This is a genomic window from Mesorhizobium sp. P2_F8, from assembly GCF_056403655.1.
Genome location: NZ_JBFUFB010000003.1, coordinates 112,637 through 221,392, shown reverse-complemented (window position 1 = coordinate 221,392; position 108,756 = coordinate 112,637). Strand labels below are relative to the sequence as shown.

124 protein-coding genes and 1 pseudogene are annotated in these 108,756 nt (G+C 63.1%); 53 read left to right on the top strand and 72 right to left on the bottom strand.

Annotated features, from left to right (window positions below; all coding sequences use genetic code 11):
• Positions 1-257 precede the first annotated feature (257 nt).
• Entirely contained in the window at positions 258-557 is a 300-nt protein-coding gene (locus AC1DZP_RS08400; RefSeq protein WP_095091227.1) for a hypothetical protein, read from the top strand.
• A 300-nt stretch (positions 558-857) separates the two neighbouring features.
• Here AC1DZP_RS08400 and AC1DZP_RS08395 read toward each other — a convergent pair whose 3' ends face one another.
• The gene (locus AC1DZP_RS08395; RefSeq protein ID WP_477301528.1) at positions 858-1,556 is read right to left on the bottom strand and encodes an SDR family NAD(P)-dependent oxidoreductase; all 699 of its coding nucleotides are present in this window, start codon (positions 1,554-1,556) and stop codon (positions 858-860) included.
• Positions 1,557-1,717: 161 nt separating this feature from the next.
• Here AC1DZP_RS08395 and AC1DZP_RS08390 point away from each other — a divergent pair, with 161 nt between their 5' ends.
• Together AC1DZP_RS08390 and AC1DZP_RS08385 are read left to right on the top strand one after the other, a co-directional pair.
• The gene (locus AC1DZP_RS08390) at positions 1,718-2,347 is read left to right on the top strand and encodes a glutathione S-transferase family protein (RefSeq protein WP_477301526.1); all 630 of its coding nucleotides are present in this window, start codon (positions 1,718-1,720) and stop codon (positions 2,345-2,347) included.
• Between the two features lie 140 nt (positions 2,348-2,487).
• Entirely contained in the window at positions 2,488-2,976 is a 489-nt protein-coding gene (locus tag AC1DZP_RS08385; RefSeq protein ID WP_477301524.1) for an RrF2 family transcriptional regulator, read from the top strand.
• A 207-nt stretch (positions 2,977-3,183) separates the two neighbouring features.
• Here AC1DZP_RS08385 and AC1DZP_RS08380 read toward each other — a convergent pair whose 3' ends face one another.
• From AC1DZP_RS08380 to AC1DZP_RS08365, 4 genes are all read right to left on the bottom strand, one after another.
• Positions 3,184-3,603 (bottom strand): cupin domain-containing protein, encoded by a 420-nt coding sequence (locus AC1DZP_RS08380; protein ID WP_477301522.1) that lies wholly within the window; start codon positions 3,601-3,603, stop codon positions 3,184-3,186.
• 61 nt (positions 3,604-3,664) lie between these two features.
• Entirely contained in the window at positions 3,665-4,417 is a 753-nt protein-coding gene (locus AC1DZP_RS08375; RefSeq protein WP_477301521.1) for an SDR family oxidoreductase, read from the bottom strand.
• Positions 4,418-4,484: 67 nt separating this feature from the next.
• Complete coding sequence (locus tag AC1DZP_RS08370; protein WP_477301519.1) at positions 4,485-4,964, bottom strand: carboxymuconolactone decarboxylase family protein; 480 nt, start codon at positions 4,962-4,964, stop codon at positions 4,485-4,487.
• A 351-nt stretch (positions 4,965-5,315) separates the two neighbouring features.
• On the bottom strand, positions 5,316-5,915 hold the full coding sequence (locus tag AC1DZP_RS08365; RefSeq protein ID WP_477302197.1) for a YdeI/OmpD-associated family protein: 600 nt from the start codon (positions 5,913-5,915) through the stop codon (positions 5,316-5,318).
• A gap of 201 nt (positions 5,916-6,116) precedes the next feature.
• Between AC1DZP_RS08365 and AC1DZP_RS08360 the strand changes: the two genes are divergently transcribed.
• Both AC1DZP_RS08360 and AC1DZP_RS08355 read left to right on the top strand, forming a co-directional pair.
• Positions 6,117-6,461 (top strand): VOC family protein, encoded by a 345-nt coding sequence (locus AC1DZP_RS08360; protein WP_477301517.1) that lies wholly within the window; start codon positions 6,117-6,119, stop codon positions 6,459-6,461.
• A 91-nt stretch (positions 6,462-6,552) separates the two neighbouring features.
• Positions 6,553-7,164: a hypothetical protein gene (locus AC1DZP_RS08355; protein WP_477301515.1), complete on the top strand. Its 612-nt coding sequence runs from the start codon at positions 6,553-6,555 to the stop codon at positions 7,162-7,164.
• Between the two features lie 21 nt (positions 7,165-7,185).
• Here the strand turns inward: AC1DZP_RS08355 and AC1DZP_RS08350 are convergent, their stop codons facing one another.
• Positions 7,186-7,659 carry a cupin domain-containing protein gene (locus tag AC1DZP_RS08350; protein ID WP_477301513.1) on the bottom strand — a complete coding sequence of 158 codons (474 nt, stop codon included), beginning with the start codon at positions 7,657-7,659 and terminating at the stop codon, positions 7,186-7,188.
• Between the two features lie 65 nt (positions 7,660-7,724).
• Here AC1DZP_RS08350 and AC1DZP_RS08345 point away from each other — a divergent pair, with 65 nt between their 5' ends.
• Complete coding sequence (locus AC1DZP_RS08345) at positions 7,725-8,186, top strand: MarR family winged helix-turn-helix transcriptional regulator (protein ID WP_477301511.1); 462 nt, start codon at positions 7,725-7,727, stop codon at positions 8,184-8,186.
• Between the two features lie 35 nt (positions 8,187-8,221).
• On the opposite strand, the gene AC1DZP_RS08340 is transcribed toward AC1DZP_RS08345, so the two are convergent.
• Positions 8,222-9,127, bottom strand: a complete 906-nt coding sequence (locus AC1DZP_RS08340) for a S1C family serine protease (protein WP_095091217.1) — start codon at positions 9,125-9,127, stop codon at positions 8,222-8,224.
• A 241-nt stretch (positions 9,128-9,368) separates the two neighbouring features.
• On the opposite strand from AC1DZP_RS08340, the gene yghU reads away from it, so the two are divergent.
• On the top strand, positions 9,369-10,235 hold the full coding sequence (yghU, locus tag AC1DZP_RS08335; protein WP_477301509.1) for a glutathione-dependent disulfide-bond oxidoreductase: 867 nt from the start codon (positions 9,369-9,371) through the stop codon (positions 10,233-10,235).
• Positions 10,236-10,357: 122 nt separating this feature from the next.
• Here yghU and AC1DZP_RS08330 read toward each other — a convergent pair whose 3' ends face one another.
• A complete protein-coding gene (locus AC1DZP_RS08330) occupies positions 10,358-10,660 on the bottom strand; it encodes a DUF1236 domain-containing protein (RefSeq protein ID WP_457152161.1) in 303 nt (100 codons plus the stop codon).
• Between the two features lie 871 nt (positions 10,661-11,531).
• On the opposite strand from AC1DZP_RS08330, the gene AC1DZP_RS08325 reads away from it, so the two are divergent.
• Positions 11,532-11,738, top strand: a complete 207-nt coding sequence (locus AC1DZP_RS08325) for a hypothetical protein (RefSeq protein WP_095091761.1) — start codon at positions 11,532-11,534, stop codon at positions 11,736-11,738.
• A gap of 381 nt (positions 11,739-12,119) precedes the next feature.
• Here the strand turns inward: AC1DZP_RS08325 and AC1DZP_RS08320 are convergent, their stop codons facing one another.
• A complete protein-coding gene (locus tag AC1DZP_RS08320) occupies positions 12,120-12,671 on the bottom strand; it encodes an isochorismatase family protein (protein WP_477301506.1) in 552 nt (183 codons plus the stop codon).
• Between the two features lie 117 nt (positions 12,672-12,788).
• On the opposite strand from AC1DZP_RS08320, the gene AC1DZP_RS08315 reads away from it, so the two are divergent.
• A complete protein-coding gene (locus AC1DZP_RS08315; RefSeq protein ID WP_477301504.1) occupies positions 12,789-13,199 on the top strand; it encodes a DUF5071 domain-containing protein in 411 nt (136 codons plus the stop codon).
• Positions 13,200-13,243: 44 nt separating this feature from the next.
• Here the strand turns inward: AC1DZP_RS08315 and AC1DZP_RS08310 are convergent, their stop codons facing one another.
• From AC1DZP_RS08310 to AC1DZP_RS08255, 12 genes are all read right to left on the bottom strand, one after another.
• The gene (locus AC1DZP_RS08310; RefSeq protein WP_477301502.1) at positions 13,244-14,842 is read right to left on the bottom strand and encodes a WD40 repeat domain-containing protein; all 1,599 of its coding nucleotides are present in this window, start codon (positions 14,840-14,842) and stop codon (positions 13,244-13,246) included.
• A gap of 121 nt (positions 14,843-14,963) precedes the next feature.
• Positions 14,964-15,734, bottom strand: a complete 771-nt coding sequence (locus AC1DZP_RS08305) for an exodeoxyribonuclease III (RefSeq protein WP_477301501.1) — start codon at positions 15,732-15,734, stop codon at positions 14,964-14,966.
• 4 nt (positions 15,735-15,738) lie between these two features.
• Positions 15,739-16,383 carry an alpha/beta hydrolase family protein gene (locus AC1DZP_RS08300; protein ID WP_477301500.1) on the bottom strand — a complete coding sequence of 215 codons (645 nt, stop codon included), beginning with the start codon at positions 16,381-16,383 and terminating at the stop codon, positions 15,739-15,741.
• 213 nt (positions 16,384-16,596) lie between these two features.
• Entirely contained in the window at positions 16,597-17,709 is a 1,113-nt protein-coding gene (locus AC1DZP_RS08295) for a tetratricopeptide repeat protein (protein WP_477301499.1), read from the bottom strand.
• Positions 17,706-18,614, bottom strand: a complete 909-nt coding sequence (ku, locus tag AC1DZP_RS08290) for a non-homologous end joining protein Ku (protein WP_477301497.1) — start codon at positions 18,612-18,614, stop codon at positions 17,706-17,708. The genes AC1DZP_RS08295 and ku overlap by 4 nt, the downstream gene beginning before the upstream one ends.
• 202 nt (positions 18,615-18,816) lie before the next feature.
• The gene (gene ligD, locus AC1DZP_RS08285; RefSeq protein WP_477301495.1) at positions 18,817-21,309 is read right to left on the bottom strand and encodes a DNA ligase D; all 2,493 of its coding nucleotides are present in this window, start codon (positions 21,307-21,309) and stop codon (positions 18,817-18,819) included.
• A gap of 69 nt (positions 21,310-21,378) precedes the next feature.
• Positions 21,379-21,603 (bottom strand): hypothetical protein, encoded by a 225-nt coding sequence (locus AC1DZP_RS08280; RefSeq protein ID WP_184875376.1) that lies wholly within the window; start codon positions 21,601-21,603, stop codon positions 21,379-21,381.
• A 121-nt stretch (positions 21,604-21,724) separates the two neighbouring features.
• Entirely contained in the window at positions 21,725-21,901 is a 177-nt protein-coding gene (locus AC1DZP_RS08275; protein WP_184875378.1) for a Flp family type IVb pilin, read from the bottom strand.
• Positions 21,902-22,076: 175 nt separating this feature from the next.
• Positions 22,077-23,294, bottom strand: a complete 1,218-nt coding sequence (locus AC1DZP_RS08270; RefSeq protein ID WP_477301493.1) for a GNAT family N-acetyltransferase — start codon at positions 23,292-23,294, stop codon at positions 22,077-22,079.
• A 156-nt stretch (positions 23,295-23,450) separates the two neighbouring features.
• Positions 23,451-24,689 carry a GNAT family N-acetyltransferase gene (locus AC1DZP_RS08265; protein WP_477301491.1) on the bottom strand — a complete coding sequence of 413 codons (1,239 nt, stop codon included), beginning with the start codon at positions 24,687-24,689 and terminating at the stop codon, positions 23,451-23,453.
• 9 nt (positions 24,690-24,698) lie between these two features.
• The gene (locus tag AC1DZP_RS08260; RefSeq protein ID WP_477301489.1) at positions 24,699-26,012 is read right to left on the bottom strand and encodes an MATE family efflux transporter; all 1,314 of its coding nucleotides are present in this window, start codon (positions 26,010-26,012) and stop codon (positions 24,699-24,701) included.
• Complete coding sequence (locus AC1DZP_RS08255; protein ID WP_477301487.1) at positions 26,009-27,178, bottom strand: glycosyltransferase family 4 protein; 1,170 nt, start codon at positions 27,176-27,178, stop codon at positions 26,009-26,011. Before AC1DZP_RS08255 ends, AC1DZP_RS08260 begins: the two co-directional genes overlap by 4 nt.
• Before the next feature lie 314 nt (positions 27,179-27,492).
• Here AC1DZP_RS08255 and AC1DZP_RS08250 point away from each other — a divergent pair, with 314 nt between their 5' ends.
• The 3 genes from AC1DZP_RS08250 (at position 27,493) to AC1DZP_RS08240 (ending at position 32,004) form a co-directional block, all read left to right on the top strand.
• Entirely contained in the window at positions 27,493-28,662 is a 1,170-nt protein-coding gene (locus AC1DZP_RS08250) for a DUF1972 domain-containing protein (protein ID WP_477301485.1), read from the top strand.
• On the top strand, positions 28,659-29,915 hold the full coding sequence (locus tag AC1DZP_RS08245) for a glycoside hydrolase family 5 protein (protein WP_477301483.1): 1,257 nt from the start codon (positions 28,659-28,661) through the stop codon (positions 29,913-29,915). The genes AC1DZP_RS08250 and AC1DZP_RS08245 overlap by 4 nt, the downstream gene beginning before the upstream one ends.
• A gap of 220 nt (positions 29,916-30,135) precedes the next feature.
• Positions 30,136-32,004 (top strand): tetratricopeptide repeat protein, encoded by a 1,869-nt coding sequence (locus AC1DZP_RS08240; protein ID WP_477301481.1) that lies wholly within the window; start codon positions 30,136-30,138, stop codon positions 32,002-32,004.
• 16 nt (positions 32,005-32,020) lie between these two features.
• On the opposite strand, the gene AC1DZP_RS08235 is transcribed toward AC1DZP_RS08240, so the two are convergent.
• The 3 genes from AC1DZP_RS08235 to AC1DZP_RS08225 are packed head-to-tail and all read right to left on the bottom strand — an operon-like array spanning position 32,021 to position 34,710.
• Entirely contained in the window at positions 32,021-32,770 is a 750-nt protein-coding gene (locus AC1DZP_RS08235) for a TfuA-like protein (RefSeq protein ID WP_477301480.1), read from the bottom strand.
• Entirely contained in the window at positions 32,767-33,987 is a 1,221-nt protein-coding gene (locus AC1DZP_RS08230) for a YcaO-like family protein (RefSeq protein ID WP_477301478.1), read from the bottom strand. The genes AC1DZP_RS08235 and AC1DZP_RS08230 overlap by 4 nt, the downstream gene beginning before the upstream one ends.
• A 15-nt stretch (positions 33,988-34,002) precedes the next feature.
• Positions 34,003-34,710 (bottom strand): hypothetical protein, encoded by a 708-nt coding sequence (locus AC1DZP_RS08225; protein ID WP_477301476.1) that lies wholly within the window; start codon positions 34,708-34,710, stop codon positions 34,003-34,005.
• Between the two features lie 321 nt (positions 34,711-35,031).
• On the opposite strand from AC1DZP_RS08225, the gene AC1DZP_RS08220 reads away from it, so the two are divergent.
• Positions 35,032-35,265, top strand: coding sequence for a hypothetical protein (locus tag AC1DZP_RS08220; protein ID WP_095091204.1), 234 nt, complete (start codon positions 35,032-35,034; stop codon positions 35,263-35,265).
• A 168-nt stretch (positions 35,266-35,433) separates the two neighbouring features.
• Entirely contained in the window at positions 35,434-35,817 is a 384-nt protein-coding gene (gene gloA2, locus AC1DZP_RS08215; protein ID WP_477301474.1) for an SMU1112c/YaeR family gloxylase I-like metalloprotein, read from the top strand.
• Positions 35,818-36,015: 198 nt separating this feature from the next.
• Here the strand turns inward: gloA2 and AC1DZP_RS08210 are convergent, their stop codons facing one another.
• Entirely contained in the window at positions 36,016-36,918 is a 903-nt protein-coding gene (locus AC1DZP_RS08210) for a LysR family transcriptional regulator (protein ID WP_477226721.1), read from the bottom strand.
• A 131-nt stretch (positions 36,919-37,049) separates the two neighbouring features.
• Between AC1DZP_RS08210 and AC1DZP_RS08205 the strand changes: the two genes are divergently transcribed.
• The 3 genes from AC1DZP_RS08205 to AC1DZP_RS08195 all read left to right on the top strand — a co-directional run bounded on the left by AC1DZP_RS08205 (position 37,050) and on the right by AC1DZP_RS08195 (position 39,160).
• Positions 37,050-37,775, top strand: coding sequence for an SDR family NAD(P)-dependent oxidoreductase (locus AC1DZP_RS08205; RefSeq protein WP_457152335.1), 726 nt, complete (start codon positions 37,050-37,052; stop codon positions 37,773-37,775).
• The gene (locus tag AC1DZP_RS08200; RefSeq protein ID WP_477301472.1) at positions 37,769-38,254 is read left to right on the top strand and encodes a RidA family protein; all 486 of its coding nucleotides are present in this window, start codon (positions 37,769-37,771) and stop codon (positions 38,252-38,254) included. Before AC1DZP_RS08205 ends, AC1DZP_RS08200 begins: the two co-directional genes overlap by 7 nt.
• Before the next feature lie 138 nt (positions 38,255-38,392).
• A complete protein-coding gene (locus tag AC1DZP_RS08195; protein WP_477301470.1) occupies positions 38,393-39,160 on the top strand; it encodes an alpha/beta fold hydrolase in 768 nt (255 codons plus the stop codon).
• Positions 39,161-39,367: 207 nt separating this feature from the next.
• Here AC1DZP_RS08195 and AC1DZP_RS08190 read toward each other — a convergent pair whose 3' ends face one another.
• Positions 39,368-40,714, bottom strand: a complete 1,347-nt coding sequence (locus tag AC1DZP_RS08190) for a VpsF family polysaccharide biosynthesis protein (protein ID WP_477301468.1) — start codon at positions 40,712-40,714, stop codon at positions 39,368-39,370.
• Between the two features lies 1 nt (position 40,715).
• Positions 40,716-42,824 carry a GumC family protein gene (locus AC1DZP_RS08185; protein ID WP_477301466.1) on the bottom strand — a complete coding sequence of 703 codons (2,109 nt, stop codon included), beginning with the start codon at positions 42,822-42,824 and terminating at the stop codon, positions 40,716-40,718.
• 261 nt (positions 42,825-43,085) lie between these two features.
• Here AC1DZP_RS08185 and AC1DZP_RS08180 point away from each other — a divergent pair, with 261 nt between their 5' ends.
• The 3 genes from AC1DZP_RS08180 to AC1DZP_RS08170 all read left to right on the top strand — a co-directional run bounded on the left by AC1DZP_RS08180 (position 43,086) and on the right by AC1DZP_RS08170 (position 46,222).
• Positions 43,086-44,585 (top strand): glucosamine inositolphosphorylceramide transferase family protein, encoded by a 1,500-nt coding sequence (locus tag AC1DZP_RS08180; RefSeq protein ID WP_477301465.1) that lies wholly within the window; start codon positions 43,086-43,088, stop codon positions 44,583-44,585.
• Positions 44,586-44,678: 93 nt separating this feature from the next.
• The gene (locus tag AC1DZP_RS08175; RefSeq protein ID WP_477301463.1) at positions 44,679-45,899 is read left to right on the top strand and encodes an FAD-dependent oxidoreductase; all 1,221 of its coding nucleotides are present in this window, start codon (positions 44,679-44,681) and stop codon (positions 45,897-45,899) included.
• Between the two features lie 92 nt (positions 45,900-45,991).
• Positions 45,992-46,222, top strand: coding sequence for a hypothetical protein (locus tag AC1DZP_RS08170; protein ID WP_477301461.1), 231 nt, complete (start codon positions 45,992-45,994; stop codon positions 46,220-46,222).
• A gap of 70 nt (positions 46,223-46,292) precedes the next feature.
• On the opposite strand, the gene AC1DZP_RS08165 is transcribed toward AC1DZP_RS08170, so the two are convergent.
• A complete protein-coding gene (locus AC1DZP_RS08165) occupies positions 46,293-47,372 on the bottom strand; it encodes a LacI family DNA-binding transcriptional regulator (RefSeq protein WP_477301459.1) in 1,080 nt (359 codons plus the stop codon).
• Positions 47,373-47,563: 191 nt separating this feature from the next.
• Between AC1DZP_RS08165 and AC1DZP_RS08160 the strand changes: the two genes are divergently transcribed.
• Positions 47,564-48,595 (top strand): hydroxyacid dehydrogenase, encoded by a 1,032-nt coding sequence (locus AC1DZP_RS08160; RefSeq protein ID WP_477301458.1) that lies wholly within the window; start codon positions 47,564-47,566, stop codon positions 48,593-48,595.
• Between the two features lie 141 nt (positions 48,596-48,736).
• On the opposite strand, the gene AC1DZP_RS08155 is transcribed toward AC1DZP_RS08160, so the two are convergent.
• On the bottom strand, positions 48,737-48,952 hold the full coding sequence (locus AC1DZP_RS08155) for a hypothetical protein (RefSeq protein ID WP_477301456.1): 216 nt from the start codon (positions 48,950-48,952) through the stop codon (positions 48,737-48,739).
• A 431-nt stretch (positions 48,953-49,383) separates the two neighbouring features.
• Between AC1DZP_RS08155 and AC1DZP_RS08150 the strand changes: the two genes are divergently transcribed.
• Positions 49,384-50,109: a Crp/Fnr family transcriptional regulator gene (locus tag AC1DZP_RS08150; protein WP_477301454.1), complete on the top strand. Its 726-nt coding sequence runs from the start codon at positions 49,384-49,386 to the stop codon at positions 50,107-50,109.
• On the opposite strand, the gene AC1DZP_RS08145 is transcribed toward AC1DZP_RS08150, so the two are convergent.
• Positions 50,110-50,403, bottom strand: a complete 294-nt coding sequence (locus AC1DZP_RS08145; RefSeq protein ID WP_477301452.1) for a hypothetical protein — start codon at positions 50,401-50,403, stop codon at positions 50,110-50,112.
• Positions 50,404-50,637: 234 nt separating this feature from the next.
• On the opposite strand from AC1DZP_RS08145, the gene AC1DZP_RS08140 reads away from it, so the two are divergent.
• Together AC1DZP_RS08140 and AC1DZP_RS08135 are read left to right on the top strand one after the other, a co-directional pair.
• The gene (locus AC1DZP_RS08140) at positions 50,638-51,378 is read left to right on the top strand and encodes an XRE family transcriptional regulator (protein WP_477301450.1); all 741 of its coding nucleotides are present in this window, start codon (positions 50,638-50,640) and stop codon (positions 51,376-51,378) included.
• A gap of 179 nt (positions 51,379-51,557) precedes the next feature.
• Positions 51,558-53,597 (top strand): acyltransferase family protein, encoded by a 2,040-nt coding sequence (locus tag AC1DZP_RS08135; RefSeq protein ID WP_477301448.1) that lies wholly within the window; start codon positions 51,558-51,560, stop codon positions 53,595-53,597.
• 284 nt (positions 53,598-53,881) lie between these two features.
• On the opposite strand, the gene AC1DZP_RS08130 is transcribed toward AC1DZP_RS08135, so the two are convergent.
• Positions 53,882-54,631, bottom strand: a complete 750-nt coding sequence (locus AC1DZP_RS08130) for an SDR family NAD(P)-dependent oxidoreductase (protein WP_477301447.1) — start codon at positions 54,629-54,631, stop codon at positions 53,882-53,884.
• Positions 54,632-54,762: 131 nt separating this feature from the next.
• On the opposite strand from AC1DZP_RS08130, the gene AC1DZP_RS08125 reads away from it, so the two are divergent.
• Positions 54,763-55,656, top strand: coding sequence for a LysR family transcriptional regulator (locus AC1DZP_RS08125; RefSeq protein WP_477301445.1), 894 nt, complete (start codon positions 54,763-54,765; stop codon positions 55,654-55,656).
• 116 nt (positions 55,657-55,772) lie between these two features.
• Entirely contained in the window at positions 55,773-56,084 is a 312-nt protein-coding gene (locus AC1DZP_RS08120; RefSeq protein WP_477301443.1) for a hypothetical protein, read from the top strand.
• Positions 56,085-56,133: 49 nt separating this feature from the next.
• On the opposite strand, the gene AC1DZP_RS08115 is transcribed toward AC1DZP_RS08120, so the two are convergent.
• A complete protein-coding gene (locus AC1DZP_RS08115; RefSeq protein ID WP_477301441.1) occupies positions 56,134-56,736 on the bottom strand; it encodes a DUF6456 domain-containing protein in 603 nt (200 codons plus the stop codon).
• 241 nt (positions 56,737-56,977) lie between these two features.
• Here AC1DZP_RS08115 and AC1DZP_RS08110 point away from each other — a divergent pair, with 241 nt between their 5' ends.
• Positions 56,978-57,256 carry a DUF982 domain-containing protein gene (locus AC1DZP_RS08110; RefSeq protein ID WP_477226707.1) on the top strand — a complete coding sequence of 93 codons (279 nt, stop codon included), beginning with the start codon at positions 56,978-56,980 and terminating at the stop codon, positions 57,254-57,256.
• Between the two features lie 123 nt (positions 57,257-57,379).
• The gene (locus tag AC1DZP_RS08105) at positions 57,380-57,688 is read left to right on the top strand and encodes a DUF982 domain-containing protein (RefSeq protein WP_457150586.1); all 309 of its coding nucleotides are present in this window, start codon (positions 57,380-57,382) and stop codon (positions 57,686-57,688) included.
• Positions 57,689-57,867: 179 nt separating this feature from the next.
• On the opposite strand, the gene AC1DZP_RS08100 is transcribed toward AC1DZP_RS08105, so the two are convergent.
• On the bottom strand, positions 57,868-58,506 hold the full coding sequence (locus tag AC1DZP_RS08100; RefSeq protein WP_477301439.1) for a GcrA family cell cycle regulator: 639 nt from the start codon (positions 58,504-58,506) through the stop codon (positions 57,868-57,870).
• Between the two features lie 618 nt (positions 58,507-59,124).
• On the opposite strand from AC1DZP_RS08100, the gene AC1DZP_RS08095 reads away from it, so the two are divergent.
• A complete protein-coding gene (locus tag AC1DZP_RS08095; RefSeq protein WP_095091188.1) occupies positions 59,125-59,829 on the top strand; it encodes an XRE family transcriptional regulator in 705 nt (234 codons plus the stop codon).
• Between the two features lie 28 nt (positions 59,830-59,857).
• Here the strand turns inward: AC1DZP_RS08095 and AC1DZP_RS08090 are convergent, their stop codons facing one another.
• Positions 59,858-60,160: a hypothetical protein gene (locus AC1DZP_RS08090; RefSeq protein WP_477301437.1), complete on the bottom strand. Its 303-nt coding sequence runs from the start codon at positions 60,158-60,160 to the stop codon at positions 59,858-59,860.
• A gap of 117 nt (positions 60,161-60,277) precedes the next feature.
• On the opposite strand from AC1DZP_RS08090, the gene AC1DZP_RS08085 reads away from it, so the two are divergent.
• Entirely contained in the window at positions 60,278-60,715 is a 438-nt protein-coding gene (locus AC1DZP_RS08085) for a hypothetical protein (RefSeq protein ID WP_477301435.1), read from the top strand.
• Positions 60,716-60,815: 100 nt separating this feature from the next.
• Here AC1DZP_RS08085 and AC1DZP_RS08080 read toward each other — a convergent pair whose 3' ends face one another.
• The 4 genes and pseudogenes from AC1DZP_RS08080 to AC1DZP_RS08065 all read right to left on the bottom strand — a co-directional run bounded on the left by AC1DZP_RS08080 (position 60,816) and on the right by AC1DZP_RS08065 (position 64,553).
• Positions 60,816-61,832 carry an ABC transporter permease gene (locus tag AC1DZP_RS08080; protein WP_477301433.1) on the bottom strand — a complete coding sequence of 339 codons (1,017 nt, stop codon included), beginning with the start codon at positions 61,830-61,832 and terminating at the stop codon, positions 60,816-60,818.
• Positions 61,829-62,923, bottom strand: a complete 1,095-nt coding sequence (locus tag AC1DZP_RS08075; protein WP_477302195.1) for a sugar ABC transporter ATP-binding protein — start codon at positions 62,921-62,923, stop codon at positions 61,829-61,831. The genes AC1DZP_RS08080 and AC1DZP_RS08075 overlap by 4 nt, the downstream gene beginning before the upstream one ends.
• Positions 62,897-63,325, bottom strand: a pseudogene (locus AC1DZP_RS08070) (ATP-binding cassette domain-containing protein); the annotation flags it as partial. The gene AC1DZP_RS08075 and the pseudogene AC1DZP_RS08070, both read right to left, overlap by 27 nt.
• Before the next feature lie 280 nt (positions 63,326-63,605).
• A complete protein-coding gene (locus AC1DZP_RS08065) occupies positions 63,606-64,553 on the bottom strand; it encodes a substrate-binding domain-containing protein (RefSeq protein WP_477301431.1) in 948 nt (315 codons plus the stop codon).
• A 377-nt stretch (positions 64,554-64,930) separates the two neighbouring features.
• Here AC1DZP_RS08065 and AC1DZP_RS08060 point away from each other — a divergent pair, with 377 nt between their 5' ends.
• The 7 genes from AC1DZP_RS08060 (at position 64,931) to AC1DZP_RS08030 (ending at position 69,964) form a co-directional block, all read left to right on the top strand.
• Complete coding sequence (locus AC1DZP_RS08060) at positions 64,931-65,266, top strand: ArsR/SmtB family transcription factor (protein ID WP_477283004.1); 336 nt, start codon at positions 64,931-64,933, stop codon at positions 65,264-65,266.
• Positions 65,263-65,757 (top strand): SRPBCC family protein, encoded by a 495-nt coding sequence (locus AC1DZP_RS08055; RefSeq protein ID WP_477301429.1) that lies wholly within the window; start codon positions 65,263-65,265, stop codon positions 65,755-65,757. The genes AC1DZP_RS08060 and AC1DZP_RS08055 overlap by 4 nt, the downstream gene beginning before the upstream one ends.
• Complete coding sequence (locus tag AC1DZP_RS08050) at positions 65,747-66,571, top strand: alpha/beta fold hydrolase (protein ID WP_477301427.1); 825 nt, start codon at positions 65,747-65,749, stop codon at positions 66,569-66,571. Before AC1DZP_RS08055 ends, AC1DZP_RS08050 begins: the two co-directional genes overlap by 11 nt.
• A 138-nt stretch (positions 66,572-66,709) precedes the next feature.
• Entirely contained in the window at positions 66,710-67,501 is a 792-nt protein-coding gene (locus AC1DZP_RS08045) for a pseudouridine synthase (protein ID WP_477301425.1), read from the top strand.
• 135 nt (positions 67,502-67,636) lie between these two features.
• Positions 67,637-68,383 carry an SDR family NAD(P)-dependent oxidoreductase gene (locus tag AC1DZP_RS08040; protein ID WP_477301423.1) on the top strand — a complete coding sequence of 249 codons (747 nt, stop codon included), beginning with the start codon at positions 67,637-67,639 and terminating at the stop codon, positions 68,381-68,383.
• Between the two features lie 42 nt (positions 68,384-68,425).
• The gene (locus tag AC1DZP_RS08035) at positions 68,426-69,472 is read left to right on the top strand and encodes an RNA polymerase subunit sigma-70 (protein ID WP_477301421.1); all 1,047 of its coding nucleotides are present in this window, start codon (positions 68,426-68,428) and stop codon (positions 69,470-69,472) included.
• 78 nt (positions 69,473-69,550) lie between these two features.
• Complete coding sequence (locus AC1DZP_RS08030) at positions 69,551-69,964, top strand: VOC family protein (protein WP_477301419.1); 414 nt, start codon at positions 69,551-69,553, stop codon at positions 69,962-69,964.
• Position 69,965: 1 nt separating this feature from the next.
• On the opposite strand, the gene AC1DZP_RS08025 is transcribed toward AC1DZP_RS08030, so the two are convergent.
• On the bottom strand, positions 69,966-70,547 hold the full coding sequence (locus AC1DZP_RS08025; protein ID WP_477301417.1) for a histidine phosphatase family protein: 582 nt from the start codon (positions 70,545-70,547) through the stop codon (positions 69,966-69,968).
• Positions 70,548-70,755: 208 nt separating this feature from the next.
• On the opposite strand from AC1DZP_RS08025, the gene AC1DZP_RS08020 reads away from it, so the two are divergent.
• The gene (locus AC1DZP_RS08020) at positions 70,756-71,205 is read left to right on the top strand and encodes a universal stress protein (RefSeq protein WP_477301415.1); all 450 of its coding nucleotides are present in this window, start codon (positions 70,756-70,758) and stop codon (positions 71,203-71,205) included.
• A gap of 10 nt (positions 71,206-71,215) precedes the next feature.
• Here the strand turns inward: AC1DZP_RS08020 and AC1DZP_RS08015 are convergent, their stop codons facing one another.
• Both AC1DZP_RS08015 and AC1DZP_RS08010 read right to left on the bottom strand, forming a co-directional pair.
• Complete coding sequence (locus AC1DZP_RS08015) at positions 71,216-71,965, bottom strand: sulfite exporter TauE/SafE family protein (RefSeq protein ID WP_477226695.1); 750 nt, start codon at positions 71,963-71,965, stop codon at positions 71,216-71,218.
• Between the two features lie 21 nt (positions 71,966-71,986).
• Positions 71,987-72,184, bottom strand: a complete 198-nt coding sequence (locus AC1DZP_RS08010) for a hypothetical protein (RefSeq protein WP_477301413.1) — start codon at positions 72,182-72,184, stop codon at positions 71,987-71,989.
• A gap of 136 nt (positions 72,185-72,320) precedes the next feature.
• Between AC1DZP_RS08010 and AC1DZP_RS08005 the strand changes: the two genes are divergently transcribed.
• From AC1DZP_RS08005 to AC1DZP_RS07975, 7 genes are all read left to right on the top strand, one after another.
• Positions 72,321-73,193, top strand: coding sequence for a LysR substrate-binding domain-containing protein (locus tag AC1DZP_RS08005; protein WP_477301411.1), 873 nt, complete (start codon positions 72,321-72,323; stop codon positions 73,191-73,193).
• A gap of 160 nt (positions 73,194-73,353) precedes the next feature.
• Complete coding sequence (locus tag AC1DZP_RS08000) at positions 73,354-73,854, top strand: Lrp/AsnC family transcriptional regulator (protein ID WP_095091173.1); 501 nt, start codon at positions 73,354-73,356, stop codon at positions 73,852-73,854.
• On the top strand, positions 73,851-75,011 hold the full coding sequence (locus tag AC1DZP_RS07995; protein WP_477301409.1) for a saccharopine dehydrogenase family protein: 1,161 nt from the start codon (positions 73,851-73,853) through the stop codon (positions 75,009-75,011). The genes AC1DZP_RS08000 and AC1DZP_RS07995 overlap by 4 nt, the downstream gene beginning before the upstream one ends.
• Positions 75,012-75,116: 105 nt before the next feature.
• Positions 75,117-75,905 (top strand): ABC transporter substrate-binding protein, encoded by a 789-nt coding sequence (locus AC1DZP_RS07990; RefSeq protein ID WP_457150577.1) that lies wholly within the window; start codon positions 75,117-75,119, stop codon positions 75,903-75,905.
• A 93-nt stretch (positions 75,906-75,998) separates the two neighbouring features.
• A complete protein-coding gene (locus AC1DZP_RS07985; protein WP_477301407.1) occupies positions 75,999-76,670 on the top strand; it encodes an amino acid ABC transporter permease in 672 nt (223 codons plus the stop codon).
• Positions 76,667-77,341 carry an amino acid ABC transporter permease gene (locus tag AC1DZP_RS07980; RefSeq protein ID WP_477301405.1) on the top strand — a complete coding sequence of 225 codons (675 nt, stop codon included), beginning with the start codon at positions 76,667-76,669 and terminating at the stop codon, positions 77,339-77,341. The genes AC1DZP_RS07985 and AC1DZP_RS07980 overlap by 4 nt, the downstream gene beginning before the upstream one ends.
• A 26-nt stretch (positions 77,342-77,367) precedes the next feature.
• The gene (locus AC1DZP_RS07975; RefSeq protein WP_477301403.1) at positions 77,368-78,111 is read left to right on the top strand and encodes an amino acid ABC transporter ATP-binding protein; all 744 of its coding nucleotides are present in this window, start codon (positions 77,368-77,370) and stop codon (positions 78,109-78,111) included.
• Between the two features lie 103 nt (positions 78,112-78,214).
• On the opposite strand, the gene arsK is transcribed toward AC1DZP_RS07975, so the two are convergent.
• The 11 genes from arsK to AC1DZP_RS07920 all read right to left on the bottom strand — a co-directional run bounded on the left by arsK (position 78,215) and on the right by AC1DZP_RS07920 (position 87,028).
• Positions 78,215-79,456: an arsenite efflux MFS transporter ArsK gene (gene arsK, locus AC1DZP_RS07970; protein ID WP_477301401.1), complete on the bottom strand. Its 1,242-nt coding sequence runs from the start codon at positions 79,454-79,456 to the stop codon at positions 78,215-78,217.
• Positions 79,449-80,873, bottom strand: a complete 1,425-nt coding sequence (locus AC1DZP_RS07965) for an NAD(P)-binding domain-containing protein (protein ID WP_477301399.1) — start codon at positions 80,871-80,873, stop codon at positions 79,449-79,451. Before AC1DZP_RS07965 ends, arsK begins: the two co-directional genes overlap by 8 nt.
• A gap of 44 nt (positions 80,874-80,917) precedes the next feature.
• Positions 80,918-81,238, bottom strand: coding sequence for an ArsR/SmtB family transcription factor (locus AC1DZP_RS07960; protein WP_477301397.1), 321 nt, complete (start codon positions 81,236-81,238; stop codon positions 80,918-80,920).
• Between the two features lie 63 nt (positions 81,239-81,301).
• A complete protein-coding gene (arsC, locus tag AC1DZP_RS07955) occupies positions 81,302-81,724 on the bottom strand; it encodes an arsenate reductase (glutaredoxin) (protein WP_477301396.1) in 423 nt (140 codons plus the stop codon).
• On the bottom strand, positions 81,721-82,410 hold the full coding sequence (locus AC1DZP_RS07950; protein WP_477302193.1) for an aquaporin: 690 nt from the start codon (positions 82,408-82,410) through the stop codon (positions 81,721-81,723). Before AC1DZP_RS07950 ends, arsC begins: the two co-directional genes overlap by 4 nt.
• A gap of 67 nt (positions 82,411-82,477) precedes the next feature.
• Positions 82,478-82,810, bottom strand: coding sequence for an ArsR/SmtB family transcription factor (locus AC1DZP_RS07945; protein ID WP_477301394.1), 333 nt, complete (start codon positions 82,808-82,810; stop codon positions 82,478-82,480).
• 117 nt (positions 82,811-82,927) lie between these two features.
• On the bottom strand, positions 82,928-83,626 hold the full coding sequence (locus AC1DZP_RS07940) for an RES family NAD+ phosphorylase (protein WP_477301392.1): 699 nt from the start codon (positions 83,624-83,626) through the stop codon (positions 82,928-82,930).
• On the bottom strand, positions 83,620-84,048 hold the full coding sequence (locus tag AC1DZP_RS07935) for an antitoxin Xre/MbcA/ParS toxin-binding domain-containing protein (RefSeq protein WP_477226684.1): 429 nt from the start codon (positions 84,046-84,048) through the stop codon (positions 83,620-83,622). The genes AC1DZP_RS07940 and AC1DZP_RS07935 overlap by 7 nt, the downstream gene beginning before the upstream one ends.
• Positions 84,049-84,179: 131 nt before the next feature.
• On the bottom strand, positions 84,180-84,581 hold the full coding sequence (locus AC1DZP_RS07930; protein ID WP_477301390.1) for a hypothetical protein: 402 nt from the start codon (positions 84,579-84,581) through the stop codon (positions 84,180-84,182).
• 170 nt (positions 84,582-84,751) lie between these two features.
• The gene (locus tag AC1DZP_RS07925) at positions 84,752-86,185 is read right to left on the bottom strand and encodes an aldehyde dehydrogenase family protein (RefSeq protein ID WP_477301388.1); all 1,434 of its coding nucleotides are present in this window, start codon (positions 86,183-86,185) and stop codon (positions 84,752-84,754) included.
• 375 nt (positions 86,186-86,560) lie between these two features.
• Positions 86,561-87,028, bottom strand: coding sequence for a GNAT family N-acetyltransferase (locus AC1DZP_RS07920; RefSeq protein ID WP_477301386.1), 468 nt, complete (start codon positions 87,026-87,028; stop codon positions 86,561-86,563).
• Between the two features lie 287 nt (positions 87,029-87,315).
• On the opposite strand from AC1DZP_RS07920, the gene AC1DZP_RS07915 reads away from it, so the two are divergent.
• Positions 87,316-87,906 (top strand): cation efflux transmembrane domain-containing protein, encoded by a 591-nt coding sequence (locus AC1DZP_RS07915; RefSeq protein WP_457153586.1) that lies wholly within the window; start codon positions 87,316-87,318, stop codon positions 87,904-87,906.
• Between the two features lie 12 nt (positions 87,907-87,918).
• Here AC1DZP_RS07915 and AC1DZP_RS07910 read toward each other — a convergent pair whose 3' ends face one another.
• From AC1DZP_RS07910 to AC1DZP_RS07895, 4 genes are read right to left on the bottom strand one after another with little or no spacing between them, the layout of a single operon-like run.
• Complete coding sequence (locus tag AC1DZP_RS07910) at positions 87,919-88,659, bottom strand: SDR family oxidoreductase (RefSeq protein ID WP_477301383.1); 741 nt, start codon at positions 88,657-88,659, stop codon at positions 87,919-87,921.
• A gap of 17 nt (positions 88,660-88,676) precedes the next feature.
• The gene (locus tag AC1DZP_RS07905; RefSeq protein ID WP_095091155.1) at positions 88,677-89,666 is read right to left on the bottom strand and encodes an aldo/keto reductase; all 990 of its coding nucleotides are present in this window, start codon (positions 89,664-89,666) and stop codon (positions 88,677-88,679) included.
• Between the two features lie 12 nt (positions 89,667-89,678).
• Positions 89,679-90,050 (bottom strand): DUF2255 family protein, encoded by a 372-nt coding sequence (locus AC1DZP_RS07900; RefSeq protein ID WP_477301381.1) that lies wholly within the window; start codon positions 90,048-90,050, stop codon positions 89,679-89,681.
• A 3-nt stretch (positions 90,051-90,053) separates the two neighbouring features.
• Complete coding sequence (locus AC1DZP_RS07895) at positions 90,054-90,449, bottom strand: (R)-mandelonitrile lyase (RefSeq protein ID WP_477301379.1); 396 nt, start codon at positions 90,447-90,449, stop codon at positions 90,054-90,056.
• 152 nt (positions 90,450-90,601) lie between these two features.
• Between AC1DZP_RS07895 and AC1DZP_RS07890 the strand changes: the two genes are divergently transcribed.
• Positions 90,602-91,495: a LysR family transcriptional regulator gene (locus tag AC1DZP_RS07890; protein ID WP_477301377.1), complete on the top strand. Its 894-nt coding sequence runs from the start codon at positions 90,602-90,604 to the stop codon at positions 91,493-91,495.
• A 111-nt stretch (positions 91,496-91,606) separates the two neighbouring features.
• On the opposite strand, the gene AC1DZP_RS07885 is transcribed toward AC1DZP_RS07890, so the two are convergent.
• From AC1DZP_RS07885 to AC1DZP_RS07850, 8 genes are all read right to left on the bottom strand, one after another.
• Positions 91,607-92,263, bottom strand: a complete 657-nt coding sequence (locus AC1DZP_RS07885) for an ATP-dependent DNA ligase (protein WP_477301375.1) — start codon at positions 92,261-92,263, stop codon at positions 91,607-91,609.
• Positions 92,264-92,482: 219 nt separating this feature from the next.
• Positions 92,483-92,821 carry a slr1659 superfamily regulator gene (locus AC1DZP_RS07880; RefSeq protein ID WP_457153585.1) on the bottom strand — a complete coding sequence of 113 codons (339 nt, stop codon included), beginning with the start codon at positions 92,819-92,821 and terminating at the stop codon, positions 92,483-92,485.
• Positions 92,822-92,837: 16 nt separating this feature from the next.
• Positions 92,838-93,398 carry a slr1658 superfamily regulator gene (locus tag AC1DZP_RS07875; RefSeq protein WP_206073834.1) on the bottom strand — a complete coding sequence of 187 codons (561 nt, stop codon included), beginning with the start codon at positions 93,396-93,398 and terminating at the stop codon, positions 92,838-92,840.
• Position 93,399: 1 nt separating this feature from the next.
• Entirely contained in the window at positions 93,400-95,766 is a 2,367-nt protein-coding gene (locus AC1DZP_RS07870) for a SpoIIE family protein phosphatase (RefSeq protein WP_477301373.1), read from the bottom strand.
• Complete coding sequence (locus AC1DZP_RS07865; protein WP_477301371.1) at positions 95,763-96,941, bottom strand: methyltransferase domain-containing protein; 1,179 nt, start codon at positions 96,939-96,941, stop codon at positions 95,763-95,765. The genes AC1DZP_RS07870 and AC1DZP_RS07865 overlap by 4 nt, the downstream gene beginning before the upstream one ends.
• Entirely contained in the window at positions 96,938-97,465 is a 528-nt protein-coding gene (locus AC1DZP_RS07860; RefSeq protein WP_477301369.1) for a ubiquinone biosynthesis methyltransferase UbiE, read from the bottom strand. Before AC1DZP_RS07860 ends, AC1DZP_RS07865 begins: the two co-directional genes overlap by 4 nt.
• Before the next feature lie 160 nt (positions 97,466-97,625).
• The gene (locus tag AC1DZP_RS07855) at positions 97,626-99,275 is read right to left on the bottom strand and encodes a putative bifunctional diguanylate cyclase/phosphodiesterase (RefSeq protein WP_477302191.1); all 1,650 of its coding nucleotides are present in this window, start codon (positions 99,273-99,275) and stop codon (positions 97,626-97,628) included.
• A 440-nt stretch (positions 99,276-99,715) separates the two neighbouring features.
• Entirely contained in the window at positions 99,716-100,855 is a 1,140-nt protein-coding gene (locus AC1DZP_RS07850; RefSeq protein WP_477301367.1) for a helix-turn-helix domain-containing protein, read from the bottom strand.
• 232 nt (positions 100,856-101,087) lie between these two features.
• Here AC1DZP_RS07850 and AC1DZP_RS07845 point away from each other — a divergent pair, with 232 nt between their 5' ends.
• The 4 genes from AC1DZP_RS07845 (at position 101,088) to AC1DZP_RS07830 (ending at position 103,456) form a co-directional block, all read left to right on the top strand.
• The gene (locus tag AC1DZP_RS07845) at positions 101,088-101,390 is read left to right on the top strand and encodes a hypothetical protein (RefSeq protein ID WP_477301365.1); all 303 of its coding nucleotides are present in this window, start codon (positions 101,088-101,090) and stop codon (positions 101,388-101,390) included.
• Between the two features lie 116 nt (positions 101,391-101,506).
• Complete coding sequence (locus tag AC1DZP_RS07840; protein ID WP_477301364.1) at positions 101,507-101,737, top strand: hypothetical protein; 231 nt, start codon at positions 101,507-101,509, stop codon at positions 101,735-101,737.
• A 135-nt stretch (positions 101,738-101,872) separates the two neighbouring features.
• The gene (locus AC1DZP_RS07835; RefSeq protein WP_477301362.1) at positions 101,873-102,259 is read left to right on the top strand and encodes an ester cyclase; all 387 of its coding nucleotides are present in this window, start codon (positions 101,873-101,875) and stop codon (positions 102,257-102,259) included.
• A 135-nt stretch (positions 102,260-102,394) separates the two neighbouring features.
• A complete protein-coding gene (locus tag AC1DZP_RS07830; RefSeq protein ID WP_477301360.1) occupies positions 102,395-103,456 on the top strand; it encodes a YeiH family protein in 1,062 nt (353 codons plus the stop codon).
• A 23-nt stretch (positions 103,457-103,479) separates the two neighbouring features.
• Here AC1DZP_RS07830 and AC1DZP_RS07825 read toward each other — a convergent pair whose 3' ends face one another.
• The 5 genes from AC1DZP_RS07825 to AC1DZP_RS07805 all read right to left on the bottom strand — a co-directional run bounded on the left by AC1DZP_RS07825 (position 103,480) and on the right by AC1DZP_RS07805 (position 107,070).
• Positions 103,480-103,977, bottom strand: coding sequence for a GAF domain-containing protein (locus tag AC1DZP_RS07825; RefSeq protein WP_477301358.1), 498 nt, complete (start codon positions 103,975-103,977; stop codon positions 103,480-103,482).
• Between the two features lie 182 nt (positions 103,978-104,159).
• A complete protein-coding gene (locus AC1DZP_RS07820) occupies positions 104,160-104,474 on the bottom strand; it encodes a GYD domain-containing protein (RefSeq protein WP_095091143.1) in 315 nt (104 codons plus the stop codon).
• A gap of 281 nt (positions 104,475-104,755) precedes the next feature.
• Positions 104,756-104,914, bottom strand: coding sequence for a hypothetical protein (locus AC1DZP_RS07815; protein ID WP_167458376.1), 159 nt, complete (start codon positions 104,912-104,914; stop codon positions 104,756-104,758).
• 142 nt (positions 104,915-105,056) lie between these two features.
• Positions 105,057-106,685 carry a chaperonin GroEL gene (groL, locus tag AC1DZP_RS07810; protein WP_477301356.1) on the bottom strand — a complete coding sequence of 543 codons (1,629 nt, stop codon included), beginning with the start codon at positions 106,683-106,685 and terminating at the stop codon, positions 105,057-105,059.
• A 70-nt stretch (positions 106,686-106,755) separates the two neighbouring features.
• Complete coding sequence (locus AC1DZP_RS07805) at positions 106,756-107,070, bottom strand: co-chaperone GroES (RefSeq protein ID WP_477301354.1); 315 nt, start codon at positions 107,068-107,070, stop codon at positions 106,756-106,758.
• 249 nt (positions 107,071-107,319) lie between these two features.
• Here AC1DZP_RS07805 and AC1DZP_RS07800 point away from each other — a divergent pair, with 249 nt between their 5' ends.
• A complete protein-coding gene (locus AC1DZP_RS07800) occupies positions 107,320-107,568 on the top strand; it encodes a hypothetical protein (RefSeq protein WP_095091140.1) in 249 nt (82 codons plus the stop codon).
• The gene (locus AC1DZP_RS07795; RefSeq protein ID WP_457153814.1) at positions 107,565-107,831 is read left to right on the top strand and encodes a DUF1488 family protein; all 267 of its coding nucleotides are present in this window, start codon (positions 107,565-107,567) and stop codon (positions 107,829-107,831) included. Before AC1DZP_RS07800 ends, AC1DZP_RS07795 begins: the two co-directional genes overlap by 4 nt.
• 67 nt (positions 107,832-107,898) lie before the next feature.
• On the opposite strand, the gene AC1DZP_RS07790 is transcribed toward AC1DZP_RS07795, so the two are convergent.
• The 3 genes from AC1DZP_RS07790 to AC1DZP_RS07780 all read right to left on the bottom strand — a co-directional run bounded on the left by AC1DZP_RS07790 (position 107,899) and on the right by AC1DZP_RS07780 (position 108,594).
• Entirely contained in the window at positions 107,899-108,120 is a 222-nt protein-coding gene (locus AC1DZP_RS07790; RefSeq protein WP_477301352.1) for a DUF6500 family protein, read from the bottom strand.
• 70 nt (positions 108,121-108,190) lie between these two features.
• Positions 108,191-108,382 (bottom strand): hypothetical protein, encoded by a 192-nt coding sequence (locus AC1DZP_RS07785; protein WP_095091138.1) that lies wholly within the window; start codon positions 108,380-108,382, stop codon positions 108,191-108,193.
• A 5-nt stretch (positions 108,383-108,387) separates the two neighbouring features.
• Positions 108,388-108,594, bottom strand: a complete 207-nt coding sequence (locus AC1DZP_RS07780) for a hypothetical protein (RefSeq protein WP_477301349.1) — start codon at positions 108,592-108,594, stop codon at positions 108,388-108,390.
• Between the last annotated feature and the right edge of the window lie 162 nt (positions 108,595-108,756).

Here is a 108,756-nt window from a genome sequence, read left to right as displayed (position 1 = left end):
GCGATTTCCGGGGGCTTGGAACTTGGAAGGATTTTCCCCGGGGCCATACGCGATGGCGAGCGCCAGAGGAAGAGGCGCAAGCGCCGCAGCGGGAGCACTCTTTCCCTCCTTCCTGTGGGAGAAGCCAAAACCGTCCCCGGACACAATCCAGAAACAAGATTCAACAGTTCGGAAAAACTGGCGAAAAGATCGGCTGGCATAAGCATCCCGCGGCGGCCGGAATGGTCGCGGCACAACGCCAACGGATGTCACCGGCAATGCAACGAGGTTTGAACGGATGGACGGGTGCCCTGCTCGGCATGTCGCTTGCCGTCACCGCGATCGGACCGTCGGAAGCAAAAGCCGCGATCACCCGCAGCGAGCACTGCGACCGGCTCAGTCATCAACTCGACGAAGTCATCCAGACGAAAGCCGAGACAGCCGAGGTCGCCGAGGCAACGACACTGCAGAAGACAGCCATCCGCTTCTGTGCCGAGCGCAAGCAGGCGCAAGGCATCAGGACGCTGGCCAACGCTCTGGAGCTGCTTGGGGTGACGCCGGACGATGAGGCTGAGTGAGATCAGATCTATGAAACCAGTTTTTGAAGCCCAGGCTTTCAACACGTCAAGAAGCACCCCCCACAAGAAGGACGGCAACAAGCACGCCAAGGGTTGTTGATCGCCCTTCTCTCTAACTTCCTCCCAGGGAAAGGCCGCCACTCGCAAAAGCGAGGGCGGCTTTTTTCTTGCGCGAGCATTCCGCCCGGAACTGCGCGAAATCAAGATCTTACAGCGGCTCAACGATTCAATAAGTGAACCGTCCGAAACCAAACAGCGGTTGAATCTGTGCTCCGCCGATCATGCCCGCGTCCGGGATCCTCACCATGGCAGTCTTTTGCCGTCGCGAAAGAAGCCGCCGGTCGGACTATCGTCCGGCAAGGTCGCCGCCCAGACGATGCCCGCTGCTCCTTGCGCCACGGGGCGCCCGCCCGGCCCGCCCATGTCGGTGGCGACCCAGCCCGGGCAGACGGCGTTGACCAGCACGCCGGCGCCGCGCAGTTCGGCCGCCAGCACGCAGGTCAGCGCGTTGAGGGTCGCCTTCGATGTCGAATAGGCCGGCGCCCCTGCCCCCATCGAGGCCAGCGAACCGCCCTCGGAAGAAACGTTGACCAGCCTGCCATGGCCGCCGGCCTTGAGCAGCGGCGCGAAGGCGGACGCGGCCCGCCAGGCGCCAAAGACATTGGTCTCGAACGCTTCGCGGATTACCGTCCAGTCCGGCAGCAAGGCTCGCGAACCGGCGTCGTAGTGGATCGCGGCGTTGTTGATCAGCACGTCGAGACGGCCGAACCGGCGCTCGACATCCGCCGCCGCCAATGCCGCAGCGTCGGGCGCCGCGACGTCGAACGCGATGGCCTCGACATGGCCGTCGAGGCCTCGTGCCGCCGCTTCGCCTCTGGCGAGGTCGCGCACGCCGAGCAGAACGATGAAGCCGAGCTTCGCCAGCTGGCGCCCGGTCTCGAGCCCGATGCCGCGATTGGCGCCGGTAACCAGCGCGACCTTGCTGGATTGCGTGTTCATCTGCTGCTCCTGGGATGTCGATTGCTTCGCGAGAAAGATGGCGCGCGCGGAAGTGATTTATTAGGTGGCGGGGATCGCAGTCTTCATGCGATGGCGTGCAGGAATCGGGTGGTGGCCTGGCGGCGCGCCATGCGATGGTTGATCCATCACGAGGACCAGCCATGCTCAAGCTTCATGATTATCTGCCATCGCAAAATGGCTGGAAGGTCCGGGTTCTGCTCGGGCTGCTCAAGATCCCCTATGACAGTCGCATGGTCTCGATTTTCGAGGGCGAGAGCCACACCGACGCCTTCCTTGAGCTCAATCCTGCCGGTGCCGTCCCCGTGCTCCAGCTCGAAGACGGCAGCGCCATCGCGGAATCCAATGCGATCCTGACTTACCTCGCCGAAGGGACGCCCCTTCTGCCGGCTGACCGCTATCAACGCGCCAAGGTCATGCAGTGGCTGTTCTTCGAACAATACAATGTCGAGCCGGTGATCGGCTCGCTGCGCTTCTGGACCTTGACCGGTCGCCTCGAGCGCAACCAGGGCATGGTTGCGGGCAAGCGCGAAGCCGGAGCCCGCACCCTCGCCGCCATGAACCGCAGCCTTGGCGACACCCCGTTTCTCGTCGGAAACGATTTCACGATCGCCGATGTCGCTGTCTATGCCTACAGCCATCGCGCCGAGGATTGCGGCTTCTCGCTGGCGGACTATCCGGCGGTCATGGGGTGGATTGGCCGCGTGCGCGACGCCATCGGCCCCGGCCATCCGGTCCATCCCTACAGCATTGACCCGCATTCCGGGGCCTGAAAGGGCTTACTTCTTGCCCTGCGGACGATGCTGAAACCGCCCCTCCGGCCGCACAGGGACCTGTCTGTTTACATCGCAGTAGAATAGGGATATTTTATATCCTTAATAAGCTCGGTCAGTATCGACCCCGGAATTCATCGATGATCCTGAAAAGCCAAGTCGAATGGGCGCTGCACTGCTGCGCCATTCTCGCAGGCCTGCCTGCCGGGCGCTATCTCTCGACAAAAGCGCTTGCCGAGTTCCACGGCCTTCCCAAGGAGTATCTCTCCAAGGCCCTGCAAAGCCTGTCGCAGGCGGGCCTGGTCCATACGACGCTGGGTCCATCAGGTGGATATCGATTGGCGCGGACACCGGCTGAACTGACCTTCCTGGATATTGTCGAAGCGGTCGAGGGCAAGTCGCCGACGTTCGTGTGCAACAACATCCGCGCAAACAACCCATGCCGTCCGCAGGGCTATTGCGAAAGCAGCCCTTGCGCGGTGTCGCGCATCATGTGGGAAGCCGACGAGGCCTGGCGTGCAAAATTGCGCAGCGTCAAGCTTTCCGATCTCACCGAGGCCTTGGCGCAGGAGATTCCAGCCGAACTCTGGAAGAGCAGCTTTGAATGGGTGCTGGAGCGCGCTGGATGAATGGAAAATGGCAGATCGTGGCAGATAGAATACCAGACAACAGGCGGCCGTCGGACGCCCTGAGGATGCCACGCGAAAATGCCGGCCCCGGAAGCATGAACGGCACTGGGCAGTGATCACCCGACATGGGCTCGCCGGCATGGTCTACCGGAACGGCCGGACACCAGGAAGGGTGCCCGGCCTCTTCGGCCTACTTGTCTGGTCGGTCTACTTCTTGACCGGATAGGTCAGTTCTTTCTGGTTGGTGTCGACCACGAAGACTGCCAGTAGTTTCGCTGGCTTGGTCTTGCTGCCGTTCTCGCTCACACTGTGCCGATCGCCCGGCAGCTCCGAAAAGCTCTCGCCGGCCTTGTAGACCTTGACCGGGCCATCATTGACCTGGCTGCGGATGGAGCCTTCCAGAACCGTTGCATAGATGAAGGCGGAGGTCGGATGGGTGTGCGCTTCCGAGTGACCGCCGGGACCATATTCGACCAGAATGCCCTTGATGCTCTTGCCGGGGACATTCGGCAGTTCATGTTCATAGACGAGCGTGACTTTGGCGGCCTTCCCGCCTGTGGCCTCGGCTGCGGCCGGGCTTGCCAGGGCTGCCGTGACGATGAGGGCGGTGAGGATTGACTTGATCATTTCGAAACTCCTTTTGCGTTGAGTGGAACGCCGCCCCCGAAGCTGCGGTGCATCGTGACGGTCATTTCCGCGCCGAGGTGGCGAACCATTGCTCGAAGGTGATGCGGCCGAGACGGGGATTGTTGTCGGAGACGAGCGACGTGTCGTTCAGCCTCGCGCCGAAGTAGAGCGCATCCGGATCAGTCACGACCTTGCGAGGATCGCCGGCAGCCTTCAGGTAGCGGGCGACGAGCTCGCTCATTCGCACACGCTCCGGACCGGAAATCTCGATCATGCCGTTGATCGGCGCAGCGAGCGCGACACCGGCCATGACGTCGGCGACGTCATCGGACGCGATGGGTTGTACATAGGCCGGCGACAGATGCACGGCGTCGCCGACCGTACCCGATTGGGCGATGCCAGCCAGGAACTCCATGAACTGCGTGGAATGAACGATCGTGTAGGGAATGCCGGAAGCCTTGATCAGCTCTTCCTGGGCGAGCTTGGCGCGGAAATAGCCGACGTCCTGCAGGCGTTCGGTTCCGACAACCGAGAGCGCTATGTGGTGCTTGACGCCGGCAGCCTTGTCCGCTGCGAGCAGATTGTGGCCCGAGGTCTCGAAGAATTCCATCGCGGCTTTGTCCTCGAAGGAGGGTGAGTTGGCGAGGTCGATCACGACCTCGGCGCCCGCGAGCGCTTCCTTCAGACCTTCGCCGGTGATGGTGTTGACACCGGTATTCGGGGAGGCGGCGATCACCTCACAGCCCTGCTTGCGCAGGCGTTCGACTGTCTTGGAACCGATGAGGCCGGTGCCCCCGATGATGACGATTTTCATAAGACTTCTCCGTTAGCGGCCGCCACGTCGCGCCGCATCGATTGATGGGTCTGCCAGAAGGACGGGGTTAGTTCAGGCCTGCCTTGTCGAGGCGGTAGAGTTTATCCGCAGAGCCGGGCACGGTCTTGAAGGCGACGTTAGCACGGTTCCAGGCGTTGATGGCCATGATCGAGAAGGTCAGGTCGGAGATCTCCTTTTCCGAAAGCTGCCCACGCACACGCTCATAGAGCTCGTCCGGAATACCGCCTTCGGGGAGCTTCGTGACGGCTTCGGCCCAGGCAAGGGCGGCGCGTTCACGAGGAATGAAAAGGTTCGATTCCCGCCAGATGGCGACATGGTAGAGCCGCAACTCGCTCTCGCCGTGGATCTTTGCTTCCTTGACATGCATGTCGAGGCAGAAGGCGCAGCCATTGATCTGGGACGCCCGGATATGGACCAGATCGCGGATCTTCTCTTCGATCACGCTGCGCGCCTCGGCCATGCTGAAGTCGAGAAACTTCTTGAATAGCTCAGGCGATTGTTGGGCGACGTTCAGGCGCTGTGTCACTGCACTCTCCTTTTGAGGACATTTAATATCCTTAAGGATATATGATATCCATAATCCTGTAAAGCGCCTCCCGCCTGGGATGCGGGACATAAGGTTTATGTCGAATAGTATGGGTGAGAGTGGACATCGTATCGGGATTGCGAACGTTCCCGCGAGTGGCGGAGACAGGGTCCTTCTCGGCGGCGGCGAATCGGCCTCGATCTGACGCAGCCGGCCGTCATCAGCGCCTTGACTGCATTGCACCCGAAAGCCCGAGGCGGCCATACCCACCGTGGCTGGAGCAATTCCAAGAAAGTGTGAAACGGGGTGCGGCTAAACGCAAAGCGCCGGCAGTCCGGCGCCTGAAAGGACTTACTTCTTGCCCTGCGGATGGATCGTCTCGCCGCGATTCAGCACCGCGACGAAGGTAGCGATCTTCTTCTTGCGGCCAGCTTCGGTCTTCATGTTGTGGGTGCGGAAGGCAAGCGCGAAGCGGTTCTGTGCGCTGAGCTTTGCCAGCATCTCTTTCGCCTTGGGTTCGGCATCTATGGCTGCCTGCAGGTCATCGGGGATTTTCATCTCCTTGCCGCTGCCGTAGGCGCGCGCCCAGCGGCCATCGGCCTTGGCTGCCTCGACCTGTCTCAGCCCATGCTCGGTCATGCGACCCTCCTCGACCAGCCGCGCGACATTGTCGATGTTGATCAGGCTCCAGATGCTCTTCCTGCCGCGCGGCGTGTAGCGCTGCAAGAAACTGTTGTCGTCGAGCCCCTTGCGCACCGCGTCGATCCAGCCGAAGCACAGCACCACGTCGATGGCCTCCTTCGGCGTGATCGACTTCAGCCCCGACCCCACCTTGTGGATCTTGATCCACACCTCGGTTTCCGCAGCGTGGTGCTTGCCGAGCCAGGCGTGGAAGCTGGCCGCGTCCGGGAACTCCCTGACCTTGTCGGGATCGACCTTGACCGGCGCCATCAGCCGGCCTGCCCGCTCGCTGCGCTTGCCGCTCGCATCACCGTCATGCCTCCAGCATCGTGCCAAACATCATCCATCAGCATCGCGACATGGGCCCCTGTCAGTTTTCGGCAGCAGCAAAGCCTGCTGGCGGATGACGATGGAACGCACCACCCATCGCCGCGTTCCGGCTTCAGTGCAACCGCCGGATGGAGGTTCCCGATGACAATCCAGACCATTTTCGCCCATGTCAGCTGCGCCGACCTCGAATCGAGCATCGGCTGGTATGCAAAGCTCTTCGGCAAGGCGCCGCTGCGCCTGCCGATGCCGGGCCTGGCCGAATGGCAGTTCAGCGACAGCGCTGAGGTGCAGCTCTTCGAGGACAGGGACAAGGCCGGTACCAGCACGCTGACGCTCGGCGTGCTGCCGCTGGCGCCCGAGCGGCAGCGGCTGATGGATGCAGGCCTCGAACACGGCCCGATCGAGGAAGCCGACGATTTCTACATCATGCGCCTGCGCGACCCCGACGGGAACCTGGTGGTGTTTGCGAGTGCGCAACGCGACTAGGCCGCCCCTCGGCCGAAAATATTTTCCTCCACCCGCTGTCGAAATCTCGCAGACCTGCGATGGTCCTGTTCCACACGCTTGGGAACACATCATGAAATCTCTGCTCTTCGCCCTGGCGATGCTGTTGCCCACAGTTGTCCTCGGCGAACCGATCGACACTCTGAAAATCATCACGGCGGTGACCGGCGACTTCAACGGCGACGGCGCCGTCGACCTTGCCATGGTGGTCGAGACCCAGCCCGGCAATCCGATGGACATCCACTTCTTCCTCAGGGACAAGGAGCACAATTACCTCAAGCCCGTCGAAATCGTGCACGAGCAGATCCTCGGCGAATGGAACGGTTACGACAGGCCGGGCTACGAAAATTCAGACACCGAGCCGGAACTGACGATGCTGCCGAACGGGTCGATCAAGTTCTATCTGCCGGCGATGCCGATCGGCGGCCAGCGGACCAACATGACGCTGACCATCGCCTGGCGCAACGGTGCCTTCATCGTCGCCGGTTTTGCCTATGACTACGAGGACTTCCAGCAGGATAATGTCGCCAGCGCCTGTGAGTACAACGTGCTGACCGGCAAGGGCACCAGCAGCAAGACGCAGCCTGACGGCAGCTCGAAGCACAGGACCGTCTCGGTGGAAGGCCGAACCGTCGCCTTCAAGGACTGGAACCCGGGTGCTGATTTCAGCGCTTGCGACGGGTGACCGGCGTCTCTTCGACCGCCTTCACGTCGGTGGCGGCGCTGCCGGCGTCAATCCGTGCCGGCGCATGATGTCCATCATTTTGAGCTTGTCCGGCGGGCCGCCGGCGGCAGCATTGAGCACCGCAAAGGCCTCGCGAAAATAGTCCGGGCCGATCGCCGCCGGCGTGATGACGCAAAGCGCCTTGGCATCCCTGGTGCCATTGTTGTCAAACCGGTGAACGGCGCCGCGTGGAATGCACAGCGCCTCCCCTGGCCCGACCTCGATCGCCTTGCCGTCGACGGTCCAGGTCAACACCCCGTCGACGCCGTAGATCGTCTCTTCGTAGTGGTCGTGGCTGTGCGCCGGCGCCGGCAGCCGCTGCGCGCCGGGCACCATCAGTTCGAAGGCGGCGACGCTGCCGTTCGAACTGTCGCCTGACACCAGGAAGCGAACCGACAGCCCCTTGGTACCGATGGTTTCGTTGGCTGGATTGACCTGAAGATCCAAGGCTGGCATTGCACAAGCTCCCCGAGTAAATTACATTTACCGCCTATGAGTAAACTCAATTTACCGGATCGTCAATGGCCACATCCGCTGAAGTTCTGCAGACCAAGACCGAGGACCTGCTGATCGGCGCGCTGCTGCGCGTGCCGGCGCAGGCGATCCAGCACCGGCTGATCAAGGAGCTCAACGCCGCCGGCTTCGACGAATTGCGCCTGCCGCATATGGCGGTGCTGCAGTTTCCCGGGCCGGACGGCGCGCGCCCGGGCACCATCGCCGAGCGCGCAGGCATGAGCAAGCAGGCCATCAACCAGCTGCTCAGCAGTCTCGAAGGTTACGGCTATCTCGTCCGCTCCGACATTCCGGGCGAAGGCAGTGCGCGCGTGGTGCGGTCCACCGAACGCGGACACGCCGCCTTCTGGAAAATGGTCGATATCCTGCGCGACATCGAGGAAGAGTGGCGCACCGAACTCGGACCGGAACGCTTTGCCCAGCTGAAAGCGCTGTTGTTTGTCGTCTGGGACAGCCCGCTGGCGCGCTGAGCGGCCGACTGGGATGCAAGGAACCCGACCGATGCCTACTGCAGCTGTGGCTTCTTGAGGAAACTGCCGCGGTCGGCCGATTTGACGCGCAGCCAGGTTTCGCGGCCGTCGCGCAGCACCCGCATCGGGATCTCCGCGCCGGCCGAGCCGCTCTCCCAAAGCTTGCGATAGAAATCGGCCAGCCCATCGACCGCGCCATCACGGATGTCGGAGATGATGTCGCCCTGGCGCAGGCCGGCCTTGGCGGCCGGGCCGCCTTCGGTAACGCTCATCACCACCACCTTGCCGTCGCTTTCGGCCGACAAGGCGCCGAGCCACGGGCGCGGCGGCCTGGCCACATGGCCGCGCGTTAGCAGATCGTCGAGAATGGGCGGCAACAGGTCGATCGGCACCACCATATTGATGTCGGCGACCTCGCCGTTGCGGCTCATCTGCAGGCGCAGCGAACCGATGCCGAGCAGCGAGCCGTCGGCGCCGAACAACCCGGCGCCACCCCAGGACGGATGCGCGGGCGCGATGAAAATCGCCTCGTCGAGCAGATACTCCCAATAGCCGGCGAATTCCTGCTTGGTGACGATCCTGGCTTGCACCGACTGGCCGACGCCGTCGGCCAGCACGACTGCGTCGCCGATCCTGGCCTTGCCGGCATCGCCGAGCGCCACCGCCGGCAGCCCGAGCGGCGCCAGCGCCTGCACCAGCCCGAAGCCCGATTCCTGATCATAGGCCAGCGCGTGCGCCGGGATGACACGGCCGTCATGACTGGTCAGCCAGACCTCTTCCGCTTCGGTGATGAGATAGCCGATGGTCAACACCAGCCCGTCGTTGCGGATGACGACACCGCTGCCTTCCCTGAGCGTGCCAAGGGCACCCGCCGTAAAGGCATCTTCCGGAACGGTGGCCCGCACGGCAACGACCGAGCGCGGATTGGGATTGATGGTCATGCTGTCATTCCTGGATAGGTGATAATTCTATAGGTATGCCGCAAGGGAGATGGTGCAAGGGGTGAGAAGCGGTTCGCGCGGCCACTGGCATGATGAATTCGCTTCGCGATCCGGCTGATCACCCCACCAGGGGAAGGGAAAACGGAGCCTCCGTCAACAATAGTTCAACGCAAGTTGAACTTCCCCCTCTGAAACCCTAGCTGTAGGGCGACCTGCCCATCCTTCCCCACGAGGCCCCGAGATGACCGACTACACCCCGCCGAAAGTATGGACCTGGAGCAAGGCGAATGGCGGCGCCTTTGCCAGCATCAACCGGCCGATCGCCGGGCCGACGCACGACAAGGACCTGCCTGTCGGCAAGCACCCGCTTCAGCTTTATTCGCTGGCGACGCCGAACGGCGTCAAGGTGACCGTCATGCTGGAGGAACTTCTGGCCCGCGGCCACCAGGGCGCCGAATATGATGCCTGGCTGATCCGCATCAACGATGGCGACCAGTTCGGCAGCGGCTTCGTCGAGGTCAATCCCAATTCAAAGATTCCCGCCTTGATGGACCGCAGCGGCAAGACCCCGGTGCGCATCTTCGAATCCGGCTCGATCCTCGTCTATCTCGCCGAAAAATTCGGCGAATTCCTGCCGACCGAACAGCCGGCCCGCGCCGAGGTGCTGTCCTGGCTATTCTGGCAGATGGGTTCGGCACCTTATCTGGGCGGCGGCTTCGGCCATTTCTACGCCTATGCGCCGGAGAAGTTCGAATATGCCATCGACCGCTTCTCGATGGAGGTAAAGCGCCAGATGGACGTGCTCGACCGTCGGCTGGCCGAAACCGAATATCTCGGTGGCAAGGACTACAGCATCGCCGACATGGCGGTTTGGCCCTGGTATGGCGGGCTGGCGCTCGGCCGCATGTACAATGATTCCGGCGAGTTTCTGTCCGTGCAGGAGTATAAGCACGTTCAGCGCTGGGCCAAGGCGATCGACGCACGCCCGGCGGTCAAGCGCGGCCGCATGGTCAACCGCGCCTTCGGTGAACCCGCCATGCAGCTGCATGAGCGCCACGACGCCCGCGACTTTGAGACGAACACGCAGGACAAGCTGGCCGCCGAATAGGCCACGGCAAAGCCTGCCTCAACGGAAAGCCCGCCACCGACGCGAATGTCTGGTGACGGGCTCCTCCCAAGACAACCCAACGCGGGCAATCCCGGTGTGTCGGCCTATGCGTCGGGGGCCACTCAGTGCAGGACTTGGACGATCTGGCGTGTCTCTGGATCGACCAGGACGGTCTGATCATTGATCACGGCGACGCGATATTTGACGTCGGGCACCTGACGCAATTCGACCGTGTCGGGCACCGACGAGCCAAGCTTGAGTTCGACGCCCAGCAGGTTCACCGACGCAAGCGGCTCCTTCTTGATGTATTGGCGAACGACAGTCTCCTGCTCCGGCTGGACGACGACGACGTTTTCCGCCATCGCCACGCCAATGCCACCCATCAGGACGATCGCGGCCGCAGCACTCGAAAGATAATGTTTCATCATAGCCTCCATTGTATTCATCGAAACTCCGCCCTGGATGAAAACTCCGCCGCCACCGTGAGGTTCCATTTCAATTCCCGAATTGAAAGCATCACGAAATCGACCTGATATTAACGCTTGTTGATCCAGCTATCGGTCTAAGAGGCACAAAAGCTTCCGGAGTTCGTAGATAAATTATACAGATCGGTGCTGGATCGCACACAGAACTGCCAACAGCTACACGGGTCACCGGAGAACGCCCCATGGCATGGGCTTCAAAGGGTCGTCGCCACCGGCGCTGGATCGGCCTCAATATTTTCATTGCCTAGCCAACGTAGAGCGCACCGTGTCGTTCCAGCCGCCTGTGTTGTTTTCGCCGAAGCTCCGACACGAAAGAGGCCCGCCTTGCTGGGAGCAAAGCGGGCCTTAGACGGTGTGGCCGGAGATGGCAGTCCTCACAGGTCACACTCAAAACGCGAAGCGCTGGCGCTTGGTTCCAGCCTTGGCATACTGCGCCCCCGTGGCGGCGGTGGTGGCGGCCGTTGCCGCGCTGTGCCTGTGGCGTCAGGGCTGCCAGCGCGGGCCATTTTTGATGCCGCGATTGCGGCGAAGACGCTTGGCCGGCTAAGTTTTTTACCGATCCTGACCCCGCGAAACGACCGCGTCATTATATCGCGTTTGACTAAAATACCGGAACGTCCAATGCACATTGCCGGAACCGAACAGGGCCCCTAGGACCTTTGCGGCCGGCACCTAAGACCTTGGTCCTAGACGAAAACGCAAACGGCCGATGTGGCCCGGATTGACGTCCGGAGAAGGGAACATCTCGCTTTGGCTGTCGTTTGTCGCGATGTCGCCGGCGCCGCCGGATCCATATCGGGAGGACAGAACGATGCCGCATCGATCCACCGTCGTCAAAACAGGCAACGGCCCGGTCACGGCGATTGCCGTGCTGATGGTAGGATTGATGGCGGTGGGGATGGTGTTTCTCGTCCTGGGCGGCGCGCTCTACCTCAACGAGCAGCCGTCGGATCAACGTGCGCTGTCGTCCCTTCCCGCCCGATCGATTCAGGCGACCGATCGCAGCGCGGCAAACTGATCGGGCTGCGCGCTCGGCGGAACATCCAGCCGCCTTTTCGAATCGACAGCAACCCGCCGGCCAGTTTGGGATTGAGGAAAATCGCCCGATGCGGCAAGAACGAGAAACTGTCTCACGCCGTGATGACCAGGACGCCGAATCTGCACTTTAGTCCCGGCCTATTCCGCTTTCGCGGAAGTGTCGGCCGGCGGGCGATGTGCAATGATGTCAATGCGGCGGTACGAGCCGCCCTGGTTGACGCGGGCGCCCGAGCCATCCCAACAATGCGCCCCCCCGTCCGCGTCGACCACGGCAGGCACCTGGCGGTCTCGTCCGATCCGCAGTGCTGGACAAGTTGTCGCGCGAAGTGACGATCAGCCTGCCGCCAAATTCGTTACAGCTTCAGCCGCCGACCAGTGCCTTCGTCGTCACCAGATTGACGCCGGCCTCGGCGAATTCATCGTTGTGGCGGGTGATGATCTGCCGGGCGCTCTCACTGGCGCTGTCCAATGTGCTGTGCGCATCGGAGACCACGGTGACGCCAAGCCCTCTGGCCATCGCGCCCTTGACGGTCGCAGCCACGCAAAAATCGGTCTGCGCGCCCAGCAGCACGACAGCACCGGCGCCCTGCCCGGCGACCCATTCGCCAAGGGCTGCATTGCTGAAGGCATTGCCGACGCTCTTGGCGAAAGTCGGCTCGTCCACGGCCTGGCCGAGAGCCGGCCACACCGGCCAACCGGGTTCACACGGCGCCAGCGGATCGCCCGCCGGTCCGTCATGCCTGACAAAGGCGACCTTGCGCCCGCCGCGCCGCGCCCAGTCGATCACCGCCCGGGCACGCTCGGCAATGGCTGACGCCTCATGGATCGGCGGCTCGTGCACACCGTCGAACATGCCGGTCTGAAGGTCGATCACGATGAGCGGCGCTTTGTCCGCGAGGCTGGATGCTGACATGGCGCGAACATAGCGTGGGCGGCGAGGGGGTCAAGGATGGTTGGCAGGCGTGTGGCCATTGACAGCAATCTTCGAGCACTCAAGAAGCGTAGAGATTATGGGCGGAAAGCGACTTGTATGATTGACCCACAGAGCCTGCTCCCACGCGACAAGCACGATCTTGACTCAATCGCTCTGATTGTCGAAGCGGGCTATCCGGCGGTTGCGCCGATTTTGGACCAACTGTTGGAGTGGACTGCCGATGGCAACTGGCCGGTGGCTAGTCCCATCGCTGATTTCCTTGTCACTTTGGGGACACCGCTGATCAATCCGGTCTCACGTATCCTTCAGGGAAAGGATGGAACTCAAAAGTGGCACTGCATCAACTCGATCGTGCAAAGATTGCCGATGGACGTTCTTCGCGGCCTGGAGGAGGATCTGCGCCGATTAGCGGATCATCCCAGCGAAGATGACAGACGAGAAGAGGTCGATATTGAAGCACGCGAGGTCCTGCTTCGTTTCGAACCCGATCATGGCGTGAAGCTGTAGCTGACCCCACCCCGTAATGGCTCCGGCCGCTCCTCGGGCGCCATTCACCCCGGCGCCCCTGCAAACAGCACCACGCCGTCGCCGCCTGCGGCCGGCCAGTCGCGGATGGTACGGTCGTAGCCGCCGGTCAGCACCGTGCCGTCGGCGGCGAAGGCCACCGCATAGATCGGCCCGGTCTGGCTGTCGAACATGGCGACCTGATTGCCCGTTTCCATGTCCCACAGGCGCGCCGTGCCGTCGAGCGAACCGGAGACCAGGCGCTTGCCGTCGGCCGACAGCGCCAACGTGTAGACGGTGCCCTCATGGCCCTCGAAGCGGCGCACTTCGCGGCCGCTGTCGAGATCCCAGAGCTTGATCGTATAGTCTCCACTGCCGGTGATCAGATGATGGCCGTCGGCGGTGAACACGGCGCCATAGGTGCCTTGCTCATGCCCATGCCAGCTGCGCAGCTGCTTGCCGCTGTCGATGTCCCAGAGTTTCAGCGTGCCATCGATGCTGCCTGAGATGGCGCGAGTGCCGTCGGGCGAGACGGCGACAGCGCTGACCGACCAGTCGTGCCCGCTCATCACATGCAGCACGGTGCCCTTCTCGAGGTCCCAGACGATGACGTTGCCGGTCTCGTGGCCGGTCACGGCACGTTTGCCGTCGGGGCTGATCGCCAGCTTGTTCACACCGCCATTCTCGCCCGCCGAAAAGACATGCAGCACAGCGCCGTCGGAAAGTTTCCGCTGCACCATCTCGCCGTCGTCGCCGGCGGTCAGCGCGCTGACGCCATCGGGCATGAACAGCGCGGTGCGCACCATATCCTTGTGGGCGCCGAGGGTGCGGATCAGATGCTTGCCGGCGATGTCCCAGAGCTTGATCGTGTGGTCGGTGCTGGCGCTCATGATCGTGTGCCCGTCGGGCGCCACGGCCAGCCAGACGACAGCGTCGCGATGACCCTCGGGCTCGGTCGGCAGCGGTGGCGGAGGCGGGGGCAGAGGCGCGACGGTCGGTGGCGGGATCACAGCGACCTCCGGCGGTGTCGGAACGGCGGGCGTAGGCGGTGTCGGAACGGCGGGCGTAGGCGGTGYCGGCGGCGGGTTGGCCGCTTCCGGTGGTGGGGCGGGTGGAGATGGCGCCGGCGGCGTGGCTGCCGGTGGAACTGCCGGTTCCTGGACCGGCGGCGCACTGGCGACGTCCTGCCCCTTCGGCTCGGCAGGCTTGGGTTCATTCTGCTTGGGTTCGTTGGGCTTGGGTTCGCCGGGCTGGCTGGCAATTTCGCCACCGCGATCATGCCAGGGGCCGAACCGGTCGACGGCCAGCACCGCAAGCACAACCAATGGCAGGGCGAGAAATACCTTGCGCAGGCCGGGCCTGCCGGTGTCCTGCACCTCCGCCGCGCGGCCGAACAGCGGCGCGCCGGCCTGATGGTTCGGGCGCCCCGGCAGACGACCTGCCCAGAACAGCAGAGCGCCAATCAGGCAAGCGAGTGCCGCCACCAGCAATGCGGCCAGCCGGATGGAGGTGGAAGCCCCGGCGGAAGGCGAGACACCGCGCCAGACGACGACTGCATCGCCAAGCACCAGCCAGGCGCGCCAGACGCAAGCCACGGCCACCACCAGCAGGATGATTGCAATCAGCCTGTCGACGACTCTGTTCATCGGCCCCCCTCGGCGCCATCGCAGGCACAGTTCAGTTCACGAGATTACCAGTGGAAAAGGTGTTCGCAAAATGGCGCATGCGAAAGCGGCGTCGGCAGGCTCCCGGCAAATTTCACCCACGCTACTTCAACTCCGCCCAAACCGGCGCATGGTCGCTGGCGCCGTCTTGCCCGCGCACCTCGCGGTCGATGCCGGCGGCGGTCAGGCGCCGCGCCATCGTCTTCGACAGCAGGATGTGGTCGAGCCTGAGCCCCGCGTTGCGCGGCCAGCGGTTGCGGCGATAATCCCAGAATGTGTAGAGCGTCTCCTTCGGGTGCTTCTTGCGCAGTGCATCCGTCCAGCCCTGCATGATCAGCCTGGCGAACGACGCCCGGCTTTCCGGCTGCACCAGCGCGTTATCGTCATAGGAGCGGGTGGCGTAGATGTCGCGCGGCTCGGGCACGATGTTGTAATCGCCGGCCAGCACCACCGGTAGGCCGGTGTCCAACAGCTGCTCGGCGTGTGCCTCCAGCCGTTCGTGCCAGGCGAGCTTGTAGGCGAATTTCGGGCCGGGCTGGGGGTTGCCGTTCGGCGCATAAAGGCAAGCGATGACGATGCCGTCCACCGCCGCCTCGATGTAGCGGCTCTGCTTGTCGGCATCGTCGCCCGGCAAGGCATCGCGGGTCAGCACCGGTTCCGAGCCCCGCGCCAGGATGGCGACGCCGTTCCAGGTCGGCTCGCCTTTCCACACCGCGCCATAGCCCGCCGCGGCCAATGCCGAACGCGGAAACTGCGTGTCGCGCGCCTTCAGTTCCTGCAGGCACACGACATCAGGCTTTGCCGTCGCCAGCCATGCCAGCAGGTTCTCCAGCCGGCTGTTGACGTTGTTGATGTTGAAGGAGGCGATTTTCATCGGCTCAGGAAACGATCCGGCCCGTCCACGCCTTCACAGCCTCGGCCAGCGTCTTCAAATGTTCGGCCGCCGAAAATCCTGAAACGCTCTTGCGCGGTTTGAGATCATGGTCGCCGTCCTCCAGCCAAACGATTTCGATCTGGTCGGAAAGCGCGTAGGTCGCGACCTCGTCCTGCGTCCCGAACTCGTCACGTGTGCCCTGGAAGATCAGCGTCGGCGTTTTCAGGTTGGCGAGATGTTTGGTCCGCAATTGCTCGGGCTTGGCCGGCGGATGAAAGGGATAGCCGAGGCACAGCAGGCCCGATATCTCGCCCTTGGCAAACATCTCGTCGGCGACCATCGAGGCGACGCGCCCGCCCATCGACTTGCCGCCGATGATGAGTGGGCCGGTTACGCCCTTCGCCCTGAGGTCGGCGATCGCCTTGACATATTCCGGGTTCACCGTCTCGGCCCGCGGCGGCGGCTTGCGATGCCCGTAGCGGCGGGCTGCCATGTAGTGGAATTCGAAGCGCGCGACCTGGAACCCAGTCGCCGCCAGCGACTTGGCGGTGGCCGTCATCGAGGGAGAATCCATCGACGCGCCGGCGCCATGTGCGAGCAGGATGGCGACGGGGGCGGTCTCGGGGCCGTCGAAGAGGAAGGTGGTCATAGGGCGGCCTTCCCCGAGATGTCGTGTTCCGTCCCACCCCCCTCTGTCCTGCCGGACATCTCCCCCGCAAGGGGGGAGATCGGCAGCTTTGACGTTCCGCTCAATGTCCAACGTTGGCGATTGGGGAAAGCGGTGGCGACATCCAATCTCCCCCCWTGCGGGGGAGATGTCCGGCAGGACAGAGGGGGGTGTTCAAGCGCCAGCATCAATCCCTCACCCAGCCGTCCGCGCCAGTTGCAGATCCACGAACTGCACCCCCTTGGCCGCCACGAGCGCCCATTCGGAATCCGTGTCGAGTTCGAGATAGCGCGCCCAGTTGCGGCGGGCCTCCAGCAAATTGCCGGCATCGAATTCCAGACGGGCCAGATTGAACACCGGATCGGCATAGGTCTTGTCGAGCGCGATCGCCTTCTGCAGGTGCCTTCGCGCCGAAGCCTCGCGGCCTTGCTCGCTCATCAGCCCGGCGAGGTTGAACCACGCCTCGACAAAGGCCGGGTCGAGCTTTATCGCGCGCGCATAGTCGTGCGCTGCTTCCCTCCCGTGCCCCCCGGCGCGCAGGCAGTTGGCGCGGTTGAAGGCGGCAATCGCATCTGTCGGGCCGATGGCGAGACAGCGCTGGTAGAGCACCGCCGCCGCGTCATGGTCGCCGCCCTCCTCCGCCGCTTCGGCCTCGGCGAACAGCTCTTCCAGCGTGTCGTCGGCCTCTGAACCGGCGTTGCCCAGATCGAACAGCAACTGCCCGTCGAGCTCGCTCTGGCCGCCCTCGAGATAGATCGCGTCGGGCCGCCCATGCTGCGAGCCGACGTTGAGGGACTTGGCGGTCAGCGAAGCCACCGGGCCCGAGCGATGGACTGACCGCGCTATCGCGCCCCAGGTCGCGCCGCCGGCCACCAGCCCAGCATATTTGCGCGCCAGGATGAGGTCGCGGAAAGAATAGGGTTCGCAGTCATGCTCGAAAGCATCGAACAGCGACAAAAGGTCGAGGTCGGAGCCCGACAGCCGCGACTGCTCGATCAGCGATTGCCTGGAGAGCGAGGACGCCTCCGGCGCCTTCATCAGGCCGAGCAGGCGCAGGAATCCGTTCTCGCTGATTGGCGTCCGCCCGGCGGTCCGCTCGGCGGCGACGCGGCGCTCGATCTCGGCATCGCCGGCCTTTGCCAGATGGGTCCGCCCGAACACGACATGCGTGGTGCGCCTGGTGACACCGCGCCGCAACTGGCCGTGCTGGCGCTCGACCTCGCGTGCCGCCAGCCTGAGCGGAAACGCCGCCAGCGCGCCGATTGTGCCGAAGACGGCCCCCGGGACCAAACCGGCCTGTGCCGTCATTTCTTGCTCTTGCCGACCGCCTTCAGCAGATTGGCCTTCAGCGGATTTTCAACAGCGCCGCCCGCTGCCGCCTTGACCTTGGCCGCCGGCTTGGCGACCTCGTCGGCCTTGCTCTTCGACTTGGCCGGCGGCTTCGACTGCGACAGGCTGGCCTTCAGCGCGTCCATCAAATTGATGACATTGCCGCGCTCGGGGGCTGCCGCGATGATCGGCTTGTGGCCCTTGAGCTTCTCGCGGATCATCGTCATCAGCGCGATCTCGTAGCGATCCTCATAGTTCTTCGGATCGAAGGTGGTTTCCTTCTGCTTGATCAACGCTTCGGCCAGCTGCAGCATTTCCGCATCGGGTTTTCCGGCCGGTATGTTGCCGAAATACTCAGCTGTTCCACGCACTTCGTTCGGGTTTCTCAAGGTGCACACGAACATGCCGTTCTCGCGCGCGCCGATCGTGACCACGCGCTCGCGGCTGGACAGCACCAGCCGGGCGATCGCCAGCTTGCCGGATTTGCGCATCGCTTCGCGCAGCACGGCGAAGGTTTCCTCCGCCATCGCGCCGTCGGGCGCGAGGTAATAGGGCGCGTCCTGATAGATGACGTCGACCTCGCCCTCGTCGACAAAGGCCTCGATGTTCATCGTGTGGTTGGATTCGATGCGCACCGCGTCGAGGTCGGCATCATCGATGATGATGTACTGCTTGTCCTCGTATTCGTAGCCCTTGACCAGATCCGAACGCTCGACCAGCCCCAGCTCGGGATCGACCGGCTTCATGTTGATGCGGTTGTGGGTCTTCTTGTGCAGCTGGTTGAAGCTGATGCGTTCGCTCGCGCTGGTGGCGGGATATAGCCGCACCGGACAGCTGACGAGGCTGAGCTTGAGGTAACCTTTCCAACTTGCCCTGGGCGCCATGAAACACTCCTACGCGGCCATGCACTGTCACACCGGTGCAGCGCTGTTCGTCCGAAGGACGAGCGACGCCACTGAAATCCTACACCGATCCCGCACAATACAGGCAAATCCCTGACGAAATCTTTTAGGTCGGCACAGGTCGAGGGCGGAGAATAATTCAAATTGTCGGGACCGTCGATGGACTTGGGTGCCTCGCCCCGTTTCATGGGCGCGAGGAACCCAACTTTTGAAGGGGCAAATCCCGCGCGAACTCATCGATCTCGGCCCATGGATCGCCGGATGTCGCCAGGAGCCCCGGCAGCGAGGAATAGTTCAAATCCTGCGGTGCATCGATCGACTCCAGATCCGCCCAACTCACCGGTGTCGAGGCCGGCAGATTGGTGCGGGCACGCAGCGAATAGGGAGCGGCCGAGGTGTGGCCGCGCGCGTTGCGGTGATAGTCGATGAAGATGCGTTTCTTGCGGTTGTCCTTGCCCATGGTGGTGGTGAAGGTGTCGGGCGCGGTTGCCGCAAGATGCGTGGCGATGGCGCCGGTCGCCTGGTGCAGCTTCTTCCAGTTCTGCTTGCCGGTCACCGGGACGGTGATGTGGATGCCGCTGCCGCCCGAGGTCTTGGCGAAGGGCACCAGCCCGAGCCCCTCGAGCTCGCCCTTGATATGCACCGCCGCCTCGACCACCTCGCGCCACGAAATCCCCTCGCCCGGGTCGAGGTCGAAGACGATCTGGTCGGGCTTGTCGAGGCTGGTGCGATGCGTGCCCCAGGTGTGGAATTCGACGACGCCGAACTGCGCCAGCGCCAGATAGCCCTTGGCGCCTTCGACCGAGAGATAGGACTTTGCCTCGCCCTCGGAATTGGTCGCCTCGAAGGTCACCACCGAGGGCGGCATGCCGGTGAAGGCATGGCGCTGGAAGAAACAGTCCTTCGGCAGGCCGGTCGGGCAGCGCACCAGCGACACCGGCCGTCCCAGAATGTGCGGCAGCATGAAGTCGCCGACCAGCGCGTAGTAGACGGCGATGTCGAGCTTGGTCGGCCCGGTCTTGCCGAACAGCCGCCGAGTCGGGTTGGTCACCCAGATGGTGGCGAGGTCGGCCTCCGAGATCAGCCGCTTGCGCTTGGCCGACACCGGCGTCGACAGGCCGACATCCCTCAAGCCGCGAAATACCGCGTGGCGCAGCGCATTGTCAGCAGTGCGGTTGGCATAGTGGATATGGGCCGAAAACAGCGGCCGCACCCAGTGCATCTCGCGCATGATTTCGCGCGGCACCCCTTCAGGCGCCGTCGCGCCCGATGTGAGCGGCCCCAGCCTGGCGAGCAATTCAGCAGCGGTCCCGGTATCGAAGCCAGTGCCGACCTTGCCGCGATAGTGCAGTTCGCCGTCCTCGAACTCGGCAAGCCCCAGGGCTGCCAGCCCCTCGGCCGCGTCGGAGGTGGTGTAGCCGGCGATGACGAAGTCGCCGGTCGCCAGCGCCTTGGTCTTGGTCCAGCTCTTGGTGCGGCCGCTCTGGTAGATCGCGGTGGCGCGCTTGGAGACGACGCCCTCCAACCCGAGTTCCGACGCCTGGTCGTAGAGCCCCTGGCCCGAGCCTTCGACATGGTCGGAGAACTGGATGGCGGAATTGGCTCCGAGGCCCGACAGCAGCTGGGCCAGCAGCGCCTTGCGCCGGACCAGTGGCGCCTTGGTCAGGTCCCAGCCGTCGAGATGAAGCAGATCGAAGGCATAGAAATGCAGTCGGCTGCCGGCGCCTCCGGCCAGCGCTTCCTGCAACAGCGCGAAACGGCTGATGCCCTTGGCATCGAGCACGACGATCTCGCCGTCGATGATGGCGTCGCGGCACGGCAGTTTGGCGAAAGCCTGCGGCAGGTCGCCATAGCGCTTCGTCCAGTCGATGCCGCCGCGCGTGATCAGCCTGACCACGCCGTCGGTCAGGTGCGCCATGGTGCGGTAGCCGTCGAATTTGATCTCGTGCAGCCAGACCTCTCTGGTGTCCTCGCCATCGGGCGGCTTTGGCACCTGCGTCGCCAGTTGCGGCTCGATGCGGCTGAGTGCCGGCGCCTTGAATGCGCCCGGCAGCGTGCCCGGCTTCAGCGAACCCGGCTTGGGCTTGGCCGCCGGCTTAACGGCCGCGACCAGCTCCTCGATGCGCTTGCCGGACTTCACGCTTTCCGGCCGCGCTTCCAGAATGTCGAGCGCGGTGTCGGCGGCAAGGTCGCGCTCCTTGAACAGCAGCCAGTTCTTCTTGTTCTCGTCCTCGCCGGGTTTTGGTTTGAGCCTGGTCAGCATCCAGCCGCCATTCAGCTTCTCACCGGCCAGCCGAAACTTGAAGGCGCCGGTCCGCAGGCTCTTCTCGACATCGTCCATCGGCGCCCAGCTGCCGGTGTCCCAGACGATCATGGGGCCGCCGCCATATTCGCCCTCGGGGATGACGCCCTCGAAGTCGATATATTCCAGCGGATGATCCTCGGTCTCGACCGCCAGCCGCTTGTCTGCCGGATTGAGTGACGGCCCGCGCGGCACCGCCCAGCTCTTCAGCACGCCGCCGACCTGCAGCCTGAGATCATAGTGATCGGCTGTGGCGTGATGCTTGTGGACGACGAAGCGGTTACCTTCGCCGGCGACGAGCCCGCCGGCGGGTTCCGGCGTTTTCGAGAATTCGCGCTTGGCGCGATAGGCTTTGAGCTTGGGTGGGGTTGTCATGGCATGGATCGAAGCGCGGCCGCCAGATGCAAGCGTCCCGACAGAGCGCAGCTTTTAGGCCTCACGCTCTCAATCGTCGGTGGCCGGCGTCAACTCGAGCTCGGCCGGCGACAGGCCTTGCTGCAGTTGGGCGAGCCGGAATTCGTCGACCCAGTAGGCTTCGCCGTCGACCAGCACGCGCGCCTGGTAGGCGCCGGCCGAAAAACTCTGCGCGGTGATGTAGACCTTGTGGCGGTCGAGCGCCTTGCGCACCGCGGAGCGCTTTGCATTCTGGCCGATGACGGGACTGAACATGACGCTGCCCTCGGTCGCCTCGACACCCACATGGCCGCGGTCCGCAGCCTGGCGACTGGAGTTAAGGATGACGGAGACCCGCCGTCCTGTCAATTTCGCGGAGACGAACCAGGCCCGAGGCTTACGACCCGCTGCTGTTGACCGCGTTGCCGATCACCTTGAATTTGGTGTTGACCGCATTGCCGAGCGCGCCGGCGCCGGCGATGATGGCGAGTGCGATCAAGGCGGCGATCAGGCCATACTCGATGGCGGTCGCGCCGGATTCGTCGCGGATGAAACGGGAAAATAATTTTTGCAGATTATTCCTGTCTTCTAATCCCTCTCGCATCTAATAGACCCTACAGATTGCAGTTCGGTCAAAATTTGACCAAACTATTGAAGGTGCTCGGACCCCGGCTTGAATCAAGACATCAAGTCGGGCTGCCTGCTGCCGGAGGCGGGACTGATCGAACCCTCGCCTCGGAGAACTGGCTTCAGTCCTTCAATCGCCGCAGGCGGCGCGCCATGCCTTGGATGGTCTTGAGCAGCCGCGGTCTCGTGCGCACGTAACGCTCAGCTCGGCTGCGAAACAGGATGGCGGCATTCGCCCCCCTGCCCCTTAGTGTCATCGGTTCGCAGATCTCGGACAGAACCGAATTCGCGGCACCAATATGTTCCTTGTAGCCCTGACCGCCAACCGACAGGTCGAAGTAATCGAATCCCCGCTCGCGCCCCCACATCATCAGCTTGGCAATCGTCGTCAGGCCGGGTGACACATTGGCGACCGCATCCTTGTCGATCGCAAGCAGGATGCCATGAAGAGTGCCTTTTCTGGCCAGCACGAGCATGGAGGCAAGCCAGGCTTGTCCGACGCGCAGTCCAAAGAGCCGCACCGATCCGTCGGACAGGCCCTGGAGGGCCGCGTTCCGGTAGAAGTCGACGGCCGATTGCTGCGTCAGGAGATCGAAACGCGCAAGCTCGCGAAAGCGCTTCAGCCGCAGCTCAAGCAGCGTGCCGAAGAGCTCCTCCGTCAGGGCGGGCGTGTCGGCCTCTACCAGGCTGAGGCCGCCCAGTTGTTCAAAGCGGCGGCAGTGCTTGCGGAAGTCCTTGGCGAAGGACGGCCTGCAGATTCGCTTGATGAGATCCTCGGGCTCGCCGTGCAAGACGAGGCCCGAGGCGACCTGGATGGAATCGCGCGTCGCCGAAAGCAGAGCCAGCGGATTTGCCACGCCAAAGACCTGTTGCGGGATACCGGCGATGTGGATGCGATCCACCGGCGGCAGCACCGAACAGACTGCCGCCCAGGCGGCTTCAGCGCCCTGCCTGGTCCACGGGCTGGCATCCGCCAGCAGCGGCGCGGAATAGTCGCAGACCCCGCAGCTCAGCCATTCGACCATATAGTGGCGGTAGGCCCGGCGCCGCATCAGCGGCACCAGCATTCTGGGCTCGCCGGTCGCGGCATCGCTCACCTCGACGACGAGCAGTTCCGCACTCTTGGGCATCAGCCGCGTGGCGATCCCTTCGGCCCAGGCGTAATGCTGATGGGCGGTGCAGATGCCATTGGCCTGCCACTCCAGCCAAAGCGGCTTGACCGCCTCGAGGCTGGTGTGCAGCCGCGCCGTGTAGACACGTTCGGCGGTATCGGCGCTGGTGGCGGGAGCAGAAGGCTGTGCCGCCGATATCGGTGCCATCCGAATTGCTTGGCTCGACATATCTGCCCTCCTACCATTCTCCCGCGACGACCGGATGCGGTCGCCAGCGATCCTGTTTTCAGCCGCATGGACCCGCCCACCAGCGTTCTTCCAGACCAGACAGGCGCATCAACGCGAGCCTCTTTGATATGGAGCAAGCGCAAGATGCGGCCGCCCTCAGCCCTTCGACCTTCGCAAGCCACGCACCACACCCTGGACGGTCTTGAGCAGCCGCGGATGAGACCGCACGAAAAGCTCGGCCCGATCGCGAAGCGAAGCGGCGGCTGCTACGCCCTTGCCGAGCGGCGTCAGCGTTTCGTCGATCTTGGCCAAAACCGAACTCACGGCGCCGAACTGTTCCTTGTAGGGCTGGCTGCCCACCGACAGGTCGAAATAGTCGAACCCCTGTCGCAGTCCCCACGCCATCAGTTCGCCCATGAGCCCCAGGCCCGGTGAGGCGTTGGGCACCACCTCCAGGTCCATTCCGATCAGCAGGGCATGCAATGTGCCTTGCCGGACCAGCATATACTGGACAGAGACCCAATCCTCGCCGACCCGCAGTCCGAAGATCCGCACCGATCCGTCGGACAGGCCCTGGAGCGCTGCGTTTCGGTAGAAATCGACAACCGCCGGCTGCGCCAGGAGATCGAAACGCCCAAGTTGGCGAAACCGCTTGAGCCGCATCTCGACCAGGGCGCCGAAGACGAGCTCTATCAAGGCCGGCGTGTTGGCCTCGATCATATCCACGGTGCCGTGCCGTTCGAGCCGGCGCCAGTCCTTGTAGTAGGTTTTGACGAAGGACGGTCTGCCATGGCGCTTGATAAGGGTCGCCGGGTCGCCATCCAGCACGAGGCCGGATGTGATCAGGCTGGATTCTTGTGCGACCGCCAGCAGCGCCAGTGGATTGGCCACTCCATAGACCTGCCGTGGAATTCCCGTGATATGGATGCGGTCCGTGCGCGGCAGGATGGATCGGACTGCCGCCCACGCCGCTTCGGCAGCCTGCGGGGTCCACTGGCTCCTGTCCGACAGAAGCGGCGCTGAATAATCGCAGACGCCGCAACTCAACCATTCGATCACCCGATGTCCGAGCCTCGATCGACGCATCAGCGGCACCAGCATCTTAAATTCGCCGGTCCCGGCGTCGGTTACCTCGACGATGAGCAGCTCGGCGCCATCGGGCACCAGCCGTTTGACGATCCCCTCGACCCATGCATGGAGCTGATGGGCGGAGCACGTCCCATTCGCCTGGCATTGAAGCCAGAGCGGCTTGACGGCCTCGAGACTGGTGTGCAGCCGCGCCGTGTAGGTTCCCCCCGCGATGCTTCGGGAAGCATCGATAGCCTGCCCGGCCGGTACTGGCGCGCCAGTTGTCGGCGCATCGGGCGGCACAGTCGTCAACGTCTGGATCGACACGTCCATCTCCTACCTTTTTCCCGTGGCGAGCGGGGCGGGTTCGGTGCGTCGCCACGATTTCGGCTGGCTGTCATGCCGGCCATCCGCGCCCTCAAGCGCGAGGATGTGGCGGTGTGCGAAATACCATGAGGCCACGAGCACGACGGTCTCGGAGACCGCGGCACCTGCAAGCGACCATGACGGGGAAGCGATAGCGAGCAGGATTGCGATCAAGACCAGGCCAACGACCGCGCCCGCCGTTGTGATGAACGCCACGACCCGGAACTCGCCGAGTATCTCGAGGACGATGCGCGGCATGATGTAGAGCATGATCGGTACGAAGTTCGCCACGGCGAGAAGCCCGATGACGCTGACCGAAGCTCCCGCGAGCGACTGGGATTTTATCGTCGGCAGGACAAACAGGATGCAGGCTCCGTAAACCAGGCTGCCGAGCCCCATGACAAGCGACCATAGCTTGGCATGCATCCACACGCGCCTGACTTCATTGTTCCCCATCATCTTCGCAAGCTCGGGCTGCAGCATGTTCACAAAGGCCAGGCTGACGATGCGCAGTGGGGCAAACAGGACGATAACCGCCGCGATGGGCGCATAGGCCGCCGGACCGGCGATGCCCGCGACCAGCAGCGCCAGGCACTGACCCTGGATGTTGGTGGTCGTCGCGCTGAATCCCGACCAGCGCAGTTGGCGCCAGAGCTTGGCATAGCGTCGCCGCACGGGCGCTCGGAAACTGACGCGAAGCGGACGGGGCGCCAGGCGTGCAAGCACCGCTATGCCGATCACATTGGCCGCTGCAAGGGCATAGAACACCATTTGCAGCACGTTCGGCGCCGTCCAGATCGCCAGTGCGGCCATTGCGGCACCGGCAACCGTGAAGGCGAAATCGCTTATGCTGACGACCACCTGTTGGCGGCGCGCGAAGAATGCCGTGCGCATATGGCTGCGCAGCGACCACGCCCCGACGAAGCAACCGGCGGCTATACTGCCCGCGTCACCCCACAGCAGCATCAGCAGCGCGGTCGCGGCGCCCATGATCGACGCGACGACGACCGCGGCCCCTCCAAACGTCACGTCGTGCGCGTCGACGCCGGCCCTGTTGGTGCTCTTGCCCATCCAAATGCTGGCCGGGATGGCGGTCAGTGATCTGATGTAGGACAGGCCAACGCCCCCCATCACCATCGCGATGGCGAAGATGCCGTAGCCTTCCGCCGACAGCTCGTGCAGCAGGGTGATGTTCAACGCGAAGTGAAAGCCGCTCTGTATGGCTTCGCCGCCGATCATCAGCACAAGGCGCCGCAGCAGATGGCCTGGAAACACGAACTTCACGGACTGGTCTCCGCTTCGCGAGCGGCATGCGCCCGGCCAGGCTTCGCCAGCGCCGCCCTCAACTTGTCGGTAGCGATCGCCGCGATCGCCGCCGCCGCCACCGGCTCGCTGAAAATCTCCTCGTATCGCAACCGTCCCGCGGCGACGAAACCACGCCAGTCATCTGGCCGAAGGACGATCTCCCGCAGTTTGTCGGCCAGGGCGGCCGGGTCGCCGGGCGGAACATGCCAGCCGGTCTCGCCATCGCTGACCACTTCGACCAGGCCGCCAATGGCAGACACCAGCGGCGGACGGCCATAGGCCATCGCCTCGATCGCGACGCGCCCCAGCGATTCGGGACGCCGCGATGGCACGGTGACGATGTCGGCCCAGCGGTAATGCGCCGAGGGGTCCGTTACGACCGGCAACACGCTGACCCGTTCGGCCAGGCCCATGCTTTCGACCAGTTCGGCCAGCGCGCGTTCGCGCTCTACGCTTTCGAAGGCGCCACCGACCAGCCGCACCTCGATCCTCGACCGCAATTCCGGTGACATCGAAGCGATCGCCTGGAGCAGAACCTCCTGGCCCTTGATCCTGTTGACACGGCCGAGCAGAAGCACCCGCAAAGGGCGCTTGCCGTCATAAGTCATTGGTTCGGCCGCCGCCGGCCCAGCGACACCGTTGTAGACGACATGCGTGCGCGAGACCTTGGGATCGCCGAATGCGGCGCGCGTCGCGCGCGAGTTGAAGATGAGATCCGCATGGCTCCAGCGCATCAGGCCGACGAGTATCTTGCGCATGACGCCTTCGGGGATCTCGTGGATATGCAGGATGGCCTTGTCAGGGAGCAGGCGCGCGGCCAGCGCATAGTCGGCGACGATCGAGGTGTTGACGTAGGTGAGATCGCAATCCCGGAGGCGCCGCCATGCCCGAAGCACGGCCATCGGCAATCGCGCCATCTCGACCGTCGCCAGCCGCAGGATGGCCTGGCGCCTCAGCACCCAGAGCGGCTCGAAGACGATGCGGCTGGCATGGCGTTCCAGGATCTGCACGATCGGCCCGCTGCGCGGCAGCACCACCTCGATGTCGGCGGACGGAAACGCGGCGCGCAGCGCAGCAACGCTCTCCGCGAAGCTGCGGTCGGAACCATAGAGTTCATAGCCCTGATGAACGCAGGCAATCCGCATCTTTGTATCCCGCCAGGTGCCGCAGCCATCGCACCAGGCGCTGGAATGCGGGAACCTTTTCGCAAGAACCATGCCTGATTGATCCGCCCGACTGGCGGACGCCCAATCCCTGGCAATGCCTCGTTTCGACACAGATACGCACAGAAGAGTTGACCGATAATGAAACAACCACGGGGTTCAATACAGTTTTTTTACAACCCCGCGCGATGATCATCCGCCCGAACGCCGCAATCGTCGGATGGCATGGAAGTTGCCCATCCGATCTGATGATGCAGCAATCGCTAATATATAAAGTTCCGAAAGTGCCAGCGGCCATGAAACCAGAGACGCCTGCCATTCTGATCCTGGGGACGCGCGGCATACCCGCTGCCCATGGCGGCTTTGAAACCTTCGCCGAAAGACTGGCATTTTTTCTTGCCGGGCGCGGCTGGAAGGTCGGCGTCTATTGCCAGGAAGAGGTCGCGCGGATCGACCAGAGGGTGCGCAGCGAAACCTGGCGCGGGATCGAACTCATCCACGTCCAGGTTGCGTCGAAAGGGCCGCGTGCGACCTTGGAATTCGATTGGCAATGCGTGCGCGACGCCGCCAGGCGGCCGGGCGTCTGCCTGGTGCTCGGCTACAACGGCGCGGTTTTCCTGACCTGGCTCAGGCTGAAGGGGCGCAAGATCTTCACCAATATGGACGGCATCGAGTGGCGACGCCCCAAATGGGGGATGGCGGCGCGCAGCTGGTTCTGGCTCAACGAATGGATCGGCGCCTGGGCCTCGCATCGTCTGGTCGCCGATCATCCTGCCATCGCAGACCATCTGGCGACGCGACGGCCGCGTAGCGCCATCGCCACCATCGCCTATGGCGCCGATCCGGTGACATCGGCGCCCGAGGCGCCGGTCCGGGCCCTGGGCCTGGAGCCGGGGCGCTATCTGATCTCGATCGCGCGGATCGAACCCGACAACAACATTCTGCCGATCGTCGAAGCCTTTTGCAGCCGCAAGCGCGACATGAAGCTGGTGGTGCTCGGGACGCTGACCGACGAAATCCCCTATCATGTCGCCGTCCGCAAGGCGGCCAACGGATCGGTGGTTCTGCCGGGCGCCATCTACGACCAGGCGACGGTGAAGGCACTGCGCTATCACGCACGAGCCTATCTGCATGGCCACACCGTCGGCGGCACCAACCCGTCGCTGGTCGAGGCGCTGGCGGCCGGCAACATGGTGATCGCGCACGACAATCCGTTCAATCATTGGACCGCGGGTGCCGCCGCGATCTACTTCACCGACACCGACAGTTGCGCCGAGCGGATGCAACAGGCGCAGGACGATGACGCCCTGGTCAGGAATTGCGGCATCGCGGCAAGGGCCCGCGCCCGCGAAGCCTTCCGCTGGGAGGATGTCCTGGCTGCCTATGAGCGTGAAGCCTATCGGCTTCTCGGTGTCACCGCCGACGACGCCGTCGCGGCCAATCGCGCATCGCCCGGCACTGCATGACAGGCTGGTCGCGCCGGCGGGTGCTGCGGACGGCGCTGTCGACCGCGGCACTTGGCTCTCTCCCGATCGCGCCGTTCGCCCGTGCCGCCGAGCCTCCCTTCAGGCGCGGCGTCAACGCCTGGCCCTGGTTCTCGCTGACACGTGAATTCCCGGCGCCGCGCACCGACTATGGCTGGCCGCCCTTCCAGCCACAGCGGCCGGTTCCGACCACGGACGACCTGCGCCGGTTGCGCGACACCGGGCTCGATTTCATCCGTCTGCCGGTCGATCCCGGCCCGTTCCTGGCAGCCGACGCCACCACGCGCGCCCTGTTGCTGGACATGCTGGACGCGGCGGTCAGCGCCACGCTCGATGCGGGCCTCGGCATCATCGTCAACGTGCAGGCCAATGGCGCCACCCACTATTGGAATCCTGACCGCATGGTCGCCAGCGTCACCGCGCCCGCCTTCGATCTCTATCGCGGGCTGGTCGGCGAACTCGCCGGCAGGCTGGAGCGCTTCCGGCCCGGCAAGGTGGCGCTTGAAGCCGTCAACGAGCCGCCGCAGGCCTGCGCTTCGGACGTCTGGTCGCAGGTCCAGCTCGCGCTTCTGACCGCGGCAAGGGCATCGGCTGCAACCTTGCCGCTGGTGGTCACCGGAGGCTGCGGCTCGATGGTCGGCGGGCTGACCGCGCTCGATCCGGTGCCGCTGTCGCCGTTCGAGCCCATCCTGTTCACCTTCCACTTCTATGAGCCCTATCTGTTCAGCCATCAGGGTGCGCCGTGGATGCGCGAGCCCGTCTACCGTTCGCTCAACAACGTGCCGTGGCCGGCGTCCGCCGGCTCGTTGGAAGCGACGCTGGCGTCGGTCAGGGCGCGCATGGCGCAGGATACCGAAACCACCGACGAGGCCAAGAAAGCCGCTTATGGGGAAACCGAGCGCGTGCTGAAGGTCTATTTCGACGCCCAGCCCGACCGGCGCTTTGTCGACAAACATCTCCGCCAGGTTCGCGCCTGGGGCGACAGTCACGGCCTTGCGCCGGAGCGCATCATCATGGGCGAATTCGGCGCGCTGCGCACCGACGCCCGCTATGTGGCGGCGCCCAATCCCGATCGGGCACGCTACATCGCCGATGTGCGCCAGGGCGCCGAGGATCTCGGCTTTGGCTGGGCATTCTGGAATCTCTTCGACGGCATGGGGATGATGGACGACACCACACGGGCCCTCGACCCGGATGTCATCGCGGCACTTGGCCTGACCATGCCGGCGGACTAGGGTCAAAACCCAATCACTCCGAACGAGTTCGACGCCAAGCCGACTTACGTCTTCCATGACGCGAACGGCAACTTTGCGCCCATCTCGGCCGTTGCGGCCAGCTTTGCCACCGCCTGAAAGCGGACGCTAGTAGCGACCTAGCGCAGGTTGGTAGGGAAGCGAATCAAAACAGTAGACTCTGTTGTTGTCGATCGCTACCTATGGTCGACCGGAGGATATATTGGAGCGCCGTCTCGCCGCCGTTCTTTTCGCTGATGTGGTTGGATACAGTCGGCTTATGGAGGCAAGTGAAGCCGCCACGTTCGCCGCCCTCAGGACGCGTCAAAGCGAAATTCTGGAACCATTGGTAGCTGCGTACAATGGTCGAGTCGTCAAGCTAATGGGCGACGGCATTCTATTGGAATTTCCTAGTGCTGTTAGCGCGGTAGAGTGTGCCTTGAGGCTGCAACGGGCCATGGCCACGGCGAACAACAACGTGGCCCCGGAAAAGCAAGTCCTCTACCGCATGGGAATCAATATTGGCGACGTCATCGCGCAGGGCGACGACATATACGGTGAGGGTGTCAACATCGCTGCTAGGCTGGAGCACGAGGCGGATCCCGGCGGCATCGTAATTTCCGAAATGGTATTTGGACAAGTCCACGGAAAAGGCAATTTCCAGTTCGAAGATTTGGGTGAGCGTTCGCTCAAAAATATTACGCGCCCGCTGCGCATGTATAGTGTGTCGGGTGGCCGTTCCTCGGGTGCCAGCGGAAATGAGAATCAGCCCAAGAAAGTCGGTCTATCAATAGCTGTTTTGCCGTTTGCAAATATTAGCGGCGATCCAGAACAAGAATATTTCAGCGATGGCATTACGGACGATATTATTACGGATCTATCGAGAATTTCCGCCCTAAAGGTGCTTTCTAGGAGTACGGCGTACTCGTTCAAAGGACGCAAGATTAAGGTCAATCGGATCGCTCAGGAGCTTCAAGTCGCATACGTGCTCGAGGGGAGCGTCCGCAAGTCTGGTGGCCGTGTGCGCCTGAGTGCTCAGCTTATCGACGCGGTGAAGGACACTCATGTTTGGGCGGAGCGCTACGACCGCAATTTCAGTGACGTGTTTGCTCTGCAAGACGAACTATCAAGCGCGATTGTTGCTGCGCTGAAAGTTCGTCTGCTTCCCGAGGAACGCGAGGCGATCGTAACACGCTCCACTCACGATACCGAAGCATATCGACTTTACCTGATGGGCCGTCGCTACTTCGAAATCCGCGGTGCGCGCAACTACGAGATCGCGCTGCGCGCATGCAAGAAGGCAATAGGACTGGATCCAAACTACGCCCGCGCATGGGCGTTATCAGCCCTATGCCTTTGTTACCTAAATTTTAGCGGCAGGACTTCCGATTCTGGATTTGAAGCAGCGAAGAGGGCTCTGGAGCTAGACCCAACTTCGGCGGAGGCCCACGCTGCCATGGGGCGCATCCTAGCTGAAAGAGGAAAGTTCGAAGAAGCACTTGTCTCACACCGGGAATCTCTGAGGTTAGACTCTCACTCATTTGATGTGCATCAGAATTTCGGAACCACCTGTTCCGAGTGTGGCATGAACGCAGAAGCTATAGAGCACCTCGAACTGGCATCTGGCCTGCTCGATACAGACTATACCGCACTCAATTTGATGGCCTTAGCCCTGAAATCACTGGGTCGACACGAGGAGTCGACTACCGCCACATACCGCGCGTTAGAGAGAATCGAAAAAGCGGTAGCCGCGCGTCCTGACAACGCGAATTCCCTTGCGCACGGGGCTTTGGCTCTAGCCCGTCTAGGTGAAGGAGAGCGCGCAGGCGAATGGATTGAGAGGGCCTTGATTATCGATCCCGATGACGCAACGGACCAATACAATCTCGCGTGCGCCTTGGCGCAAATAGGAGAGATAGATAAGTCTATAGATTTGTTGGAAGCATGTGTTCCAAGGATGCCTCAAGAGTTTGCCTTATGGATCCCGAAGGATCTCGATCTCGCACCGGTCCGAGATCACCCTCGCTACGTCGCATTGGCGGAAGTTTGCCAGGCGAAGTTGCAGCAAGGCGCAATGGGACATGCAGTGTGACTTGCATAGAGAGTCCCTATGTGAAATCGCGGATGATCGGATTATCCATTGCGGCCCGAAATTCAGCGAAGAAAATCGTTTCCTCGAACTCAAATAGCTGATTTTTGGGTGACTGCCCCGTTTCCAGGTATTGCTTCATTGCAGCTAGTAACTCAAGGGCGTCTCGCTTTTTCTGGTCGACTCGGTTTTGCGAGATCCAACTAGTCACTTCGATGTTGATTCGGCCATCCGGTGCGCAGCGCACGTTGTAAGCATCGATCGCGTTGGCAAGGTTTCTGCGCGCATAAAATGTTGCTGAAGCGATTTCTTCGATTTCACGGGCTGCTCGCGTCGCGATCTTGTTGAGAGCGACGGCTTCTCTCAAAGTGTATCGTATGTTGATTAACGCCTCCGAGGTTTGTGGGAAGCCAAGCTCCGCAGGGCCGTGTTCAATTGCAACCTCATCGTCGCGTGTTATTCGCCCGCTAACAAAGTCGTGAAAGATCGCTCCAATTCCGATCATCCCGCAAGGATAGAGTTCTGCGGCCCGGATCGCGCCCATGCTTGCGGCGCCAAAAACAGCACATCCGCGGTTCAGTGCCCAAAGAATCTCTTTGTGCAGGACAGACGGAACAGTCCTGAAGCATCCGTCAATAAGGCCAATCATACGCGCGCCGGCCGCTGCGGCACGGTAAATGTCTCCGCGTTGTGCTGGTGGGCGCCAATCAAATGAAGCGCCCTTGGGAACCGATCGCAACGTGGGCCCAACAAATAGGACAGGTTTCATTGCGAGAGCTTAGCCGCTCTTGCGCGTCGGCCCTTTGTGTATCCCACGGCATGCGGATAGCTTTCCAAGCCAGGCACTACTACCCTAACAAACGAAAGGCGCGAGGAGCGGCTCTTTAGATCAACAACAATCGCTTGTCGAAAGCCCGCCACAACCAGGCGACTGACCAGCCATTTCAGCAGTCCTGACGCTGTTCGGTCCGAGCACTCTGAATCGCGAAGCCGTATCTCCGCGGTCCCCGCGTCGTTCGGCGCTTTGGCGGAATAGTAGCGTGGTCTCAGGTCGTCGCGGGCCCCCGAAATCAAAAGAACGCGGGTTTGAATGGCCTCAAACAATGCACGCCGGAGAGCTATGGCGGGTAGTGGATGGCAACCTGCTCCATCCGTGGCGACGGGGATGCCTACGGGTCCCMTTTCACGCTCGACCAAACGACAATAGTAGCAAGGCACGCCAATCTCAGTAGTTATGTCCCAAGCAGTGACGGCAATGCCAAGGCTCCGACACCTCGCATATTGGTTCTGGGATTCGTCGTCTTCGATGGCCCTCCAATCGACTCTTCCAAAGCTGCCCGGCTGCGATGCTTTGAAGAGAGCGATGGCATCACCCTCGATGACCTCGCACAATGCATGCGTTGCCGCATCCTTGTAGCAGCTACCCCCGCCAAGCCCGTTGCTGCAGACCACAAAGCCGTCATTTTTCTGCAACGTCTCGCTTCTGAAATCAGTGTGCACTAGCCCGAAAGGAACGGCTGCAGTTTCGCCTGACATCAACTCTAACCCTGTCGCCATACGCAGCCATGGCTTTGCTGCCTTAGGGGCTTCTTTGTCATCTGTATGCGGGAGGTCTGATAGATCGGGAACTACGCAATCACGGGGAAGCTCCCCAAACGGAATCCAGTCAGCAAATCGCTCTGCATGGAAAATCTCCAACCCTTCCATCAGTCCAGAGATACACGCCTGTGAAATCGTCGAGCCCTTTCCAGATGAAACTGTAAGGGCCCGTGAATTTGGGCGAACTACTGACGTAACGCAGAGTCCAATTTCGTCCAATCCAGTTATGTCTGCCACCCTGGTAATGCCGGCCTCCGGCATCAATTCCCAGCATGCAGCTAATGCAGGACTGAGGGTCGCGGAACCACGGAGGACGGCTGCGGATGAAGAGCAAAGGACTCGTTCCGCAGCGCAATTCTCTCGCCCAAGGGTTTGTTTGCGGACCACCGCTTCACGAGACCGCTAGTTGCGGCCCATGATAACCATACCGTCGCCAATTGTGATCGGTTCATAAATTGGCACCGTTGCTTTCCCTCCAAGCCGAAGCTGAACGGCACCGGAAATGTTGATGACATTGCCTCGTATCGAATCTAGCGCTTTCGTAATTTGCTCATCGACATACTTCCACCTTTTGTCGCCGAGATTCCGGTCGAATCCGACAAGTGCGTTCCCCGGAATCGCGTAAAGTCTCTTGTCCGCCTCACCTCCACCAGCGTCAATTGGCTGAATGTCCACTTGGACAAAAAGCGTTCCGTTTATGGTTCGCTTCTCATCATCACTTAGCTTATCGCCTATGAAGTAGTTGAAAAGAGCTGCCCGAAATTGCAACAAATCCTTGTCAGAAGATCTTATTGCATGAAGGTCCGCTCGTGCCAGCGCCGCGCGATCTAACACAATCGGCGCGTAGCCAGCGACGAAATCGTTGAAAGCCTTGCAGTCAGATTGGCGAACGCCACCGGTGACCTTGGGAGACTCGCCTGCTTCAAGTTTCTTCTTCGATTCTTTGTTGTCTTCGAAAAAGTACGTCATTTGATCGATTTCTTTGGGGGAACCGGCATCCAACCAATTTTTGTATCGGACGTAGAACTCCTCGTTTCCCTCTTCAATCCATTTATCGACATCTGGATCGGCGGTATAAGTTGCACAGAAGTTAGGATCACCTGCAGGCATATTCCCCTCCTCATCAACAGAATTAGGTCGTATAGAAGCCGAGGCTGCGTGTCGGCATTTTTACTAGTCCGGTTACGGTACAATGCAGTTTGTGCCGGCGGCAACTGGAATAAACTTGGCGATGCGACCGTTTTGCGCCGCAAGTTGGACGTAGTGTCCAATTTTGCGGTTGCCCGAAAGCAGACATCTCCAGCGACCATCTTGGGGGTCGGGATGCGCCAGGATCGCGCTATGCCGGTAGAGACGACTTCAATCTCATCGGTATCGCCAGAGCCGCGAAACTGTGGTAGCCGCCGCTCAACCAACCAAAGGACGACACCAGTGAACGAACCGACCGTGGCCCAGGCGACCGAAAGTATCTATGTCTCGCTCCGGGCGGACAATGCCGACATCGACGCACATATCGCGACGCTAAAGGCGGCGCTGACACGAGAAGGGGTAAAACAGGCGGTGTTCGATCCGACCAAGTTGGCGCAGAACAACCGCTCGGGCCGCAAGTTGATGCAGGCTTATTTTCGCCAGCGCGGCGTGAGCGTGAAGTTTTCGGACCAGTAGAGCCGCGCGCGGGTCTCAAGCGCGTCGGCGGCAACATCATGCCGCCGATTGGGCGCAGATGAAAATTCGTATGGACGAGGCGATCCTGGCGAACGGCGACATCAACAAAATGCCGCGCACCCGATGGCGACCTTGGCCTCAAATCCCAGCTTGGCTAGAGTTCGTGGCATGCTGAACGCCATTCACCACGTCGCGCTCATCTGCACCGACTACGATCGGTCGCGACGGTTCTACGTCGAACTCCTCGGCCTCGATCTGATCCGGGAGGTCTATCGGGAGGAGCGGCAGTCATGGAAGGCCGATCTGCGGATCGGATCCGTCCAGCTGGAATTGTTCTCCTTCCCTGCACCAGTGATGCGGCCGTCCCATCCAGAGGCGACAGGCCTGAGACATCTGGCATTTGCCGTGGAGAATCTTGATCCCGTAATCATGCGCCTGGAAGCCGCCGGCGTTCCCGTCGAGCCAATCCGGATCGACCCATATACAGAGCAACGGTTTACCTTTTTCAGCGACCCGGATGGATTGCCGCTGGAACTCTACGAAACCCCATAAGGAACGGCTCGCTTTCGTGACCACGTCATCGGAGGTGGGAACGGCACTCGGCAGATCCGCCAACTCGGATGCGTCACCGGGGCTCCTTGCCACGGGCCAGGAGCCGACCGCTCCGCGCCGACGCGGCACTGCGGGAAGCTCTACATTTGGCTGTCTGGATGAAATTGAGGCCACGCTATCCTATGATAGCCGCCGTGGTCATCGCAGCGGAATCCAAAGGGGACTCTTCCAGGCCTTCAGTTCCTCGAGAAATACCTGCAGCTTCGCCGGCAGAAATCGGCGTGTCGGATAGACGGCGTGCACGAAGATTTCCGGCGACGACCAATCAGGAAGAAGCCGCACGAGTTCTCCGCTCGCGATCCGGGCATCGCAATAGGTTGATGGCAGCAGGCCGATGCCGTGGCCCCTATAGGTGAAAGCGCTCACTGCCTGGAAATCTCTCGCCGCCACCGACCCGGTGACGTGGAGCTTGATGGATTTCTTGCCGCTGACCAGATGCCATTCCACCTCGTTGTTGCGCGCCTGCAGGAGGACGCATTGATGCTGGCGCAAATCCTCCGGCCGCGATGGCGGAAGCCGACCGTGCAGATATTCCGGCGCGGCCACGACATAGCGCACGCTCTTTCCGATGCGCTGGGCGATCAGGCTCGAATCCCGCAGTTCGCCGAAGCGGATGGCGACGTCGATGTTCTCGGCTATCAGATCCAGGAACAGGTTGGTGATGAACAGGTCGGCCTGGATACGCGGATAGGTCTTCAGAAACGAGGACAGGAACGCATAGAACGGTTCCTGGCCGAGGATGACCGGCGCTGATATCCGCAGAAGACCCTCCGGCTTCTTCTGGATTTGGGTCAGCACCCGTTCGGCGTCGAAGAGCTGGCTCAGCGGCTCGCTGCATTGATTGAAATAGGCACGGCCCTGCGCCGTCAGGCTGAGCTTGCGTGTCGTCCGCTGCAGCAGGGTCACGCCGAGCCGCTCCTCCAGCGCCGTCACCTTGCGGCTGACGGTGGAGACGGGCATGCCGAGCGCGTGCGCGGCACGGCTGAAGCTTTCGAACTGCGCAACCCTTACGAACACGGCGATGTCGTTCAGATCGGCCATGTCCCGATTTTTGCATGGGTGGAAAACACATTCCAGATATTTCCGCCTAATCGAGAAATCGCGCCTGCACTACATCGGTCCCACTAGGGCAATCCAGCAGCACTGACGCTGCCCACCCTTTGGAGATGAAAATGCAGACGCGGAAAACGGCCGTAATCACAGGGGCTTCTCAGGGCATCGGTGCCGGCCTCACCAACAGCTTTCTCGAAAGGGGCTACAACGTCGTAGCGACCTCGCGGCAGGTCAGCCGGTCGACGGAGCTGAACGCATCCGACCGCCTAGCCCGCGTCGATGGCGACATCGCCGACCCGGATACCGCCAAGACCGTCGTCGAAGCCGCGCTTGCGCGATTCGGTTCGATCGACGCCCTGGTCAACAATGCCGGCATCTTCTTCACCAAGCCCTTCGTCGACTACACGGTCGAAGACTACCGTCGCCTCGCGGCAACGAATCTCGAAGGATTTCTGCACCTCACGCAGCGCGTCGTGCGGCAGATGCTGGCGCAGAAGCGTGGTGGTAGCATCGTCAGCATCACGACACCCCTGGTGGATCGCCCGATCGCCGGTGTGAATGCATCGGTCGCCATGCTGACCAAGGGAGGCATCGAAGCCATGTCGAAGAACATCGCCATGGAATATGCAAAGGAGCAGATCCGTGCCAACACGGTCGCCCCCGGCGTTGTCGACACGCCGTTGCACAAAGACAACCCGAAGGACTTTCTGAACACGCTCTCGCCCATGCACAGCATCTCCGGCGTCCAAGAAATTGCCGATGCGGTGCTCTTCTTGACAGAGGCGCCGCGCATAACCGGGGAGGTGCTGCACGTCGACGGCGGCGCACATCTGGGAAGATGGTGACCTCGATGAGCACGCAAGCCAGTGCAGACCAGCGGCTGAGCGATCTCGGCATCGCGCTCCCTCCGCCGCCCACCCCCTTCGGCGCCTATGTCGAAACCGTGAAGATCGGCAATCTGCTCTATCTGAGCGGCATGCTGCCGGTCGTCGGGCGCGAGCCGCAATATGTCGGACGCGTCGGTGGCGCGCTCTCAGCGGAGGACGGAAGAAAGGCCGCGGAGATTGCTTGTCTTAGCGCCTTATCCGCGGCCAAGGCGCATCTCGGCTCGCTCGCCAAGATAATCGGCGTGGCGAAGCTCGGCGTCTATATCGCGACGGAGGGCGACTTCCGGGACCATCCGAAAGTCGCCGACGGAGCGTCCGAACTCCTCGTCAAAGTGTTCGGCACCGGAATGCTCTCGGGCCGCGTCGTTCTTGGCGTCGCCAGCCTACCCCTTGGCATGCCGGTCGAAGTCGAGCTCGTCTTTGAAATCGCGACTTAGGCGAGCAAGGCAGTGCTCTGCAACACATGGAGGGGATTCCCGGCCTCTATGCCTACGCGAGCGAATTCCTCGGCGCGAACCACCAACTTCCGACCTAAACAACGTCCTCAACCCCTTGAAACACCACAGGAGCCTCTCATGTCCACACTACGAAAGAACTTTGTCATTGCCCTCATGGTTGCCTTGAGTGGCACCATGGCTCGCGCTGATGCAAAGCCGGCCGCGAAAGATATCGTCATTGTCCACGGCGCCCTGGTGGACGGCTCAGGCTGGCGAGCCGTCTACGACATCCTGTCCAAAGATGGGTTCCATGTCACTGTCGTGCAGGAGCCGCTCACTGGTCTGGCTGAGGACGTTGAGGCCACCAAGCGCGTCATTGATCAGCAGACAGGCCCCATCGTCCTGGTCGGTCATAGCTATGCCGGTTCCGTGATCACGGAGGCAGGCGCCGATCCGAAGGTCAGTGCGCTCGTCTATGTGGCCGCACTCCAGCCCGATGTAGGGGAAGCCAGCGGGCAGCTTCTGTCCAAGTTCGCCGCGCCAAGCGACGCCATGCGGGCCACCCCGGCCGCCACGGCCACCACGGGCAAGTATTTCTTCATGCAGCCGGCGCTGTTCGCTGCGACCTATGCCCAAGATGTCCCGGCAGCCGACGCTCAATTCCTGGCTGATTCACAGCAGCAGCTCGCTGAGAAAGCTCTGGGAGCGCCGGTCTCCGTGGCCGCCTGGCGAACCAAGCCCAGCTTCGCCATCCTGACCACCAAGGATCATGTTGTGAGCCCGGAGCTTCAGCGCTGGATGTATCAGCGCTCGGGCGCGAAGGTGACTGAAGTGGCCGCAAGCCACGCTGTCTTCATCTCTCAGCCGGCCGCGGTCGCTGGCGTGATCGAGGCTGCCGCTAAGTAGACGAAATCGACCTAGGAACATTGAGCTCGTCGTCCGATCCGCCTTGGGGCGCACATACTATCAGCCGGCTGAGGTTCCCGGTCAGGCTCGACGTCCGCTTTCTCGCATTTGTCACCTGGAGCTGTTCGTCCGCGTTCGGCCCATCTCGGCCATTGGCGGCAGCCAGTTGACTGAGCGTTGTGAAACGGCTTTCCGCCCGCAATTGCATCAAAAAGATGTGGAGCGGTTCTGCAATTCCGCGAGAGGACGAACCCCGCCGACCGGCCTGATCACCGACCGCGCCGGCCGATAAAGGGCAAGGCACAGGACCGCGACCTTGGTGAGCAGCGTGGTCTTGGAGGAGATGCTTTCCGAGGTGTTGAGAAGGATCAGCCAGCCCACCACCGGCAGCCACACGCCAGGATGGCAACGGCGCGCCACCTCATGCATGAACAGCCCGAAGCTGGACATCATCAAAAGGGTGAAGAAGGCGCCCTGGTAGACCGTCATGCGCACGAATGGGTTCTCGATACCCCATTCGAGGCCGTTGATCCGGCGCAGGCTCTCGACGAGATCGACACTCGGCCCGACAATCACATCGCGCAGTTCCAGATAGTTGAAGATCTCGAACATCTCGACGCGGGCATTGGCACTGCCGCCATCCGACACGAAGCGGCCGAGCAGCGCATCGAAAAAGCCCTGCGAGGCCAACACGGCGATGGCAACCGGTAGCAGCGCGGCCAGCATCATCGCCAAAGCGGCGCCAAGCAGGTTGACGCGTCCCGTGCGCAATTTGCGAAAGCCGTGGAAGAGCAAATAGCTGCCTCCGAGGAGTATAGTCACCACCATCGCCGACCGGCCGCCGAACGCAACGAGCGCCGCGCACTGCAGGCCGATCATCGCCAGCCGCAGCGGAGCCGGCAGCGATCTTGAGCCACTCAAAAGGGCAAGCACGTAGATCGACGTCACCGTGGCATTGACCAGCGGATGCCCCTGCAGCGCGCTCGAGCGCGGATCGGTGGCAAACACCTCGCCATCGAAACGATAGGGAAACACCAGTGTCTTGGTGGCGAATTCGACAAGAGCGAGCAGCCCATTGACCGTCATGACCGCATGAATGACGGTGGGCAGCCGGGCGAACGTCCATTCGTCATCCTCGCCGAGCATGAGCACCAGCAGCCCGGAGGCCACGAACGTGTCGATCATGCCGGCCATGCCTGGACGTTGCCGGACGATGACGACGACAAGGAGCACGACGGCGATGACGCTCATCAGTGCCGTGGCGGGGCGCCTGTCAGCGACATGGACGCAATAGCCGACTGGATTGCCGAACGTGCACGAACGCCAGGCAAACAGCAGAATGATGAAATAGGTGGAGGGATGTATCTTGGTCGCCGCGCTGCCTGACAGGCCGTCGTAATTGTAGCCCAGCAGCCACAGCATGCCGCCCGAGACGGCGAACAGCACCAGCACGGCTGCGATCAGTCCAAACTGGGTCACCGCATCGACAGAGGTGCCGGCGCGGGGCGCGGCAGCGCCGAAATTCGAGGCTGTTCCGCTCCAGCCGGAGGCCATGTCAGGCCACCTCGTCGACCAGCAATGCGCCTGTCGGCAACCGCCCCATGACGGAAATCGCCTGCATCGTCGCCGTCACATCGCGCATCGGCGTGGCGTTCAGCCTGGCGACGAGCACGATCTCGTCGACCATGGCGACAAGCGGCGAGGCATTGAGATTCTCGGCGAGAGCGCCACCATCGACGACAACGAGTTCGAAACTCCGGCTCGCCTGCGCCAGCATATGCTGCGCGAAGTAGACGCCGTGCGCTTCCTGGAAGATCGCCTTCGGCCGGCCCCTGCCCAGAAGGGCGACGTTGCTGCCCGGGGCGTAACGGCTGACGGCTTCGAACGCATATTCGCCGCGCAGCACATCGAGTATCCCGGGCTGCGGGTCCTTCTGGCCGTTGCTGGTGTTGGTATCGACGAACAGGACCCGGCTGCCCCTGGCCGCCGCTGCGTTGGCGAGCAGTCGCGCGATCCTGTTGCGTTGCTGGCCGTCTTCCGGCGGCGACGTCACCAGGATCGACGGCACTAGCGGCCAATCCGGCGGGCGCCGGCCCGAGCTGAACATGCGCCGGAGCGCAAGGCCGACGACGGCATCCGTCTTCTGGCTGGTCGCGACGGTCGGGCTTGAGCCGAAAGGCCACCAGCGCCGTCCCGCCTTCGCTCCCGCCGGCAGGATGCCAAGCACGGGGGCATCGATCGTGAATTGCATCTGGGCGCTGGAAAGCACCGTCGGCGAGGAGTATTCCGCAATCAGCGCCAGGCCGGTGCCCAGCCCCAATCCGCCAAACACGGCGCCGAACAAAAGCAGCCCCAGTGGCGGCCAGCTTTTTTTCTGGGCGGGCATGGCGTCCGAAATGACGCGAGCATTGGTGCTGTCGACGTTGATCTGCTCGCGCGTTTCCTGTGCCCGCTGCAGGTAGGTTGCGTAGACGGAACGTACCGCCTCGAGATCGCGCTGCAATTCGCGCAGCCGCACGGATGCCTGGTCTGTGTCGAGCGATTTGTTCTTGAGGCTGGCGACTTTCGTTTCCAGCGCCTGCTGGTTGGCGAGCGCCCGCTCGTAGTCGGTCTCGGTGGCCGTCTGGATCCGGCCGAGTTCGCGCGCGATCAGCTGCCGCGTGTCACGCAGTTGCTGCAGCGCGGCAATCATCGACGGATGGCGCGGCCCCAGTTCCGTGCCGAGCTGCGAGACCTGGTCGACAAGTGTTGCTTCCTGCGACCGTAGGCTCGAAATCACCGACGAGCGCATCGCTTCCGACGTTGCATCGGGCGTGCCGCTCTGCTTGCGCATCTGGTCGACCTGCGCCTTCAGCGTCGCGGTGCGGCTTTGCGCCGCCGAAAGCTGCGTGTTGAGCTCGGTCAGTTCCTGGTCGCTGACCAGATTGCCCGCCGCCATCACCATGTTGTTGGCGGACTTGTAGGCCTCGACGGCATTCTCGGCCTGCTGAACGCGCTTGCGCTGTTCGTCCAGCCGCGCGGTGATCGCCTTCGACGCATCGGTGGCGGCTTGCGCGCGCGCGCTCGCCTGGTCGGCCAGATAGGCTTGTGCGATGGCGTTGGCCAGAAGTGCCGCCTTGTCGGGGCTCTTGGCGGTGACGATCACGTCGATGACCAGGACCTTGTCCGCCCGCTTCACCGCCAGGCGCCGGCGCAGGGCGTCGAGCGTTGCCACCGTCCTGTCGGTCGCGGCCGAACCGGAACCGAGGGCGCGCGACAGCATGCCCTGCCCGTTGAATTCCGGATCCTCGGTCAGTTTGGTCGCCGCGATCGCCCGCTGCAGCACGCCCGTCGACTGGACGACGCTGACCTGGCTTTCAACCTGCGTGATGCCGCCATCGGGCGCCAGCCCGCTCGGATTGATATCGTTGGTGACCACTTGCAGGTCTTGCGGATCGATGATGATTTCCGCCACAGAGCTGTACAGCGGGGGTGTGAGGAGGCCGTAGAGCAGGGTCGCGAGCGTCAGCAGCACGGTGGTGCCGATGATCCAGAGACGGCGGCGCACCAAAATGCGCTTCAGATCGCCAAGCTCGACGGTCGAGGGTGCGTATGATCCCGCTGATTCCACCGATCCTGCTTCCGGAAAGTATTGCTGAGGCACCATGGGCAGAGATGATAGCATAGCTGCCTCCTACAATACTCCATTTGCCTGCAAGACCAAATCGCGGGCATGAACCTAGCTATTACTCCAATTGTTAAAACATTATTAATTATGTTTGGAACCCGCATGAATTTTGGCACGGAGTTTGCTTAACTAAACGTACTGGGGTGTTGACACCGTGCAGCTGAACGAGAGACGGACGAAAATGGGGCAACACTTCAACCGGGCCGACACCAGTGTCCCATGTTCTGACGTCGGCCACGAAAATGCCAGGTGTTCAACATGCGGCTAAGCCTGCGCCTGGACGGCGATTGCGTCCGTGGCTTCCATGTCCTGCTCGCTCAACGCCTGGCCGCACTCGCGAATGTCGAGCTGTCCGTCGATGCCCGGCCGGCTGGCGGCGGTATCCCGCGCAGCGCCGAGGCCTTGTTCCAACTTGAAACAGCAATCCATGGCCTGCCCCGCGATGGGCTGGCAAAGCGCTTGCCGCGCTCGGCGCTCGCCCGCTATGGCGCGCCGCCCGCTTCGGTCGATCTGGTCGTCGACCTCTGCGGTGACGTTCAGCTCGAAGGCCCACGGATCTGGCACGTCACCTATGGCGGCGCCAGCGGCGAAGCGGCCCTGCTCGCCCTGATCCTCGCCGGCCAGACGCCACTCGCCCGCGTCGAGGAAAACGGGGCTGCGATTGCCGCCGGGCGCCTCGGAACCGAATATGGCGGTATCGCGCTGGCGTCCTTCCAGGACATGCTGGCGCGTACGGCAAGCCTGGTCGTCGCGGCGATGTCGGGCGCGGCGTCGGCCGTGCCGCTTCTGCCCGAGCCGGCGCAGGCTGGTGCCCCGCCGCCGATGCCCTCGGCTTCCAAGCTTGGCGTCAGGGCGGCAAAGGCGCTGGCGCGGCGGATCGTCCAGAAGATCTACCATCTTTGCTACAACGCGCCGCACTGGAAGGTCGGCTGGCGAGAAACCAGGGGCCGGGATCTGTTCGACCTGCGCGCCCATCCGGCATCGGGCTGGCAGGTGCTGCCGGACGATGGCAGCCGCTTCTACGCCGATCCGTTTCCGATCCTGTATCAGGGTCAGCTGACCCTGTTCGTCGAGGATTATATCCACCGGCTCGACAAGGCCATCATCTCGGCTGTGCCGTTCGGTCCGGCCGGCCCGATTGGCCGCCCTGAGCCGGTTCTGGAACTGCCCTACCATCTCTCCTACCCCTTCGTCTTCGAGCGCGACGGCGAGGTCTGGATGGTTCCGGAAAGCTGCGCCAACGGCACGGTCGATCTTTACCGGGCGACTGCCTTTCCCGGCGGCTGGGTCAAGGAGGCGACGCTGCTGTCCGGCATCGTCGCCAGCGACGCCACCCTGCTCGAGCACGGCGGCAGCTGGTGGATGTTCGCCACTGTCCGGGACGGTGGAGGCGCCTTCTCCGACACGCTGCATCTGTGGTCGGCGCCGGATTTTCGCGGCCCCTGGACGCGGCACCCGAACAATCCCGTGCTGATCGACATCGCCTCGGCGCGGCCGGCCGGCCGCATGGTGAAACGAGGCGATCAGCTGCTTCGCCCGGTGCAGGACTGTCGTAGGAGCTATGGCGCGGCTCTCGGCATCGCACGCATCTCTCACCTTGATTTGATCGGCATGGAGCAGGTTGTTGAGACGATCTTAAATCCAGGTGCGCTATGGGATGGGCGCAAGCTCCACACGCTCAACGAGGCGGGTGGTTTCGAGTTCATCGACGGCTCGGCGATTGCACCGCGCTGGAAGCAACGAGGCGGGCGGTATTAACCTAAACATTGGTTACTACCAGTCGCGCCTGCAAGTGCTTGAGGTTGATTTGGGTCCGGACGTATTTTCCACCACAGATTGCAGAGCGGAAAGATGACCAGCAGAAAGGGCGGCGAAATGAGTATCGCAGAGGCTGGCCCAGCCGAAGTCGACGTGGCGATTGTCGGCGCCGGGCTGGCCGGAACCACCTTGGCGACGGTGCTTGGAAAAGCCGGGCGCAAGGTGGCGTTGATCGATCCGCACCGCGTCCATCACGACGAATTCAGGGCTGAGAAGATCGGCACGAAGCAGATGCAGCTGTTCAAGAGGCTGGGCCTCGACGCGACGATTTTGCCTCTCGTCACCCCAATGGACGAGGTCCATATCTTTCGCCTCGGACAGTTGTTCGCGCGTGAAACCCATCGAGAGTTTGGATTTTCCTATGGCTCGCTGATCAACGGCCTGCGCGACGCGCTGCCGCCGCAAGTTCCGTTGACGGTAGGCAAGGTCGCCGAGATCACCACCGGATCGGACAAGCAGCGGCTTGTGCTCGCCGATGGCTCCGTCGTCGACGCGCGGCTTCTGGTGGTGGCCACCGGCTACAGCGAAGCGGTGCGGCGCGCCATCGGCGTGAACCGCATCGAAGAATCCAAGGCATTTTCGCTATCGATCGGCTTCGACCTCGCCATCGCGCCGCGTGACTGCGCCTATGAGTCCGTCACCAGCTACGGCAAACGGGCCGGGGACCGGGTCGCCTACATCACCGTCTTTCCGATCGGCAACAAGATGCGGGCGAACATGTTCGTCTACCGGCAGGTGGCCGAGCCGTGGACAAGGGCGTTTCGCCAGGACCCGCAAAAGATGCTTTGCGAGCTGATGCCCGAGATATCAGCGCAATGCGGTAACTTCGAGATCGCAGGCCCCGTCGAGGTCAGGCAGATCAATCTGACCACGACGCAAGGCCATCGCCGCGACGGAGTGGTTTTCGTCGGCGACGCCTTCTTGACGACGTGTCCAACGCCGGGCGTCGGCATCGAGCGCGTGATGACCGATGTCGATCGGCTCCATTCGGTGCACATTCCGCGCTGGCTCGAAACACCGGGAATGGCGGCTGACAAGATCTGCGCCTTCTATGACGACCCGGTCAAGATCGCCGCCGATGAGAATGGCATGAGGTCCAGCATCTATTCTAAGGCGATCACCACCGGCACAGAGCTGGAATGGCGCATCCGCCGCCTGCGCAACAACACCGCGCGCCAGCTGATGATCGTCGGCCGAAAGATAAGGCATTTAGGCCTGCGGCGGGCAAATGCTGTCGCCGGCGAAGCGTCATAGAACACCCCGCCCGGATCACCCCAGCCTTGCATGCTTCGCGCGCGTGTGCGCGGGAAGTGGGAACGATATCGCCCGTCAGGTGTTAGAAACTTATGACGAACACCATGGAACCCCACGGTCACGGGATGGTGGCCGATATTTTGGCCTTGGAAGTTGCCAATGCCAGGCAGCGCATCAACCGGACCGAGCTCGCGATTCAACGCACAGAAGAAATGCTGGCCGAGAACATCGCGCTGCGCAGCAGGATACAAACCGCGCAACGGCGTCTCGTCGAGACCGCGGAGCGCTTGGTGAAGATTTCCAGCGCAACGGCGCCGCTGTAGCCGGTAGCGGCGATCGCCTTCCATGCAGGCCGCTAGGGCCAGGTGCAGCGCAACTGCCTGCCGACAATGGCTATTGTCGATTTCCTCCCCCGGAACGCGGGCTGCTGCCTGGCGAGCCAACGGATTCCCGCATGAAAACCTGGCAAGGCTCGAGCCGTGCTCTCGGCGGCCCGTCCCCGCCTTCAATCCTGGCAAACAGGGCGTCCATGGCGTGGCCGGCGATCTGGCGCACCGGCTGCACCACGGCGGCGATGGCCGGCCATGTCACCTGCATCCACTCGGCGTCGTCGAAGCCGACCAGCGAAATGTCGTTGGGGCAGTGCCAGCCACGCCGTCGGAACTCGGACAGCGCCACAAGCGTGCCCTTGAGGAACAGCGAATAGACGGCACTCGGACGTTGGCCCCCGCTCCCACCTTCGCCTTGATCGAAATAGGCGCGCAATTGCGACCTGAGCGGTTCGACATCGCCTTCGGCAAGCACGACGTCGATGCGCACATCTGGCGCCAGCGCCAACGCGGTGCCACGAAAGCCGTCGAGGCGGGCGTGCATCGTGGCCGCCTGTTCGCCAAGGCCGACAACCAGGATGTGGCGGTGGCCCTTGCCGATCAGTTCGCGCGCCACCTCGGCACTGGCCGCCGCACTGTCGGCCGACACGGTGTCGAAGGCGTCGTCCGACAGCACGCGATCGATCAGCACGCCGGTCATGCCGTTGGCCTTCATGAACCCGGCCGCCGGGCCGTGCTCGTTGCGCACCGGCGCCAGCACGACGCCGGCCACCCTCCAGTCATGCATGCGTTCGAGGATTTCTTTTTCGCGCACCTCTGATTCACGGCTCGATGCGGCCACCAGCGTATAGCCGCGCTGCTCGGCCAGGCTTTCGAGCTGGGTGACCATCTGGCCAAAAAACTCGCTCTCGAACTCGGGCATGATGGCACCGATGATGCGGCGCTTGGCCCGCCGCATGTCGGAGGCCAGCGGATCGACGCGGTAGCCCAAAAGCTCTACGGCGTCGAAGACACGCTGCGCATTCTCGGGCTTCACCGTAGTGACGCCGGCCATGACCTTGGAGACGGTGGCGGTCGACACGCCGGCATAGCTTGCCACGTCGTGGATCGACGGACGCCGCCGCTGGCCCTGCCTATGCGCCATTGGTCCTCCTCACGAGGCGCGGACGTCAGCATTTTTCGTCCGCCACCAATCGAGTAAATCGATTTTTCGCGATTGTAAATCGTTTAATCGGAGGTATCTTGTCTCCGTGCGTGTCGCAAAAGTGTGCAACGGGATAACGACATGTGCAAACTAAAAATGTGCGATGAGGTTCGCGCCCGGAGGAGATTGCCATGTCAACAAGCACCTTGCCGCTGGTCATCAGCGCGCCGGAACCGCGCGCGCTCGACCTCATCTTCACGTCCCCGCAATTGGCACGCTTCCGGAAAACATACCGTATCGTCGAGACGACACCCGATGGCGTCGCAACATTGCCGGCCGATGTGCTGGCCGAAGCCCGCTACATCGTCGGCCAGCCACCGATCGCGCCTGAAACGCTGGACAAGATGAAGGCCCTGCGCTGCGTCTTCAACGTCGAGACCAACCTGATCAACAACATGCCCTACGAGACGCTGTTTGCGCGCGGCATCCATGTCGTCACCACCGGCCTGGTCTTCGCCGAGCCGGTGGCCGAGCTTGGCCTTGCCATGGCGCTCAACCTTGCCCGCGACATCGTCGACGCCGACCTCGCCTTTCGCCAGGGCAAGGAGTTGTGGGGCGGTGACGGCAACCGGACAGCCCGGTTGCTGTCGGGGGCCGATGTCGGCATCGTCGGCTTCGGCGATCTCGGCCGCGCGCTGAACCGGCTGCTGTCGGGCTTCCGCACCCGCACAAAAGTCTTCGATCCCTGGCTGCCGCCGTCGATCCTGATCGACAATGGCGTCGAGCCGGCCTCGCTCGACGAGGTGCTGTCGCAGAGCGACTTCGTGTTCGTCGTCGCTTCGGTGACCAGCGAGAACCAGGGATTTCTCGGCGCCGATGCCTTTGCGAGCATGCGCAGGGGTGCGGCCTTCATCCTGCTCAGCCGCGCCGGCGTCGTCGATTTTCCCGCCCTGATGGCGGCGGTGAAAAGCGGCCACATCGTCGCCGCCAGCGACGTCTTCCCGGAGGAACCGCTGGCGCAAGACCATCCGGTGCGTGCCCTGCCCGGTTTCCTGCGCTCGGCCCACCGTGCCGGCGCGCTCGACATCGCGTTCAAGCGCATGGGCGACATGGTGCTGGAGGACATGGACCTCGTCGACCGCGGCCTGCCGCCGCTGCGCTCCAAGCGCGCCGAGCGCGAGACGGTGTCGAGAATGCGTTCGAAGCCGGTGGATAAGAACTGAAGCTGTCCCGGGTGGCGCGCCATTCGATCCGGAACTGAATCAAATACCGCCTGGGGATGTCGCGCTCGGTCTCCGCCAATGCTTGTCCTGGCCTCGCAACTCGATGCGCCCGGGTGTCCGAAGACATGACCCGGACTTCGGTCACTGGCGGGTCCRCCTGAAACTCTCAAGCAACTCGGTTTCATTGCTGCAGCCATTCTCGAACAGCGAGAACACCGTGGCTGCGAGCCGCTGCACGTCCGGCTCCGATGACTTCGGGTCAAGTTTGCGTTCGGAGCAGACCTGATCGAAGACGCGTTGGCACAGTTTCAGATCGGAAGGATAGAAGCCGGGATGGCGCTTGTTAAGGCTCGACATGAGAAGCCCTCTCTTGGAGCAGCGACCACTTGCCTGACGATGTCCGCGCCCCCAACCGTAGAAATCGTACACTTTCCCGCCTGCCGAAGATAGATGCGTGTGTCATCAGCCACGCCTCGAACCGATGACCAGACGTGACATGGCGCTCTTGTCGTTAGCCGGCGGATTTTATCGACCGTCGCCGTGATCCGGCATTCTCAAGGGATATGTCGGTTTTGTACCAAGACGTGTTTGGTACGTTTCCGACACTAACGTTCAGGTCGAACTTTGCGTATGCGAACATTGGTGGGGGTCGCCGTGCATCGAATTTCATACCGCATTCCTGGGTTTTTTCCTTCAAACTCCCTATATACGGGCGATCGTCGGCACGTTGATACGGGGCGCGGACGGCTGGGAGATGGGATGGCTCTTGCCCTGCATTGGGCCGCGCCATGACCGATCCTGGAAAAAACCACCAATACCGAAACCAACTATTGCGGCGCATGCCGGCGGATGACCTGGCGCTGCTCGAGCCCCATATGCAGCGCTGCGACCTGCCCTTGCGCCAGATACTGGTGAGCCCCAATATTCCAATCGAGGCCGTCTACTTCATCGAACGGGGCATCGGTTCTGTGGTCGCCAGCACGACCAGCGGCCACGAGGCCGAAGTGGGCTTCATCGGCTTCGAAGGCATGACGGGATCTTCGCTGGTGATGGGCGACGACCGTGCGGTGCATGCCTGCTATGTGCAGCTTGAAGGCGAGGCCATCCGCATCGAAGCCGGCCCTTTCAATGCAGCCCTTGCGGCAAGTGCGACCTTGCGGATGTTCCTGCTGCGCTTCGTCAACGCGCTCCAGACCCAGGCCGGTTGCACCGCACTCGTCAACGCAAGGCTGAAGCTCGAGGAGCGGCTGGCGCGGTGGCTGCTCATGTGCGACGACCGGGTGCCTGGTGAAACCCTGGCCATCACGCACGAATTCCTGGCCATCATGCTTGGCGTTCGGCGGCCAGGCGTCACCGTTGCCCTCCAGTTGCTGGAAGGCCGCGCGCTGATCCGTTCGCGCCGCGGCGAAATCGTCATCCGCGACCGCGCCGGTTTGGAAGAACTCGCCAATGGCAGTTACGGCGAAGCCGAGGCCGAATATGTCAGGCTGGTCGGCGGGATCGATGCCGACTGATCAAGGGCGCCGCGCCGCCGGCTTGCCCGATGATGTCGCTTTGCCGGGCCGTGTCGCACCGACTTCATAGTCATCCGCGGCCCTTTTCCGGCCAACCGGTTCATTTCTGCCAATTGGCAACCCGGCATGCTCCAGGCTTGCGAGCTTGCATTTCGTCTGTTCGGCCGCCGCCCCGATAAGGCAATCGATGGTGAACATGGCGCCGGCGTGATCGCTCGCGGCCACCGCCTGGCGTATCTTGCTCAATTGCGCTTGCGTATAGTCCAGAAGCTCGACCAGGCCGGTGTGATCCAAACCGCCCTCCATAACAGGATGTCGAGTGGCCGATCCAGGTCGCTCTTGGCACTGGATTACGCCCATTTGGCGGGCTTGCATAGCCAAACTGTCAAAACCGTACAGTCTTCGTGTCACCGGACCGGCCGCGCTATTGGCCCAAAGTCCCTCTTCGCGAAACCGTCACCGCATGCGAGTTTGGCAAAATATAAGTTATCGCTTGAATAAGCATCCGTACGTCGCGGGGGCGATGTCGTGCCAATTCGCGAGAATCTCGCCGCCAATCTCAGGCGGCTGGTCCAACGCCACGCTTCCGTGAGTGCGGTGTGCCGTGAGCTTGGCATCAACCGCACCCAGTTCGAGCGCTATCTGCAAGGCCAGGCCATTCCGAACAAAGCCACCGCCAGGCTGATCTGCGGCTTCTTCAAGATCGACGAGAACGATCTTTATCGCGAGCCCGCTGCCGCGGCAGCCACCGACAGCCACGCATCGCTGCGCCAGAGACTGTATGAGACCATGGTGCATCCCCCCTCGCCGGCCATCGCCGGTGGCACCTATTTCACCTATTTTTCGGTTCCCGGCCGCCCCGACCTTTTGACGCGCTCGATCACCTTCGTGCAGCGTGAGACCGAGTTGGTCACCTTCAGGCGCGTGACGCGGTGGGCTCCAGACGACAGCCAGGGCGCAGCGCGGGCGCCCGACAACCACTACGGCGTGGTGATCTCGCGCCTGAACTGGATCTATTTCAGCGGCATCAACAGCCGCCCGACCGGCGAGCCGTCGATCGTAGCCGTGCAATGGGCCCCCATCTCGGAGCCGGTTCTGGTCGGCAGGGCCATTGTCCTGACGGGATCAGGGCCAGCCTTCGTTTCGGTCATCATGCGGCGGGACGTCGCCAGGATCAGCCTGAGACAGGCAATGCGGATGGCCCACGTCGTCGGCCTCGATGACCCCGGCGTCGATCCTCTGGTGGCAAGCCTCGCGCGCGAGGCTTGATGCACCAGATCCGGAGCGACTGACGGCACGGCGCGGCCGGTGGGAGAGGACCTTCCTTTTCTTGCCATGTTGCACTGCGAAAGATTTGTTGCATTGCGATGTCAACCTGCCCGGCCGACACTTGCGACGGGCTGGGACAAGCGGTGGGCCAAGAGGTGGGCTTGCACGAAGGAGCCGTCTTGGCAGCATCGTTCCGGCCGGACATACAGGGTTTGCGCGCGCTCGCCGTCGGCGGCGTCGTCGCCTATCATTTCGGGCTCTCCGCCCTGCCGGGCGGCTTTGCCGGCGTCGACATCTTCTTCGTCATCTCCGGCTGGCTGATCACCACCCACCTCATGCAGGAGATCGGCGACACCGGCAGGCTCGACCTCTGGCGCTTCTATGCCAGGCGCGCGCGGCGCCTTTTGCCGGCGGCCCTGTTCGTCGTCCTGGCGACGCTTGTGGCCGGCTATTTCATCCTGTCGCCGCAGGAGCAGGCGCTCTATTCGCGCGGCGCCATGTTCGCCTCCGCCTACGCCATCAATCTGTGGCTGCTGCGCTGGTCGTTCGACTATTTCGCCACGGATGCCACCAGCAATCCCTTCATCCACTTCTGGTCGCTGTCCGTGGAGGAGCAGTTCTACCTGGCCTGGCCGGCGCTGCTTCTGCTGGCGGCCTGGCTGCGTCCCGGCCTGCGAACGGCCGTGGCCGTGATCGGCATCGCCGGCCTTGCCTCCTTCGTCGCCTGCGCCTGGCTGACCAGCGCGGCACCGGCATGGGCCTTCTATTTCTCGCCGCTGCGTGCCTGGGAGTTCGCCGCCGGCGGCCTGGCGACGCTGGTCCCAGTGACTTTCCTGCTGCATCGTCCGTGGCTGTGCGCTGCACTTGGCTCGATCGGCCTGGCGCTGATCGCGGCGGCCTATCTGTGGCTGAGCGAAGACCTGCCCTTTCCCGGCTACCTGGCGCTGCTGCCGGTTGCCGGCACGGTGCTGGTGCTGTTGGGCGGGGCTGGCGAGGAGCGGGCTGGCATGTGGGCCAACAGACGGAACAACTGGCAGGCCTTTGGCCCGGCCGCAGCTCTGTCGCTGCCGCCCCTGCAATGGATCGGCGCGCTCTCCTATTCGCTCTATCTCTGGCACTGGCCGGTGATCGTCTATGCGCAGATGCTGGTGCCGGATCTCAGCGTGCCGCAGCGCCTCGGTTGCGGCGCGCTAGCCTTGGCGCTGTCGGTGTTCACCTATCGCCTGATCGAGAACCCCGGACGACGTGCCGGCTGGCTGACGGCAGGCGCCAGGGCTCCTTATTTCAGCGCAATCCCCGACGCAAAACCGCGTCTCACTTTTCCTGCAATAGCGCTGGCTCCCGCGCTTGCGCTGACGGGTGCCGGCGTGGCGGTGGCCTATGCCAATGCGCATCTGGCCCAGCGCAACATCGACCCCGAGCAGCGCGGCATCGAGCAGGCGGCCGAACAACCCTCCATCGTGCGCGCCGTCGACAAGAGCTGCCTGCTCGACTTCCACACGGTGACGCCCAAACCTTGCACGTTCGGCGCCACCGATGCCGCCCACACCATCGTGCTGTTCGGCGATTCGCATGCCGACCACTGGTCGACGCCGCTGATCGAGGCGGCCAGGCGCAACGATACTAAGGTGGTCACCTATCTCAAATCATCGTGCCGCGCCTCGCGGCTCTCGACCTTCAACACCGTGCTGAAACGCGACTACACCGAATGCGACGCCTGGCGCGAGCAGGCGATATCGGACATCATCGCCCGCAAGCCGCGCCTGGTGGTGATCTCGGAATTCTCCATTGGCAATCTGACGCGCGACATGCCCGCCGCCAGCCGCACCGCCGAGACCGCGCGCTGGCAGGCCGGCCTGCGCTCGACCTTGCAGGCCTTCAGCCGGGCCGGCGTCGAGGCCGCGGTGATCCGCGACACGCCGATCAACACCAGCTTCGCCGATTCCTGCGTGGCGCGCGCGCTGTGGTGGCGCGAGGCGCCGTCGCCGCACTGCGACACGCCAAGGACCGAGGCCGCCAATGACGGCGCGGCCGCCACCGAGCGCGCCATCGTGGCCAGCGTGCCCGACACGCTCTATGTCGACCTCACCGACCATTTCTGCGGCCACACCTCTTGCCACGTCTTCATCGGCGGCAAGCTGGCCTTCCGCGACCGCCACCACCTTGCCACCGCTTTCGCCGAGACGCTGGAGCGACCGCTGGAGAAGGCGTTGTTTTAAGTGATGGTGGCGCGGGTCGCCTTTCTGTGAGGCCGGTGCTGCCCCTCATCCGTCTGCCGGCACCTTCTCCCCGTATAGTGACGGGGAGAAGGGAAGTCGCCGCAACCTTCGTTCTTCGTTCTCACCGCTGGCGATTGGCGAAACCATACACAACAGCGTCCTTCTCCCCGTCACTATACGGGGAGAAGTGCCCGGCAGGGCGATGAGGGGCAGCGCCACATTTACAAGTGGAAGACAGTCAGGTGCACCTTCGGCAACCTCATCCTTCCGGTCTTGTCGCGCCGCTATCGCCACCCACCCGACGCCGTAATCCGCTCTCCCGTCAGCCAACCGGCCTCGTCGGACGCCAGAAACACCGCCACCCGCGCAATGTCGTCGGGCTGGCCAAAGCGGCCGAGCGGGGTGACCGCCACCAGCGCCTTCTCGTGTTCGCTGCCGACAATGCCGACACGCTGCAGCCCTTCGGTGTCGACGCCGCCCGGCGCAATCGCGTTGACACGGATGTGGCGGGCGCCAAGCTCACGCGACATCGACAGCGTGATCGAATCCACCGCCGCCTTGGTGGCGGCATAGACCAGCGAATTTGGCTGCGGATTGGCACTGGCGACAGAGCTGATGTTGATGATGCTGCCGCCCGCCGGCCCGAAATGCCTCACCGCCTCCTGGATGGTCAGCACGACGCCCAGCACATTGGTGTCGAATTCGCGGTGGAACTCGGCCTCGGTCACCGCCTCCAGGGGCTCGAATTGGAATACGCCGGCATTGTTGACCAGGATGTCGACACCGCCGAACAAGGACTTTGCCGCTTCGAACAGGCCGCGCACGTTAGCCGCTTGCGCGACATCGCCCTTCACCGCGACCGCCCGGCCGCCGGCATCCACGATGGCGGAGACGACGCGCTCGGCCCCTTCCCGCGATGAGGCATAGTTGACCACGACAGCGGCGCCCGCCGCCGCCAGCCCCTTGGCGATGGCTGCTCCAATTCCCTTCGATGCGCCGGTGACGATGGCGACCTTGCCGTCCAGACTGCTCATCCATTCTCTCCTTGATCCTGACGATGAGCGGTATTTAAGTGCGCATAAAAAGCGTATTAGCCTGACCTCAGGCCATTCTTTCTTGCCTGGAATTCCGCAATCAGCCCTTCTCGACATGGGACGACGTCTCCATGACCACCATCCTCGAAAAGACCGCCGGCCTTGTCGCCTTCGTGCGCACGGTGGATGCCGGTTCGTTCCAGGCCGCCAGCCGGCTGATCGGCTCCAGCCCGTCGACCGTGTCGAAGAGCGTGGCGAAGCTGGAGCGGAGGCTCGGCGCTAAACTCATCCAGCGCTCGACCCGCCGGCTGGGGCTGACCAGCGAAGGCATCGCCTATTACGAACGGGTGGCGCCGCTGCTGCGGGCGCTCGACGATGCGCAGGACATTGTGCAGAGCACCGGCACGGCGCGCGGCCTGCTGCGCGTCACCGCCCCGGTCGAACTCGGCCGCGGCCTCATCGCTTCATGGGTGCAGCTGTTCCTGGCCGAGCAACCGGAGGTGAAGCTGGAACTCAGCGTCACGGACCGTCACGCCGACCTGATCCGCGAGAACTATGACGTGGCGGTGCGCATGGGCACGCTGGCCGATGCCGGGCTCACGGCGCGGCGCATCGCCAGCCTGCCGATCGTGCTCGTGGCCGCCCCCGCCTATCTCCAGCGCCGAGGCTTTCCAGCCTCGATCGAAGCTCTGCGACGCCACGATTTCGTCCGTTATGTCTCGGCAGGTCGCCCGCGGGCCATCACTTTTGCCGACGGCACCGAAATCGTGCCCGACGGCCGCTTCGACACCGACGACGGCGGCGCCATCCGCAACGCCGCCCTATCCGGCGCCGGCATCGCTCACCTCCTGCAAGTCGCCGTGCAAGACGACATCGACACCGCCCGACTCATGCGCGTCCTGCCAGATGTGCCGATGCCAACCATGCCGGTCCACATCGTACATGCCTTCGGCCGGCAACTGCCGGTGCGGGCAAGGCTGTTCGTGGAGTTTTTGGCAAAGCAAATGGGGAGGTTGGGAAGGTGAGATGTCTGCCGGGCACGGCCCCCGGCGTCCGCATTGCTCATCACATCTTTAAGAATCTGTGGAACGGGGCCGCGCCTCGGGGGTTATATTAGACTAACCTCTAAAAGGAGGTAGCCATGAAGAAGCTCCTGCTTGTTTCGGTTATCGCCATTGCTTCGGCGGCGGCGATGATCGCTCCCGCGGATGCCGGTAGTCGCATCACGATCGGCATCGGCGGCTATGCCGACGACTATTACGGCGGCGGCTATTACAATGGTTACGGTGACTACGGCGATCGCTACGCCTATCGCCCCTATTACCGGTACGATGCCTACGACAACGGCTACAGGCCACGTTATTACCACCGGTACCACCGTTGCCACATCGAACTGGTCAAGCACTGGCGCCATCACCACAGGATCATCGAGGAAATCCGCGTCTGCGGATGACCTGATCCGGGAAGATTGATCCGGCCGGCATTGCCAGTCGGATCTCCTGTCACCCGACCCTTCTCCCCACCATCATCCCATAGTGCACCGCCAGCAGGTCCAGTCCGACCTTCAAGAGCTTCGTCACCACATCCCTGCCCTCGCCGGTCTGCTCGGCCAGGCCCTTGATCGAGCCGCCGGCGCAGCAGACTTTCTGCACCACGGCGACCACCTCCCAATGGCATAGCGCCCTGCTCGCGGCGGCGTGGGCGCGGCCAGCGTCGAGCACGCTGTCGGCGATGCCGCCGCCGTGCCGACCGCCGTCGACCCGCTCGCTCCAGCGCATCGGTTTCACGCTCGCCTGCTGGCTGCAGCGGAAATCCTCGCGGTAGCGCAAGCCGGCCTCGCGCTGCTGACGCGACAGCGAGGTGATGCCCAGCAGCGGATCCACATTGCGCACCCGCACGATGCCGCCGGTGGAGGTGAAGCCGTCATTCGACACCTCGTAGACGCGACCCGCCTCCAGCGTGCCCGCAGCCAGCCGCGTGCGGCCGAAGTCATCGTCCTTCAGCGCGAAATCATGGCCGATCTCGCGGCGGATGCGCACCTGCTCGGCCTCGCCCTTCGGCAGTTTTGGTGCCTGCGGTTTTGCAGCTCTGGTTCTCTTGCTCACGGGAGGCTCCTGGTTGGGGTGTTGGGATTGGGTTGGGCCGTGCGGAACCTGGGTTCTGAAGTGCCGCACTTCTGGCGAGCAGATCGCAGATCGCGCGGCGTTTCGAACAGCTCGACGCAGAGCTGCGTTGAGGGGCAAAACCACGCCTTGCCGAGACGACGGCCATATCCGCGTCCGGACTAATGGAACCAGCGCGAACTTTCGACGTTATGTCGCGTCCATACCAACGGGAGGTTTGCGTATGACAGCTTTCATGCCGGTTACGCTGCGCTTTTGCGACAGCAGAACCATGTTGGTCGGCTCGGTGGCCGAGGCCGCCGACGCGCTCAGGCAGCAATGGCCAGACAAGACAGCACCTGGCTATGTCGAGGCAGCCAGGCTCGTCGCCTTGGCGGTAGACGGCACTTGCAGCCAGCGCATCGCCTTCGACGCCCTCACCAGGGCGGCTGGCCAACAGAATATATTGGTGGCCAGGCCAAGAAGCCGCGCCCATGCCTGGCTGGACGCCGTGGTCCCGTGAGGGTTGTGAGGTTGGTGGGCCGGGCCGGGCCGAAAATGTGATGCAACCGCCAGCCAGCGTGGCGCGTTGATAAGAGCGGGGTTTCCAGCCCCGCGCAGAGTGAAGGTGAACGCCGTGGGTACGATGAAGACCGGAGTGCCGCTCAAGGTGCGGATCGACGGACAGATCGAAGAGATCGACTGCGTCAACGACGCCGCCGACTTCCTGCAGCGCTGGCCGCTCGAGCGRCGCGGCCATGTCTACCGAAGCGCCCTCAACGCCTGCAGCGCTGCCATCGCAGCGCAGATTTCCGAATCCGACGCCATGAAAGTGTTCACCGGCTTTGCCAGGGTGGCCGACATCCTGGAGGCCGAAGGCGGACCTGCCATGACGCTCGAGACCAGGACCGTGCAAAGCCGCATGCCCAAGCAAGGCCGGCAGATACCGAAATAGGGCGACGAGGTTTCTTTCTCCCCGTTCACGGAGAGAAATGCCCGCCAGGGCAATGAGGGGCGGCGCCAGCTCTTCGGTCGGATGCTTGTAGATCATATCTGTTTTCAATCCCGCCACCTCAGCGCCGCCCCTCATCCGCCTGCCGGCACCTTCTCCCCGTAAACGGGGGGAAGGCATGCTCACCCCGCTTCCGCCTCAAAAACGCGGCGGCGAAAGCGGGCCTGGTGGTAGGGGCAATAGCTTTTCAGCGCCTTGGTGCGCATGCCGCAGCACAGCATGTCGGCGCCAGGCCGGCTGCCCGGCGCATCGTTTTCAGGATCTTCTTCCAGCGTCAGATCCAGCGGCGCGCGGCAGCGGCCGAACAGGCAGTCGATGAAACGCATCGCCACGCCATGCGGCTGGCGGCCGAGGGCTGCACGAGGCGGCACCGGCATCTCCAGGCGATAGGCTTCGCCATCGGCGACCAGCACGCCCACTTCGCGCACCGACAGGGGTGGCGGCAAGCGCTTCGGCCGGACCGGCGTGCCGGCGATGCTGGTGGCAAGCACGACGTCGATCGTGTCGGACACCTTGGCGATGGCCCCGCCCGTTCCGTTCGCCCGCTTGCTCGCCTTGCGTTTGCGGGCCGGCAGCCGCTTGCCATTGGCAAAGCCGATCGCACTCAGCATGGCGTTGCGGTGCACGATGCCGATGATGGCGTTACGCGACACGCGCGCGCCGCGCAGCACAGTGAAAGCCGCCGCGATCTTCGAGGCGGAAAGCCCGTCCTTCAGCCAGCCGGCGATCTCTTGCAATTCGGCGTCGGTATAGCTTGCCATCTCAAGGCTCCATCCAAAGTTCTGCCTTCGGCCGTGCGCCGTCAGGCAAGCATCAGGTCTGGGCCCGGTTGCCTGGGCCGCAGTCAGGGTTGTCTGTTCGGAGGGCCGGCTGGCGCCGGCTTTAGCCTCAGCCGGAGCGGGCTCGCCGCCTGGCCGGTTCAGCGAGGCGCGAAAGCCGCGCCTCGGCCGTTTTTCTGTCGGAGGCGGAAACCGCCCTGCCCGCCAGCGGATCGAACAGGATGACGGTGCCATCCTGCGTGCGGATGCATGACCGGTCAGCTGGACCGGCAGAATCCTGGCCAGCGCCATCTCGGTCGAATTGGGGGCCGGAGCCGCTGGGAGCGGCGGCTCCGGCCGTTCCGGTCGCCGGTGACGGGCGGACCGGATCCGAGGCCGATGCAATCAGGCAAGGCGCCTCGGGCTTCGCTCTGGCCGGGGAGGAGGACGGCCGGGGCGAAAGGGAATGGCTGGCGGTGGTGACCGCCGGGTGCGCCTCATGCGAGGCCGGCGCCACGGCGCCATCGAATCTGGACAGGTTTTGCATGTCCGTATATAAGCATAACTCAAAAATATATGCAAGCCATTCTTTCATAGACGAGAGCCACTTTCATCGTTCACATGCGCGCCATGGCAAAAACGCAACTGTCGATCAAGGTCGGGGCGGCGATCCGCCAGGCGCGCAAGCAGCGCGGCCTGGTCATGCGCCACATTGCCGAGCACAACGACACCGATGTCGCGGCCGTCGGCAATTGGGAAACCGGCCGCAACCTGCCCAAGACCGAGAACCTGTTGAAGACCGCCGCCTTCCTGCGCGTCGACCCGGTGGCGTTGGGCAAGGGCGAGGTCGTCTTCCTCGACGATGCCGGCCCGGTCGCCGACGTGGAGATCGTCACCGATGCTGGCGCACCGCCCGCCGGACCGATGGATATCCCGGTGTTGGGCGCCGCCGTCGGCGGCGATGACGGCGACTTCACCTTGAACGGCGAGCCGGCCGGCTATGTCCAGCGTCCGCCCGGCATCCGCAACCTCCCCAAGGTGTTCGCGCTGCACGTGCTTTCCGATTCCATGGTGCCGCGCTACGAACCCGGCGACATGATCTACTGCGGCGGCCGTGAGGCGGTGCCCGGCGACCATGTCGTGATCGAGACCTTTCCCGAAGAGAACGAGCGCAACGGCAAGGCCTTCATCAAGAAGCTGGTCAAGCGCACCACCGCCGAGCTGGTGGTCGAGCAGTACAATCCGCCGAAGACCCTGACCTTCAACCGCTACGCCATAAAACAGGTCTGGCGAGTCATCCCGCTCAAGGAACTGCTGGGGTATTAGGGTGGCGGCTCCCGCAGCGCCCCTCTCCTCAAGCTCGCGTCGCTCCCTCCAGCGGCGCCTCGCGGTCGTTCAGCATCCGGGCTTCGCTGCGCACGCGCTGGCGCTCGTCGATGAACGCCGCCTGGATCGAAATGGCCACGCCCGGCAGCCCGTCGGCGCGGCAGGCCGAGCAGACGATGCGGCCTGAAAGGGCGGCCAGCGGCGTATTCTCCGTCACCCCGAACCGCTTCAGCTGATCGGGCCGCCACCATCTGTTGCGGCCGCAATCGGCGCACTCGACCGATATCGAGGCGACATGCGCGATTACTGCTTCCTTGCCTGGCAATGCCATCGCCCCTGCCTCGTCTTTTGTTCCTGATTTGTTCGCATAATCCTGTGTTTTGGGCCGCGAGTCGAGTCGACCATCTCAAAGATTCCCAAAAGTTTTTCTTCTGCATTTATTTGAGTTATGCTTATATCAACTCATAAATGTGAGTCGGGGCGCGAACCGCCCGCCGCATCATATCCGGGAGTGATGATGGACGCCCTTGCCGCCGATTTCGCCCGCGCCTGCGGTTACACCGGCGACAGCCCTGCTCTTCTCGAAGCTTTCGACGCGATCCGCCGCAACGGCATCGAACGCGCCCGCCAGGATCATGTCACGCGCAAGGCAGTCATAGACGCGCTGAAACATTCGCAGGCGCTGTTCCTGGCGGCGATCGGCCCGGCGCTTTCAGCGCAAGAAGCCATCGAGGACGCCACCCGCTTCATCGCCTACTGGCGCAACATGCCGCGCTGGCGCCAGGAGCGGCGCCTACCCGACCTCATCAGGGCCAGACAGCAGCGCCTGGTGGCACGCTACTTCCGCCGTTACGGTCACTGGCTCTGGGCGCTGGAGGCGGCGTGACGAGCAGGCATCCAATAGCTTGCCTCCCTATCCGTCCAGCACCCCTCATCCGTCTCGGCGCTGTGCGCCGACCCAACCTTCTCCCCGAGAGGGGAAGCGACTATCTTCTCACACGCGACTTCAGCCAGCGGTCGAACGCCACCGCCAGAATCAGGATCAGGCCGATGACGATGCTTTGCGTGTAGGACGAGACGTTGTTGAACTGCAGCCCGTTCTGCAGCACGCCGATCAGGGCGGCACCCACCACCGTGCCGCCGACCGAGCCGATGCCGCCGAACAGCGAGGTGCCGCCGATGACCACGGCCGAGATCACCGTCAGCTCGTAGCCGATGCCGGCAACCGCTTCCGAGGAGTTGAGCCGCGCCGACAGCACGAAGGCGGCCAGACCGGCGAAGAAGCCGACGATGACATAGACCGAGACCAGGATGCGGTCGACGCGCAGGCCCGACAACCGTGCCGCCTCGGCATTGCCGCCGACGGCATAGACGGCGCGGCCGTAGCGCGTGTAGCGCAGCACGATGTGGCACAGGATCGCGGCCGCCGCGAAGATCAGCGCCGGCACCGGCACCGGGCCAATCAGGCCGGTGCCGAACCAGCGCATCGAAGCGTCGAAGCCCGAGATCGGGCCGCCATTGGAAATGGTCAGCGTCAGCCCGCGAAACACCGTCAGCCCGCCCAGCGTGACGACGAAGGGCGGCACTTTCAGCCTGGTGATGGCAAGGCCTTGCACGCCGCCTGCTGCAGCGCCAACCACGACGGCGGCCAGCAATGCGGCGAACCAGCCATAGCCCTGCGTGCCTGAGGTCGACAGCGACAGCGTGTTGGCGGTGCCGCCCTTGGCGACCACGGCGGCGACCATGCCGCAGAAGGCAAGCAGCGAGCCGACCGACAGGTCGATGCCAGCGGTGAGGATGACGAAGGTCATGCCGAGCGCGATCAGCCCGGTAATCGAGATCTGCCGCGTGATGTTGAACAGGTTGATCGGGTCGATGAAGCTCGGCTTCAGCACGGTGAAGACGACGACCAGCGCGGCCAGGAACAGCAGCGGCCCAAAGCTCATCAGCAGCCGCGCGATGTTGATGCCGCTACGCTGGTTCTGCTCTCCCGCCATGCTCATCGTGCCTGCCCCGTCGCATCCGGCCCCTTCGTGTCCCGCTTGTCGAGTGCCATCAGTTCCATCAGTTTTTCCTCGCTTGCCTCGATCCCCGGCATCTCGCCGGTGATGCGCCCCCGGCGCATGGTGACGATGCGGTCCGACACCGCCAGCACCTCCGGCAGTTCGGACGAGATCATCATCACCGCGATGCCGCGCGCCGCAAGCTGCACCAGGATTTGGTGCACCTCGGTCTTGGCGCCGACATCGACGCCGCGCGTCGGCTCGTCGACGATCAGCACTTTCGGATCGCGCGCCAGCCAGCGCGCCAGGATCACCTTTTGCTGGTTGCCGCCAGACAGGCCCTCGATCGCCTGTTCGACCGAGGCCATGCGGATCGACAGCATCTTGCGAAAACCGGCAAGCGCGTCGCGTTCGCGCCGCTCGGCCATGAAGCCGAAGCCGTTGCTGAACGTGCCGAGCGAAGCGACGGAGAAATTCGGCAGGATACCGAGTGCGGCAAAGATCGCCTGGTGCTTGCGGTCCTCCGGCACCAGGCCGATGCCGAGTGCTATGGCATCCGCCGGTGACGCGGGAGCGATTGGCTTGCCGTCGAGCGTGATGGTTCCCGTCGCGATGCGGTCGGCGCCGAAAATGGCGCGCGCCAGCTCCGTGCGGCCGGAGCCGACGAGGCCGGCAACGCCGAGGATCTCGCCAGCCTTGAGATCGATGTCGACGCCGTCGAGCACGATGGCATGCGGCGCCTCGGGGTCGCGCACGGTGCGCAACCCGCGCACCGATAGCACGACATCGCCGGCGACCGCGCGCTGCGCCGGTCGTGCATAGAGTTCGGACGCCGCGCGGCCAACCATCTTCTCGATGATCTTCGGCAACGCGATCGGCCCGCCCTGGCGATCGAGGTGCCCGGCCAGCCTGCCATCGCGCAGCACCGTCATGCGGTCGCAGATGGCGGAGGCCTCTTCCAGCCGGTGGGTGACGAACATGATGGCGACCTTGTCCCTGCGCAGCCGGTCCATGATCGACAGCAGCCGCTGCACCTCGGTCTCGGTCAGCGCCGAGGTCGGCTCGTCCATGATGATCAGCCGACTTTCCAGCGACAGCGCACGGGCAATCTCGACCAGCTGCTGTTCGGCCACCGACAGCGCCGACACCAGCGTCATCGGATCGATGGAGAGACCGACGCGGGCGATGATCGCCCGGGAATCTTCCTCCATCTTGCGCCAGCTGACCAGCCCGAGCGGACCGATCGGTGCGCGGCCGATAAAGATGTTCTCCGCCACCGTCAGAGTCGGGATCAGGCTCAGCTCCTGGTAGATGGTGACGATGCCGAGCCGCTTGGCATCCTGGGGACTGGACGGATGATAGTCGGCGCCGTCGAAAATGATGTGCCCGCTCGACGGCGGCATGACGCCCGACAGGATCTTGAGCAGCGTCGACTTGCCGGCGCCGTTTTCCCCAAGCAGGCCGAGGATTTCGCCCGGCCGGATGTCGAGCGAGACGTCGCTCAGCGCGGTGACGCCGGAGAAATGCTTGGTGACGCCCTCGACGGCAAGCAGGATGGGCGGTGACGATACGGCTTCAGCTAACGGCAATGGTTGCTCCCTGAGTCATCGAACGTCAGCGCTGCCTCTCACCTTACCCTCTCCCCGGAGACGGGGAGAGGGGGTCGCCAGCGTCAGAGCGATTGCCTTCTCCCCGTCGCTACACGGGGAGAAGGTGCCGGCAGGCGGATGAGGGGCGGCGCCAGCTTCAGCGATCTGTGCGCAACCTACTCAACTACTTGGTCTCGCCAATCCGCTCGGCCTTGTCGAGATTGTCCTTGCCGATGACGATTGGCGTCAACAGCACCAGCTTCTCCTTCGGCTCGGTCTTGTCCTTGGCGTAAGCCACCGCAATGCGTACCGCCGTGCGCGACTGTTCGCCGGGGAACTGCTCGACGGTGCCGGCGAGCTTGCCGTCACGTACAGCGACCAGAGCTTCCGGCAGCGCGTCGAAGCCGTAGATTTTCACGTCGGTGAAGTTGCGCGCCGCACACGCCTCCATGGCGCCGAGCGCCATGTCGTCATTGGCGCAGACGATGGCATCCGGCTTGCCGTTGGCGGCAAGGCCGGCTTCGGTCACCGACAGAGCCTCGGCGCGGGCGAAGTTGGCGGTCTGCTCGAATACGATCTGGTACTTGTCCTTCAGCGGGTCGAGCACATTGTGGACACCCTTGTTGCGATCGATCGCCGGGCCGGCGCCGGGCTGGCCCTGCAGATGGAAGATCTTGGCGCCATTGGGGAACGCCGCCACCATGGCGTTGGCCTCCGCCTCGCCGCCCTTGACGTTGTCGGCGCCGACATGGGCCAAAATGCCTTCGACGCCGTCGACACGGCGGTCGATCGTCACCACGGGAACACCGGCCTTGACCGCTTCCTCGATTGCCGGCGCCAGCGCGTTGACGTCGAGCGGCGAGATGACGATGGCGTTGACCTTCTGCACCAGCGCCGCCTCGATGTCGGCGGTCTGCTTGGTGGCGGAGTTCTGGCCGTCGCTCTCGGTCAGGTTGACGCCTTGCGCGGCGGCCTCGGCCTTGATCTCGTTCAGCATGTGCACGAAGAACGGAAAGCCGAGATTGGGCACCGAGCCGAGGATGGTGAGCTTGTCCTCGGCAAACACCGAGGGCGCGGCAAGCATCATGGCGCCAAAGGCCGCGGTCGACAGCAGGAATTCACGTCTGTTCATAGGGTTCCTCCTCCACAGGGACGCATCATCCCCAAGGCCGTGATTGGTCTTGGGAAGGGATCATGCGCCGGTTCAAAGTGTTGGAGCATCCTCCGTGCGCCCGAAAACGCGTGCAGCTCCAGCTGGTCGCCGCTGTTGAAAAGTGCCTCCCATCGACGTCAGCGCGGGGATGCTAACCCAGGGTCATCCGTTTGCGCAATAATCGATAGAACGGAACTGTTGGGCAAATTATCGGAATTGTCGGATTTTTGGATTTCTGGGGCCGGCAACGCCTTGCCCTTCGCGGCCAGCGTCCTGTTTGCGAGCGTTTTTCCGATTGACGCGGCAAGCGGCGTCTTTTATAGAACCATATAGTTCCAGAACTAAATGGTTCCGTAATGGCAACTCAAATCTCCCTCGACGACACATTCGCCGCGCTGGCCGACCCGACGCGCCGCGCCATCCTTGCCCGGTTGCTCGACGGCGAAGCCTCGGTCGCCGAACTGGCGCAACCTTTCGCGCTGACCGTGCGGGCGATCTCCAAGCATGTCGGCGTGCTGGAGCAGGCAGGCCTGGTCACCCGCAGCCGGTCGGCGCAGAAGCATCTGAGCCGCATCGAACTCAGGCCGCTGCGCGACATCGACCGCTGGCTAGACGGCTATCGCAAGCTTTGGGAAGGCCGCTTCGACCGCATGGAGGACTTGTTGCGGCGCGACGCGGACAAACCGGCATGAGCGAGCCCATGGCCTCGACGGCCGACCGCAGCTTTGCCATCGAGCGGACTTTCCACGCGCCGGTCGAGCGTGTCTTCCGGCTGTGGACCGATCCTGCGCTGGTGGCGCAATGGTGGGGCATCAGGGACTGCACCATCCCGCATTGTGTGCTCGACCTACGCGTCGGCGGCCGCTGGCGCATCGACATGCGCACCTCGAGCGGCGCGCTCTACCGCAACCAGGGCAGCTATCTCGAAATCGTGGGGAACAGCCGACTGGTCTATTCCGACGAGCCGGATCCCGAATTGCGCGAATGGGCCGGCAAGCCGCCGGCGCAAAGCCGCCATACGGTGACTTTCACGCCGGATGCGCAGCGAACCCACGTCCATTTCGAGGTGACGCTGGCCAGCGCTGCCGACCGCGAGCGCCTGCTGGCACTCGGCATGCGCGGCGGCTGGACGCAGAGCTTCGACCGGCTCGAGCAGCTGATAGGAGGCAACCATGCTGGCTGAAAACGCCGAGCCGACCACGCAGGCCGTCCTGTCGCGGGATGGAACGCCGATCGCCTGCGAGCGCCGTGGCCAGGGCCATCCGCTCATCCTCGTCGACGGCGCGCTTTGTTCCCGCACCATGGGTCCGAGCCTTCAACTCGCCAGGGCGCTTGAAGGCAGCTTCACCGTGTTCCGCTACGACCGCCGTGGCCGTGGCGACAGCGGCGACACCGCGCCCTACGCGGTCGAGCGCGAGGTCGACGACATCGAGGCCGTGCTCCAGGCGGCCGGCGGCAAGGCCTTCGTTTGGGGCATGTCGTCAGGCGCCATGCTGGCACTGATGGCGGCAAGCCGCCTGCCCGGCATCTGCAAGCTGGCGCTCTACGAAGCGCCGTTGATCGTCGACGGCAGCCGCGAGACCACGCAAGGCGACTGGGCAACGATCCGGGCCGCGATCGCTGAAGACCGGCGCGGCGACGCGGTGACCGCCTTCCTCAGATCGGTCGGCATGCCCGGCCTGCTGATTGTCTTCATGCGGCTGACGCCGATCTGGTCGAAACTCAAGGCGGTGGCGCATACATTGCCCTATGACGGCGCGATCGTCGCCGGCGATCAACGCGGCAGGATGTTAGACCCTGCCCGCTGGGCTTCGGTGCACGTGCCGATCCTGGTGACCGATGGCGGCAAGAGCCCGCTCTGGATGCAGCGTGGCAACAAGGCGCTGACCGAGGCGCTGCCCAATGCCCGCTACCGGGCGCTGGCCGGCCAGAACCACATGCTGAAACCCGCCGCGCATGCGCCCGTGCTGACGGCGTTCTTCAACGGGCGGGAATAGCCTTCCGGTAAGAACAGCTTCGTGGAAAAGAGAGAGGCCGCCATCGCCGCCATGTGAACGAGCCCTCGCCGCATCCGGCTTGCGAAACCGTCGTGGCCCGTGGCATCTGTCTGACACAACGGACCGATCCCCAGCAGCATGGCAGCACGACCACCACCGCCCAACAGCAGGCCACCTGCCCGCAACGCTCGCACTGGCAAGCCGCACACTGGCAAACCGCCTGGCGTCAGCCTCAACCGCGCTTTGTCGAAGCTCGGCCTGTGCTCACGCACGCAGGCCGAGGTGCTGATCGCCGAGGGACGCGTGCGCGTCGGCGGCAAGGTAGTGCGCAATGCGGCCCTTCGTGTCGACCTCAACCGCGACCGCATTGTCGTCGACGACCGGCCCGTGGTTGCCGAGCGCAAGGTCTATCTCATCCTCAACAAGCCGCGCGGTCTGGTCACCACCCGCGACGACCCGCAACAGCGCGACACCGTCTATGCCTGCCTCGACGGGCTCGACCTGCCCTTCGTCTCGCCGGTCGGCCGGCTCGACAAGGCGAGCGAAGGCCTGCTGTTGATGACCAACGACACCCAGTTTGCCAACCGGCTGATGGACCCGGCCTCGCATCTGCCCAAGACCTACCATGTGCAGATCGGCACGGTGCCCGACGCCGCGATGCTGGAAAGATTGCGCGCCGGCGTGACCGTCGACGGCGAGACCCTGACCACGAACGCGATCGAGCTTCTGCGCAGCGGCGGCCGCACCGCCTGGCTGGAGATCGTGCTCGACGAGGGCCGCAACCGGCACATCCGCCGCCTGCTCGCCGCGCATGACATCGAAGTGCTGCGCCTGATCCGCATCGCCATCGGCCGCCTGCAACTCGGCGACCTCGCCAAGGGCACGGCGCGGCACCTGACGCAGGAGGAAATGGCGCTGCTGGCGGGGTGAGTGGTGGGCGCTCGCTTCTTCAACTTCGACACCTCTGAAAAAATCTTAAACCCCGCCGATGATTTCCGCTCACCCGCGCTGTCCTGATCTACAGGCGCTGGAATGGTCCGGCGGCCGGAAGAAACGAGGTGATCCATGGCATCGTTACAAGGTCAGAATGTCGTCGTCGTCGGAGGCAGCCGGGGCGTCGGCCGCGCGATCGTCGAAACCACGCTCAGCGAGGGCGCGACGGTGCTCGCCGTAGCCCGGGGTGCAGCCGATCTGAAGCAGCTGTCCTGGGAGAAACCCAGAGTGAAGACGTTGGTTGTCGACGCCACGCAGGAGACCGCGCCCGATGTGGTGTTCGCCGCGCTGGAGCCGGATGTTCTGGTGATCTGCGCCGGCGCCCTTGCCCCGTCAGCGCCGGTCCAGGACCAAAGTTGGGACGACTTCTCCGCGAACTGGGACATGGACGTCAAGGCATCGTTCCTGTTTTGCAAGGCCGCACTTCAGGGCCGGCTGAAGCCGGGTAGCCGGGTGGTGCTGATCTCCAGTGGCGCGGCGCTCAGCGGCGGCCCACCGAACTCCGGCGGTTATTCCGGCGCCAAGCGCATGCAGATGTTCCTTGCCGCCCATTGCCAGAAGGAAGCCGACCGGCTCGGCCTTGGCCTGCGCTTCATGGCGCTGGTGCCGATGCGGATCATGCCGGACACCGGCGTCGGCCAGCGCGGCATCGACGGCGTCTCGGCCTATCTCGGCATCAGCCCGGCGGATTTCCTCGCCAGCATGACCGACATGCAGACACCGGCCGATGTCGGGCACGCCGTGGTCACGCTCGCCGGTGGCAAGCTGCAAGGCGTCTCCTTCACCGTCAGCGGCAGCGGACTTGCGGCGGCGGCATGAGGCGCGCAGGATGCCAGTCGAATTCAACACAATGGGCTCGACATGACAGACGCTCCTGGCCCGCTTGAGCCAATGGGCGAGCAAGGCCAGCCGATCCTCGACCGGCTGGCCTTCGAACGCCTGACAATGGCCCATCGCCGCGCACTCAAGCTGCATTGCTACCGGATGATGGGCACGCTGCACGAGGCCGACGACCTCGTCCAGGACACGTTCCTGAAAGCCTGGCGCGGCCGGTCGCAATTCGATGGCCGCGGCTCGCTCCGCGGCTGGCTCTACACCATCGCCACCAACAGTTGCCTCAACGCCATCAAGGCGAGGTCATCGGCGCATCGCATTGTCGAGCAGCCCGGACGGCCGCCGTCCGAGGGGCGCGCCGCTGCCGGACCCGCCGACGAACTCGCCTGGCTGGAGCCCTACCCGGACACCGAGCTGCCGGACCTTATCGACGGCGAGCCGGGCCCGGAAGCGCGCTACGAGACCCGCGAAGCGGTGCAGCTCGCCTTCGTCGCCGCGATCCAGTCCTTGCCGCCCAGGCAGCGCGCCGCCCTTTTGCTGTGCGACGTGCTGGGCTGGTCGGCGCTCGAGAGCGCGCAATTGCTGGGCGGCTCCGCCGCTTCGATCAACAGCGCCCTGCAGCGGGCCCGCGCAACGCTTGGGACACGCTATCCGCAGGGGCGTCCGCTGCAGCGGTCGCGGCCCACCGGCGAAGAGGGCCTGCTGCTGGAGCGCTACATGCAGGCCTGGCAGTCCGCCAACCTCGACGGCTTCATCGAGCTGCTGCGCGAGGACGCCACCTATCACATGCCGCCATGGCTGGACTGGTATAAGGGCCGCCAGGCGATCCATGGTTTCTTCAAGACTGTCTGGGGCAATTTCGCCGGCTACCAGCCGGTCGCCACCCGCGCGAACGGCCAGCCCGCGGTCGCGATCTATGCGCGGCGCCATCAGGATTCCGAATGGCGCGCCCAGTCGCTGCATATCATCGAGCCGGCCGACGGCGGGATCGCCTCGCTGACGGTCTATGTCGGCCCGCTCGGCCCCGACCTTTTTGCTCCCTTCGGCCTGCCGCCTGTCTGGCCGGCCTCCTGACGGGAAGCTGTCAGGAGGCCTGGTCTATATCTGCGCACGAGCCCGACCGTGGCTCCAGCAAATCAGGGAGCAAATGCGATGAATTTCGTCTCGGTCCGCATCATAACGTCGGATGTCCAGCGCCTCGTGCGATTCTACGGCGAGATCACCGGCATGCCCGTGACGATCTACACCGAAGACTTCGCCGAACTGGCGACACCGGCCTGCACGCTGGCGATCGGCAGCACGCGTACCTTGCAGCTGTTCGGCGGCGACGTCGCCCGCCCCGCCGACAACCACACCGCCATCATCGAATTCCGCGTCGGCGATGTCGATGCGGAATTCGCCAAGCTGTCCGACACCATCAAGGACGCAGCCGTGCAGAAGCCGACCACCATGCCCTGGGGCAACCGCTCTTTGCTGTTCCGCGACCCGGACGGCAATCTGGTGAACTTCTTCACGCCGGTGACCGCCGAGGCGATCAAGAAGTTCGACAAGCAGGTCGTCGTCTGACCTATTTCTGGTTCCACTTACGAATGACCGGCTCGGTCAGATCGTGCTCGTAGCCGAGCACGCTGATGCTTGCGGTGTCCAGCACGAACAGCGCGCCGCCTTCCGGCGGCAGGCCGATCCAGCGCGCCGCCAACACCCGCAGGAAATGCGCGCTGGAAAACACCAGGATGTCGGCATTGGCCTTGCGCAGCGCGGCGATGATCGTGTCGGCCCGGGCGCCGACATCGGCCGCCGTCTCGCCCTTCGGGCAGCCATCGCGAAACACGTTCCACCCCGGGTGCTCGGCCAGGATCTGTTTTGTCGTCAGCCCTTCATAGGCGCCGTAGTCCCACTCCTGCAGATCGTCTTTCTTGACGCTCTCGGCGCCGAAGCCGGCAAGCACGCTGGTGTTGTAGGCGCGCTGCGACGGGCTCGACCATACGGCCGAAAACGACAGGCCTTTCAACCGCTCGGCGACGCCGCGCGCGGCAGCCTCGCCGGCCGGCGTCAGCGGCATGTCCGTGCGGCCGGTGTGCTGCCCCGAAAGGCTCCACGCCGTCTCGCCATGGCGGACCAGATGGATCTGCGGATATGCGCTGCTCATATGGGTGTCCCTCAAATCGCCGGCACCTTAGAGGAGGACGCGGCAAAGGGGAATCCGGCCAACGCGAAAGTATGCAATCGCCTGGCCTTGATCCGCATCGAGCTGGCCCCTGTGATGAGCCCGGTGGCGCAACTATATCAAGGTCAGCCTCTACAGGCTCTCACCACCACAAGGGCGTGTCGGCCCTGGCACAACAGGTCACATCATCATGTACACACATTTGCTGATCGCCACGGACGGATCGGAACTGGCCGACAAGGGCGTTGTCCACGGCCTGGCGCTGGCCAGCCGCCTCGGCGCCACCGTTACCTTTGTCCACGTCACCGAGCCATTCCCGATCTTCGCCTGGGGCGGCACCATGGCCGGCTATGCCGCCGGCGATGAATTCGTCGCCTATCAGGAAGGCGGTCGCAGATACGCCAAGGACGTGCTCGACAAATGCAAGGCGTCGGCGGAGCTGGCGAATGTGCGCGCCGAGGTGGTGCATATCGAGGACAAGAAGCCCGCCGAGGCGATCCTGGAACTGTCGAAGGCTGAGGGCTGCGATCTGATCGTGATGGCCTCGCACGGCCGCCGGGGACTGGGAAGGCTGCTGTTGGGAAGCCAGACCGCGGAGGTGCTGTCCTTAACCGAAATCCCGGTCCTGGTGGTTCGGTAGGCCTGCGCGGCTAAAACACCACCTCCCCCGCGAGATAGACCCCCAGCGCCAGCAGCCCGACGAAGAACACCGTGCGGAAGGTCTCGACGCTCATCCGCTGGCGCAGCGCCTGGCCGACGACCATGCCGGCCAGCGCCGGCGCAAGGGCTGCGACCGATCCCGCCAGTTGCACCGTCGGTGATGCGAAAGCTCCCGTTCTGAACAGTCCGATGGCCAGCGCTGCCGTCGAGACGGTGAAGGAAAGGCCGAGCGCCTGGATCAGGTCTTCCCTGTCCAGCCGCAGAGATTGCAGATAGGGCACGGCCGGGATGACGAAGACGCCGGTGGCGCCGGTGACCAGCCCGGTCGCCACGCCGACCAGCGGCGACGCCCAAGCCTCGTGGCGGGCCGGCGTGGTGAAGCCGGCCCTGGCGAGGCCGACAAGCGCATAAAGCACCAGCGCCGCGCCCAGCCCCGCCGAGGCAAATCCCGTGTGCGAGCCGGTCAAAAGTCCGGCGCCGGCGACGGTGCCGAGCACGACACCGGCCATCATCGTCCACAGCCGCTTGCACAGGCCGCCGAACGACGGACCCGTCAACAACTGCCAGAGGTTGGTGACCAGCGACGGGATCAGCAGCAAGGCGGCGGCTTGCGCCGGCGGCATCGTCACCGCCAGCAGCCCCATCGCCACCGTCGGCAAGCCCATGCCGACCACGCCCTTGACCACGCCGGCGGCGAGAAACACCGCACCGATCCAGGCGAGGACACCGGCGCTCAGCACGATCGCATCTTCAGGGCAGGATCAGTCATGCAGCAGCATGTCCGTGGCATCGGCCTCAGGGCTGGACTTTGCCGGCGCGGCATCGCGGCTGACGGAGGTCGTCGCGCATCCTCGCAGGCCGGGCTCCACCCGCACCATCGCAAGGCAGGCCACGGCGACGGCCAGCACAATCGCCGTGCTTTCAAGAATGCCGGGACGGCCAGAAGTTCGTTCGCTCATCAGACATCTCCACCGAAACTGTTTGACGCAGATGCGGGCCGGTCACAATGTGGAAATTGCACTATCAGCCTTCGTCCAGGACGAAGGCTGATAGCTGGGGTTGCGCGGCTGCCGAACCATTTGCAGGAGCAAAAGAATGCGCTTCGATCTGGTCGATCTCCGGCTGTTCCTGCTGGTGGCCGAGCGCGGCAGCATCACCCGTGGCGCCGAACTCGCCGGCCTTGCCCTGGCCTCGGCCAGCGCCCGCATCAAGGGCATGGAGGATCGCCTCGGCGCGCCGCTGCTGGAACGCCGCCGCCGTGGCGTGGTGCCGACGGCGGCGGGACAGGCGCTGCTGCATCATGCGCGCGCCGTGCAGAACCAGATCGAGGCGATGGTAGGCGACCTCGGCGCCTACGCCACCGGTCTTCGCGCCCGCGTCCGGCTGCTCGCCAACACCGCCGCCACAGGCGAGCTGCTGCGCGATGTACTGCCGGCTTTCCTTGTCACGCATCCCCAGGTCGACATCGATCTCGACGAGCGCCCCAGCCATGAGATCGCCGAGGCGGTGGCCAGCGGTGCGGCCGATCTCGGCATCGCCGCGACCTGGGCTGGCCTGTCGCATCTCGAGCAGAAACCGTTCTTCATCGACCGGCTGGTGGTGATCGCCGCACGGAACTGGCCCGGCCTCGAAGGCCGCACCACCAGCCTCGCCGACATTCTCGGTGAACCCTTCGTCGGGCTCGCCGCCGGCCATGCGCTGCAGGAGCACGTCACACGCCAGGCCGCCCGCCTTGGCGGTCATCTGCATGTCCGCATCCGAGTGCCCGGCCTCGACAATGTCTGCCGCCTCGTCGCGCAAGGCGCCGGCATCGCCATCGTGCCGGAAAGTGCGGCGCGCCACTCGGCACGCTCGCTGCGCAGCCTGCGGCTCACCGACGACTGGGCAATACGCCAGCTCAATCTGTGCGCCCGCAGCTTCGACGAATTGACGCCGCAAGCGAAATTGCTGGCTGCCGCGCTGGTCTGAACCCGGCAACCCAATAGCGCAACCGCAACCGCGCCAGACGACGCACCATGCCGCTTGGTGCGAAAACAACGCCTTGCTTTTCAAAAATTCGTGACATAGCTTGTTTTCATATAGGCAAATAATTTGCCGATCTTTTTTCTTTTTATGAAAGACAGAGCCTTTGCGGGAACATCTCGATCTGACCGATCGGCGGCTGGTCAAACAGCTGTCGCAGGACGCGCAGCCGGGCATCAACCGCCTCGCCGAGATGTTGGCGATTTCGGTGCCGACGGTGCGCACGCGGCTGCGCAACCTGCTCGACCGCAATCTGCTGAAGATCGTCGGGCTCTTGAACCTGACCGAACGCCCCGAACTGATCTCGGCCATTGTCGGTATCAATGCGCAAGGACGCGGCCGGGCCCGCGAGCTGGCGCAGCGCATTTCCGAACTGCCCTTCGTCAACTCGGCTTCGGTGGTCACCGGGCGCTTCGACATCATCGTCGACGTGACCGTGGCCGGTGACGTCGCCGATCTCTACCGCGTCACAAGCGAGCTGATCCCGGGGGCCGGCGAGCCGGGCGAAGTCGTTCGCAGCGAGACCTTCGTCGTCATGGCGTCCTGCAACAAATGGGTCAGCCTGCCGGAAGGCTGCTGGTCGGACGATCGCAAGGAGCCGGCATGAGAATAGCGGTTCTCGGCGGCCTCGGCCTGCAAGGCCGGGCGGCCATCGCCGATCTCGTCGCCAGCGGTGCCGAGGAGGTGATTTGCGTCGACACGGCGCCGGACGGTGCGGCTCGCCTTGCCGGCCTGACCGACCTTGCCCGCGTGCGCTTCGTGGTGCCGCAGGGAGCGATCGGCTCTGCCTTGGCCGGCGTGCTGGCGAATGCTGACGCGGTCATCGACCTGTTGCCGCAGCCACTGATGCGTGAGGCGGTCCAGGCCGCGATCGCAACGCGCACGCCGCTGGTCACGACCAACTACGGCAAGGCCATCGCCGACCTGGCACCGGCCGCCGAACAGGCTGGTGTGCCGATCATGGCCGAATGCGGGCTCGATCCCGGCATCGACCTGGTTCTCTACGCGCGCGCCGCAAGGCAGTTCGATACCATCGCCGCGATCGATTCCTATTGCGGCGGCATCCCCGAGCCGAAGGCGATGGCCAAGCCCCTTTGCTACAAGGTGAGCTGGAACTTCGACATGGTTCTGGTGAGCCAGAACCGCGACAGCGTGATGATCGAGGACGGCGAACGCGTCGCGGTCCCCGCGGGCCGGCAGCACGACAACCCCTTCATCCACGAGATCGAGGTGGCGGGCCTGGGCGCGTTGGAGGCCTTCCCCAATGGCGATGCGCTGCATTATGTCGAGATGCTGGACGCGGCAAAAGGGCTGCGCCGCTCGGGCCGCTATACGCTGCGCTGGCCGGGATGGTCGGCCTTCTGGGCGCCGCTGAAGGAACTCGGCTTCCTTTCCGAAGACAAGGTGCCCGGCACCGGCTCCAGCCCGCGCGAATTCCTAGGCCGGCTGCTCGGGCCGCAACTGCAGTACGGGCCCGGCGAAAAGGACCTTTGCGTGATGCGCAATGTCTTTTCCGGCCTCGAAGGCGGCCGCCGCAAGACGGTGACCTCGGACCTGATCATCGAGCGCGACCTGGCCTCCGGCCTGTTCGGCATGAGCCTCGGCGTCGGCTATCCCGCCAGCATCGTGGCGCAGATGCTGGCGCGGCGCGAGATCATCAAACCAGGCCTGCTCAACCCGCTGCTCGATGTGCCCGATGGCCGCTTCTTCGACGAGTTGGCCAGGCGCGGCATCACTGTGACCGAGACGGTGGCCTGGGACTGAGGGTTTTCGAACGGTGGCTGCCGCCGGCAACGGCGCTGCCGCTCAAAAAAGCACCCCGAAGGGTGAAACAACAACGTGGAACAATAAAACAAGGAGGAATGCCAAATGAAGATTGCCAGACTTTTCATCGCTGGACTTGCGCTCGCCGGGCTCGCCACCGCGGCCAGCGCCGGAACGCTCGACGACATCACCAAGCGTGGCGAGTTGCGCGTCGCCGTGCAGACACAGGGACCGCCCTTCTCGCTGGTCGGCGCCAATGGCGAACGCACCGGCAGTTCGGTTGAACTGGCCGAGCTGATGGCCAAGGAAATGGGCGTCAAGATCACCTTCCTCGACTTCGACTGGGACGGCCTGATCCCGGCGCTGCTGTCGGGCAAGGCCGACCTTCTGGTCGCCGACATGACGCCGACGCTGGCGCGCGGCATGAAGGTCGCCTTCACCAAACCTTACATGTATACGGGCAGCACCGTGTTCACCAAGGCAGACAGCAAGTTCAAGACCACCGAGGACTGCAAGGCCAAGGGCACCAAAATCGCCGTGCTGCTCGGCGCCACCGGCGAGAAGGAGGCCAAGGCCGTCTTCACCGATGCCGACATCAAGAGCTACAAGGGCGGCGGTCCGCTGCTGCTCGACGCCGTCAACAACGGCCAGGCCGATTGCGGCGTCAACGACGTCTCGGCGGTGAAAGGCCAGTCGACCGCCTATCCGGCCGGCACCTTCACCATCATGCCGGAGCTTTTGTCGAAGGAACCGCTTGCCTTCGCCACCCGCTATGACGAGCCGGACCTGCTGGTCTGGATGAACCTGTTCCTCGACCAGGTCAGCATCGATGGGCGCCTGCAGAAGAACCTCGACTACTGGGTCAATTCCGACGCCTGGAAGAAGGACCACTAACCAGCCTTGGGATCCAGGCGGTTTTGCGCGCGTCTTGAGCGCCGCGAAGCCGCCTGGCCTTTCGTTTCGCCCGCTTTGGGGAACCGCCCAGCGATGCTCGAGAATTTCAGTTTCCGCACAATCATCGAGTACCTGCCCCTGTTCGGGCAGGGCCTGGTCACGACCGTGTGGCTGTCGGCGCTGTCCTTTCTCGGCGCGCTCGCCGTCGGCATCGTGCTGTGCGCTATGAACCTGCAGCGCGGCAGGCTGTTTCGTGCCCCGGCCAAGGCCTATATCGACGCCGTGCGCGCCACGCCCTTGCTGGCGCAGCTCTATTTCCTCTACTTCGGCCTGCCCCGACTCGGCTTCGTCCTGCCCGAATTGGTCGTCGGCATCCTCGCGCTGTCGTTGAACAGCGGCGCCTATGTCGCTGAAATCATTCGCGCCGGCATCCTGTCCATCCCGCGTGGCCAGGTCGAAGCCAGCGTCGCCTCGGGCATGACCTATGTCCAGCGCATGCGCCTGGTCATCCTGCCGCAAGCCTTCAAGGTGACGATCCCGCCGCTGCTCGGCCAGGCGATCGTGCTGGTCAAGGATTCCGCATTGCTGTCGCTGATCTCGGTCGCCGAGCTGACCCGCGCCGGCCAGTTGCTCGCCTCCGACCGCTTCATGCCGGCGGAAGGTTTCCTCACCATCGCCGCCTTCTACCTGCTGCTCTACTACTGCCTGAAAGGGCTGGCTGCTCTCTCCGGTCGCTGGCTCGGCACAGCGGGGGCGCGGACATGATCTGGCAACAGTTGCAAAGCCTCGCCGGCAGCTATCCGCTGGCGCTGCGCGGTCTCGGCATGACGGTGGTGCTGTCGCTGATCAGCCTGGTGCTCGGCACACTGCTCGGCTTCGGTCTCGGCATCCTGCGCACCGGCGGCAACCGGCTGGTGGGCAGCTTCATCGGCGCCTGGGTCGACCTGATCCGCGGCACGCCGTTCCTGGTGCAGATCTTCCTGATCTTCTTCATCCTGCCGGAGCTCGGCATCGAGCTCGACGCCTTCACCGCCGGCATCATCGCGCTGACCAACCTTGCCGCCTGCTTCATCTGCGAGATCGTAGCCGCCGGCATTCGCTCGGTGCCGACCGGCCAGGTCGAGGCAGCTCTTGCATCCGGCCTGTCGCGCTGGCAGCGCATGCGCCAGGTGGTGCTGCCGCAGGCGATGCGCATCGTGCTGCCGCCGCTGGTCGGGCAGTATGTGCTGCTGATCAAGGACTCTTCGGTCGTCTCGGCGATCGGGCTCACCGACCTCACCCGCGTCGGCTGGCTGGTGGTGCAGCGTGTGCCCAACGGCCTGCTGGTCTTCTTCCTCGTCGGCGTCGGTTATTTCATCGTCTGCTATCCCCTGATCATGCTCGCCCGCCGGCTCGAGCGCCGCATGGGCGCGGCGCATGGCGAGGTGCAGCTATGACAGCGAACCCCAAAGGTCCGGCAAATATGACCAAAACCGGTATGATCGACTTTCGCGGCGTCAACAAATGGTTCGGCGCGCTCAACGTGCTGAAGGACATCACGCTCAGCGTCGAGCCGCGCGAGGTGGTCGTCGTCTGCGGCCCGAGCGGCTCGGGTAAGAGCACGCTGATCCGCTGCGTCAACGGCCTGGAGGCGATCAAGGACGGCGATCTCGTCGTCGACGGCCAGCGCCTCGGCGACCCCGCCACCAACATGACGCAGCTGCGCACCGAGATCGGCTTCGTCTTCCAGTCGTTCAACCTCTATCCGCACAAGACGGCGCTCGAGAACGTGACGCTGGCGCCCATCCATGTCCGCAAGATCCCGCGCACCGAGGCCGAAAAGGCCGGGCGCGAATTGCTGGCCAAGGTCGGGCTGGCCGACAAGGTCAACGCCTATCCGGCGCAGCTCTCCGGCGGCCAGCAGCAGCGCGTCGCGATCGCGCGCTGCCTCGGCATGCGGCCCAAGATCATGCTGTTCGACGAGCCGACCTCGGCACTCGACCCCGAGATGATTTCGGAAGTGCTCGACGTCATGGTGGCGGTCGCCGAGGAAGGCATGACCATGATGGTGGTGACGCACGAGATGGGCTTTGCCCGCAAGGTCGCCCAGCGCGTGGTGTTCATGGATGCCGGCGCCATCGTCGAAAGCGGCACGCCGGACGAATTCTTCTCGCACCCCAAGACCGACCGCAGCCGGGCTTTCCTGAGCAAGATTTTGCGGCATTGAGGCAAGAGCATGATCCCGAAAAGTGGGATCCGGTTTTCGGAAAAGATCATGCTCAAACACAGAGATAGAGTTCTATCCCGATACCATCGGGATGGAACAGGCTCTAGCTCGCCTCTTCCGGGCTGCCGCCAATCGCAAACGCAACCCGGCCGGCGCGCCGTCTCAGCAGCGCGATGGAGAGGAAGGCGATGACGCCGCTCGCGGCGACGACCACCAGCGCCCACAGCGAATTGGCGACGGATGTCCGCGCCATCATGAAGGCGAGCGCGAACGGCGCGAAGGCCGAAGTGAACTGGCGGGCGGCACTCGCCCATCCCAGCCGCGCGCCATAGCCTTGGCGGCCGAAGAGCTCGAGCGGCAAGGTGCCGCCGACGATGCTGGTGAGACCGGAACCGAGGCCGAACAGCAGCACGAACAGGAAAGCGCCAGGCAGCCATGGCGTGGTCAACAGCAGCGTGCACAGCCCGGCCGTGAGCAGCGACGCGGCAATGACGGCGAGATGCGTTTGTTGAAGCCGCCCGCCAAACAGCATGTTGATCAACCGGCTGGCGACCTGCGCCGGCCCGAACAGGGTCGAAACGAAGAGGCCGGCCGTGCCGAGCCCAAGTGCCGCCGTCAGCGGCACCATGTGGATGAGGATCGCCGACAGCACGAAGCCCTCGGAGGCGAACCCTGCCAGCATCAGCAGGAACGCTGCCTGCCCGCGTCGCGGATCGAATGCCGCGCCGGCTTCATGAGCCGGCCCGCGCTCTGGCGGCGCGGCCGTCGCGTGGCGGCGCGACAGGCGCATCAGCCAGGCGTGGATCGGCAGGCAGAGCCCGAGATTGAGCGCCGCGAACAGCAGATAGACCTCGCACCATGTCCAATGCGCATGCAGCGCCGAGGTCAGCGGCCAGAACAGGGTCGAGGCGAACCCTGCGATGAGCGTCAGGTGGGTGATGCTGCGTTGCGGCCGGGTAACCCCGATCTGCACGATCGCCACGAAGGCGGCGCTGTAGAGGACGAAACTGGAGGCCAGCTCCATCGCCAGCAAGGCCAGAACAAAGGTCACGCGTCCGGGCGAGACGGCGCACAGCGCCAGCGCGACGGCTGCCGCGACCGAGCCGATGGTCATGATGCGCCCGGCGCCGAAGCGGTCGGCCCAGCGCCCGGCCGTGGGCGCGAACAGGCTGCCGGCAAACAGCGAGGCGGACAGCGCGCCGAACACCCACCCTTCCGTGAGGCCGAACTCCCTGGCCATCGCCGGCGCCAAGATCGAAAAGCTGTAATAGAGCGTGCCGTAGCCGATGATCTGCGTCAGCCCGAGCGCCCATATCGCCTTGCGCAGGACAGACCAGTCAAGCATCGACGCCCACGGCTTCCGTCGCCTTGGCGCCAACCGATGGACCCGTTGCGCAGCCGCAGCCCGACGCACCCTTTGCCTTGGCGTCCGCATCCTCGACGCAGCAGGCATCGACATTGGCGGGCGCGGGCCCGCCACAACAACCAGCACTGTCCGATCCCGTCACGACATCGGCGCTGCACACGCCGGTCTCCGGCAGCACCAGCCGCACCTCGCGCGCCGCGACATGGTCTCCGGCAATGTCGGCGACCACCGAGCGAACCTGCTCGTAGCCGGTCGCCATAAGGAAGGTCGGGGCGCGGCCGTAGGATTTCGAGCCGACGATGGTGAAGCCGGGTTCGGGATGGGCAAGTTCCCGGATGCCATGCGCGGGAACCGTGCCGCACGAGTGGAAATTCGGATCGATCAGCGGCGCCAGCGCCGGCGGCGCTTCGACGGCGGGATCGAGTGCGAGGCGGATTTCGCCGAGGAACGACAGATCGGGCCTGAAGCCCGTGGTGACGACGATGCGATCGACGGAAAGGCTGAATGGCTTGCCGGCCAGGCTGGCGTCGACGGCAAGCCCCTCGCCTTGCATTTCGATGCGGTTGACGGCGAAGGCCGCCAGCATGTTCAGCCTTCCATCGGCCATCGCCTGCTTGGCGGCGAGGCCAAGCGCGCCACGTTCGGGCAATTGGTCGTTCAGCCCGCCGCCAAGCAGCCGGTCGACGCTGGCGTGACGCAGCGCCCAGAAAATCTCGGTGCCAGGCGCTGCGTCCTGCATCTCCATGAGCGCCAGGGCGACATTGATCGCCGAATGCCCGCCGCCGATGACGAGGACACGCTTGCCCGCATAGCTGTCCCTGGCTTTGCCGACCACGTCGGGAATGCCATAGGCAATGCGCTCGCAAGCCGCGCCTTCGCCGGCAACCGGCAGCCCGTCGACGCCGATGGGGTTTGGCCGCGACCATGTTCCGGACGCGTCGATGACGGCGCGCGCGAGAACGCGGTGCTCGCCGCCCGCATCGCGGTAGCGGATGACGAAGGGAGCGTCCTTGCGACCGTCATTGGCGACCTTGTCATGTCCCTGGCGGGTGATCGCGGTGACCTCGGCGCCGAGCTTCAAATTGGCGGCGATGCCGGCAAGTGCGGCAAGCGGCGCCAGATAATCGCGCACGATCTCGCCCCCGGTCGGCAGGCCTCGCATGTCTGGCGCCGTCCAGCCGGAGCGGTCGAGCAGCGCCCGCGCCGCCGCGTCGATATTGTATTGCCATGGCGAGAACACCCGCACATGGCCCCATTCGAGCAATGCAGCGCCAACGCTTTCGCCACGTTCGAGGATCAGGGGGCGGATGCCGCGTTCGACAAGATGCGCGGCGGCGGCGAGGCCGACCGGGCCTGCGCCGATCACCGCGACGGGAAGGTTTGCCATCATGTCCATATGTTCGATCCTTCCGGTATCTTCGAATTACAAAGCGAAAAAAATCAGGCCAGCGCTTTGCCGACGGCAGGCGCGCAGATGGCATCGGCACAGCACTCGTCGGCGAGATAGCCGATCAGCGCATTCATGCCGGGATAGTTGGCGCGGCAGATCAGCGTCGTCGCTTGCCGTTCCTGCGTCACAAGGCCGGTGTCGACCAGCCGCTTGAGATGATGCGACAGCGTCGAGGACGGAATATCGAGCTTGCCCTGGACGCTGCCGACGGCAAGCCCGTCGTCACCGGCGCGCACCAGAATGCGGTAAAGCTGAAGCCGCGTCGGATTGCCGAGCGCTTCGAGCTGGGCGGCTGCTTTTTCGAGTTTCATGGAAATAAACTACGCGCCGCCCATCGAGTCGTCAACCTAATTTCGAAAAATATGGAAATACCGTCAGCCGACCCGCTTGCCCGAAGCGTCGATGACCACCTCGCCATCCTCCTTGGTGAACGCACCGATGTCCGGGTTGGGCAGGATGTCCAGCACCTTTTCCGACGGCCTGGCCAGCACCACGCCGAGCGGGCTCACCACGATCGGCCGGTTGATCAGGATCGGATGCACCAGCATGAAACCGAGGATCTCGTCGTCGGACCATTTCGGGTCGGCGAGGCCGAGTTCGGCGTAGGGCGTGCCCTTCTCGCGCAGCAGGTCGCGCGGTGTCATGCCCATGGCAGCGATCAACTCGACCAGCTTTTGCCGTGACGGCGGCGTCTTCAAATACTCGATCACCTCCGGTTCCTCGCCCGACTGCCGGATGACGGCCAGCGTGTTGCGCGAGGTGCCGCAATCGGGATTGTGATAGATGGTGATGGTCATTTCGCGGCCTTCATCTGTCTGGTTGGTTTCGGTTCGGCAAGCAGCCAGCCCGCCAGGGCCATAGCCAGCAGCGCGCCCAGCAATTCGGCTGCTATGAAACCCGGCAGATCGACCGGGCGGATGCCGGAAAACGTGTCCGACAAGGCACGGGCGATGGCGACGGCCGGATTGGCGAATGAGGTCGAGGCCGTGAACCAGTAGGCGGCCGTTATGTAAAGCCCGACCAGCCAGGGGATCGCGTCGGAACGGAAGCGCAGGCCTGCCAGGATGGTGAAGACGAGGCCGAAGGCGGCGACTGCCTCGGCGAGCCATTGCCCGGCTCCGGTCCGCACCGTCACCGAGGCCTGCAGGATCGGCAGTTCGAACATGGCGTGCGCAAGGAACGTCCCGGCGATGCCGCCGACGATTTGGGCGACGACATAGGCGATCGCCGCCCTCGCGTCGATTTCGCGGCGGAGCGCGAACGCCAGCGTGACGGCCGGATTGAAATGCGCGCCTGAAAGCGGCCCGAGTATCGTGATCAGCACGACAAGGATCGCCCCCGTCGGCAACGTGTTGCCGAGCAGCGAAATGGCAATGTCGTGCGTCAGCCGGGATGCCATGATGCCGGAGCCGACCACGGTCGCGACCAGCAGCGCGGTTCCCAGCGCTTCGGCAACGCAGCGGCGTGGCAGGTCGTTCGCCACGGCGCCCAGCTGGCCATCGGCAGGGTGCAGGCGATCTCGTACAGCCACTTCGCTCATCGGCGTGCTCCTAGCAGTCACAGGTCACGGCATTGATGACGGGACGGCAGAGTTCCGGCGCGCCGTTGCAGCAATCTTCCATCAAATAGGCCAGCAGGTCCCGAAACCCGGTCATGTCGGCGACGTAGCGCACGATCCGGCCATCGCGTTCGGGGTGGATCAGCCCGGCATGGGCGAGCACCTTCAGATGCGCCGACATGGTGTTCTGGACCGTATCCAGCTTTGTGGCGATCTCGCCCGCCGGAATGCCTTCCGGACCGGCGCGGACGAGCAGCCGGAAAACATCCAGCCGCGTCTCCTGGCCAAGGGCCGCCAGCGCGTTCAATGTGTCTTTTTTATCCATATATCCGAATCCTTGGATTTATGGATATCGACTCTCCCGCGACCTGTAAAGCGGGGATTCCGGACGGCTGCAACCAAGCGGGTCTTCACCGCGGATGCAATCCGCCCTCGCCAGCCATCAGGTGACGGCCAGCACCTTGCCCGTATCGTGCTCGCGCACGAAATCCACGCGGGCGCCGTCCCAGTGATAGCTGTAATGCCGGCCCTGCACCGGAATGGTGATGGCGTCCGGCCAGAAGATGCCGATGCAGCCGCCGCCCGGCATGCGCACGCTGTTCCACACCAGCCCGTCGCTGCCGGTCGCCCGCAGCGCCCGCCCCTCCGCTTGCGAGGCGGTGTAGTCGTCGGGATCGAGCACGCCGGGCACCGCGTTCACGTCGTCGAGGTCGCGGTCGACGCTGCCGATCAGGACGCGAAAATCCGCCGTCCAGCCCGGATCCTCGTTGGTGGCGCGCATGAATTTCTGATGGTGGTGAATGGTCTCGGCGAGCGCCACCTCTTCGCTGTCGCCGGCATAGTAGATCCCGTAACTGCCATCCGAGAACCGACCGGGCCGCAGGGTCGAGCAATGCACGAAGGGCGCCATCACGAAGCTGGCGCCAGGACCGGAAACCCGCCTTGTGGCCGCCACCTTGCCAAGGTCGCCGATCTCGAGCCTGATGCGCGGGTTGGTCTTCTCCTCGACCGCCGCCAGCGCCTCCCAGTCACGCGGGTCGGCAATGTCCTCGAAGAGGTCGATGGGCGGATGGATGGAGCGGATGATGCGGAAGGTCTGCTGCCAGTGGACGCGGCGCCGGACCGCAAGCCCACTCACCATGCACCACGCTCCGCATCGAGCCATTCGCGCATTGCGGCAAGGTCGGAGATTTCGCCGCGCAGCATCAGGTCGAGCGCCGACTGGCCGCCGAAAGCGGCATTGGGCTTGCGGATCCAGGCATAGCCGCGCGCCGGCTCCGTAAAGAGATAGCGCAGCCCTTTGTGGATGCCCATCAGATGCGCCATGCGGGTGCGCAGGTCGCGGTCGATCCTGCCTATGCCGCCCTCCTTCCAGCGTGCCCCAGTCTTCCAACGTGCCCATGTGCGCGCCGACATGCCGCCGAGCAGGATGCAGGCTTCCAGGTCGGTGAGGTTCCAGGCCTTGAACAGGTTGACGGTGGTGCGCGCCAGCGCGCCCGCCTCTTCATCCGAAATGGCGTTTCCAACCGTGGCCGGCGTGGTGACTATGGGCTGAAGCTGCATTTTTTCGTCCTTGCTATTGGCAGATATATAGCATGAATTTGCCAATTGGCAAGAAACGGATCCAACTGCGGATCAGACGCATTCCGTGAATCCCCATGAGCGCTTAGCCAAAAGCTCTRGGCCGCGCGCAATCAGGTTTTTGGAACAGTCGAGACGCGAGCCAGGATTTCACACCGCTCCAATGCATAATTCCAAGCGGAGAAAGGCGGATCAACCCGCAGCCCCGGCGGTGTCTTTATGAACGGATCCGAGCCAAACAAGCTGTATTTCTCAAACAGCTCTTCGGCAGTCGCTCCGGGTTTGAAAGCATCTTCCAGTTCGCTGTCGACTATGGCGCGGCAGCGCTCCACAGCCCCATCGTAGGTTGGAAATTTTCCGTCGAGGTAACGGTGGCTCTCATCGCGATAATGAAAATGATCGTCGACAAAAACCTGGTAGTGGCTCTCGTCGGGCTCTTGTCCTTCCAGCTTCGGTTGGGAGCTCCCCACACTCAAGGCTCGAATCCTCCCGCTGCCGGCAATCCAGCCTATCACCAGTCGCTTTCCGCGAGCAACGAAGCCGTGTCGCCCCGGCGGCTTGCTTGCCCTGGCATCCAGGCGGGCAGCCTGAGGCCTCAAAACAGCAAGGGCGCGGCCAACCGTGCGCACCGCCCCTGAATCGCAGGACGGGCCGGCATTGCCGCCGGCCCGGAACTGCGTCGTGCCTATTCAGCCGCCTCGTAGCCGGCGATGCCCTTGATCTCGAGGAAATCCTCAAGACCGTATTCGGCATATTCGCGGCCGTTGCCCGACTGCTTGTAGCCGCCGAACGGCAGGCCGGCGTCCCAGGTCGGATAGTTGATGTAGACATTGCCGGTGCGCATGCGCGCCGCCACTTCGCGCGCTTTCTTCATATCCTTGGCCTGGATGTAGGAGGCAAGGCCGTAGACCGTATCGTTGGCGGTTTCGATTACCTCCTCGACGCTGTCATAGGGCATGATCGCCAGCACCGGTCCGAAGACCTCCTCGCGCGCGATCCGCATGTCGTGGGTGACGTCGGCGAACACCGTCGGCCGGACGTAGTAGCCACGGTTGAGTTCGGCGGGACGGCCCGGGCCGCCGGCGACCAGCGTGGCACCTTCTTCGATGCCGCTCTGGATCAGTTCCTGGATCTTGTCGAACTGGACCTGGCTGACGACCGGCCCGAGCTTGGTGCCGGCCGCGTCTGCAGGGCCTACGGTGAACTTTTCCGCCGCGGCCTTGGCATAGCCGGCAGCCTCGTCATGGCGGTCGCGCGGCACGAACATGCGCGTCGGCGCATTGCAGGACTGGCCGCTGTTGCCGAAGCAGCCGGCGACGCCCTTGGAGACGGCCTTCGCGAGGTCGACATCGCCGAACAGGATGTTGGCCGACTTGCCGCCGAGTTCTTGATGCACGCGCTTGACCGTATCGGCGGCGGCCTTGGCCACCAGGATGCCGGCACGGGTCGAACCGGTGAACGACATCATGTCGATGTCGGGGTGGCTGGACAGCGCCTGGCCAACGCCCGGTCCGTCGCCATTGACGAGGTTGAAGACGCCCTTCGGCACCCCGGCCTCGTCCAGGATTTCGGCGAAGATGATGCCGTCGAGCGGCGCGATCTCGGACGGCTTCAGCACCATGGTGCAGCCGGCGGCAAGGGCGGGGCCGACCTTGCAGGTGATCTGGTTGAGCGGCCAGTTCCATGGCGTGATCAGGCCGACGACGCCGATCGGCTCCTTGACCACCAGCGAGCTGCCCTTGACCTGACGGAACTCGAACGACTTCAGCACGTCGGCCATCTTCTGCAGATGCGCGAGGCCGACGCCGACCTGGCTGTCGAGCGCGAACTGCCGCGGCGCACCCATTTCGCGCGATACGGCGAGCGCCAGATCGGCGCTGCGCTTCTTGTAGACCTCGATGATGCGGTTCAAGAGCTCGAGCCGCTCGCCGACCTCGGTGAAGCCAAAAGTGTTGAAGGCGCGCTTGGCGGCGGCCACCGCCTTGTCGACATCGGCCTTGGAGCCGAGCGAGATCTGCGCGAAGGCATCCTCATTCGACGGATCGATGACGTCGAATGTGTTGGGCACAACAGGATCGACCCACGCGCCATCGATATAGAACTGCAGATTGTGTGACATGGTTTTCTCCTTGGGGTGCGCCGCATGGCTTCGCCGGCCGTCATATGTGGCTGGAGATAACGATGCACAAACGCTGCTGTCAAACGCAAGAGCCAAGTGATTGAGCCAGCCGTGTGCAATATGCCCGTTACGCTTTAGCGGAAGCGGTGAAGAACCCGCCGTCGAGTTCCTTCGCGCCCCCCTCTGTCCTGCTGGACATCTCCCCCACAAGGAGGGAGATTGGCAGCTTGGGCGCCGGCGCTCTTCCTGCGACATCCGCGATTGGCAAAGGCGGTGTGGTGGCGGCCGATCTCCCCCCTTGAGGGGGAGATGTCCGGCAGGACAGAGGGGGGCGCCACAGGGCGCTATCTTTGAGCCGTGAACTGGCCACCCACATCAGCCTGCCAGTTTCTTGCTCATATAGACCGTCACCCCGTTCATGAACGGCTCCTCCCGGTCGATTGTGTAGCCATACTTTTTGTAGAGCGACACATTGGCCTCGAAGGCGCCGTTGGTCAGCAGGCGCAGCGCGGGGCGGCCGGCTTCGGTCGCCCTCCGCTCGGTCTGCTCCAGCAAAAGTCGGCCGATGCCCCTGCCCTGCGCCCGCGGTGCGACGCAGACATTCTCGATCCAGAGATGGTCGTCGGCCAGGATCGTTTCGATCATCCCGACAATGCCGTCCTCCTCGACGGCAAGATCGAACGGATGCTCGGCGACGGCCTTGTCGTAATCGGCGCGCATCGGCAGCGGCTCGCGGCCGATCACCGGCACCCATTTGGCATAGGCGGCGCGCACGATATCCCTGATCGCGGTGGCGTCCGCCGGCTCGGCCGGCCGAAGCCGGATGGAAGAAGTGATGGTCATGAAAATGCTCCAGGCATGAAAAACCCCGCCGGCGGATGCCGCGGGCGGGGTTGGAAACGAACGAACCGGATCTATCGTGCCGGTCTTTGTCGTCGCGCAATCAGCTTGCCGCTCCGCACTCTGCAGGGGCGGCGTCGCTTGCTGTTGGCGGGCGCAAAGACGAACATGGGGGTCAAGCTGGAGCAGGAAGCGCGCCGCTGTCAAGACGGACGCTCAATCGGCAATGTCTCACGTCATGGAATCCCTGTATGCCTTGCGGCAACAACAATTTGGCCGATGGACAAGATATGACCGGGACGCTGAGCAAAGCGGTGCGGATGGTCGCCATCCTGAACCTCGGTTATTTCGGCATCGAGTTTGCCGTGGCCGTTTGGATCAGATCGGTATCGCTGTTCGCGGACAGCATCGATTTTCTGGAGGACGCATCCGTCAACCTGCTGATCATGGTCGCGCTGGGTTGGACCATCCGCAATCGAGCGCGGCTCGGGATGGCGCTGGCGGGCGTACTTCTGATCCCGGCTTTGGCGACCCTTTGGACCGCTTGGGAGAAATTCAACGTTCCAATCCCGCCAGCGCCCGTTCCGCTGACGCTTACCGCGGCCGGCGCGATCCTCGTCAACCTGACATGCGCGCTCTTGCTCGCTCGCTATCGCCATCACAGCGGCAGTCTTACCCATGCGGCATTCCTGTCGGCCCGCAACGATGTCCTGGCGAATGTCTCGATCATTGCCGCCGGCCTGGTCACGGCCTTCGTGTGGAACTCAGCCTGGCCAGATATCATCGTTGGCCTTGCAATCGCCGTCATGAATGCGGATGCCGCCCGCGAGGTCTTCACGGCTGCAAGACGCGAGTTCGCGCAAAGCCATATTTCAAGCTGACGCACTGCGCCTTCAATACTCCTGCGCCGTCGGTCGAAACAGGATCTCGTTGATGTCGACCTCGTCCGGCTGGCTCATGGCGAACACCACTGTCCTGGCGAAGGAATCGGCGGGGATGGCCACCCGGTCGTAGAGCGCGCGCACGCCTTCGGCGACATCGGGCTCGGTGACGCTGTCCGGCAATTCCGTCGCCACGGCGCCCGGCGAGATGATGGTGGTGCGGATGTTGTAGGGCTTTACCTCCTGGCGCAGGCCCTCCGAGATGACGCGCACCGCGTGCTTGGTCGCGGCATAGACGGCGCCGCCCGGCCCCACCTTGTGGCCGGCGACCGACGAGACGTTGATGATATGGCCGCTCTTCTGCGTCTTCATGTGGGAGAGCGCCGCGGCTATGCCGTAGAGCACGCCCTTGATGTTGACGTCGATCATCCGGTCCCAGTCCTCGACCTTGCCGCGTTCCAGCGGCGAGTGCGGCATCAGGCCGGCATTGTTGATGATGACGTCGACGCGGCCATGGACCTTGACCGCATGGTCGACCAGACGCCGGACCTGTACGACATCGGTCACGTCGGTCGCCAGGATGGCGTCCTTGCCCAGCGACAGCCCTGCCGCCAGCGCCTCGAGCCGGTCGAGACGGCGCGCGCCCAGCACCAGTTTCGCGCCCTCTTTGGCCAGAAGCCGCGCGGCGGCTTCGCCCAGCCCGCTGCTGGCGCCGGTGATGACGACGACCTTGCCCTTGATGTTCTCTGTCATGGGATTTTCCTTCCGCTTCAGCGATCGATCCTCGCCGCTTGTTGTGGCGAATAGCGCTCTCCCTGCACGGCAATCGCCGAGACCGCGTTCTCGATGTCGCGAAGATCGTCCACGCTCAGCACAACGGCGGCCGATCCGATGTTCTCCTCGAGGCGATTGAGCTTCGTGGTGCCGGGGATCGGGACGATCCATGGCTTGCGAGCCAGCAACCAGGCGAGCGCGACCTGTGCGGGGGTCACCTTCTTCCCGGCTGCGATCTTGACGATCGCATCGACCAGCGCCTGGTTCGCCTTGCGGGCCTCCTCTGCAAAACGCGGAACCGTGTTTCGGAAGTCGCTGCTGTCGAACGTCGTGCTGGCGTCGATGGCGCCGGTGAGGAAGCCCTTGCCCAGTGGGCTGAAGGGCACGAAGCCGATCCCCAGTTCTTCCAGGACCGGCAGGATCGCCTCCTCGGGTTCACGCCACCACAGCGAGTATTCGCTCTGCAATGCCGTGACCGGCTGCACCGCATGCGCACGACGGATGGTGCGCACGCCCGCTTCCGAGAGGCCGAAATGCTTCACCTTGCCTTGGCTGATCAAGTCCTTCACCGCGCCGGCCACCTCTTCGATTGGCACGACCGGATCGACGCGGTGCTGGTAGAGGAGGTCGATATGGTCGGTCCTAAGCCGCTTTAGCGACGCCTCGACGACCTCCCGAATATGCCCCGGCCGGCTGTCCATGCCGTCGTGTCCGGCTGTACCGGCAATGTCGATGCCGAACTTGGTGGCAATCACCACCTGGTCGCGGATCGGCTGCAGCGCCTCGCCGACGACCTCCTCGTTCTTGAACGGGCCATAGACCTCCGCGGTGTCGAAGAAGGTGACGCCGCGCTCGAACGCGGAGCGGATCAGGCGGACAGCATCCGGCGTGTCCATCGGTTGCCCGTATGAATGGCTCATCCCCATGCAGCCCAGCCCGATGGCCGAGACTTCGAGGCCACCCTGGCCCAGTTTGCGCTTTTGCATCTCAGTTCTCCTTCATGTCTTCGCTAGGATTCTGACGGTCGCGGCGCGGGCGCGCGCGCTGATCATCGGGGCAAGGTATGGGCTCGCCGCATATTTCGCCCCGTAGGCATCGTCGATGCGGTCGTTGACCGGCCCATCGACTGCTTCGAAGGCGACATCCCTGGTCATGCCGGCGGCGGTGATCCGACCGGCCTTCTGCTTGACCGCAGCCTGGTACCAACGCGACTTCCGGCCGTTGTAGCCGCGCACATAGATTTCGCCTTCGGTCACCACCGACCAGATCCAGGTCGGCGTGCCAAAGGTCACGCGATCATCGCGCAGCGGCGCGATGTGCAGATCGTCGGTCGCGGCGATCCTGCCGAGTTCGTCCTTCGACCACGTCATTTGTCACCTACCATACTGCGCGTCGCTGACCTGCTCCATCCAGTCGACGGCCTTGCCGTCCAGCGCTTCCTGGATGGCGATGTGGGTCATGGCGGTGGTCGGTGCCGCGCCATGCCAGTGCTTCTCGCCCGGCTCGAAGCGCACCACATCGCCCGGCCGGATGTCTTCGACCGGGCCGCCCTCGCACTGCACGCGGCCGCAGCCGGCGGTGACGATCAGCGTCTGGCCGAGCGGATGGGTGTGCCAGGCGGTGCGCGCGCCGGGCTCGAAGGTAACGGCGTTGCCGGCCGCACGCGCCGGCGCGATGGCTTGAAACAGCGGATCGATGCGCACCGTGCCGGTGAACCAGTCGCCCGGCCCCTTGCCCGAGGCTTGAGAGCCGCTTCGCTTGATTTCCATGGTTTATCCCTTCTCGACGCGGGGCAGGCACGGCCGCCGGCCTCGGAACCGCCGCCTTTGGGCCGCCCGATTGCGATGATGCCTATTTAAGGCCTGCGATTGATCGCGATTAGCTGCTATATCCGGCATGTACTTATGAGAAGGGCTCATGAATGCCGCGCGACAATCTGAACGAGCTGACCGCCTTCCTCGCCGTCGCGCGTGAGCGGAGCTTCACCCGAGCGGCAGCCAGGCTCGGCGTCTCGCAATCGGCGCTCAGCCACACATTGCGGGCGCTGGAGGAGCGGCTGGGCGTGCGGCTTCTGACCCGCACCACGCGCAGCGTCTCGCCGACCGAGGCGGGCGAGCGCCTGGCTCGCAGCATCGGGCCGAGGCTCGACGAGATCGAGATGGAACTCGCCGCCTTGAGCGCGTTGCGCGAAAAACCCGCCGGCACCATCCGCATCACCGCCGGCGAGCACGCCGCCGATGCGGTCCTGTGGCCGGCGATCGCTAGGCTGCTGCCCGACTATCCCGACATCAGGATCGAGATCATCGTCGACTACGGCCTGACCGACATCGTCGCCGAGCGCTACGACGCCGGCGTGCGGCTTGGCGAACAGGTGGCGCGCGACATGATCGCGGTGCGCATCGGCCCCGACATGCGCATGGCGGTGGTCGGCGCTCCGGCCTACTTCGCCACCAGGCCAAAGCCGCGCGCGCCGCAGGACCTGACCACGCACAATTGCATCAATCTGCGGCTACCGACCTATGGCGGGCTCTATGCCTGGGAATTCGAGAAGGCCGATCGCGAACTGAAGGTGCGGGTCGAGGGCCAGCTGGTGTTCAACACCGCCGCGCTGCGGTTGAATGCCGTGCTTGCCGGCCTGGGTCTTGCCTATTTGCCCGAGGACCAGGTGACGACCTATCTGGCCGACGGCCGGCTGGTGCGGGTGCTGGCCGACTGGTGCCCGCCCTTCCCCGGCTACCACCTCTATTACCCCAGCCGGCGACAGGCGACGCCGGCCTTCTCGCTGCTGGTCGATGCCTTGCGCTACCGTGGCTAGATGGAGTTGACGAGAGTATCTGGTGGAAGACGAGCGGCCGAGCAACGACCTCGGCATGTTCTAACTTATGTCACCCAAAGGTGCGCAGTGGTTTTGGGTGAAGCGCCCAATTCAGGAACCGGCCTCCTCGAAATATTTGGCCCTCAGCCATGTGTTCGACGGTCCGCTCCTGTAGCGGCTGTCGGTGCGCTTCGAGATGATGATCTCAAGCTTGTCGATGGCGCGGAAGATCGCGAGCGCATTGCCCTCGAAATGCTCGCTGTACTGGATCTTGCCGAGACCGTGCTCGACCAGTTGCCACAGCGCCTGCTTGCGCTGCAGCAGGGGCAAGGACGTTAGATTGCGACCGTTGAGATGGAGGATGTCGAACGCGACGAACACCAGCCGGCTCGGTTCGTTCCAGATAGCCGCTTCCAGCGCAGGGCAATCGGGAGCCCCCTGCTCGCCCGGCACAATGACCTCGCCGTCGATAATGGCAGACCGGCATGGCAGCTCGGCGGCCAGCGCGATGGGCCAGTATTTCGTGGTCCAGTCTCGGCCGTTCTTGCTGTAGAGACGCACGCCGCCTTTATCGATGATGATCTGCGTTCGGTACCCGTCAAGCTTGACCTCGTGGACCCATCCCTCACCTTCGGGCGGCCGCTCGACCAGAGTCGGGATCTGCGGCGGAATAAATTCCAGCCGGCCGCCGATGACCTTGGCACGCTTACTCAATGACGCCACCTTTGACCGAGCAACGGCGGCTGATCGGCACAGGCAGCCCGACATCCTCCCAACCTGGACGCCTGCCGCCTGTGCCGAGCCCCCGCCGAGCATTGCCAGCATCTGCGCACGGGGCCGGATTGTCGTTAGCTTCGCATCCAAAAATTTATCCTGGCGTACATATCGCACGCGGTGCGGCGCTCCAGCACCATCACCGACTGGCCTGTCCTATCCAGGATTGCAGCCAACCCACGCAGTCCCCTGTCAAATTTCGGGCGACCCTGGTTAGTCCATCAAAAGGACCAGGGCGGGATGCAGCTTCTTCAGGTTCGGCAATGATTTCGATTGCCAGGGTATGTCGGGCGTTCCACGCACGACGAGCCGAACTTCGGGATGCTTGCGCACCTCGATGGTAAATTTCGCCAGCAGGTTGATGCCGGAAGAGTTGAGAAAGTGGAGGTCCTTCAAGTTGAGCGTAATGGAGGGGGGATTTGCGGCAAGAACACTGGTCGCCAAAGCCGTGACAGGCGCACCGGCTTCGGAACTTGCAAGCCGCATGGCGCCGTCGAAGAAAATTTCGCTTCCTTCGATCCACACGCGGTAGTCGTCTGTCTTGATTTCCATGGCCTTGCTTCGTGACCTAGTTGTGAGTTTGCGAGATCGGAATGGAGGCATATGTTTCCAGGCAAATCCGATCGGTTTCGTCGACGGAGCTGAATATCCAGGCCAGGCGTGCGCCATAGTCGCTCATCAACGTCAGCAATCCGAGTCCGGAGCCTGTCACGTCGGGGTTGGCAGCATTCGCTTCAATTCGCTGTATCAGCAGGTCTCTGGGGTCCCCAACCGTGATGTCCGCCAGGAGGCTTTGGAACTCGGACGCGTCTTCACCATCGAGGTCATTCGACACCTTGAGCTTGAAGCACTCCGAATCCATCGACGCCTCGATCACGATTTCACCCGGTGCGCGAAACTTGACAGCATTTTCGATGAGCTCGTTGGCCAGGTATCCGATGCTGTGCCGCACTTCCCTGTAGTCATTGCGGGACGACTGAAAGCGCAATGCGAAAAGATCGGCGATGAAGTCCGAAGTCGTAGCGCAATGACGCCAACTCAAGTCGAGAGGTCCGTCGAACAGCCGCACCCGGCTGACGCTTTCCATCATTCCGATTGCAAGGTCAGGGGTACCGAACAGCGTGGTCATCCTATGTGTGCCTTATGATCACGAGGGTGATGTCGTCGTGGATCTTCTGGATTCCGATATGGGCCATCAGATCCTCGATGATCCCGGTTTTGATTTCCTCGGCGCTGCTGCCATGACGTTTTCGGGCGCTCTGGCAGAGGCGCTCGAACCCGAACAGTTTTCGGTCATGGTCTTCCGCCTCGGTCACACCGTCGGTGTGCAGCACGATCACATCGCCAATCCCAAACAGGATGTTCCGCGTGGCAATGAACTTCGAGATGTCTTTCTCCAGACCAACTGGCAGACCCAGATCTATCGTATCGATGCGTTCGACTTCGCCACCCGCACGGACAACGAGAACATCCTCATGCTGGCCCGATAGCGTTACCCGCTCATCCTCGAAATCAAGAAAGGCCAGCGAGAGATGCTTGTCGGTGTTCGTCCGCTCGATATTCTTATAGATCGCTCTGTTCAGCCGATCCAGAAACTGGTGTGGATCCGCTTCGTTGGTCTCCTGCAGCGCGCGTGCAACGGATTGGACCATCAGCATCAGCACGCCGCTCTCGAGACCATGACCGGTCACGTCGCCGATGCCGATCTTGACCCGTGATCCATTTTGCAGGACGTCGTAATAGTCACCCCCGACCTCGTCGGCCGGTCGCATGTAGGCCGCGATCTCCAGCCCTGGAATCGCTCGGAGTTCGAATGGTTTCGGCAGCACCATCATCTGGATATGCCTGGCGACTGCGAGCTCGGCACCGAGGCGGACGTTCTCGTCCCGCAACTTTTCGTTGAGTGCGGATATTTCCTGATTTGCGTCCCCGAGCTCCCTGGTTCGGTCGTCGACGAGCTGCTCGAGGTTTTCCGTGTGAAAGCTGATCTGCTCGGCCATCCGGTTGAAAGCGATCCCTGCCGCTCCGACCTCGTCGCGCGTCGGAATGCTCACGCGGACTGAATAGTCTTTGGATTGGAGCCGCTGGGCCGCGCTGGCAAGCGCTCTGAGGCCTGCGGTGATGCGCTTCGAAATTCCGAGCACGGCCGCGAAAACAATCAGAAGCGAAACGATGATCGCGCCGATCTGAAAGAGCAGGATACGATTGGTTGCCCGCGAAATACTCTGTTGCGCGGCGAACAGGGACGCATAGATCTCCCGTTCGGGAACGACGATCCCGACCGACATCGTTTCGGACTTGATCGGTCCCGAACTCCACAGATTGGTTGGCTTCAATCTCTTGAGGACAACGATGTAGGGTACGCGCTCGCCTTTATTGTCGAGCATGATATGTTGAATGACGCCGTCATTGTTCTGGTCGAGAGGCAGCGACGCGATTGCCGGCTGCAGACTTCCCCGCAGGGACCTCTCCAGGCCAGTGACGCCTTGCGTACCCGCATCGCTCGATGAAGTCAGGCCGATGATAGCCTGGCCCGACGGATTGATCGCCACCACGTTGCCAGTCGACATCGTGAGGAAGCCGAACCCGGTTTCAGCGATCTTCACACGTTCGACGACTTGCGCGAGCTGGTCGAGAGTGATGTCTGCCCCCGCAGTTCCGGCGATACCGGTGCGATCGCGCGTCCACAGCGGATGGAAAAAGCTGACGATCAGCTTTCCCGTGATTGCATCGGTGTAAGGCGCTGTCTGGGTAATGTCGTCAGGGACGGGACGAGAGGCCGGATTCCCGGCCCATTGCTGCCATGAACCATAGATACCCGGAAAGAAGAACTCCCAGAACTCCGCCTTGTTGTGGCCCGGATAGAGCTTGTCGAAGGTCTGTGCCTGGTCCGTATACGGAACCGTCCTGAAGATCGGCCGTTCCTTTGGGCCAATATAGTACATCTGCAATTTGGACGATCCGCTGGCCATGAGAGTCGGCGCGACGAGATCGATCACGGTACTGTCTTCTATTTCCTTCTGAACGCTCGGCAGCGGGGTGTGGTCGGCACCCAGCAGGTAGCCCCAGACGCTTACCACCGAAGGCGCGCCCGGCAGATTCTGCGCCCAATCGCCCCGCGCGTCGTAGACGACCTTCACGGAGCCGGGCGCCTCATGCGAAAGGGTCGCTCCGACCTGTTGCTGCCTGCTCGGATCGTCGATCTGGCCCTGCAGCACGCCGGCCAGCGCCTTGACGTCGCCATGAACGCGGTCGAGCAGCAGGTCGACGCTCAACGCCGTCGATTGGGCGTACGAACGAATGTATTCCTGGTTTGCGGTCGTCAGGCCCTCGCCGACTTCCGACGTGGCATCGCGCGACAGCTTCTGAACGTTCCAAAGCGCCAGACCACCGCTCAGCAGGAGGTCGAACAAGACGGCGCCGCCAACGACCAATACGAATTTCGCTCGAAAGGAGCGCAGGCCGAAGCGCGGTGTAGGCTCATCGCTGGCGTTCATTGCGGCCGTCGCCCCGATGCGACCCAAATCGGCCAACCCGCATAACCCTTGGGGTGGAGCGCAGCGAAAATGTGGTCCTGGAAGCCCTGCCGGAACCGTGCAACGAACTCCGGTCCGTCGCCGCGTCTGGTCGCCATCTCGCCCGCATAGACATCCGCCCAGGCCACAATGACATCGGCGAAGTCCTGCGGATCACCGTCCAGGTTCGTGACCATGAAGGTCTCGACACGTATATCCTCGAATCCGGCTTCGATCAGGTATCGCCGGCTCTTGGGTCCAAGCTCGACGTCCATCTCGAAATGCCCGAACAGCTTCGCTACCTCGTTGTAGGTCCAACGAATGCTCTCGGAGCGCGGCTCGCCGAGGCAATGCGAATTCTTCTCGTTGGTGATATAGACCCGACCGCCTGGCTTGCATATGCGGTAGAGCTCCTTGAGGATGAGTTCAGGTCGATTGAAGATTTGAAGGGAATGCCGGCAGGTGACCAAGTCAAACTGCGCTTCGTCAAGCAGCATCTCCGACGCATCGCCATAGGTATATTCCACGCCCCGGATATCGAACTCCCGCATCACGCGTCGAGCATAGCTGAGGCTTGACATGGAGTGGTCGAGGGCGACGATCCGCGATGGCTGGAACTCCTTCTGCACCAGCAAGGCGAAATCACCGATCCCGCAACAGATGTCGGCCATGACGATGCCGGGCCTCATGCCGTGTCGCGGCAAGATTGCGCGCTCGTGGCGCCAGGTCATCTTTGTCTGTGTGCGCAGGATCGGAACGAACCCGCCTTCCTCGAGGAAGCCCTGCCCCGGATAGAATTTGCTGTCATACTCCTCGACCGTGATGTTCGGTTCAATCCCGCTCAAGCGACTGAATTTTCGCGAGGTCCATCCGACCACGCTTGACGTGATGACGACGAATTTGAGATCGGGTCGAGCCCGACAGGCGTCAAGGAGGATCCTCGAAAAGGCGTGAAACGCAGCGTTGTTCATCTGCGTCAGGCTTCTGACATTGACGTAGAGAACGCCCCGCACACGACTGATCGCATCGCGAAGCAACGCGATGCTGGGCCCAAGCTCATCGACCGCCTGAGGCCGGACCACGCCCGATATGGAGAACTCCTGATTGTTCGCGTCGTATTGCGCCTTGAAGCGTGGGGGAAGGTCGTAAGGGCTCAATTGTGCAGGCCTTCGAGCGGAAGATCCACGACAAGCCTGATTGCATCACCATCGGCTTCCTCGACCCTGAGTGTGGCGTTGTAGTCGACAGCCAGTTCCAGAAGTACGACCTCCCGGCTTGGCGCGATATCGCCAGACACCGAGTTGAGGTATCGCTCCCTGGCCTCGAATCCCGCGACTTGCGACATGGCTTCTTCGTAGAATTGGCGCTCCCCTGGCACGCATGGGAATGTCAGCTCGATCCTGTCCGTGGCGCCATGGCGAGACACCCTGCATGCCAACTCGCCGTCGGTATGGCGCGTGCGAAAGGCAATTTCCAGCAGCTCGTTGAAGGCCGAGGAAAAGAGATTTGAATGCCGGACCGAGTCTGATCTATTTTGACTGATCATCCGGGCCATGTATGTCGAGACATAATCGCAGTGTCTCCAAGCGGAGACAAAGGCTTTGATTTCCATGTCGATCTGGATCATGGGCTCAAAAGTCGGCTCGCCAGCCAGGTCATGTTGAACAGATCCCATCGGCATCCTCACTTATTCCATCAGTATTTGAGCCCTGGTGGGCTATGGCCTCCGAGGCGGAAATTTGACCGCCTCGTAATCAGTCAGTCCCGCACTGCCTCGAAGAATTGCGTGGCGTCTGCGTCGATCGTTTCCACAACTGTCCACTTACAAAGGGTGCAAGGCGCTAGAGCGCCCGATTTGAATTCTCCATCTCCCGTACCACCTTCGGCGGGGACCGCCTGATGAAATCGCTGGTTGCCTCGGCTCCGAGCGGTCGCCCCAGGAGATTACCTTGCAGGCAATCGCAATTTTCCTTGATCAGCCATCGTGCCTGTGCCGACGTCTCGACCCCCTCGGCAGTGACACTTATTCCCAGGCCGTGCGCCAGGTTGATGATCGATCGCACGATCGTTTGGCTTTTGAGATCGGTCTCCAAGTCCGCAATGAAGTACTGATCTATCTTCAAGGTGTCGAAGGGAAAGTTCTTGAGGTAGCTCAACGACGAATAGTATGTGCCGAAATCGTCGAGCGAAATTCGTATCCCCAAGACGTTCAGGGTATTCAACGTGTCGATATTGTCGATCGTCTTCTCAAGAAGAACGGTCTCGGTTATCTCTAGTTCAAGTCTGTCGGCCCGGATTCCAACTGCGTCGATGATCTGGGCGACCGTGTCCGTCAGCGTACCGCTGAGGAACTGAGCTGGCGAGAGGTTCACTGCGACTGTCAGCGAAGAAGGCCACTTCAAGGCCTGCCGACAGGCTTGCTCGAGCACCCATCGTCCAATCTCATCCATCAGACCGTCGGCTTCGGCGATCGGTATGAACACGCTGGGTGGAATGGTTCCGACGTCGGGATGCCGCCACCGCAGCAGCGCTTCGAAACCGATCGTCGACGAGGGAGGCCGAATGAGCGGCTGATACTCCAGATAAAGCTCGCCTCGCTCCAGCGCGGTTCGAAGGCTGCGCCTCAGATTCTCGCGTTGCTCCAGCAAGAGCAGCATCGAACGGTTGAATGTTCGAGCGCAGCCGCGTCCATCTGTCTTGGCAGCGTAAAGAGCAATGTCAGCGGCTTTCATCAGCTGCTCGCCATCGGTCCCGTGCTCGGGCCCGAAAGCAATTCCGATACTCGAGCCGACGAAGACGGGAATGCCGTTGATGACGAACGGTTGCTTGAATGCGTCGACCAGCGACCCGGCGAGGCGCTCAGCCTCTGCTGGCTGCTCTTTTCCCAATTGGATAACGGCGAACTCATCGCCGGCATACCGGTACGCCGATTCGCCGTCCTGCAGCGCGTCGCGGATACGACCCGCCGCGAGCTGAAGAAGTGTATCGCCCGCCCCGTGGCCGAGCGTGTCGTTGACCGCTTTGAAATCGTCCAGGTCGATTTGCAGCAGGGCGGCTTTCGGCTTTGGTCCGCCGAGGGCCACCATTGCTTGCTGCAGCCGCTCGCCGAATCGCCGCCGATTCTGCAGTCCGGTCAGCGCGTCGTGCGTTGCCTGATGGAGCAGAATTACATGCTCTTGCTCCTCCGCAACGCTCCGCCCGCCATGGTCCCTTGATTCGATGATTCCGGCACCATTTGCAGTGCTGAAGACAAAAACCGACCGGGGCGCTCCGCCCGATGATCGCGGCAGGTCGAGGCTTGCCGGAGAGCCACCCTCGAAGACACGAAGAAATTCGTCGCGATACCTCGCATCGAGAAAGCTCGGGTAGATCTCCCAGACGGCGGCGCCCAGCGCCACCGCGGCTCCGTACACGCCTTTGAGCCTTGTTGCGTAGTGCGTCAGCCGGAAGTCGCGGTCATAGAACGACAAAAGTTCGGTCGTGTTCGCCAAAAGGTCAAAGAGAACCCCTTCGCCGGCACGTGGAGCATCGACCGAGGAAGGCCCCTCGCTCTCCGTGCCGACGCCTGATGCCTCTGGGCGCAAGAGCCACCTCCATAAGCGATGCAGATTCGCGCCGCCCAGTCTAAAAATAGCATAAACGTCAAGCTTGGCAAACTTTCAACTCGCAGTCTTAACAAGGGCCGCAAGCAGCATAGTTGCCATAAATGCTCCGCTGTGATTGGCGGTAAATTGTCGATAACGATCAACAGTCACAGTTCGTTAACAGATCGTGAATTGACGGGAATCAGCTATGCGATTTGATAGCGCGGTGGATGCCGCAAGAAGATATTGTGGTTGACGATATCGTGGTCCATGAGGACGCGTAGCCTTCCCAGCCCCCGGGCAAGCCTCTTTTGAGCCCGCCCCGTCAGCAACGCCGATCTCCGTATTCAGTTTCCGAGCGCCTTGAGCCAACCTTCAAAGGAAGAGGCCTTCTCGTGTCCAGCAAGCGAAACGGAGTGGGCGGAGCGCGGCAACACCACAGTGCCGCGGCCTTCGCGGGGGCTGTAACCGAACTCCTTGCTGAATGCCCGGCTGAAATTAGCCGCTGAACTAAACCCGAAGGCTTCGGCAATTTCGACAATACGCCGCCTGTCCGCCGCATCGCTAAGCGCGACATGTGCCGCCAGAAGGCGGCGGCTTTGTATGTAATGGAGAACCCCACCGCTCGGTTCGAACAGCTGATAGAGACGAGAGCGCGAGACGCCGAGCGCCCGGCACATTGAATCCGGTGTCAGATGAGCCGCATCCAGATTGTTCTGGACGTATCGACGCGCTCGCTCCATCAGCGCGACACTCGCCAACTGTTCGGCGGCCGCGGCATGTTCGGCCGGAGGCGCGAGGCAGGCAATGATCATGCTGCGAGTTGCGTGTACGATGCGGGGCAGGTCATCAGCCGTGAGACTGGGCAGGCTGGCTTCGATGCTGTTGACGTGGTCGACCAGAAGGTTGGCAAAGTTGCCTGACAGAATTGAATTGTTCCTTGCGTCGAGGTTTGCCGCGGCGTCAGAGAACAAATCACGCGGAAGATAGAGAAGGAGACATTCGGAGTCTGTTGTCCTCCCGCGAAACGGGTAGCCAAGCGATCTGATCTCCAATTTGCCCGGTTGGCCTTCTGCAATGCGGCGATCGACCTCCGTCCACGACCGGCCGGTACGTGGCAAGGCGATATACCAGTGATCGATCGCGCTGGACCGAAGCTTCGCGGCAGAACGCATGTAACTATGCGCCGGCGCGTGCTGTTGAACGATCAGCATGCCACCGAGATTCCAAGCCGTGTGGCCGGCGGGAAAGCCATCGTCCAGCGATTTGCCATCCGGCAACCTGACCTCGACAAGCGGAGCCATATGCGCTTGCCAAGCGGCGAATTGATCCTGCGGCGCCAGTTCGAGCGTTGAAAAGGACAGCGGTTCGAGCGCCGGCGCGAGTGACGGGGCAGACTCATTATGGGGTTGAGCCTCGCGCGGCCAACGACGTCGATCACGCTCCGGCGTCTGCCCAGGGGGCTCGTCTTGCCTCTTAGTGTCCATCGTATGGTGCCATATCCGATTCCGGTATGCCCATGCCCCTCTCAATCATGTGGTGTATCTCAGGCTTCTAGCAAGACTGGCGGAACTCTAGTCCACTGAAACGGCGATCACGCTGGATTACAGTAAGAAATAAATGCCGAGATAAGTTTCTGGATGCGAAGCTAACGACACTCTTCAACCTGTTGCTTATAGAATCGGGCATCATGAAATCGTAGTTGAGGAGGCCGTCAAAATGAACACAAAGCTCGACAGCGAAGCTCGTCGCAAGATCATTCTTGATGGATACGGTAACAACGAACCGTTGAAGGATATTGCGGCAAAAATAGGGTGTTCACTGGCCAGCTTGAAAGTCACCGCCAGCAAGATCGGTTGCACTCGAACTCCGAAAGAGGCGGCTGACTTTCGACGTGGGTTTCATATCCCGGAGGACAAACGGCGGGACTACCATCAACTCATGACTGTTGGACAGTATAAAGCCCGCGAGTGTGCGCTGATTTTGGGACTCTTAACACAGCAAACATCCAACGGCGAGTAAACTGTTTCCAATACACTATCGACGATAGTGCCACTCGAACAGTCCATCGCCTCGGCGGTTCATCAGCAAAAGACCCTCCGCAAGCACGAGCGGCGGGCTCTGAAAGGTTCGCGCAGATGCTGCGCCGGCGCTCCAATCGCACCTGCCTGAGCCATCATGATCTGGCGATTTGCGAACGTGTGTTCAACCAGGTATGCGCGGATGAGGATCTCGATCCTTTGGACCCGAAAGCCGAAATCTTGGCGATGATGGTTGTGGCCCTTGTTCGAAAAGCGCACACCAGCGAGCACGAACTGCTGGAAGCCGTCAGATCTCGTCGGCAAAAGGTCGCGAGAAACAGGCACTAGTGCATGCCGTCCAAAGCATGCTGCGGTGTTGGTGCATCGACAGAAACCTAAGGCGCATGATTCCGTTCAGTCGCTTTAGCCAAGGCACCGGAGTTGATAGAAGTTGGCATGGCATAATCCATCGGAGCAATCGCCGTGACCGACACCAAGCTTGCCGACACCTATCGCAGCTATATCGCTTGCCTCAACAATCAGGACTGGAGCACGTTGCACCGGTTCGTCCATGACGAGGTGCACTACAATGGCGACCGGGTCGGGCTGTCCGGCTATCGCAAGATGCTGGAGCGGGATTTTTCCGAGATCCCTGACCTCTATTTCGACATCCAGCTACTGATCTCCGATACGCCTTTCATAGCCAGCCGGCTTCAATTCAACTGCACGCCCAAGGGAAATTTCCTTGGCCTGCCCGTCAACGGCAGGAAGGTCTCCTTCAGCGAGAACGTCTTCTATGAATTTCTCGACGGCAGGATCAGGCACGTCTGGTCGGTCATAGACAAGGCGGCCATCGAAGCGCAGCTCTAATGGAAGAGGACGGCGGCGGCTGCGCGATGAGACCACCAATCGTTCGATAAAATCGATCGTTCTAACGAAAATAATTCGTTGGAAAGATCGGTTCAGGAATGGCATTCCTCCGGCATACACGCCTGGAGCATTGCATTGTCTTCCCTTACCCACATCGCGAACGATATTCCGAAGAGCCTGATTTCCGTCGAACTCGCCCAAGGTCGAAAGTCGCTCAATTCGGTGTGGAACGGCGTTGTGCCCGGCATCGTGCTGGTCGCGATGATCACAGGCGTCGCCTTCTCGGCCCGCAATGTGTCCGGCTTCGCTCTCTTCAGCCCGATGATCCTCGCTGTCGTCGCCGGCATGATCTATTCCAACGTGCTCGGCACCCCTGCCCACGCCAAGGCCGGCATCGCGTTTTCGCAGCGCCGGCTGCTGCGCTTCGCCATCGTGCTGCTCGGCTTCCAGCTGACGCTTGGCCAAGTGGTGTCGATCGGCGCCGGCGGCGTGGGCATCGTGGCGCTGACGCTTGGCTCCACCTTCCTCTTCACCATCACGCTTGGCCGGCTGATCGGCGTCGACGCCAAGCTGGCGCAGCTGATCGCCGCCGGCACCTCGATCTGCGGCGCCTCGGCCATCGTCGCCACCAACATCGTCACCGACGCGCGCGACGAGGACGTCACCTACGCCGTCGCCTCGATCACGCTGTTCGGCACCGTCGCCATGCTCGGTTTCCCGCTGCTGGCGCCATTGCTCGGCCTCGACCAGCACGCTTTCGGCCTGTGGGCCGGCGCCTCGATCCATGAGGTGGCGCAAGTCATCGGCGCCGGCTTCCAGAACGGCACCCAGTCCGGCGAGATCGCCACCGTCGCCAAGCTGACCCGCGTTGCCATGCTGGCGCCGATGGTCATCGCGCTCGGCCTGATGGCGCGCCGCAAGAGCAGCAATCAGTCGGCGGCACGACCGCCGATGCCCTGGTTTGTCGCCGCCTTCGTCGCCGTCGTGGCGTTAAACAGCCTCGTCAGCGTGCCGGCCGAGGTGAAGTCGGCGATGGCGCTCGCCACCACCATCATGCTGACCATGGGGCTGGCCGCCATGGGCCTGCAGGCCGACATTTCGCAGCTGCGCTCGCGCGGCCTGCGCCCGCTGGCGCTGGCCTTCTCGGCCTTCCTGTTCATCGGCTGCTTCAGCCTGATGCTGGTGAAGCTCGTCTGAGGCGCTCTAGGGCGTTCGAACATTCAGTCCTCGAACGAGCTCGCGGCGGCATAAATCGCCGCCAGCGTCTCGATGCCGGCCTGGTCGGCCTTGTCGAAGCGGCCGGGCAACGGGCTGTCGAGATCGAGCACGCCGAAGACGCCGTCATCGTCCTCGAGCAGCACGACCAGCTCCGAACGCGAGTCGGCATCGCAGGCGATATGGCCGGGAAAATCATGCACGTCCTCGATCAGCATCGAGGTGCTCAGTTCCACCGCTGTTCCGCAGACACCCTTGCCGACCGCGATGCGCACGCAGGCCGGCTTGCCCTGGAACGGCCCAAGCACCATCTCCTCGTCGGATTGCAGGAAATAGAAGCCGGCCCAGTTGAGGTCGGGCACCATCTGGAAAATCAGCGCCGCGGTGTTGGCGGCGTTGGCAATCGAATCGCGTTCGCCCTCGAGCAGCGCCTTCAGTTGCGCGGCGAGGTCGCGGTAGAACGCAGCCTTGTCCGAGGTGTCGATGGCCTTGGCCGCAAACATCGCTTGTCTCCGTATCGAGGATCGCGGTTCGTTTCGGCAAGCTCTCTGCACCAAACGACCACTGGGCGATACTAGCGTGAATTCCGGTCGCTGCGAAAGTCGCGAGAAGGATGCCCGGTCCGATACTCGGCAGCACGGCACGTCCATCGAACCGTGCTGCCTTGATCAAGAAGGCAAGTCCATCAGCCGGCGGGCTTGTACGCGCCAGCAGCCTTGTTGGCAGCCGCGAGCACTGCCTTCATATCGAGTTCTTCCAGTACAACCATATCTGTCAGCGAGCCGCTCGCTCGCACCGCAAGGGATATGCCCATCCCTGCGACCTGGTCCGGCACCTCGCCATTGACGACGACGTCATAAATGCCGCGCGTGAACATCACGCTGGTCATCTTGCCGCCAACGCTTTCAAAAAGCGCCTTGACCGCAGCTTGCCTGTCTGACCCCTGCATCAATCCTTTGGCGGCGTGAGGCGCATAGCTTGCCAATATGGTCACTTTCATGACTATTCCTCCCAATGTCATTGTCTCGTGACTGCTCGACAAATTCGAGCCGGCACGGAGTGATTTTTTCGATAGCAACTGCAGGCGCCCTTGGACGCCTTGACGGCCAAGGGCCCACTGCCCGCCAAATATGCGCTGAAGCTAATATAATGACAATACCGGACACCCCGACACCGCCTACAGGAACTGGCTGGACGTGTTCGGCCGGCCCGATGGACTCGCGCCGCTGACGCGCTATGTGATACTGGCGTTGCGCGGAAGTAGCGACGGCTCCGTAGCGCTCACATCGGGCGTTTGGGCTCGCTCTTTGAAGGCGCTGCCGTGTCGGAATCGGACTTCTTGTGCTTGTCGGCGGCAATCCTGCGGATGCGGTCGAAGCGGCTTTCCTCGGTGATTTCGGTCGTAACGACCGTCTCTGGCTTCTGCACGAACGTGATCATGGATCCGTCTCCTGGGCTAGAGGCCTGCGCGCCGGGGGAGACTGCCCCCGGCGGTAATATCCGGCTCCTAGAACCGGCGTAGATTCATGTCAGGCCGGGTCGAAAACGGTGGTTTCCGAGCAGGCCGGCATCACCTGAAACTTTAGTAGCCGCCCATGCCGCCGCCATTGCCTGCAGGTGCGGCATCCTTGGCCGGGATGTCGGTGATCATGGCTTCAGCGGTGATCAGCAGTGCCGCGATCGAGCCGGCATCCTGCAGTGCGGTGCGCACCACTTTCGCCGGATCGACGATACCTGCCTTGATCATGTCGACATAGACCTCGTTCTGGGCGTCGAAGCCCTGATTGTGGTCCTTGCTGTCGGTGAGTTTGCCGACCACGATCGAGCCTTCGACGCCGGAATTCTCGGCGATCTGCCGGATTGGCGCTTCAAGAGCCCGCAGCACGATCGAGATGCCCGCCGTGACGTCGTCATTGGCGCCGGCGAGACCCGCAAGCGCCGACCTTGCGCGCAGCAGAGCCACGCCGCCGCCGGGCACGATGCCTTCTTCAACCGCCGCGCGCGTCGCATTCAGCGCGTCGTCGATGCGGTCCTTCTTTTCCTTGACTTCCGACTCGGTGACGCCACCGACGCGGATGACGGCAACGCCGCCGGAGAGCTTGGCCAGCCGCTCCTGCAGCTTTTCCTTGTCGTAGTCGGACGTCGTCTCCTCGATCTGGCCCTTGATCTGGGCGACGCGCGCCTGGATGGTCGCCTTGGTGCCGGCGCCGTCGATGATCGTGGTGGTGTCTTTGTCGATCAGCACGCGCTTGGCGCGGCCGAGCATCTCGATGGTGACGTTTTCGAGCTTGATGCCGAGATCCTCGGAAATCATCTGGCCTGATGTGAGCACGGCGATGTCTTCCAGCATCGCCTTGCGGCGATCGCCAAAGCCCGGCGCCTTGACGGCCGCGACCTTGAGGCCCCCGCGCAACTTGTTGACGACCAGCGTGGCGAGCGCCTCGCCTTCGACGTCCTCGGAGATGATCAGCAGCGGCCTGCCGCTCTGCACCACCGCTTCGAGGATCGGCAGCATGGCCTGCAGATTGCCAAGCTTCTTCTCGTGGATAAGCACATAGGGCTCTTCCAGCTCGACGCGCATCTTGTCGGCGTTGGTGACGAAATACGGGCTGAGATAGCCGCGATCGAACTGCATGCCCTCGACGACGTCGAGCTCGGTCTCGGCGGTCTTGGCTTCCTCGACGGTGATGACGCCGTCATTGCCGACCTTGTCCATCGCCTTGGCGATCATCTCGCCGACGCTGGCATCGCCATTGGCGGCGATGGTGCCGACCTGCGCGATCTCAGCCGACGATTTGACCTTCTTGGCGCGCGCCTTGATTTCCCCAACGACGGCGGTGACCGCCTGGTCGATGCCGCGCTTGAGGTCCATCGGGTTCATGCCGGCAGCGACCAGCTTGGCGCCTTCGCGCAGGATCGAGGCGGCCAGCACGGTGGCGGTGGTGGTGCCGTCACCAGCAAGGTCGTTGGTCTTCGAGGCCACTTCGCGCACCATCTGGGCGCCCATGTTCTCGAACTTGTCGGTAAGCTCGATTTCCTTGGCGACGGTGACGCCATCCTTGGTGATCCGCGGCGCGCCATAGGCCTTGTCGATGATGACGTTGCGGCCCTTGGGACCGAGCGTGACCTTCACCGCATTGGTTAGGATCTCGACGCCGCGCAGCATGCGGTCGCGTGCATCGGTGGAGAATTTGATTTCCTTGGCAGACATTTTTTTAATCCCGTTCGTGTGGTGGAGTGAACCGCTCGCCGGAGCCTGGCAAAAGCCGGCTCCTCATTGGTCAGGCGGCCTTCTTGGCCTCGACGGCCTTCTCGATGACGCCCATGATGTCGGCTTCCTTCAAGATCAGCAGGTCCTCGCCGTCGATCTTGACCTCGGTGCCCGACCATTTGCCGAACAGGATGAAGTCGCCGGCCTTGACGTCGAGTGCGATCAGCGCGCCGCTTTCGTCGCGTGCACCCGGGCCGACGGCGATGACTTCGCCTTCTTGTGGCTTTTCCTTGGCATTGTCGGGGATGATGATGCCGCCCTTGGATTTGGTATCGCCTTCAGCGCGACGAATGACGACGCGGTCGTGGAGTGGCCGAAATTTCATGGGAACTTCTTTCTGGGGCCGGCACAGGCGGCCACGCCCGTCCTATATAGACGCGTTGGCACTCGATAGATAGGAGTGCCAAAAATTATTCGCCGCCGGAATTAAATATTCAAAAGTATTATTTTGGTTAGCCGTTTCGTGATATCGCCGATTGGTCAAATAATTCAAAAAATTGAATTTTGCCGATTGAGTGCCTATTTATCGGACAAGTTCGTTTTCACGATTTCAGGCACAAGGGAGATTTCTTCGATGGCCGAAGGCAATCAGACGATCATGGAAAAAGCTGAAGCCCGCTTTGTCGACAAGCAGAAGAAAACGGCGGAGCGCAACAAGGCAACCGCTGAATACATGTCCGAGGCACGGGCCAGGGAGATCAAGACCGCAAGGCTTCGGGAGCTGCGGCTGGCCAAGGAAGAGGCAGACCGTGTCGCCGAAGCGCTGAACCCGACGCCGAAGAAAAAGCGGGTGGTCAAGAAAGCCACGGAGGTCAAGACATGAGCCTGACCTTCCCCAATCGCAGCCGCAGCTATGACGAAGCCGGCAAGCGCATCCGTTTCGTCGGCCATGACGGCATGTTCCAGATCTCATTCTCCGTCGCCGCCGATGCGATGACCAGGATGCAGCCGGCGACCGCGACCAATGAAGCCGGCTATCTCGCCACATTCGATACTGAGAGCAGCGCCATCCGCGACGTGGCGTCGAAGGCCTACGACCGCACCCGCAAGAGCATGTACGTGCTGACGGCCGCCGATTTCGGCTGATCAGCCTGGTGCATGTCGCTCAAAACCGGCCCCGGCTGTGAGACAACGACATCCATGGAAGCGAAGATCAACGATCCATCTTCTCGACCATGGTGCGTATCTTTTCAGCCTTTTCAAAATGGTCGAGGCGGTGAGTTCTGATCCACCATTCGGCGGCTTCCATCAAAAGGTCGGGGTCGTCGTTCCTGTTGGCGAAGAACGCGTAGAACGATACGCCGACGCCAGGCCCTTTCTCGGAAATCTTGCGGTCACAGACCTCCAGTATCTTCTGCTTCAGGCTGGCTCTCACGGGAATCCTCGGTTTGCGGTGTGGCGAGCTCTTGCCGGCGGCATAGTGCCGACCTCGGCGGCTGCACAGGTCAGGACTTGCGCTCTGCCCTCTCCCGACGCTTGACGTCACGAACGTTCATCTGCACGACCATGTCCTCGGCCTCGCGCGGGCCCATCCCGACCATCACCTTTTGCCGGATCACGGCAGGCTGGCCGGTGAAGACATCGATGATGGTCCAGCTCTGGGGCAGCTCCATGCGCAGCGCGTAGCGGTTGGCCATGCCGGTCAGCCCTGTATCATGAAAAACACCGCCGCCAGGATCAGCACCGTCCAGGCGATGACCGACAGTTTCAGCACCATGCCGCCATGTGTGGCCAGAAACTCCCGCAGCCGCAACGCGACACCTGCCGACGAAGCCGGCGCCGCGACGGTGGCGACAGGCGCCTTGACGCCAAGTTTTCCAAACACAGGCAGCAGTGACGGTTCACGCACGAAAATGACCTCGAATGTCGGGGAAGGAGCCGGAGCAAGAATGCTCCCTTGCCTTGCATAGCACTCTTTTCTCGAGCGCCCTGCATGCCAAATGCAGATAGGGACGGCGTTGGTGAAAGATGCGCGGCGCCCGTCGACTAAGGCCGTACGACACGCCGGAGC

Excerpts from the sequence above, each read along its gene's own strand:
- AC1DZP_RS08400 (WP_095091227.1), top strand. The coding sequence starts at position 258 with ATGCAACGAGGTTTGAACGGATGGACGGGTGCCCTGCTCGGCATGTCG.
- AC1DZP_RS08395 (WP_477301528.1), bottom strand. The coding sequence starts at position 1,556 with ATGAACACGCAATCCAGCAAGGTCGCGCTGGTTACCGGCGCCAATCGC.
- AC1DZP_RS08390 (WP_477301526.1), top strand. The coding sequence starts at position 1,718 with ATGCTCAAGCTTCATGATTATCTGCCATCGCAAAATGGCTGGAAGGTC.
- AC1DZP_RS08385 (WP_477301524.1), top strand. The coding sequence starts at position 2,488 with ATGATCCTGAAAAGCCAAGTCGAATGGGCGCTGCACTGCTGCGCCATT.
- AC1DZP_RS08380 (WP_477301522.1), bottom strand. The coding sequence starts at position 3,603 with ATGATCAAGTCAATCCTCACCGCCCTCATCGTCACGGCAGCCCTGGCA.
- AC1DZP_RS08375 (WP_477301521.1), bottom strand. The coding sequence starts at position 4,417 with ATGAAAATCGTCATCATCGGGGGCACCGGCCTCATCGGTTCCAAGACA.
- AC1DZP_RS08365 (WP_477302197.1), bottom strand. The coding sequence starts at position 5,915 with ATGGCGCCGGTCAAGGTCGATCCCGACAAGGTCAGGGAGTTCCCGGAC.
- AC1DZP_RS08360 (WP_477301517.1), top strand. The coding sequence starts at position 6,117 with ATGACAATCCAGACCATTTTCGCCCATGTCAGCTGCGCCGACCTCGAA.
- AC1DZP_RS08355 (WP_477301515.1), top strand. The coding sequence starts at position 6,553 with ATGAAATCTCTGCTCTTCGCCCTGGCGATGCTGTTGCCCACAGTTGTC.
- AC1DZP_RS08350 (WP_477301513.1), bottom strand. The coding sequence starts at position 7,659 with ATGCCAGCCTTGGATCTTCAGGTCAATCCAGCCAACGAAACCATCGGT.
- AC1DZP_RS08345 (WP_477301511.1), top strand. The coding sequence starts at position 7,725 with ATGGCCACATCCGCTGAAGTTCTGCAGACCAAGACCGAGGACCTGCTG.
- AC1DZP_RS08340 (WP_095091217.1), bottom strand. The coding sequence starts at position 9,127 with ATGACCATCAATCCCAATCCGCGCTCGGTCGTTGCCGTGCGGGCCACC.
- yghU (WP_477301509.1), top strand. The coding sequence starts at position 9,369 with ATGACCGACTACACCCCGCCGAAAGTATGGACCTGGAGCAAGGCGAAT.
- AC1DZP_RS08330 (WP_457152161.1), bottom strand. The coding sequence starts at position 10,660 with ATGAAACATTATCTTTCGAGTGCTGCGGCCGCGATCGTCCTGATGGGT.
- AC1DZP_RS08325 (WP_095091761.1), top strand. The coding sequence starts at position 11,532 with ATGCCGCATCGATCCACCGTCGTCAAAACAGGCAACGGCCCGGTCACG.
- AC1DZP_RS08320 (WP_477301506.1), bottom strand. The coding sequence starts at position 12,671 with ATGTCAGCATCCAGCCTCGCGGACAAAGCGCCGCTCATCGTGATCGAC.
- AC1DZP_RS08315 (WP_477301504.1), top strand. The coding sequence starts at position 12,789 with ATGATTGACCCACAGAGCCTGCTCCCACGCGACAAGCACGATCTTGAC.
- AC1DZP_RS08305 (WP_477301501.1), bottom strand. The coding sequence starts at position 15,734 with ATGAAAATCGCCTCCTTCAACATCAACAACGTCAACAGCCGGCTGGAG.
- AC1DZP_RS08300 (WP_477301500.1), bottom strand. The coding sequence starts at position 16,383 with ATGACCACCTTCCTCTTCGACGGCCCCGAGACCGCCCCCGTCGCCATC.
- AC1DZP_RS08295 (WP_477301499.1), bottom strand. The coding sequence starts at position 17,709 with ATGACGGCACAGGCCGGTTTGGTCCCGGGGGCCGTCTTCGGCACAATC.
- ku (WP_477301497.1), bottom strand. The coding sequence starts at position 18,614 with ATGGCGCCCAGGGCAAGTTGGAAAGGTTACCTCAAGCTCAGCCTCGTC.
- ligD (WP_477301495.1), bottom strand. The coding sequence starts at position 21,309 with ATGACAACCCCACCCAAGCTCAAAGCCTATCGCGCCAAGCGCGAATTC.
- AC1DZP_RS08280 (WP_184875376.1), bottom strand. The coding sequence starts at position 21,603 with ATGTTCAGTCCCGTCATCGGCCAGAATGCAAAGCGCTCCGCGGTGCGC.
- AC1DZP_RS08270 (WP_477301493.1), bottom strand. The coding sequence starts at position 23,294 with ATGTCGAGCCAAGCAATTCGGATGGCACCGATATCGGCGGCACAGCCT.
- AC1DZP_RS08255 (WP_477301487.1), bottom strand. The coding sequence starts at position 27,178 with ATGCGGATTGCCTGCGTTCATCAGGGCTATGAACTCTATGGTTCCGAC.
- AC1DZP_RS08250 (WP_477301485.1), top strand. The coding sequence starts at position 27,493 with ATGAAACCAGAGACGCCTGCCATTCTGATCCTGGGGACGCGCGGCATA.
- AC1DZP_RS08245 (WP_477301483.1), top strand. The coding sequence starts at position 28,659 with ATGACAGGCTGGTCGCGCCGGCGGGTGCTGCGGACGGCGCTGTCGACC.
- AC1DZP_RS08235 (WP_477301480.1), bottom strand. The coding sequence starts at position 32,770 with ATGAAACCTGTCCTATTTGTTGGGCCCACGTTGCGATCGGTTCCCAAG.
- AC1DZP_RS08225 (WP_477301476.1), bottom strand. The coding sequence starts at position 34,710 with ATGCCTGCAGGTGATCCTAACTTCTGTGCAACTTATACCGCCGATCCA.
- gloA2 (WP_477301474.1), top strand. The coding sequence starts at position 35,434 with ATGCTGAACGCCATTCACCACGTCGCGCTCATCTGCACCGACTACGAT.
- AC1DZP_RS08210 (WP_477226721.1), bottom strand. The coding sequence starts at position 36,918 with ATGGCCGATCTGAACGACATCGCCGTGTTCGTAAGGGTTGCGCAGTTC.
- AC1DZP_RS08205 (WP_457152335.1), top strand. The coding sequence starts at position 37,050 with ATGCAGACGCGGAAAACGGCCGTAATCACAGGGGCTTCTCAGGGCATC.
- AC1DZP_RS08200 (WP_477301472.1), top strand. The coding sequence starts at position 37,769 with ATGGTGACCTCGATGAGCACGCAAGCCAGTGCAGACCAGCGGCTGAGC.
- AC1DZP_RS08195 (WP_477301470.1), top strand. The coding sequence starts at position 38,393 with ATGTCCACACTACGAAAGAACTTTGTCATTGCCCTCATGGTTGCCTTG.
- AC1DZP_RS08190 (WP_477301468.1), bottom strand. The coding sequence starts at position 40,714 with ATGGCCTCCGGCTGGAGCGGAACAGCCTCGAATTTCGGCGCTGCCGCG.
- AC1DZP_RS08185 (WP_477301466.1), bottom strand. The coding sequence starts at position 42,824 with ATGCTATCATCTCTGCCCATGGTGCCTCAGCAATACTTTCCGGAAGCA.
- AC1DZP_RS08180 (WP_477301465.1), top strand. The coding sequence starts at position 43,086 with ATGCGGCTAAGCCTGCGCCTGGACGGCGATTGCGTCCGTGGCTTCCAT.
- AC1DZP_RS08175 (WP_477301463.1), top strand. The coding sequence starts at position 44,679 with ATGACCAGCAGAAAGGGCGGCGAAATGAGTATCGCAGAGGCTGGCCCA.
- AC1DZP_RS08170 (WP_477301461.1), top strand. The coding sequence starts at position 45,992 with ATGACGAACACCATGGAACCCCACGGTCACGGGATGGTGGCCGATATT.
- AC1DZP_RS08165 (WP_477301459.1), bottom strand. The coding sequence starts at position 47,372 with ATGGCGCATAGGCAGGGCCAGCGGCGGCGTCCGTCGATCCACGACGTG.
- AC1DZP_RS08160 (WP_477301458.1), top strand. The coding sequence starts at position 47,564 with ATGTCAACAAGCACCTTGCCGCTGGTCATCAGCGCGCCGGAACCGCGC.
- AC1DZP_RS08150 (WP_477301454.1), top strand. The coding sequence starts at position 49,384 with ATGACCGATCCTGGAAAAAACCACCAATACCGAAACCAACTATTGCGG.
- AC1DZP_RS08130 (WP_477301447.1), bottom strand. The coding sequence starts at position 54,631 with ATGAGCAGTCTGGACGGCAAGGTCGCCATCGTCACCGGCGCATCGAAG.
- AC1DZP_RS08125 (WP_477301445.1), top strand. The coding sequence starts at position 54,763 with ATGACCACCATCCTCGAAAAGACCGCCGGCCTTGTCGCCTTCGTGCGC.
- AC1DZP_RS08120 (WP_477301443.1), top strand. The coding sequence starts at position 55,773 with ATGAAGAAGCTCCTGCTTGTTTCGGTTATCGCCATTGCTTCGGCGGCG.
- AC1DZP_RS08110 (WP_477226707.1), top strand. The coding sequence starts at position 56,978 with ATGACAGCTTTCATGCCGGTTACGCTGCGCTTTTGCGACAGCAGAACC.
- AC1DZP_RS08100 (WP_477301439.1), bottom strand. The coding sequence starts at position 58,506 with ATGGCAAGCTATACCGACGCCGAATTGCAAGAGATCGCCGGCTGGCTG.
- AC1DZP_RS08095 (WP_095091188.1), top strand. The coding sequence starts at position 59,125 with ATGCGCGCCATGGCAAAAACGCAACTGTCGATCAAGGTCGGGGCGGCG.
- AC1DZP_RS08090 (WP_477301437.1), bottom strand. The coding sequence starts at position 60,160 with ATGGCATTGCCAGGCAAGGAAGCAGTAATCGCGCATGTCGCCTCGATA.
- AC1DZP_RS08085 (WP_477301435.1), top strand. The coding sequence starts at position 60,278 with ATGCTTATATCAACTCATAAATGTGAGTCGGGGCGCGAACCGCCCGCC.
- AC1DZP_RS08080 (WP_477301433.1), bottom strand. The coding sequence starts at position 61,832 with ATGAGCATGGCGGGAGAGCAGAACCAGCGTAGCGGCATCAACATCGCG.
- AC1DZP_RS08065 (WP_477301431.1), bottom strand. The coding sequence starts at position 64,553 with ATGAACAGACGTGAATTCCTGCTGTCGACCGCGGCCTTTGGCGCCATG.
- AC1DZP_RS08060 (WP_477283004.1), top strand. The coding sequence starts at position 64,931 with ATGGCAACTCAAATCTCCCTCGACGACACATTCGCCGCGCTGGCCGAC.
- AC1DZP_RS08055 (WP_477301429.1), top strand. The coding sequence starts at position 65,263 with ATGAGCGAGCCCATGGCCTCGACGGCCGACCGCAGCTTTGCCATCGAG.
- AC1DZP_RS08050 (WP_477301427.1), top strand. The coding sequence starts at position 65,747 with ATGCTGGCTGAAAACGCCGAGCCGACCACGCAGGCCGTCCTGTCGCGG.
- AC1DZP_RS08045 (WP_477301425.1), top strand. The coding sequence starts at position 66,710 with ATGGCAGCACGACCACCACCGCCCAACAGCAGGCCACCTGCCCGCAAC.
- AC1DZP_RS08040 (WP_477301423.1), top strand. The coding sequence starts at position 67,637 with ATGGCATCGTTACAAGGTCAGAATGTCGTCGTCGTCGGAGGCAGCCGG.
- AC1DZP_RS08035 (WP_477301421.1), top strand. The coding sequence starts at position 68,426 with ATGACAGACGCTCCTGGCCCGCTTGAGCCAATGGGCGAGCAAGGCCAG.
- AC1DZP_RS08030 (WP_477301419.1), top strand. The coding sequence starts at position 69,551 with ATGAATTTCGTCTCGGTCCGCATCATAACGTCGGATGTCCAGCGCCTC.
- AC1DZP_RS08025 (WP_477301417.1), bottom strand. The coding sequence starts at position 70,547 with ATGAGCAGCGCATATCCGCAGATCCATCTGGTCCGCCATGGCGAGACG.
- AC1DZP_RS08020 (WP_477301415.1), top strand. The coding sequence starts at position 70,756 with ATGTACACACATTTGCTGATCGCCACGGACGGATCGGAACTGGCCGAC.
- AC1DZP_RS08010 (WP_477301413.1), bottom strand. The coding sequence starts at position 72,184 with ATGAGCGAACGAACTTCTGGCCGTCCCGGCATTCTTGAAAGCACGGCG.
- AC1DZP_RS08005 (WP_477301411.1), top strand. The coding sequence starts at position 72,321 with ATGCGCTTCGATCTGGTCGATCTCCGGCTGTTCCTGCTGGTGGCCGAG.
- AC1DZP_RS07995 (WP_477301409.1), top strand. The coding sequence starts at position 73,851 with ATGAGAATAGCGGTTCTCGGCGGCCTCGGCCTGCAAGGCCGGGCGGCC.
- AC1DZP_RS07990 (WP_457150577.1), top strand. The coding sequence starts at position 75,117 with ATGAAGATTGCCAGACTTTTCATCGCTGGACTTGCGCTCGCCGGGCTC.
- AC1DZP_RS07985 (WP_477301407.1), top strand. The coding sequence starts at position 75,999 with ATGCTCGAGAATTTCAGTTTCCGCACAATCATCGAGTACCTGCCCCTG.
- AC1DZP_RS07980 (WP_477301405.1), top strand. The coding sequence starts at position 76,667 with ATGATCTGGCAACAGTTGCAAAGCCTCGCCGGCAGCTATCCGCTGGCG.
- AC1DZP_RS07975 (WP_477301403.1), top strand. The coding sequence starts at position 77,368 with ATGACCAAAACCGGTATGATCGACTTTCGCGGCGTCAACAAATGGTTC.
- arsK (WP_477301401.1), bottom strand. The coding sequence starts at position 79,456 with ATGCTTGACTGGTCTGTCCTGCGCAAGGCGATATGGGCGCTCGGGCTG.
- AC1DZP_RS07965 (WP_477301399.1), bottom strand. The coding sequence starts at position 80,873 with ATGGACATGATGGCAAACCTTCCCGTCGCGGTGATCGGCGCAGGCCCG.
- AC1DZP_RS07960 (WP_477301397.1), bottom strand. The coding sequence starts at position 81,238 with ATGAAACTCGAAAAAGCAGCCGCCCAGCTCGAAGCGCTCGGCAATCCG.
- arsC (WP_477301396.1), bottom strand. The coding sequence starts at position 81,724 with ATGACCATCACCATCTATCACAATCCCGATTGCGGCACCTCGCGCAAC.
- AC1DZP_RS07945 (WP_477301394.1), bottom strand. The coding sequence starts at position 82,810 with ATGGATAAAAAAGACACATTGAACGCGCTGGCGGCCCTTGGCCAGGAG.
- AC1DZP_RS07940 (WP_477301392.1), bottom strand. The coding sequence starts at position 83,626 with ATGGTGAGTGGGCTTGCGGTCCGGCGCCGCGTCCACTGGCAGCAGACC.
- AC1DZP_RS07935 (WP_477226684.1), bottom strand. The coding sequence starts at position 84,048 with ATGCAGCTTCAGCCCATAGTCACCACGCCGGCCACGGTTGGAAACGCC.
- AC1DZP_RS07925 (WP_477301388.1), bottom strand. The coding sequence starts at position 86,185 with ATGTCACACAATCTGCAGTTCTATATCGATGGCGCGTGGGTCGATCCT.
- AC1DZP_RS07920 (WP_477301386.1), bottom strand. The coding sequence starts at position 87,028 with ATGACCATCACTTCTTCCATCCGGCTTCGGCCGGCCGAGCCGGCGGAC.
- AC1DZP_RS07915 (WP_457153586.1), top strand. The coding sequence starts at position 87,316 with ATGACCGGGACGCTGAGCAAAGCGGTGCGGATGGTCGCCATCCTGAAC.
- AC1DZP_RS07910 (WP_477301383.1), bottom strand. The coding sequence starts at position 88,659 with ATGACAGAGAACATCAAGGGCAAGGTCGTCGTCATCACCGGCGCCAGC.
- AC1DZP_RS07905 (WP_095091155.1), bottom strand. The coding sequence starts at position 89,666 with ATGCAAAAGCGCAAACTGGGCCAGGGTGGCCTCGAAGTCTCGGCCATC.
- AC1DZP_RS07900 (WP_477301381.1), bottom strand. The coding sequence starts at position 90,050 with ATGACGTGGTCGAAGGACGAACTCGGCAGGATCGCCGCGACCGACGAT.
- AC1DZP_RS07895 (WP_477301379.1), bottom strand. The coding sequence starts at position 90,449 with ATGGAAATCAAGCGAAGCGGCTCTCAAGCCTCGGGCAAGGGGCCGGGC.
- AC1DZP_RS07890 (WP_477301377.1), top strand. The coding sequence starts at position 90,602 with ATGCCGCGCGACAATCTGAACGAGCTGACCGCCTTCCTCGCCGTCGCG.
- AC1DZP_RS07885 (WP_477301375.1), bottom strand. The coding sequence starts at position 92,263 with ATGTCGGGCTGCCTGTGCCGATCAGCCGCCGTTGCTCGGTCAAAGGTG.
- AC1DZP_RS07880 (WP_457153585.1), bottom strand. The coding sequence starts at position 92,821 with ATGGAAATCAAGACAGACGACTACCGCGTGTGGATCGAAGGAAGCGAA.
- AC1DZP_RS07875 (WP_206073834.1), bottom strand. The coding sequence starts at position 93,398 with ATGACCACGCTGTTCGGTACCCCTGACCTTGCAATCGGAATGATGGAA.
- AC1DZP_RS07870 (WP_477301373.1), bottom strand. The coding sequence starts at position 95,766 with ATGAACGCCAGCGATGAGCCTACACCGCGCTTCGGCCTGCGCTCCTTT.
- AC1DZP_RS07860 (WP_477301369.1), bottom strand. The coding sequence starts at position 97,465 with ATGCCGATGGGATCTGTTCAACATGACCTGGCTGGCGAGCCGACTTTT.
- AC1DZP_RS07850 (WP_477301367.1), bottom strand. The coding sequence starts at position 100,855 with ATGGACACTAAGAGGCAAGACGAGCCCCCTGGGCAGACGCCGGAGCGT.
- AC1DZP_RS07845 (WP_477301365.1), top strand. The coding sequence starts at position 101,088 with ATGAACACAAAGCTCGACAGCGAAGCTCGTCGCAAGATCATTCTTGAT.
- AC1DZP_RS07840 (WP_477301364.1), top strand. The coding sequence starts at position 101,507 with ATGCTGCGCCGGCGCTCCAATCGCACCTGCCTGAGCCATCATGATCTG.
- AC1DZP_RS07825 (WP_477301358.1), bottom strand. The coding sequence starts at position 103,977 with ATGTTTGCGGCCAAGGCCATCGACACCTCGGACAAGGCTGCGTTCTAC.
- AC1DZP_RS07820 (WP_095091143.1), bottom strand. The coding sequence starts at position 104,474 with ATGAAAGTGACCATATTGGCAAGCTATGCGCCTCACGCCGCCAAAGGA.
- AC1DZP_RS07815 (WP_167458376.1), bottom strand. The coding sequence starts at position 104,914 with ATGATCACGTTCGTGCAGAAGCCAGAGACGGTCGTTACGACCGAAATC.
- groL (WP_477301356.1), bottom strand. The coding sequence starts at position 106,685 with ATGTCTGCCAAGGAAATCAAATTCTCCACCGATGCACGCGACCGCATG.
- AC1DZP_RS07805 (WP_477301354.1), bottom strand. The coding sequence starts at position 107,070 with ATGAAATTTCGGCCACTCCACGACCGCGTCGTCATTCGTCGCGCTGAA.
- AC1DZP_RS07800 (WP_095091140.1), top strand. The coding sequence starts at position 107,320 with ATGGCCGAAGGCAATCAGACGATCATGGAAAAAGCTGAAGCCCGCTTT.
- AC1DZP_RS07795 (WP_457153814.1), top strand. The coding sequence starts at position 107,565 with ATGAGCCTGACCTTCCCCAATCGCAGCCGCAGCTATGACGAAGCCGGC.
- AC1DZP_RS07785 (WP_095091138.1), bottom strand. The coding sequence starts at position 108,382 with ATGGCCAACCGCTACGCGCTGCGCATGGAGCTGCCCCAGAGCTGGACC.